105 protein-coding genes, 2 tRNA genes and 1 pseudogene (2 of these 108 cut by a window edge) are annotated in these 112043 nt (G+C 61.7%); 52 read left to right on the forward strand and 56 right to left on the reverse strand.

Annotated elements, in window-relative coordinates; genetic code table 11:
* The 4 genes and pseudogenes from GLS_RS08265 to GLS_RS13155 all read left to right on the forward strand — a co-directional run.
* Positions 1-301: the final stretch of an MFS transporter gene (locus GLS_RS08265; protein ID WP_226986550.1), read on the forward strand. 926 nt of this gene lie to the left of the window's left edge; 301 of the gene's 1227 nt are visible here — the last part of the coding sequence; its start codon lies beyond the left edge, outside the window; the stop codon is at positions 299-301.
* Between the two features lie 125 nt (positions 302-426).
* Positions 427-1563, forward strand: coding sequence for an acyl-CoA dehydrogenase family protein (locus GLS_RS08270; RefSeq protein WP_041111863.1), 1137 nt, complete (start codon positions 427-429; stop codon positions 1561-1563).
* Positions 1560-2291 carry a PIG-L deacetylase family protein gene (locus GLS_RS08275; RefSeq protein WP_080691934.1) on the forward strand — a complete coding sequence of 244 codons (732 nt, stop codon included), beginning with the start codon at positions 1560-1562 and terminating at the stop codon, positions 2289-2291. The genes GLS_RS08270 and GLS_RS08275 overlap by 4 nt, the downstream gene beginning before the upstream one ends.
* A pseudogene (locus tag GLS_RS13155) lies at positions 2288-2755 on the forward strand (class I SAM-dependent DNA methyltransferase); the annotation flags it as partial. The gene GLS_RS08275 and the pseudogene GLS_RS13155, both read left to right, overlap by 4 nt.
* A 34-nt stretch (positions 2756-2789) precedes the next feature.
* Here the strand turns inward: GLS_RS13155 and GLS_RS08280 are convergent.
* The 7 genes from GLS_RS08280 to GLS_RS08310 all read right to left on the reverse strand — a co-directional run bounded on the left by GLS_RS08280 (position 2790) and on the right by GLS_RS08310 (position 10732).
* Positions 2790-3911 (reverse strand): glycosyltransferase, encoded by a 1122-nt coding sequence (locus tag GLS_RS08280; protein ID WP_041111865.1) that lies wholly within the window; start codon positions 3909-3911, stop codon positions 2790-2792.
* A 267-nt stretch (positions 3912-4178) separates the two neighbouring features.
* A tRNA-Glu gene (locus tag GLS_RS08285) sits at positions 4179-4254 on the reverse strand.
* Positions 4255-4295: 41 nt separating this feature from the next.
* Complete coding sequence (gene recJ, locus GLS_RS08290; protein ID WP_041111866.1) at positions 4296-6095, reverse strand: single-stranded-DNA-specific exonuclease RecJ; 1800 nt, start codon at positions 6093-6095, stop codon at positions 4296-4298.
* A 10-nt stretch (positions 6096-6105) separates the two neighbouring features.
* Positions 6106-7107, reverse strand: a complete 1002-nt coding sequence (gene glpX / locus GLS_RS08295; RefSeq protein WP_041111867.1) for a class II fructose-bisphosphatase — start codon at positions 7105-7107, stop codon at positions 6106-6108.
* On the reverse strand, positions 7104-8393 hold the full coding sequence (locus GLS_RS08300) for a homoserine dehydrogenase (RefSeq protein ID WP_041111868.1): 1290 nt from the start codon (positions 8391-8393) through the stop codon (positions 7104-7106). Before GLS_RS08300 ends, glpX begins: the two co-directional genes overlap by 4 nt.
* Entirely contained in the window at positions 8390-9616 is a 1227-nt protein-coding gene (locus GLS_RS08305; RefSeq protein ID WP_011253045.1) for an LL-diaminopimelate aminotransferase, read from the reverse strand. Before GLS_RS08305 ends, GLS_RS08300 begins: the two co-directional genes overlap by 4 nt.
* A 117-nt stretch (positions 9617-9733) precedes the next feature.
* Positions 9734-10732: a hypothetical protein gene (locus GLS_RS08310; protein ID WP_041111869.1), complete on the reverse strand. Its 999-nt coding sequence runs from the start codon at positions 10730-10732 to the stop codon at positions 9734-9736.
* Positions 10733-10909: 177 nt separating this feature from the next.
* On the opposite strand from GLS_RS08310, the gene GLS_RS08315 reads away from it, so the two are divergent.
* The gene (locus tag GLS_RS08315) at positions 10910-11587 is read left to right on the forward strand and encodes an ATP-dependent Clp protease proteolytic subunit (RefSeq protein WP_049750740.1); all 678 of its coding nucleotides are present in this window, start codon (positions 10910-10912) and stop codon (positions 11585-11587) included.
* Between the two features lie 56 nt (positions 11588-11643).
* Entirely contained in the window at positions 11644-12618 is a 975-nt protein-coding gene (locus tag GLS_RS08320) for a ferritin family protein (protein ID WP_041111870.1), read from the forward strand.
* Positions 12619-12681: 63 nt separating this feature from the next.
* Here GLS_RS08320 and recA read toward each other — a convergent pair whose 3' ends face one another.
* The 7 genes from recA to GLS_RS08355 all read right to left on the reverse strand — a co-directional run bounded on the left by recA (position 12682) and on the right by GLS_RS08355 (position 17371).
* On the reverse strand, positions 12682-13719 hold the full coding sequence (gene recA / locus GLS_RS08325) for a recombinase RecA (protein WP_041111871.1): 1038 nt from the start codon (positions 13717-13719) through the stop codon (positions 12682-12684).
* A 203-nt stretch (positions 13720-13922) separates the two neighbouring features.
* Positions 13923-14999: an EscU/YscU/HrcU family type III secretion system export apparatus switch protein gene (locus GLS_RS08330; protein WP_041111872.1), complete on the reverse strand. Its 1077-nt coding sequence runs from the start codon at positions 14997-14999 to the stop codon at positions 13923-13925.
* 3 nt (positions 15000-15002) lie between these two features.
* Positions 15003-15857: a flagellar biosynthetic protein FliR gene (locus GLS_RS08335; RefSeq protein ID WP_041111873.1), complete on the reverse strand. Its 855-nt coding sequence runs from the start codon at positions 15855-15857 to the stop codon at positions 15003-15005.
* 73 nt (positions 15858-15930) lie between these two features.
* Entirely contained in the window at positions 15931-16203 is a 273-nt protein-coding gene (locus tag GLS_RS08340; protein WP_041111874.1) for a flagellar biosynthetic protein FliQ, read from the reverse strand.
* 2 nt (positions 16204-16205) lie between these two features.
* Positions 16206-16553, reverse strand: a complete 348-nt coding sequence (gene fliE / locus GLS_RS08345) for a flagellar hook-basal body complex protein FliE (protein ID WP_041111875.1) — start codon at positions 16551-16553, stop codon at positions 16206-16208.
* A 5-nt stretch (positions 16554-16558) separates the two neighbouring features.
* Entirely contained in the window at positions 16559-16966 is a 408-nt protein-coding gene (gene flgC / locus GLS_RS08350) for a flagellar basal body rod protein FlgC (protein ID WP_041111876.1), read from the reverse strand.
* A gap of 12 nt (positions 16967-16978) precedes the next feature.
* On the reverse strand, positions 16979-17371 hold the full coding sequence (locus tag GLS_RS08355; protein ID WP_011253055.1) for a flagellar basal body rod protein FlgB: 393 nt from the start codon (positions 17369-17371) through the stop codon (positions 16979-16981).
* Between the two features lie 225 nt (positions 17372-17596).
* Between GLS_RS08355 and GLS_RS08360 the strand changes: the two genes are divergently transcribed.
* Both GLS_RS08360 and fliP read left to right on the forward strand, forming a co-directional pair.
* Positions 17597-17902 (forward strand): flagellar biosynthetic protein FliO, encoded by a 306-nt coding sequence (locus GLS_RS08360; RefSeq protein WP_041111877.1) that lies wholly within the window; start codon positions 17597-17599, stop codon positions 17900-17902.
* Entirely contained in the window at positions 17899-18666 is a 768-nt protein-coding gene (gene fliP, locus GLS_RS08365; RefSeq protein ID WP_041111878.1) for a flagellar type III secretion system pore protein FliP, read from the forward strand. Before GLS_RS08360 ends, fliP begins: the two co-directional genes overlap by 4 nt.
* A gap of 54 nt (positions 18667-18720) precedes the next feature.
* Here fliP and GLS_RS08370 read toward each other — a convergent pair whose 3' ends face one another.
* Complete coding sequence (locus GLS_RS08370) at positions 18721-20139, reverse strand: gamma-glutamyltransferase (RefSeq protein ID WP_193363803.1); 1419 nt, start codon at positions 20137-20139, stop codon at positions 18721-18723.
* 232 nt (positions 20140-20371) lie between these two features.
* Between GLS_RS08370 and GLS_RS08375 the strand changes: the two genes are divergently transcribed.
* Complete coding sequence (locus GLS_RS08375) at positions 20372-21130, forward strand: DsbA family protein (protein WP_226986551.1); 759 nt, start codon at positions 20372-20374, stop codon at positions 21128-21130.
* A 35-nt stretch (positions 21131-21165) separates the two neighbouring features.
* Here the strand turns inward: GLS_RS08375 and GLS_RS08380 are convergent, their stop codons facing one another.
* The gene (locus tag GLS_RS08380; protein WP_041111881.1) at positions 21166-21522 is read right to left on the reverse strand and encodes a hypothetical protein; all 357 of its coding nucleotides are present in this window, start codon (positions 21520-21522) and stop codon (positions 21166-21168) included.
* Positions 21523-21650: 128 nt separating this feature from the next.
* On the opposite strand from GLS_RS08380, the gene folP reads away from it, so the two are divergent.
* From folP to folE, 3 genes are read left to right on the forward strand one after another with little or no spacing between them, the layout of a single operon-like run.
* Positions 21651-22448: a dihydropteroate synthase gene (folP, locus tag GLS_RS08385; protein WP_226986552.1), complete on the forward strand. Its 798-nt coding sequence runs from the start codon at positions 21651-21653 to the stop codon at positions 22446-22448.
* Positions 22445-23344: a 2-amino-4-hydroxy-6-hydroxymethyldihydropteridine diphosphokinase gene (gene folK, locus GLS_RS08390; RefSeq protein ID WP_041111883.1), complete on the forward strand. Its 900-nt coding sequence runs from the start codon at positions 22445-22447 to the stop codon at positions 23342-23344. The genes folP and folK overlap by 4 nt, the downstream gene beginning before the upstream one ends.
* Positions 23341-24015 (forward strand): GTP cyclohydrolase I FolE, encoded by a 675-nt coding sequence (folE, locus tag GLS_RS08395; protein WP_080691937.1) that lies wholly within the window; start codon positions 23341-23343, stop codon positions 24013-24015. Before folK ends, folE begins: the two co-directional genes overlap by 4 nt.
* A gap of 16 nt (positions 24016-24031) precedes the next feature.
* Here the strand turns inward: folE and GLS_RS08400 are convergent, their stop codons facing one another.
* Complete coding sequence (locus GLS_RS08400; protein ID WP_041111884.1) at positions 24032-24874, reverse strand: SDR family oxidoreductase; 843 nt, start codon at positions 24872-24874, stop codon at positions 24032-24034.
* 125 nt (positions 24875-24999) lie between these two features.
* Between GLS_RS08400 and GLS_RS08405 the strand changes: the two genes are divergently transcribed.
* The gene (locus GLS_RS08405; protein ID WP_041112798.1) at positions 25000-25611 is read left to right on the forward strand and encodes a CatB-related O-acetyltransferase; all 612 of its coding nucleotides are present in this window, start codon (positions 25000-25002) and stop codon (positions 25609-25611) included.
* Between the two features lie 186 nt (positions 25612-25797).
* Positions 25798-26697 carry a fructose bisphosphate aldolase gene (locus GLS_RS08410; RefSeq protein WP_041111885.1) on the forward strand — a complete coding sequence of 300 codons (900 nt, stop codon included), beginning with the start codon at positions 25798-25800 and terminating at the stop codon, positions 26695-26697.
* Between the two features lie 22 nt (positions 26698-26719).
* Here GLS_RS08410 and GLS_RS08415 read toward each other — a convergent pair whose 3' ends face one another.
* Genes GLS_RS08415 through queE form a run of 3 tightly spaced genes read right to left on the reverse strand, consistent with a single transcriptional unit; the run spans position 26720 to position 28613 of the window.
* Positions 26720-27247: a 6-carboxytetrahydropterin synthase gene (locus GLS_RS08415; protein WP_041111886.1), complete on the reverse strand. Its 528-nt coding sequence runs from the start codon at positions 27245-27247 to the stop codon at positions 26720-26722.
* Positions 27244-27969, reverse strand: a complete 726-nt coding sequence (queC, locus tag GLS_RS08420; RefSeq protein ID WP_041111887.1) for a 7-cyano-7-deazaguanine synthase QueC — start codon at positions 27967-27969, stop codon at positions 27244-27246. The genes GLS_RS08415 and queC overlap by 4 nt, the downstream gene beginning before the upstream one ends.
* Before the next feature lie 2 nt (positions 27970-27971).
* Entirely contained in the window at positions 27972-28613 is a 642-nt protein-coding gene (gene queE / locus GLS_RS08425) for a 7-carboxy-7-deazaguanine synthase (RefSeq protein ID WP_041111888.1), read from the reverse strand.
* Between the two features lie 134 nt (positions 28614-28747).
* On the opposite strand from queE, the gene GLS_RS08430 reads away from it, so the two are divergent.
* Positions 28748-29587 (forward strand): ABC transporter permease, encoded by an 840-nt coding sequence (locus GLS_RS08430; RefSeq protein ID WP_041111889.1) that lies wholly within the window; start codon positions 28748-28750, stop codon positions 29585-29587.
* A 4-nt stretch (positions 29588-29591) separates the two neighbouring features.
* Positions 29592-30362: an ABC transporter ATP-binding protein gene (locus GLS_RS08435; RefSeq protein ID WP_041111890.1), complete on the forward strand. Its 771-nt coding sequence runs from the start codon at positions 29592-29594 to the stop codon at positions 30360-30362.
* A 7-nt stretch (positions 30363-30369) separates the two neighbouring features.
* Here GLS_RS08435 and GLS_RS08440 read toward each other — a convergent pair whose 3' ends face one another.
* Positions 30370-30720: a DUF3147 family protein gene (locus tag GLS_RS08440; RefSeq protein ID WP_041111891.1), complete on the reverse strand. Its 351-nt coding sequence runs from the start codon at positions 30718-30720 to the stop codon at positions 30370-30372.
* A 74-nt stretch (positions 30721-30794) separates the two neighbouring features.
* Positions 30795-30871: transfer RNA gene (locus GLS_RS08445), tRNA-Asp, on the reverse strand.
* A gap of 203 nt (positions 30872-31074) precedes the next feature.
* Between GLS_RS08445 and GLS_RS08450 the strand changes: the two genes are divergently transcribed.
* From GLS_RS08450 to GLS_RS08495, 10 genes are all read left to right on the forward strand, one after another.
* Positions 31075-32004: a retroviral-like aspartic protease family protein gene (locus GLS_RS08450; protein ID WP_041111892.1), complete on the forward strand. Its 930-nt coding sequence runs from the start codon at positions 31075-31077 to the stop codon at positions 32002-32004.
* A gap of 115 nt (positions 32005-32119) precedes the next feature.
* Positions 32120-33595, forward strand: coding sequence for a methyl-accepting chemotaxis protein (locus tag GLS_RS08455; RefSeq protein ID WP_041111893.1), 1476 nt, complete (start codon positions 32120-32122; stop codon positions 33593-33595).
* Positions 33595-33864 (forward strand): STAS domain-containing protein, encoded by a 270-nt coding sequence (locus GLS_RS08460; protein WP_041111894.1) that lies wholly within the window; start codon positions 33595-33597, stop codon positions 33862-33864. The genes GLS_RS08455 and GLS_RS08460 overlap by 1 nt, the downstream gene beginning before the upstream one ends.
* On the forward strand, positions 33861-34220 hold the full coding sequence (locus GLS_RS08465) for a response regulator (RefSeq protein ID WP_041111895.1): 360 nt from the start codon (positions 33861-33863) through the stop codon (positions 34218-34220). Before GLS_RS08460 ends, GLS_RS08465 begins: the two co-directional genes overlap by 4 nt.
* Positions 34217-36265, forward strand: a complete 2049-nt coding sequence (locus GLS_RS08470; protein ID WP_041111896.1) for a chemotaxis protein CheA — start codon at positions 34217-34219, stop codon at positions 36263-36265. The genes GLS_RS08465 and GLS_RS08470 overlap by 4 nt, the downstream gene beginning before the upstream one ends.
* Entirely contained in the window at positions 36262-36690 is a 429-nt protein-coding gene (locus GLS_RS08475) for a chemotaxis protein CheW (protein ID WP_041111897.1), read from the forward strand. Before GLS_RS08470 ends, GLS_RS08475 begins: the two co-directional genes overlap by 4 nt.
* Positions 36687-37544, forward strand: coding sequence for a CheR family methyltransferase (locus tag GLS_RS08480; protein ID WP_041111898.1), 858 nt, complete (start codon positions 36687-36689; stop codon positions 37542-37544). The genes GLS_RS08475 and GLS_RS08480 overlap by 4 nt, the downstream gene beginning before the upstream one ends.
* The gene (locus GLS_RS08485) at positions 37541-38596 is read left to right on the forward strand and encodes a protein-glutamate methylesterase/protein-glutamine glutaminase (protein WP_041111899.1); all 1056 of its coding nucleotides are present in this window, start codon (positions 37541-37543) and stop codon (positions 38594-38596) included. Before GLS_RS08480 ends, GLS_RS08485 begins: the two co-directional genes overlap by 4 nt.
* Positions 38593-38988, forward strand: coding sequence for a response regulator (locus GLS_RS08490; protein WP_041111901.1), 396 nt, complete (start codon positions 38593-38595; stop codon positions 38986-38988). The genes GLS_RS08485 and GLS_RS08490 overlap by 4 nt, the downstream gene beginning before the upstream one ends.
* Complete coding sequence (locus tag GLS_RS08495) at positions 38981-39319, forward strand: hypothetical protein (RefSeq protein ID WP_148295913.1); 339 nt, start codon at positions 38981-38983, stop codon at positions 39317-39319. Before GLS_RS08490 ends, GLS_RS08495 begins: the two co-directional genes overlap by 8 nt.
* Positions 39320-39337: 18 nt before the next feature.
* Here GLS_RS08495 and GLS_RS08500 read toward each other — a convergent pair whose 3' ends face one another.
* From GLS_RS08500 to GLS_RS08510, 3 genes are read right to left on the reverse strand one after another with little or no spacing between them, the layout of a single operon-like run.
* Positions 39338-39733 carry a hypothetical protein gene (locus tag GLS_RS08500; protein WP_226986554.1) on the reverse strand — a complete coding sequence of 132 codons (396 nt, stop codon included), beginning with the start codon at positions 39731-39733 and terminating at the stop codon, positions 39338-39340.
* A 35-nt stretch (positions 39734-39768) separates the two neighbouring features.
* Positions 39769-40698, reverse strand: a complete 930-nt coding sequence (locus GLS_RS08505; protein ID WP_052327538.1) for a 4-(cytidine 5'-diphospho)-2-C-methyl-D-erythritol kinase — start codon at positions 40696-40698, stop codon at positions 39769-39771.
* Positions 40695-42470 (reverse strand): tetratricopeptide repeat protein, encoded by a 1776-nt coding sequence (locus GLS_RS08510; protein ID WP_041111903.1) that lies wholly within the window; start codon positions 42468-42470, stop codon positions 40695-40697. Before GLS_RS08510 ends, GLS_RS08505 begins: the two co-directional genes overlap by 4 nt.
* A gap of 100 nt (positions 42471-42570) precedes the next feature.
* Here GLS_RS08510 and GLS_RS08515 point away from each other — a divergent pair, with 100 nt between their 5' ends.
* Positions 42571-43416, forward strand: coding sequence for a uracil-DNA glycosylase (locus tag GLS_RS08515; RefSeq protein WP_041111904.1), 846 nt, complete (start codon positions 42571-42573; stop codon positions 43414-43416).
* 182 nt (positions 43417-43598) lie between these two features.
* Positions 43599-45563, forward strand: a complete 1965-nt coding sequence (locus GLS_RS08520) for a transglycosylase SLT domain-containing protein (RefSeq protein WP_193363804.1) — start codon at positions 43599-43601, stop codon at positions 45561-45563.
* Positions 45564-45702: 139 nt separating this feature from the next.
* On the opposite strand, the gene GLS_RS08525 is transcribed toward GLS_RS08520, so the two are convergent.
* The gene (locus tag GLS_RS08525) at positions 45703-47541 is read right to left on the reverse strand and encodes a Hint domain-containing protein (protein ID WP_080691939.1); all 1839 of its coding nucleotides are present in this window, start codon (positions 47539-47541) and stop codon (positions 45703-45705) included.
* A gap of 450 nt (positions 47542-47991) precedes the next feature.
* A complete protein-coding gene (locus GLS_RS08530; RefSeq protein ID WP_041111905.1) occupies positions 47992-48570 on the reverse strand; it encodes a YqaA family protein in 579 nt (192 codons plus the stop codon).
* 145 nt (positions 48571-48715) lie between these two features.
* Between GLS_RS08530 and GLS_RS08535 the strand changes: the two genes are divergently transcribed.
* Entirely contained in the window at positions 48716-49264 is a 549-nt protein-coding gene (locus tag GLS_RS08535) for a cytochrome b (RefSeq protein WP_041111906.1), read from the forward strand.
* Positions 49265-49616: 352 nt separating this feature from the next.
* Here the strand turns inward: GLS_RS08535 and GLS_RS08545 are convergent, their stop codons facing one another.
* The 3 genes from GLS_RS08545 to ccmA all read right to left on the reverse strand — a co-directional run bounded on the left by GLS_RS08545 (position 49617) and on the right by ccmA (position 54338).
* Positions 49617-52937 carry a S41 family peptidase gene (locus GLS_RS08545; protein WP_041111908.1) on the reverse strand — a complete coding sequence of 1107 codons (3321 nt, stop codon included), beginning with the start codon at positions 52935-52937 and terminating at the stop codon, positions 49617-49619.
* A gap of 103 nt (positions 52938-53040) precedes the next feature.
* Entirely contained in the window at positions 53041-53706 is a 666-nt protein-coding gene (ccmB, locus tag GLS_RS08550) for a heme exporter protein CcmB (RefSeq protein ID WP_011253095.1), read from the reverse strand.
* A complete protein-coding gene (gene ccmA / locus GLS_RS08555) occupies positions 53703-54338 on the reverse strand; it encodes a heme ABC exporter ATP-binding protein CcmA (RefSeq protein ID WP_052327539.1) in 636 nt (211 codons plus the stop codon). The genes ccmB and ccmA overlap by 4 nt, the downstream gene beginning before the upstream one ends.
* Before the next feature lie 237 nt (positions 54339-54575).
* Between ccmA and GLS_RS08560 the strand changes: the two genes are divergently transcribed.
* Entirely contained in the window at positions 54576-55322 is a 747-nt protein-coding gene (locus tag GLS_RS08560) for an amino acid ABC transporter ATP-binding protein (protein ID WP_049750777.1), read from the forward strand.
* Complete coding sequence (locus tag GLS_RS08565) at positions 55322-56848, forward strand: ABC transporter substrate-binding protein/permease (protein ID WP_041112803.1); 1527 nt, start codon at positions 55322-55324, stop codon at positions 56846-56848. The genes GLS_RS08560 and GLS_RS08565 overlap by 1 nt, the downstream gene beginning before the upstream one ends.
* A 33-nt stretch (positions 56849-56881) precedes the next feature.
* Here the strand turns inward: GLS_RS08565 and GLS_RS08570 are convergent, their stop codons facing one another.
* From GLS_RS08570 to GLS_RS08580, 3 genes are read right to left on the reverse strand one after another with little or no spacing between them, the layout of a single operon-like run.
* A complete protein-coding gene (locus tag GLS_RS08570; protein WP_041111909.1) occupies positions 56882-57826 on the reverse strand; it encodes a hypothetical protein in 945 nt (314 codons plus the stop codon).
* 3 nt (positions 57827-57829) lie between these two features.
* Positions 57830-59083 (reverse strand): AAA family ATPase, encoded by a 1254-nt coding sequence (locus GLS_RS08575; protein ID WP_034954447.1) that lies wholly within the window; start codon positions 59081-59083, stop codon positions 57830-57832.
* A gap of 33 nt (positions 59084-59116) precedes the next feature.
* Positions 59117-59728: a hypothetical protein gene (locus tag GLS_RS08580; RefSeq protein WP_011253103.1), complete on the reverse strand. Its 612-nt coding sequence runs from the start codon at positions 59726-59728 to the stop codon at positions 59117-59119.
* 216 nt (positions 59729-59944) lie between these two features.
* Here GLS_RS08580 and rimP point away from each other — a divergent pair, with 216 nt between their 5' ends.
* From rimP to GLS_RS08630, 10 genes are all read left to right on the forward strand, one after another.
* Entirely contained in the window at positions 59945-60556 is a 612-nt protein-coding gene (gene rimP, locus GLS_RS08585; protein WP_011253104.1) for a ribosome maturation factor RimP, read from the forward strand.
* Positions 60557-60590: 34 nt separating this feature from the next.
* Positions 60591-62144 (forward strand): transcription termination factor NusA, encoded by a 1554-nt coding sequence (nusA, locus tag GLS_RS08590; protein WP_041111910.1) that lies wholly within the window; start codon positions 60591-60593, stop codon positions 62142-62144.
* On the forward strand, positions 62083-62796 hold the full coding sequence (locus tag GLS_RS08595) for an RNA-binding protein (protein WP_225197648.1): 714 nt from the start codon (positions 62083-62085) through the stop codon (positions 62794-62796). Before nusA ends, GLS_RS08595 begins: the two co-directional genes overlap by 62 nt.
* Complete coding sequence (gene infB / locus GLS_RS08600; protein WP_041111911.1) at positions 62793-65546, forward strand: translation initiation factor IF-2; 2754 nt, start codon at positions 62793-62795, stop codon at positions 65544-65546. The genes GLS_RS08595 and infB overlap by 4 nt, the downstream gene beginning before the upstream one ends.
* Positions 65543-65971 carry a 30S ribosome-binding factor RbfA gene (rbfA, locus tag GLS_RS08605; protein WP_011253108.1) on the forward strand — a complete coding sequence of 143 codons (429 nt, stop codon included), beginning with the start codon at positions 65543-65545 and terminating at the stop codon, positions 65969-65971. Before infB ends, rbfA begins: the two co-directional genes overlap by 4 nt.
* A 98-nt stretch (positions 65972-66069) precedes the next feature.
* Positions 66070-67071, forward strand: a complete 1002-nt coding sequence (truB, locus tag GLS_RS08610) for a tRNA pseudouridine(55) synthase TruB (protein ID WP_041111912.1) — start codon at positions 66070-66072, stop codon at positions 67069-67071.
* Positions 67031-67300 carry a 30S ribosomal protein S15 gene (rpsO, locus tag GLS_RS08615; RefSeq protein ID WP_011253110.1) on the forward strand — a complete coding sequence of 90 codons (270 nt, stop codon included), beginning with the start codon at positions 67031-67033 and terminating at the stop codon, positions 67298-67300. Before truB ends, rpsO begins: the two co-directional genes overlap by 41 nt.
* A gap of 196 nt (positions 67301-67496) precedes the next feature.
* Positions 67497-69647 carry a polyribonucleotide nucleotidyltransferase gene (pnp, locus tag GLS_RS08620; RefSeq protein ID WP_041111913.1) on the forward strand — a complete coding sequence of 717 codons (2151 nt, stop codon included), beginning with the start codon at positions 67497-67499 and terminating at the stop codon, positions 69645-69647.
* Between the two features lie 64 nt (positions 69648-69711).
* Positions 69712-71130, forward strand: a complete 1419-nt coding sequence (locus GLS_RS08625) for an NAD(P)H-dependent flavin oxidoreductase (protein ID WP_011253112.1) — start codon at positions 69712-69714, stop codon at positions 71128-71130.
* A gap of 3 nt (positions 71131-71133) precedes the next feature.
* Positions 71134-73125, forward strand: coding sequence for an FUSC family protein (locus tag GLS_RS08630; protein ID WP_041111914.1), 1992 nt, complete (start codon positions 71134-71136; stop codon positions 73123-73125).
* A gap of 71 nt (positions 73126-73196) precedes the next feature.
* Here GLS_RS08630 and GLS_RS13375 read toward each other — a convergent pair whose 3' ends face one another.
* From GLS_RS13375 to GLS_RS08665, 7 genes are all read right to left on the reverse strand, one after another.
* Positions 73197-73622 (reverse strand): hypothetical protein, encoded by a 426-nt coding sequence (locus tag GLS_RS13375; protein WP_155721047.1) that lies wholly within the window; start codon positions 73620-73622, stop codon positions 73197-73199.
* Positions 73619-74557 (reverse strand): VOC family protein, encoded by a 939-nt coding sequence (locus GLS_RS08640; RefSeq protein WP_226986555.1) that lies wholly within the window; start codon positions 74555-74557, stop codon positions 73619-73621. Before GLS_RS08640 ends, GLS_RS13375 begins: the two co-directional genes overlap by 4 nt.
* Positions 74558-74718: 161 nt before the next feature.
* Positions 74719-75138: a DUF1489 family protein gene (locus GLS_RS08645; RefSeq protein WP_041111916.1), complete on the reverse strand. Its 420-nt coding sequence runs from the start codon at positions 75136-75138 to the stop codon at positions 74719-74721.
* A gap of 26 nt (positions 75139-75164) precedes the next feature.
* A complete protein-coding gene (locus GLS_RS08650) occupies positions 75165-76265 on the reverse strand; it encodes a nucleoside hydrolase (protein ID WP_041111917.1) in 1101 nt (366 codons plus the stop codon).
* A gap of 36 nt (positions 76266-76301) precedes the next feature.
* Positions 76302-77480 carry a radical SAM family heme chaperone HemW gene (hemW, locus tag GLS_RS08655; RefSeq protein ID WP_041111918.1) on the reverse strand — a complete coding sequence of 393 codons (1179 nt, stop codon included), beginning with the start codon at positions 77478-77480 and terminating at the stop codon, positions 76302-76304.
* Positions 77477-79504, reverse strand: a complete 2028-nt coding sequence (locus GLS_RS08660) for a potassium transporter Kup (protein ID WP_041111919.1) — start codon at positions 79502-79504, stop codon at positions 77477-77479. Before GLS_RS08660 ends, hemW begins: the two co-directional genes overlap by 4 nt.
* Positions 79505-79619: 115 nt before the next feature.
* Complete coding sequence (locus tag GLS_RS08665; protein ID WP_041112805.1) at positions 79620-80315, reverse strand: YggS family pyridoxal phosphate-dependent enzyme; 696 nt, start codon at positions 80313-80315, stop codon at positions 79620-79622.
* A gap of 75 nt (positions 80316-80390) precedes the next feature.
* On the opposite strand from GLS_RS08665, the gene GLS_RS08670 reads away from it, so the two are divergent.
* Positions 80391-81734, forward strand: a complete 1344-nt coding sequence (locus GLS_RS08670; protein ID WP_041111920.1) for an RsmB/NOP family class I SAM-dependent RNA methyltransferase — start codon at positions 80391-80393, stop codon at positions 81732-81734.
* Between the two features lie 50 nt (positions 81735-81784).
* On the opposite strand, the gene GLS_RS08675 is transcribed toward GLS_RS08670, so the two are convergent.
* The 4 genes from GLS_RS08675 to GLS_RS08690 form a co-directional block, all read right to left on the reverse strand.
* Positions 81785-82831, reverse strand: a complete 1047-nt coding sequence (locus tag GLS_RS08675) for an aldo/keto reductase (RefSeq protein ID WP_041111921.1) — start codon at positions 82829-82831, stop codon at positions 81785-81787.
* Positions 82832-82920: 89 nt separating this feature from the next.
* On the reverse strand, positions 82921-84537 hold the full coding sequence (locus GLS_RS08680) for an ATP-binding protein (protein WP_041111922.1): 1617 nt from the start codon (positions 84535-84537) through the stop codon (positions 82921-82923).
* A 5-nt stretch (positions 84538-84542) separates the two neighbouring features.
* Positions 84543-85268 carry a response regulator gene (locus GLS_RS08685; RefSeq protein WP_041111923.1) on the reverse strand — a complete coding sequence of 242 codons (726 nt, stop codon included), beginning with the start codon at positions 85266-85268 and terminating at the stop codon, positions 84543-84545.
* Between the two features lie 99 nt (positions 85269-85367).
* Complete coding sequence (locus GLS_RS08690) at positions 85368-86423, reverse strand: cysteine synthase A (protein WP_041111924.1); 1056 nt, start codon at positions 86421-86423, stop codon at positions 85368-85370.
* A gap of 57 nt (positions 86424-86480) precedes the next feature.
* Between GLS_RS08690 and GLS_RS08695 the strand changes: the two genes are divergently transcribed.
* Positions 86481-86909 carry a rhodanese-like domain-containing protein gene (locus GLS_RS08695; protein WP_080691940.1) on the forward strand — a complete coding sequence of 143 codons (429 nt, stop codon included), beginning with the start codon at positions 86481-86483 and terminating at the stop codon, positions 86907-86909.
* Here the strand turns inward: GLS_RS08695 and GLS_RS08700 are convergent.
* The 5 genes from GLS_RS08700 to GLS_RS08720 all read right to left on the reverse strand — a co-directional run bounded on the left by GLS_RS08700 (position 86885) and on the right by GLS_RS08720 (position 92426).
* The gene (locus tag GLS_RS08700; RefSeq protein WP_052327647.1) at positions 86885-87805 is read right to left on the reverse strand and encodes a DUF2272 domain-containing protein; all 921 of its coding nucleotides are present in this window, start codon (positions 87803-87805) and stop codon (positions 86885-86887) included. The two genes, GLS_RS08695 and GLS_RS08700, sit on opposite strands and share 25 nt — an antisense overlap.
* 55 nt (positions 87806-87860) lie before the next feature.
* Complete coding sequence (locus GLS_RS08705; protein WP_041111926.1) at positions 87861-88280, reverse strand: hypothetical protein; 420 nt, start codon at positions 88278-88280, stop codon at positions 87861-87863.
* A 33-nt stretch (positions 88281-88313) separates the two neighbouring features.
* Positions 88314-89420, reverse strand: coding sequence for an S-methyl-5-thioribose-1-phosphate isomerase (gene mtnA, locus GLS_RS08710; RefSeq protein ID WP_041111927.1), 1107 nt, complete (start codon positions 89418-89420; stop codon positions 88314-88316).
* Positions 89421-89583: 163 nt separating this feature from the next.
* On the reverse strand, positions 89584-90954 hold the full coding sequence (locus GLS_RS08715) for a glycosyltransferase family 4 protein (protein WP_041111928.1): 1371 nt from the start codon (positions 90952-90954) through the stop codon (positions 89584-89586).
* The gene (locus GLS_RS08720; protein ID WP_041111929.1) at positions 90951-92426 is read right to left on the reverse strand and encodes a glycosyltransferase family 4 protein; all 1476 of its coding nucleotides are present in this window, start codon (positions 92424-92426) and stop codon (positions 90951-90953) included. Before GLS_RS08720 ends, GLS_RS08715 begins: the two co-directional genes overlap by 4 nt.
* Positions 92427-92830: 404 nt before the next feature.
* Here GLS_RS08720 and GLS_RS08725 point away from each other — a divergent pair, with 404 nt between their 5' ends.
* Positions 92831-94825 (forward strand): hypothetical protein, encoded by a 1995-nt coding sequence (locus GLS_RS08725; RefSeq protein WP_041111930.1) that lies wholly within the window; start codon positions 92831-92833, stop codon positions 94823-94825.
* A 140-nt stretch (positions 94826-94965) separates the two neighbouring features.
* Positions 94966-96171 carry an HAD-IIIA family hydrolase gene (locus tag GLS_RS13165; RefSeq protein ID WP_080691942.1) on the forward strand — a complete coding sequence of 402 codons (1206 nt, stop codon included), beginning with the start codon at positions 94966-94968 and terminating at the stop codon, positions 96169-96171.
* Between the two features lie 20 nt (positions 96172-96191).
* On the opposite strand, the gene GLS_RS08735 is transcribed toward GLS_RS13165, so the two are convergent.
* The 3 genes from GLS_RS08735 to GLS_RS08745 all read right to left on the reverse strand — a co-directional run bounded on the left by GLS_RS08735 (position 96192) and on the right by GLS_RS08745 (position 100324).
* Entirely contained in the window at positions 96192-97100 is a 909-nt protein-coding gene (locus GLS_RS08735) for a GDP-mannose 4,6-dehydratase (RefSeq protein ID WP_041111931.1), read from the reverse strand.
* A gap of 12 nt (positions 97101-97112) precedes the next feature.
* Entirely contained in the window at positions 97113-98096 is a 984-nt protein-coding gene (gene gmd / locus GLS_RS08740) for a GDP-mannose 4,6-dehydratase (protein ID WP_041111932.1), read from the reverse strand.
* Between the two features lie 464 nt (positions 98097-98560).
* Positions 98561-100324, reverse strand: coding sequence for a putative bifunctional diguanylate cyclase/phosphodiesterase (locus GLS_RS08745; protein ID WP_052327541.1), 1764 nt, complete (start codon positions 100322-100324; stop codon positions 98561-98563).
* A gap of 118 nt (positions 100325-100442) precedes the next feature.
* Between GLS_RS08745 and GLS_RS08750 the strand changes: the two genes are divergently transcribed.
* Positions 100443-101525, forward strand: a complete 1083-nt coding sequence (locus tag GLS_RS08750; RefSeq protein WP_041112809.1) for a glycosyltransferase family 4 protein — start codon at positions 100443-100445, stop codon at positions 101523-101525.
* A gap of 2 nt (positions 101526-101527) precedes the next feature.
* Here GLS_RS08750 and GLS_RS08755 read toward each other — a convergent pair whose 3' ends face one another.
* Complete coding sequence (locus tag GLS_RS08755; protein ID WP_041111933.1) at positions 101528-102526, reverse strand: aldo/keto reductase; 999 nt, start codon at positions 102524-102526, stop codon at positions 101528-101530.
* 51 nt (positions 102527-102577) lie between these two features.
* On the opposite strand from GLS_RS08755, the gene GLS_RS08760 reads away from it, so the two are divergent.
* From GLS_RS08760 to GLS_RS08780, 5 genes are all read left to right on the forward strand, one after another.
* Positions 102578-103909, forward strand: a complete 1332-nt coding sequence (locus tag GLS_RS08760; RefSeq protein ID WP_226986556.1) for an O-antigen ligase family protein — start codon at positions 102578-102580, stop codon at positions 103907-103909.
* A gap of 19 nt (positions 103910-103928) precedes the next feature.
* Positions 103929-104927 (forward strand): CobW family GTP-binding protein, encoded by a 999-nt coding sequence (locus GLS_RS08765; protein WP_041111934.1) that lies wholly within the window; start codon positions 103929-103931, stop codon positions 104925-104927.
* Complete coding sequence (locus tag GLS_RS08770) at positions 104924-105964, forward strand: WD40 repeat domain-containing protein (protein ID WP_041111935.1); 1041 nt, start codon at positions 104924-104926, stop codon at positions 105962-105964. The genes GLS_RS08765 and GLS_RS08770 overlap by 4 nt, the downstream gene beginning before the upstream one ends.
* 162 nt (positions 105965-106126) lie before the next feature.
* On the forward strand, positions 106127-108115 hold the full coding sequence (locus GLS_RS12995; protein WP_158413642.1) for a GAF domain-containing protein: 1989 nt from the start codon (positions 106127-106129) through the stop codon (positions 108113-108115).
* Between the two features lie 23 nt (positions 108116-108138).
* Positions 108139-108510, forward strand: coding sequence for a response regulator (locus GLS_RS08780; protein WP_041111936.1), 372 nt, complete (start codon positions 108139-108141; stop codon positions 108508-108510).
* Positions 108511-108522: 12 nt separating this feature from the next.
* Here the strand turns inward: GLS_RS08780 and GLS_RS08785 are convergent, their stop codons facing one another.
* Entirely contained in the window at positions 108523-108828 is a 306-nt protein-coding gene (locus tag GLS_RS08785) for a SelT/SelW/SelH family protein (protein ID WP_041111937.1), read from the reverse strand.
* 145 nt (positions 108829-108973) lie between these two features.
* Between GLS_RS08785 and GLS_RS08790 the strand changes: the two genes are divergently transcribed.
* Positions 108974-109783, forward strand: coding sequence for an acid phosphatase (locus tag GLS_RS08790; RefSeq protein WP_041111938.1), 810 nt, complete (start codon positions 108974-108976; stop codon positions 109781-109783).
* A gap of 24 nt (positions 109784-109807) precedes the next feature.
* Here the strand turns inward: GLS_RS08790 and GLS_RS08795 are convergent, their stop codons facing one another.
* Positions 109808-111166: a chloride channel protein gene (locus GLS_RS08795; RefSeq protein ID WP_011253149.1), complete on the reverse strand. Its 1359-nt coding sequence runs from the start codon at positions 111164-111166 to the stop codon at positions 109808-109810.
* Positions 111167-111449: 283 nt separating this feature from the next.
* Positions 111450-112043, reverse strand: partial view of a cation diffusion facilitator family transporter gene (locus tag GLS_RS08800; RefSeq protein ID WP_041111940.1) — the 3' portion only. Its footprint extends 300 nt past the window's final position; the window shows 594 of its 894 coding nt (coding positions 301-894); the start codon falls outside the window, past its right edge; the stop codon is at positions 111450-111452.

Below are 112043 nucleotides of genomic sequence, written 5' to 3' on the forward strand. Positions count from 1 at the left end.
GCCGACGCTGGTCCTGGTCCAGATCCTCGACGGGCTGTCTTCAGGCATCATTCTGGTGCTGTTCTATGCCATCCTTTCGGACATCGCTTCCGGCAGCGGACGGCGCAATCTGCTGATCGGTCTGGGGCTGGCGCTGGGGACCATCGGGGCGCTCCTGTCCAATCTTGCAGGGGGTGCCTTGGCGTCAGGCTATGGGTTCAATACGACATTCGTGGTTCTGGGGCTGACAGGGGCTGCCGTGGCCTGTCTGTTTGCGTGGGGGATGCCGGAGACGCATTCACCGGCCTCTGAGGGCGCATGATAGGACGCAGGATGGGCGCCTGCTCCATTCCCGCAGAATAGTGACCGGCGTTGCGATTTTAATCGGGATCCCTTCCTGACGTGCAGGCGTTGCCCAGAACGGGCTGCGCGGAAGGGTCACAGGGCATGTTGAATTCTGGTCATGGGATGACCGAGGGGGAACGGTCTGCCTTTCGGGCCAGACTGAAGCATCTGTTCGCGGACTGGAAAGCCAGGCCCTTTACGCCAGAAGAAAATCTGTTCCCGTCAGACCTCCTGAAATCCCTGCGACAGATCGGGGCGCTGGATGCCCTTCTTTCTGTTGAGGAAGGTGGGCTGGGGCTGGCCTCCCCGTCTGACGAGGGGAGGCTTCTGTCGCTGCTTCTGCGGCGGGCGGGTTATTTGAGCCTGTCTCTGGGACGGTGTCTTGAAGGGCATGTGAATGTTGTCCGTCTTGTAGCGCTGTATGGCACGCCAGAGCAGCGTTATAGCCTGGCCACCACGCTGAAAAACGGGGTACTGGCCGGGATATGGGTGACGGATGGCGAGCCATCTGTGAGACTGCGAAAGGATAGCGAAACATACAGGCTTTCCGGGATCAAGGGATTTGCCAGCGGTGTCAGTGAGGTTGGCCTCGCGCTGATCACGGCAATGACCGAGCAGGAAGAGTCGGTCATGCTTCTCGTGCCAACCACGGATCCCGCTCGCCGGCGGCCAGGACCGGGCAAGCTGACCGGGATGCAGGCCAGTGGCACGGGAGCCTATGATTTTAGCGGTCTGTCAGTTTCTGCTCAGGATATTCTGGGGGCTGCGGGGGATTATCTGCGACAGCCTGAGTTTTCTGCGGGAGCTTGGCGCGGATCGGCCGTTGCGCTGGGCGCTGTGGATCGGCTGGTCGATCTGCTGAGGGAAGACCTTCTGGCCCGCAAGCGGGCTGACAATCCGCATCAGCTCTGCCGGATCGGAGAGGCCATGATCCTCCAGAAGACAGCCTCCCTGTGGGTCGAGCAGGCTGCTCAGGCGGCATGTGACTGCCCGGACATGTCCCCCGAGGAGGTTACGGCAACTGTCAATCTGGCGCGGCTGGCCGTTGAACGCGCGGCTCTGGAACTGATCACGCTGGTGCAGCGCGGTCTGGGACTTTCGGCCTTTGTAAAAGGGCGGGCGGTCGAGCAGGTCATGCGGGATCTGGCGACCTATCTGCGACAGCCCGCTCCGGACGAGGCTCTGACCGAAGGCGCGGCATGGTTTGTCAGACATGACTGGCCGGAGGACTGCATATGAAAGTCCGGGACGTGCTTCAGCATTTTGCAGATTTTCCGGTCGCGTCTTTTGAGACAATCGCCCCCGGAACGGCGCTCATTCTCTCCCCGCATCCGGATGATGAAAGTCTGGGATGCGGGGGATTTATTGCCTCTGCGGTGAGGGAGGGGCATCCGCCGCTGGTTGTGATCGTTTCTGACGGTTCCGCGTCCCATCGTGGTTCAGTGACATGGCCGCCTGCGCGGATTGCACGGCTTCGTCAGGAAGAAAGCCGGGACGCAGCGACAGTGCTCGGCCTTCCTTCCGAGCGGCTGCTGTTTCTGGAATTGCAGGATGCAGGTGTTCCAACACAAGGCGACAATTTCGATGCCGTCATCCGTCATCTTACCGAAATGATCGGCCGCTATGAGTGCCAGACGCTTCTGGTCCCCTGGCGGTATGATCCGCACTGCGATCACGAGGCTGTCTGGATGATGGGGCAAAAGCTGAAGGCGCTGCTGCCGTATCTGCGGCTTCTGTCGTACCCTGTCTGGGGGCTGACGCTGCCTCCTGAAATGGAAATCGATGAGGCCGCCCCGGCAGGATGGCGGCTTGATATCCGGCCGTTTCTGGGCAGGAAACGGGACGCCATTGAGGCGCATCGAAGCCAGAGAGGTCTGGTCGTGGATGATGATCCGGGCGGCTTTGTTCTTCCCGAACATCTGCTGGAGAAAATGCTTCAGCCCTATGAAATCTTCATCGCGTCATGAGTGCGGAGACATGGAAACCGGAGGTTTTTGAACGCCTCTTTCAGGATAATCCCGACCCATGGCGCTTTGAAAGCAGCGCGTATGAGCGCCAGAAACTCTCGCGGGTTCTGGAATGTCTTCCGGCTTCGCCCATTTCCTTTGCGGTGGAACTCGGATGTGCAATCGGCGTCGGTACTCTGGCGCTGGCACAGCGTTGCGGGCGTGTTCTGGCGGTCGATGCTTCGGAAAACGCGTTGGCGCTTGCAGGACGGCGGTGTGAGGGGCAGGAGCATGTCAGCTTTCTGAAAGCCTTCCTGCCTTCAGATTATCCTGCTGCAGACGCTTCGGGCTGTGATCTCGTTCTGATCTCCGAGCTTCTTTATTTCCTGACGCCGCAAGACATCCGCAGTCTTGCGGGGAGTGTCATGGAGAGTCTCAAATCCAACGGCCATATCCTGATCGTCAACTGGACCGGACAGACGGATACGCCCTGCACCGGGAATGAAGCGGCCGAATATTTTATCCGGGCCTGCCATGAAAGACACTGGGTTCCGGACCTGTCAGAACAGGGGGAGGGATATCGTATTGACCGGCTGTTTCGATCGGGAAATTCTCCAGTGAACGACGGTTCATCTGACGAAGGCGCTTGAGAACCCGTAAGGCCCGTTCATGATGTTGGGCCAGTTCCTTCCTGCGGATGCAGACCACAGGAAGCTCCGGATAGGGGATATTGAGGAAAGAAGACTGGCTCTGCCAGTACGCGAGTTCTCTGCGGATGCGCAGCAGGCGCCGGGAGACGGGTTCGAAGGCATCGTCAATATATTCATCCTGGGCGATCAGGCGCCGCGCCAGAGTTTCCGCCATTCCACCGCGAGCACGCCCCTGAAGGCGCGCCGAGACATAGACCTGCACCTGGGGCGCATGACGAACCGCAATGCCGTTCTGTCGCAGGGCCCTGGCGAATGCCCGGTCTTCTCCGGAAGGCACGTCCGGAATGCCGCCCACCCTGCGCCAGGCCGCATGGGTTACGGCGATACTGGCGCCTGAATGTTCCAGATGCCGTGGCCACGGGTCATGGGGTTCGGGGCTGAGCAGAAGTCCGATCTGCTCCAGAAGCGCGCCATAGGCCCGTTCGGATTGTTCATCTTCATGCAGATGAAGCGGAATCTTCCTGTATTCTTCGGGCAGCAGCAGGACCCGCCCGAAAACCGCTTCCACAGGATACCGGATAAAGGCCGCAAGAATGCTGTCGATCCAGTCACTGGCGACCTCGCTGTCGGCGTCCGTGGTCAGGAGGATCGCATCAGGTGAGGCCGTGCTGGCGGCATGCGCCATGGCGTCACGGCGCGCCTGTCCGGCACTCGCAATGGCCGGAGGATAACAGGCCGTGACCGTTTCCAGCTCAAACGGAAGCCTGTGGGCTACAGAGAGAACCCGATCACAGGTCTCGTCCGTCGTATTGTTGATCCACAGGACAACCCTGTCCGGAAGGGACGTCTGCGCTGCCAGGGCGAGGAGACAGGCGACGATGTGGTCTTCCTCATTGCATACGGGGATCGCCACGATTCTCGGTTTTTTCCAGAACAGGGCTTCTTTGCCCTGCGATGCGGAAGCTGTGTCTTCCGTTCGTGCATGGGCCATCCTCAGATGCTCATCATGAAGAAGGGAGCAAATACAGACTGAGCCCGATCACGCGGGTTTTCATGAGCATTAGGGAAAGTGCGGTCTGGAAAAGGCATGAGCGCCTCCATTGAGGAGACAACTCAATGGCTGAGAACAACCAGAGTTCAGATCACTTAAAAAAGACGCCACTGTATCCGCGCCTGAGCGCAGAAGGTCAGTGTCTGTAGCGGTCTCATGAGACCATAACCTGACATGGCGAAAAATCTGTTTTTTGGCTGAAAGCCGTGGCGTCCCGTACGGGATTCGAACCCGTGTTGCCGCCGTGAAAGGGCGGTGTCCTAGGCCTCTAGACGAACGGGACTAAAGGCGTGAGCGGGTGTATAGGGGCGGCTCCTGCGTCCGTCAAGCGGGGGCAGCGTCAGAAATGAAAAAAGACAGATTTTTTCTCTCCTGCCATGTCTCGGCCCGCAATGTGCCTGCGACATGGACCAGTGGCATGGAGCGGTCTTCCAGCAGGGCGGCGAAGGGTTTGTCGGCTGCACGGAAGACCAGGCCGCGCAGGCGTGTGCCTCCGTCCTCGCCTTGCAGGATGACGCGCAGGGTGTTGCCGTCCTTGCCGATACGCTCGCTTTTGACGCAGCGGATATTGCTGATGGCGAGGACCGGTTCTTCGTTACCGGGGCCGAAGGGTTCCAGCCGGGCAAGCTGGTCGGCGACAGCGATGGAGGCGCCGGCCAGGGTCATGATGCCGTCGAGCTTCAGGGCGTCCTGTTTGGGAAGGGTGAGGGCGCTGGAAAGCTGTGTGTCGAGCCAGCTGTGGAACTCATCCGTGCGATCGGCAGAAAGCGAAAAGCCGGCTGCCATGGCGTGGCCGCCGCCGGTGAGGAGCAGGCCGTTCTGACGGGCGGCGATGATGGCGGTTCCGAGATCCAGTCCGGGGACGGAGCGGCCCGAGCCCTTGATGACGCCATCCGTCAGGGCCGCGACGAGGGCGGGGCGGTTGTAGCGCTCTTTCAGGCGGCCTGCGACGATGCCAACGACGCCGGGGTGCCATGTTTCACCATGCAGGAAGATGACGGCGTGGCCCGCATCGAGCTGCTGCTGTGCCTGTTCCATGGCGGAATCGAGGATTGTGGATTCGACGGTCTGGCGCTGGCGGTTGACGCGGTCGAGCTGTTCGGCGAGGGCGCGGGCTTCCACGACATCGTCCGACAGCAGGAGTTTCAGGCCCAGATCGGCCTGTGCGATGCGGCCACCAGCATTAATGCGGGGACCGAGGGCAAAGCCGCAGGCCATGGCGCTGGCTTCTTCTTTCACGCCTGCGACGGAGGACAGCGTGGCCAGTCCGAGGCGCTCGCCACGGGACATGACGCGCAGGCCCTGCATGACCAGAGCGCGGTTCAGGCCGGTCAGAGGCATGACGTCGCAGATGGTCGCCAGCGCCGTGAGGTCGAGGCGTTTGAGCAGGTCGGGAATGACCTGACCTTCATCGAACCAGTTGGTGCGGCGCAGATGGCGGATCGTGGCGACCATGGTGAGGAAGGCGACCGCCGTGGCGCAGATGCTTCCCAGCCCGGAGGTGCAGTCCAGACGGTTCGGGTTGACCACAATGCCTTTCGGTAAGGCTGCCCCGTCGGGTTTGTGGTGGTCGAGGACGATGATATCGGCACGGTCGGTCAGGCCGTTGAGGATGTCGATCGCTGCTGTGCCGCAGTCGATACAGACCAGAAGCGTGGCGCCTTCGGAGAGCAGGTTTTCAAGGGCTTCGGTGTTGGGGCCGTAGCCTTCGGTCAGGCGGTCGGGAATGTGGGTGCTGACGGTGCAGCCGAGTTCGCGCAGCGTGTCGCAGACGAGGGCAGTTCCGCAGGCGCCGTCCACGTCGTAGTCGCCGAACAGGCCAACATGCTCGCGGTTGCGCACGGCCTGTGCGAGGCGTTCGGCGGCCCGGTCCATGTCCTGCAGGCAGGACGGGTCGGGCATGGCATCGCGCAGACGGGGATTGAGAAACGAAGAGGCGTCGTGGGGAGCGACGCCTCGTGCCGAGAGGATACGGGCCAGAAGTTCGGGAATACCGGCCTGCTGGGCCAGGGCGAGTGCCAGGCGATTGTCTGCTTCCGCCAGGCGGGGATCGCGCCAGATCCAGCGGCGGTGTCCTGCACTTCGGGTTACGCCGAGGACGGCACCCGTATCGTCTGCGAGCATGGTTCTCCGTTCAGGAAGCGGCTTGTGCCTTCGGTTTGAAGGTATGGTGGCTTTCTATATAGCGCACCGTGCCGGATTTTGAACGCATGACGATGGAATGTGTGCGGGCCCGGGTCGGGCTTGGACGCTCCACGCCCTTCAGGAGCGGGCCGGATGTGACGCCTGTTGCGGAGAACAGGACGTGACCAGAGGCCATGTCGTGCAGGAAGAGCTTGCGGGCCGGATCGAGGCCGTTGGCCATTTCACGGGCACGCTCGCGCTGGCTGTCATCTTCAAACAGAAGGCGGCCCTGCATCTGGCCTTCCATGCATCGGATGGCTGCGGCGGCGAGAACGCCTTCTGGAGCACCGCCTGAACCGGCATAGAGATCCACGCCGCTGCCATCGATACAGGTGGCGATGGCAGCCGCCACGTCACCGTCGCTCAGGAGCATGACGCGTGCGCCGGCTTCGCGGGCATGGGCGATGAGTTCTTCATGTCTTTCGCGGTCAAGTGCGCAGAGAACCATGTCCGAAACATCGCGCTTCTTGGCCTTGGCCAGCGAACGGAGGTTGTTGCCGATCGAGGCATCCAGATCCACCACGCCTTCAGGCAGGTCAGGGCCTACGACGATCTTTTCCATGTAGATGTCAGGCGCGTGCAGGAACTTGCCACGCTCGGCGAGGGCCACGACCGTCAGGGCGTTGGGCAGGCTCTTGGCGCACAGATTGGTGCCTTCGAGCGGATCGACCGCGATATCCATGGCCGGGCCACCGGAGCCGACTTTCTCGCCGATATAGAGCATCGGCGCTTCGTCCATCTCGCCTTCACCAATGGTGACGACGCCATCGATGGCGACGGTGTCGAAAGCGGCGCGCATGGCCTGCACAGCGGCGCCATCGGCTTCGTTCTTCTGGCCGCGACCGGTCCAGTGGGCGGAAGCGATTGCGGCCGCTTCCGTTACACGGACGAGCTCGAGAGCCAGATTACGGTCAGTGACGCGGTACGGGAGAACATTCTGAGGGTCGATCACGCAAGGGGATCCTCGATTTTGAGCACCAGTGGCTTTCCTGTCACGACAGGAAGAGCTGCAAGCGCTGTGGCAGCTGCATGGATGGCCTTTTCAGGAACCTGATGGGTTACGATCGCCAGGTCAGCACATCCTGTTGCAGCATCATGCTGGGAAACAAAGTGAACAGAGACATCATGGTCCCGAAGAACCGATGTCAGGTCAGCCATTACGCCCGAACGGTCCTGAACGTTCACACGTAAATAAAATGCACTGTTCAAATCAGCGAGATTCGCGCAGGCGACGGGGGCCGGAACGGACTGCGTGCCCCAGACGGGAATAGCGCTTCCACGGGCCAGATCGATGAGATCGGCGACCACGGCGCTGGCAGTCGGGCCTTCGCCGGCGCCGCGGCCGGAAATGGTCATGGGGCCGCTGAATACGCCCTGCGTGGAGACGGCGTTAAAGACGCCCTCGACGCTGGCGATGGGCGCGCTGGCCGGGACGAGGCATGGACGCACCCAGGCGGCGACGGTGCCGTTTTCAGCCTGCCGGGCCATGCCGAGGAGCTTGATGCGGTATCCGAGCTGATCGGCGAATTTCAGGTCGGTCGCGGTGATGTCGCGGATACCCTGCACGGACAGGGTGTCGAACGCGACGGGCTGGAAGGCCAGACCGGCGAGAATGGCCAGCTTATGGGCCGTGTCCCAGCCGTCCACGTCCGTTGACGGTTCGGCTTCGGCATAGCCCTTGGCCTGTGCTTCGGTCAGGACGTCGGTGAAGTCCCGGCCCGTGGCGCGCATTTCGGTTAGGATGTAGTTGCAGGTGCCGTTCAGGATGCCGCCAACGCTGAGCAGACGATCGGCCGCCAGTCCTTCGCGGACGAGCTTGATGGCGGGGATGCCACCAGCCACGGCTGCCTCGAACAGGAGGGGAGCGTTCTTTTCCGAGGACAGGCGGCTGAGACGGTCGCCATACAGGGCCACGAGTGCCTTGTTGGCGGTCACGACCGGCAGGCCGCGTTCGAGCGCGGTGCGCACCATGTCACGCGCCGGGCCTTCGGAGCCGCCGATGAGTTCGACGGCGACGTCAATCTCCGGGTCCTGTGCCACGGCAGTGGCGCTGTCGTGCCACCGCATGGCGGACAGGTCCACGCCGCGGTCGCGGGTACGGTCCCGGGCCGTGATGGCCACGACTTCGATCGGGCGGCCAGCCCGGGCGGTAATCATGTCAGCGTTCTCACGCAGGAGACGAATGACACCGATCCCGACAGTCCCGAGTCCAGCCAGTCCGATCCGCAGTGGTTTCACGATGATGCAGCTCCAAGAAGATCAGCGGTTCCGGCCCCGGCGCCGTGCCGGGACATGAAGCCCTTGATGGCCCGCGTCGCCTGACGCAGCCGCTGGGTGTTTTCGACAAGTCCGATCCGGACAAAGCCCTCGCCGTATTCCCCGAAACCGAGGCCGGGCGCAACCGCAACCCCTGCTTCCTTGAGAAGCAGCTTGGAGAAGGCGACGCTGCCCATTTCGGCGAAAGCGGGCGGGATGGGGGCCCAGGCGAACATCGAGCCTGCCGGTGCAGGGACGTCCCATCCTGCGCTCTGCAGGCCGCGCAGCAGCACGTCGCGGCGGTCCTTGTACATGGCGCGGATTTCGGAAACGTAGTCCTGCGGGCCGTTCAGGGCGGCGACGGATGCGACCTGGATCGGGGTGAAGGCGCCGTAGTCCAGATAGGACTTGATGCGTGTGAGGGCCTGGATCAGGCGCGGGTTGCCGACCGCAAAGCCCATGCGCCAGCCCGCCATGGAATAGGTCTTGGACATCGACGTGAACTCGACGGCCACGTCCTTTGCGCCTGGAACGGCGAGCAGGGACGGAGGCGGTTCGTTCTCGTTGAAATAGATTTCCGCGTAAGCCAGATCGGACAGGATCCAGATCTCTTCCCGGCGCGCGAAGGCCACGAGTTCCTTGTAGAAATCAAGGTTCGCGACAAAGGCTGTCGGGTTGGACGGGAAGTTGACGATCAGGGCTGTCGGCTTGGGGACCGAGTGCCGGACGGCACGCTCGAGCGCGCGGAGCATGTCCTCGTCCGGCGTGGCCGGGATCGAACGGACGGAGGCGCCGGCGATGATGAAGCCGAACTGGTGGATAGGGTAGGACGGGTTCGGGACCAGGATCGTGTCGCCGGGGCTTGTGATGGCGGCGGCCAGATTGGCCAGACCTTCCTTGGAGCCAAGGGTCGCGATGACCTCGGTTTCCGGGTCCAGCGAGACGTTGAACCGGCGCTCGTAATAGTTCGCCATGGCCTTGCGCAGGCCCGGGATGCCGCGGCTGACGGAATAGCCATGCGCGCGCGGATTGCCGACCGTCTCGATCAACTTCTGCACGACGTGAGCCGGGGGCGCACTGTCGGGGTTGCCCATGCCCAGATCGATGATGTCGTCACCGGCGGCTCGCGCGGCGGCCTTGGCCTTGTTCACTTCAGCGAACACGTAGGGCGGCAGGCGGCGGATGCGGTGGAACTCTTCGGTCATGACCAGCTCTGGGACAGAGGGTGAAAGGGAGCAGCGACGATAGACAGGTTTTTTCAGGAGTGGAACAGCCTGACTGTTCCCGATCTCACAATGTCGCCTTCCGGGCCGCTCGCTGCGTCAGTCGTTGATCGTAACCCGGACGCCATCGCCAATGGCTTCCGCCCTGAGAATGATTGCGGATGCGGGCACGCCGCGTGCGATCAGGGCGCGGGCGACCACCCGGGCGCGCAGCAGGCCCAGCGCGATTTCCCGGTTCTGGTCCCCGGGCGCGAGGGCCGCATCCGCGCTCATGAAGGCCCCGAAGCCAAGGATGGTCAGGCGTCTGTTCCCGCGCAGAGAAACAATGTGCTGGTAATCGCCCTGCGGATCACCCGTGACGTGGTCCGTTGCGGGCTGGAAGCGGATCAGGGTGCCTTCGGGCGTGGACGTGTCGATATCCGGGCGAACGGAATCACTGACCATTGCATCACGCGGCAGGTCGAAGCCCGGGAACTGCGGCGGGGGCGGAGGCAGATCACCGATTTTCGGGAACTGGCCCGGCGGGGTCGGGGGAATGGATTTTGCGACGACGGCAGGGAGTTCGGCTTCCGCTGCCGGAGCGGAGGGGGCTGTCTTTTTTGCCGGTGCGGAAGCATTGGGGGCCGATGTCGTCGCCAGATGGTCGGGCGCCAGATCGGGCGCCGGATTTATGGCGGAAGGGCTTTCCGGTTCCGGCTGTCCGACTGTCGTCATGGTCATGCCGCTCTGTTCCGTATTGGCTATGGTGGCGGCCGAGGCAGGTTTGGGCGGCGGGGGAATGGTCGGCAGGGCGCCCTGGGCCGCGCTTTCGCGCTGGGCCAGGTTCCGCTGGGCTTCAAGCTGTGTCGTCAGTGACAGACGTGCCTCGGGTGTCGGAAGGTCGGGGGCCTGCGTCGGGGTGCGGCCGACATGTGGATAGCGCAGGTTCTCGCCCGGCGGCGGGGCGCGCAGCTTGGCAATCTCGCCACCTTCAAAGTTGTGCCACCAGCCGGTTACGGTGTCCGTTGCGTCCTGATGCTGGCAGGCCGCCAGCAGCGGCGCGGTCATCAGCAGGAGAAACGGGATTTTCCCCGCAGTCCTGCGTGTCGCCGCTGTCATGGGCTGCCTGCTGTTCCCTGGGACCACTGTGCCGTTCCTGCCGTCTGTAGAATGTCCAAATGCGGCGGAGACTAGCGGTTCGTGGCAGGGATGGCGAGAGTTCCTGTCGGTCCGGATCGGAAGCCCGATCCGAAGGAGGACTTGGCACCGACGAAAACGAAGCGCAGGATAGGGGGTATGAAGATGCATGCTGGATCTGGAAACGATATGGATATCACCAGAATGACCCCGACCCGCCTGGACGACGAGCCGGATGCTCCGGAGCCCGAAACCCGGGAAGACGACAACAAGACGCTGAACAGCCCGATCAGCGAGCTTGAGGGCCGTCTGTTCGATCAGCGGAAAGTCCTGATCTTCGGCGGTATCAACGACAAGATCGCCCGCGATGTCACCGGCCGCCTTCTGGCGCTGGCCGGAACGTCCGACAAGCCGATCGACGTGTATGTGAACTCGCCGGGTGGCCATGTCGAGAGTGGCGATACCATCCATGACATGATCCGTTTCGTGGATTCGATTGCGCCGATCAACATGATCGGAACGGGCTGGGTCGCTTCTGCCGGTGCGCTGATCTACGCCGCCGGCCGTCCGGAACGGCGTGTCTGCCTGCCGAACACGCGCTTCCTGCTGCATCAGCCGATGGGTGGCGTGCGTGGTCCGGCAACGGATATCGACATCGAGGCCCGCGAGATCATCAAGATGCGCGAGCGTCTGAACCGGATTTTCGCCAAGGAAACCGGGCAGACCTACGAAAAGGTCGCCAAGGATACGGACCGGAATTACTGGATGTCGGCCAATGAAGCCATTGCCTATGGCCTCGTGAACCGCATCATCCACTCGGCAACCGAACTCAAGTAAAAACTACAAGCTCTAAGGGGCACGGCGTGCCTTTCCGGCACGCCGCGAACACAGTCATGAAAAGTCTGGCCGAAATCTACTCCCATCTTCCCGACGCACCGTCGGAGAAGACGCTCGAGCGCGTTGATTACGAAGCGCGCCACTGGAGCAGCCCGATCCAGGGGCCGCTCAAGCCCGGTACGGAAGAGCACAAACGGGCCGTCGCCGCGATGTTCCGCGATACGTTCAATCCGTACAAGCCGTCCGTGATCGACTGGCCGAAGCTGGATCCGGAGACGCTGCATCGCATCACGTCGCTGCCGATCTGGGATATTGCGGTCCAGACCGAGGGCAAGGCCCGCCTGCGCATGGCCGCCTATGCGGACATGATCACCGATCCGGACATGAAGGACGCGCTGTCGCGCAATGCCTGGGAAGAGAACCGGCACAAGGAAGTCCTGACCAAGCTGGTCGAGGCCTACAACATTCCGATGGCGCCGGAGCCTCCGTATGTCACGCCGAAGGATACGGAATGGGCGTATCTGGTCACGGGGTTCTCGGAATGTGTGGACAGTTTCTTCGCGTTCGGTCTGTTTGCGCTGGCCGAGCGCGCCGGGCTGTTCCCGCAGGAACTGATCGAGACGTTTGAGCCGGTGATGCAGGAAGAATGCCGCCATATCCTGCTGTTCGCGAACTGGCTGGCCTGGCACCGGGCGACCATGCCGTTCTGGAAGCGGCCGTGGTTCGAGTTGCGTGTGATCGGGGTCTGGCTGTTCCTGGCCTATGAGCGCATGGGGCTGGCTCGTTCGATTGACGAGAACGGGGAAGAGCACACCCAGGACAACAATTTCACGGTCACGGGTGCCAAGGACATGACGACGATGGACATCAGTCTTCCGGACCTGATGCAGCTCTGTCTGGACGAGGATGACCGCCGGTTCTCCGGCTATGATCCGCGTCTGCTGCGTCCGACGACGACGCCGATGATCGCGCGCGCGATCATCAAGGGCGCGAAGCTCTGGGATCGTGTCCGGAGCAAGGTCGCCGCCTGAGCGACCTTCTGCGCGACAGTTACACGGCATAAAAAAGGGCTCCGGAAGGAGCCCTTTTTCGTTTCAGTCTTTCGGGGTGCCGTCTGCGTCGGGCTCCGGATCCGTCATGAGGGCGTCGGAGAGGACGCCGGCTTCTGCGCGGATGCGACGCTCGATCTCGGAGGCCATCTCCGGATGCTCGCGCAGGAACTGCTTGGCGTTTTCACGGCCCTGTCCGATGCGCTGGCTGTCGAAGGAGAACCATGCGCCGGATTTCTCGACGATGTTGCCCTTCACGCCCAGATCGAGCAGTTCGCCCATCTTGCTGATGCCTTCGCCGTACATGATGTCGAACTCGACCTGACGGAACGGGGGCGCCATCTTGTTCTTCACGACCTTGACACGGGTCTGGTTGCCGACGACCTCGTCCTTGTCCTTGATGGACCCGATGCGACGGATGTCGAGGCGGATGGACGAGTAGAACTTCAGCGCGTTACCGCCAGTCGTCGTTTCCGGATTACCGAACATCACGCCGATCTTCATGCGGATCTGGTTCAGGAAGATGACGAGCGTGTTGGAGCGCGAGACCGTTCCCGTCAGCTTGCGCAGGGCCTGGCTCATGAGACGCGCGTGCAGGCCAACATGGCTGTCGCCCATGTCGCCTTCAAGCTCGGCGCGGGGAACGAGGGCCGCAACAGAGTCCACGACCAGCACGTCAACGGCGCCGGAGCGGACCAGCGTGTCGGCAATTTCCAGCGCCTGTTCGCCGGCATCCGGCTGGCTCAGGAGAAGATCGTCGATGTTGACGCCAAGCTTGCGGGCATACCCCGGATCTAGCGCATGTTCTGCATCGATGAAGGCCACGGTCCCGCCCTTCTTCTGGGCTTCAGCCAGAACGTGCAGCGCGAGGGTGGTCTTGCCGGAACTTTCCGGTCCATAGATTTCGACGATACGGCCGCGGGGCATGCCGCCGATCCCCAGCGCGATGTCCAGCCCGATGGACCCGGTGGAAATCACATTGGTTTCCACTTTCGGGCGCTGGCCCATGCGCATGATCGAGCCTTTGCCGAAGGCACGCTCAATCTGGCTGAGTGCGCCTTCAAGCGCCTTGGTCTTGTCCATTCAATCCTCGCAGTAGGTTTGGGCTGGCGTTTCCAGGATACGATAGACCGGGCGGCCACTCTCGCAAAGAGCCGTGATTTCCGCGATTGCCGGCTTCCTGTGTTCGCAAAATGTTCTCGTGCAGACATATCATGCCTGACCCCCTTCTCGCCAAGGGGTATGGTCGCTTCCAGAAAAGATTTTTTCAGGAAGGCCGGTTGTGTCTATCGCAGGGGAGCAGAACGGCTGGCAGGGCGTTTGAGTTTCCAGACATAGGCAATGATGGCCGCAACGACCTTGAAATGCTCAGCAGGGATTTCGCTGTCGAGGGGAAGGGTGAAAAGCGCACGCGCCAGGGGCGGATTGGCCACAATCGGGATCCGGTTGTCCTGTGCGATGTCTCTGATGCGGGCCGCAACATCGTCCATACCTTTTGCCACGATCCGGGGCGCGCCACCGCCACCTCTCTCGTAAACGAGTGCGACGGCGTAATGCGTCGGATTGGTGACGACAACGGTCGCTGTCTTGACGGCAGCCATCATGCGCTGCCTGGCCGCTTTTGCGCGCAGGGCTTTCTGGCGGCCTTTGACGTGCGGATCGCCTTCGGTGTTTTTGTATTCGTCCTTGAGGTCTTCGCGGCTCATCTTCAGTTTGGAGATATGCCGGAAACGCATCCAGAAAATATCAAAGCCGGCGATGACCAGTTGCGCCAGAATCATGGCGGATGCGGCCCTGAAGCCGAGATCCGTCATCATTTTCAATAGGGGGCCGGGTTCCATCCCGACCATGCGCGGCGCGCTCGGGATGGCACCTTTGGAGATATTCCAAAGGACCACGGCAAAAATCGCAAATTTCGCGAGCGCCTTGAACGTATCGGGAAGCGTTCCGCCACCGGCGATGCGCTTGAAACCCGCCAGAGGAGAGATCCGTTCGAATTTCGGAAGCAGGGATTCAGGATGGATGAGGAACCCTGTCTGCAGAAACCCGCCCCCAAGGCAGAGCACGGCGACGGTCGCTGCCATTGGCACGGCCAGCTTCAGTCCGGCTTCAATGGCATGGTCCGTACTGTTGAGCAGGCCCCCCTGTGCCATGGGGACCGTGCCGGCATTGGCCATGAGGGCCTGCATGACGTGTACAAAGTCCGTCACCAGATATGGCAGGACCATGAAAATTCCTGCAAATCCGCCAAGAAGAGCCACGAAATTCATGGCCTCTCGTGACATGACGATCTGCCCGTCCTCACGCGCCTTCTGAAGGCGTTGTGAGGACGGGGCTTCTGTCTTGTCGTCGGAATCAGACATGCTTCAAAGTCCTGGAAGGGCCCGGAGGACGTCGAAAGCCTGTCCCTGCCAGATCGTGACCATGGTGCTCAGCGTGAGGCCCAGAAGAGCGATGCCGCCGAGAAGCTGAAGGGGGCTGGCGGCATTATAGATCTGCAGGGTGGGAAGCAGGCGCGTCATGATGCCGAGCATGCCCTGCCAGACAAGCGACAGGATCAGAAATGGCGCACTGAGCTCCAGCCCGAGGGCGAAGCTGCGTTCCGTGAGTTGGATGATGCCTTGGGCGGAATCGCCCAGCAGGTTCCAGTGTGCGTGAGAAGCAGCGGCAAGTAGGGCTCCTCCCGGCGGAATGATGCTGTAACTGCCGAGGATCGCGCGGACGGGCAGGATATATGCGCCGGTCACGAGAAGCACGAGAGGCGCCAGCAGGTTCAGGAAGCGGGCAGGTGCGGAACTGCCAGAACCGAGATCGGGGTCCGGCTGAAGGACGCTGGAAATTCCCATGCAGACTGCGATGATCTGTCCGGCAATCGGCAGGGCCATGCAGATCAGACGCGCCATCCAGCCGATCAGGATCCCGGCAAAGAGCTCGACTGCGATCATGCCGCAGAGCTCCAGCGGGGCCAGTGCATCCAGATGGTCCTGCATCAGCAGAGGGGCGACGAGTGGAAGGAGCAGGACCGTGAGGGTGATGGCGCATCCCGCACGGATCATCATGGGCATGGACTGTTCACCAAGACCCGGCATGACCATGACGACCGCCCCGGTGCGGGAAAGGACCAGAACAAAGGCGAGGGCCCAGACGCTCAGGGCCGGTCCACTGAGATCTAGCCCCTGTAGCGCGCTTGCTCCGCCCGGACCGGCAAAACCAGCATTCACAGCAGAGCGTCTTTCAGACCGGAAAATCCGGATACAGGCATGTCAGTCAACTCCGGATCCGGAAGGCGGGGGCTCAGGTGGTACCGACGAGGATGAGCTGGTCGAAGAGATGTCGCGTAAAGCTGATGAGTGTTGCAGTCATGAAGGAGCCGGCCATGACCATGACGGCACCGATGGCCAGAACCTTCGGCACGAAGGACAGCGTGGCTTCATTGAGCTGGGTGACAGCCTGTACGAGGGAAACCAGAAGACCGACCCCGAGCGCGGTCAGAAGAGCAGGAGTACTCAGCTTGAGAGCGACGAGGAAGGTCTGCTCCAGAATGGCGCCGAGATCGATGGCCTGCATGGTCAGATCGTCATTTTCATCACGTCCTGATACGCCTGAACCATGCGGTCGCGGATCACGGTCGTGGTCTGAAGGGCAAGCTGCGCGTTGGACACCGCAGTGACGATCTGCGTCATATCCCCGCCGCCTGTCAGGCCCTGTGCAGCTTTGGCTTCTGCATCATGACCGCTGTCGATGACACTGCTGACAGACTGGGACAGGATGGATCCGAAATCCGTACCGGAACTGCTGCTGGCGGTCGCTGCGGATGACTGGATGCCGTCATCGACATTGTCCGTAACCCCCTGCAGGCGGCTCTGGAGACTTTGAACGGCGTAGGCATTATGGGCCTGGGTGAGGGATGTGAGCATCTGGATTACTTCAGCAGGTCGAGTGTACGGGACAGCATGGTCCGGGTGCTCGACAGGGCGTTGAGGTTGGCTTCGTAGGAACGTTCGGCTTCACGCATGTCCATCATCTCCGTCATGGAATCCACGTTGGCAACCTTGACGTAGCCGCGCTCATCAGCGGCGGGATGGGATGGGTCGTAGCGGGTGTCGAAGTCCGACATGTCCTGCCCGACATTCTGGACATCCACAGTCGATGCGCCCGTTTCGTCGTCCACGTGTTCGGCGAAGGTGATGGTCTTGCGGCGATAGGGATCCGCGCCGGGCTGGGAGCCAGTCGTGTCCTGATTGGCGAGGTTTTCCGCGACGATGCGCAGGCGCTGGGCCTGTGCGTCCATGCCGCTTGCGGAAATGCCGATGGTGGTGGACAGGTTCATCCGTCAGGCTCCTTACTTGCCGAGCGCCGTCTGGAACATGCTCAGGTATTTCGAATAGACGTTTACGGCGAGATGCTGCTGGTCGTTCACGTCCGCGACCTGTTCCATCTGCTGGTCCAGGGAAACCTGATTACCGTCCAGGGACTGTTCGGATGTGGTCTCGATGGTGTGGGTGCCTGAGGCGTTGTAACCGATATGACCAGGCTGGGTGACGGTGGGCGTGATGTCGAATTCGCTCATTGCAGCCTCGAACGGGGAGACGTCCTTGGCCTGGTAGTCTGGTGTGTCGGAATTGGCGATATTGCCGGCCAGCACCTGCTGGCGTGCCTGAAGCCAGTTCATGCGGTCACGCCCCAGAGAGAAAAGGTCGGTGCCGCCTGCGCTGGTTGGGTCGATGTTACGCATCGAGACAGTCTCCATCATGCAGGTACCGGAAAAATCCCGGCGAAGCGCATGATGGCGTGAAATCTTTAATAAATGGTTGCCTAAGCCGTCGATTCTGCTGCGGACGAACGATGGGAACGCATGTCAGTAGCACTCACAGTCAGAATCCTTGGCAAAACTGACGGGCAATTAAGCGGTCATTAACCGGTCTTGGGCATCATGTCGGGGAATGAGGATGACTGACCTATGACCCTGCATGAGTGCGTGAATGCGATTGCCGCTCTGATTTTCATTATCGTGCTGATTTTCTGTGCCCGACCCCTGCTGCGTTTTCTGGAACAGAAAAAGGGCAGCGCTCGGGATGGGCAGGCGGGACTGTCGCTTGTGGGGCAGATGGCTCTGGACCGGACGCGGCGTCTTTCGGTTGTGCGGTATGGCGCGCGGGAAGTGCTGGTTCTGACGGGTGGCAATCAGGACATTCTGATGGACTGGACGGAGCGCGAGACGTTTGCTTCGGCGCTGGATGCCTCAGCAGCGGAGGACGTGGCATGAGTAAGATGGCCTGCGTTCTTCGGGTTCTGCTGCCGGTCCTGGTGCTACTGGCGTGTCTGGGGATGCCGCATCTGGCGCATGCCCAGGCCGTGAGTATAGATCTGGGGCAGAATGGCGGTTCTGGTGGCGCGGGGACGACCAGTCGGCTGGTGCAGCTGACGGCGCTGATCACTGTTCTGTCGCTGGCGCCGAGCCTGCTGGTGATGATTACGGCGTTTACGCGGATCGTGATCGTGCTGTCGCTACTGCGCAGTGCGCTGGGCGCACAGGGGACGCCCCCCAATACGGTTCTGATCGGGCTGGCGCTCTTTCTGACGCTGTTCGTGATGCAGCCGACGCTTCAGAAGTCCTGGGATGCGGGGATCGAACCGCTGATGGCCGGACGTGTCGGCGAAATGGAAGGTCTGACGGCCGCGGCCCAGCCGTTCCATGATTTCATGGCGGTGACGGCACGTCCTGCGGATGTGGCGACGTTCCTGAACATCGCGCATGAGAAGCCGCCCGCGAAGATCGGGGATACGCCGTGGCGTGTGCTGGTTCCGGCCTTCATGATCGGGGAACTGCGTCGTGGTTTTGAGATGGGATTTCTGCTCTATCTGCCGTTTCTGGTCATCGATCTGGTGGTGTCCAGCGTGTTGATGAGCCTTGGCATGATGATGCTGCCCCCCAGTACCGTGTCCCTGCCGTTCAAGCTGATCTTTTTCGTTGTGGTGGACGGCTGGTCGCTGGTGGCGGGAAGTCTGGTGCGAAGTTTTACCGGGTAGGAGCCCGGGTTAGGAAAAAGCCCCGCCGGTCAGTGGATCGGCGGGGCTTTTTCGTCAGTTCCTGCTGTCGTTCGTCGTACCGGCGGCGAGGCCAGCGGCACGGGGGTCCGTGGAGCCGCGGCACGAATCGTTGCCGTGGCAAAGGATGGCGTTGATGCGACCGGCCCCTTCATGGGGGATCGGGGTTTCATGTGCGGCAGCGCGGGCAGCGTCTCCAACGGCATCGGCAGCTTCGTTCTGGCCGGAGGCCGCAATGACGGCGCGCAGGTTGCGCTGGTCACGCAGGACGGCTGCAGAGAGCAGCGGCTGGGGCGTACGGGCGGGAGATGCGCCGAGCACGACGCCGGTGCTGCCCGCGATACGGCCGGTTCCGAACAGGTTGTTGTCACTCAGGACGCAGGCCACGGCCATGCCGGAATGGTCGGTCACGACAAAGGACGTCGAAGCCGGAAGGGCCGGAAGGGAGCCGCCACCGGAACGGCCGCTGTTGAGAGCCGCCTGGGCGGCGGCGAGCGATGTGTTTCCGGAGGCGCGCCATGCGGCGACAGTGCCCTGAGCGGAGGCGCCGGTCGTGTAGCGGACAGCAGCTCCAAGGCCCCCATCGGCTGGCGGGGCCAGGAACGAGGCGTCCACACCGCCCTGTCGGGTCGTCAGGGCTTCTGTCTGGAGGGGAAGGGTCTGGCGCATGTCGTCATCGTTCAGGCCACCCCCGGCTTTCTGGGCTGCGGTCACGTAGACGTCAGCCAGAGCCCCGTTATAGAGGTCGCCGACGCCAGCAACCCGGATGCGCTCCAGGAAGCCTGCGAGGCGCGGCTGGGCCAGGCTGTCACCAGCCACGAGAGTGGAGGCGTCGCCGCGGCCGAAGATGGCGCGGGCACCGTCATCGGCCAGAAGGGCCGGACGCACGGCGGCCAGATCGGCTGCCAGCGTGCGGCTGACAGTGATGCCAGTGCTGGCAAGGTTCAGGGCTGGGGCGATCAGATCATTGAAATCGACCGTGCCGTAATGGAGCTGCATCAGATACAGGCCACGGAAGTCGGCCGGTGTGGCAGCCGGACGATCGGCGCCCTTGCTGGTGCCGGCGCGGGTCTGGAACGTGATGGACTGTGCCACCTCGCCGGGACGGCTGACGAGGCAGGCGCCGCCACCGCCGAAAGATGCACGGGACGGCAGGGTGACGCCGAGCGCCAGGGCCGTCGCGGTGGCGGCATCGGCTGCGTTGCCGCCACGGGCCAGCACGTCATGGCCGACCAGGGCAGCCTGCGGTTCGTCAGCGACGACCGTGCCGATGCTGCCGCCTGCGGGAGCGGATGTTTCGCTGATGCCGACGAGATGGGAGCCCGGGATCCACGAGCAGGCGCCCAGCAGAAGGCCTGAGGCGACCGACGCCATCAGTGAGGCGGGCAGGCGGGAAGAGACGCGACGGGCCTGTGTGGCGTCCGGGGTGGAAATCTGGTGCTGTCGATGCGCCACCTGGCGTTTCTCCAATGTCTGGTCACGACTGTCCGGCCTCGTGGCCTTCGCGGATGGCGGGCGCGGGCAGACGGGTCTGCGCCGTGGGTCCTGGTCCGGTTGTTGTTCCCTCATAACGGGAATCTGTTGTTTGTGGGAGAGGCGAGTTGGTGTCTTCTCTTTGCCACAGACCTTCTTTATGCCGTATGGACCTGATGTCCTGTCTTTCCTTCAGTTGATCCGGAGCTTTCCGTTGAGATACCCTCTGCTTGCCACAGCGTCTGCCGTTGTTGCCGGAATGGCCTTTCTTGTGGGCGGTCAGGCTCTGGCAGCTCCGGCGACATCCTTCACACCTGCCCAGCGGGCCGAGATTGTCGGCATCATGCGTGATGCGCTGCAGAACGATCCGAGCATCCTGACGGACGCCATCCGTGCGATCCGTGAAAAGGCCGAGGAGCAGAAGCAGGATTCGACGCTTGCTGCCGTGAAGGCGCATCAGTCCGAGCTTCAGACTGCGCCCGATTTCGCCATCCGGGGCAATCCGCATGGCAGGATCACGGTGGTGGAGTTCTACGACCCGCGCTGTTCGTACTGCCGGTCCATGATGGGTGAGGTGGACAGTTTCCTCAGCCGTCATCCGGATGTCCGGCTGGTCGAAAAGGTCGTGCCGGTTCTGGGCAACAACAGCGTTCTCGACACGCGGGCGATTTTCGCCGCCAGCGCACAGGGTAAATATGAGGCCATGCGCCGCGCTCTGATGGCAGACACCACCAAGCCCAGCATGGAACGGATCGTCGAACTGGCCCAGGCCAATGGCATCGACGTGAAGAAGCTGACGGCCGACATGAGTTCTCCCCAGACCGTGGCGCTGATCAACACCAATCTGGATCAGGGGCGCGCCGTTGGTCTGGACGGAACGCCGACGTTCATTTTCGGTACGGCGGCCGTGGCTCCGGGTGCGCTCGAAGCGGACCAGATGGATGCGTTTCTGGAGCGTGCCCGCAAGGCGTGAGCCTCCGGACACTTTGATCGGGGCACTTTAAGGTGTCAGCGTTTCTCGCTGTCTGCGCCTGAGCCATCCGCGTCCCCGTTGCCGTCAAGGATACCGGCGCGGGACGGAGCATCCGAACCCGGCTGAACCGTGCGGGTGAACGCGGCGACCTCGTCATCGGATGCTGCAGGAGGCGTTCTGTGGTTCGGGGACCGGCTGTCGGGGCTGTCAATGTCGCGTTGCAGCACATTGGCAAGCGCTTCGGGATCCGTGCGTTCGGCGGCGTCCAGAAGGCGTTCGGCCAGGGCGTCGTCCCCGATCTGCCGGGCACGGAGAGCGGCTTCTGCCTGTTCGGTTGCGACCTGGTATTTGCGGTCTTCGCCTTCGAAGGGAGTGTCATCGATGATGGACATGAAGCGTACCTTCTTTCTGGGGCGCGATTGGGTTGGGGCAGAGCTGAAAACACGATCATGCTGCCGCAGTTCCCGAAAGCCATGCTGAGGATCTTCGTATGATAAGGGCGCGGATGAAGGAAAGTCGGATGAAGCTGACTGGAAATGGGCCGGTGGCAGTGATGGGGATCGTGAACGTCACGCCGGATTCCTTTTCCGATGGTGGCTGTTTTCTGCGCCCTGAAGCGGCTCTGGCCCATGGACGGACCTTGCTGGCATATGGGGCCGACCTGCTGGACGTCGGAGCTGAATCTACGCGACCGGGATTTGAGCCTGTTCCAGCTGAAGAGGAATGGGCGCGGCTTTCACCTGTTGTGGGAACACTGGTGGCGGAAGGGGCCGTCGTTTCGGTCGATACCACCAAGGCGTTCGTGGCCCAGAGGGCGCTTGAGGCCGGGGTGAATGTTATCAACGATGTCTGGGGACTGCAGGCTGATCCGGAAATGGCATTCGTGGTGGCGGATTCGGATGCCGTGTCCGTGCTGATGCATAACCGGTATGAGGTGGATGCGGCGCTCGACCTGCGCGCGGACTGGCGGCGTTTCTTTGACCGCTCGCTGGAGTTGGCAGAACAGGCTGGACTGGCTCGGGAACGGATCGTGCTCGATCCCGGTGTCGGGTTTGGCAAGACGCAGGCACAGAATGTCGAGGCCGTGGCACGGCTTGGGGAGCTGAAATCCGAATATGGGTTGCCGGTTCTGCTGGGGGTGTCACGCAAGTCGATGTTCGGGCATTTTCTGGGGCGCACGGCTTCCGAACGGCTGGCGGGGACGCTGGCGACCAATCTGTATGGAGTGGAGCAGGGGGCCGGTATCCTGCGGGTACATGATGTGCGCGAGCATGTGGATGCATTGAAAATGCGCCAGATTCTGAAGGATGTCCGATGATCGTTCCTGTCCTGACTTCCGTTTTCGTGCGGGATCTGTGCCTGTTTGGCTATCACGGCGTGCTGCCGGAAGAGACGCGGATCGGGCAGCGTTTTGTGGTCGATATCGAGATCCGGGCCGATCTGTCGGGCGCGATTGCGGGCGATGATTACCAGCAGGCCGTCTGTTACGGGACGCTGTGCGATATCGCTTCGGCCATTGTGACGGGGCCGCCTCTGCAGCTGATCGAGACAGTGGCGGGGCGCATTGCTGAGACCGTGTTGGCGAAGCTGGAGCGTGTGGAGTGGGTGCGGGTCGAGGTGCGCAAGCCCTCTGCGCCGGTGCCTTATGCGGTTTCAGGGACGGCGGTGTCCGTGGAGCAGGCCCGGGTTCATGAGGTTGCGTTCTCGCTGGGGAGCAATCTTGGGGAGCGCGAGGCTGTTCTGGCGGCGGCGGTGGATCGGCTGTCGCTGCTGGATGGACTTGAGATCGCGGATGTGTCGTCACTGTATGACAGCGCGCCCTGGGGCGGGGTGGAGCAGCCGGCGTTTGTGAATATCTGCGCCACCGGGCGGACAACGCTGGAACCTCATGCACTTCTGCGGGTCTGCAAGGCGATCGAGGCCGATCTGGGTCGTGTGCCCGGTGTGCGCTGGGGGGCGCGGGCTGTCGATATCGACATTCTTTATTATGGGGAGCGGGACGTTCGGGACCGGGTGCTGACGCTGCCGCATGCGTGTCTGTTCGAGCGGGCTTTTGTGCTCGAGCCTCTTGCAGAAATTGATCCAGATCACGTCATTGGTGGACGTCGCGTGCGGGACGCGCTAGCAGTCCTGCCGCGGAGCCCGGGGGATGTGACCCGGCGCGCACCTGACGGCACCGGCCGTTGGGGCATCAAGGAGCCTGAACCCGCATGACCAACCTGAACGCCACGATCATGACCGCCGCATCGGCACGTCTGTCGGACAGTCAGGACAGCCTTTCTTCCGAAGAACTGCGCCCTATGGGAGCATTGCCGCTGCCTGCGGATGCGGAAGTGCGGATTGCGGGTGCCGTACGGGAGATCCTTGAAGCGCTGGGCGAAAACCCGGAGCGCGAAGGTCTGCTCGACACGCCGCAGCGCGTGGCGAAGATGTATCTTGAAGTGTTCAGCGGTCTGCATCAGGACCCACGGGATCATCTGAAGACACAGTTCTCGGCGGACCGGCATCATGGTGCGGTGATCGTCAAGGACATCCGCTTTCATTCCATGTGCGAGCATCATCTGCTGCCGGTCTATGGCAAGGCGCATGTCGCCTATCTGCCAGCAGGTGGCCGCCTGACGGGGCTGAGCAAGATTGCGCGGCTGGTCGAAGGCTTTGCCCGCCGTCCGCAGCTTCAGGAGCGTCTGACGGATCAGATCGCGCAGGGCATGGAAGATGTTCTGGCACCCGAAGCCGTGCTGGTCGTGATCGAAGCCGAGCATATGTGCATGAGCATGCGCGGCGTGCGCTCGCCCGGCTCCACGACCGTGACGTCCATTGCGCGCGGCACCTGGCTGCGGGATAGCGCAGCCAGAATGGAAATCATGTCGCTTCTGCGGGGCTGAGACAGCTCTTCCGGCTTCAGACCGGCGTGGCAGGCTTGATGTCGTAAGCCTTTTGGACGAGTTCGGGACGCTTGCCGAGACCGTCCGTCGCTTTCTGGTTCCAGATTGCGTCCAGCTGTTCGCGCTGCTGGGGAATGATCTCTTTCGGTTCCACGTTCCGGTAGGTGTCGATGGCACCCGTCAGAACGCCGATTGTCGTCTCAAAGACGGGTTCCGGATCGTACTGTTCGTGTGGGAAAGCGATCTTGCTGTAATCGAACAGGCGCCGGGAGGGATCGTCCTGCCAACTCTTCCAGGTTTCGAACATGCGGTCGTTGAAGCCGGTGAGGAACGGTCCCGGATTGACGGTGGCGACCTCGATTCCGAATTCCTTCATTTCCTGGCTCAGCGCGGAGGCGATGGCTTCCAGAGCGTGTTTGGACGATGAATAGGCTCCGGCGAACGGGTCCGTGGTCAGACCGGCGACGGAAGACATGAAGACAACCCGGCCTTTCTTCTTCGCGACCATTTTGCGCAGTACGAGCTGCGTGAGCATGACGGGGCCAATGATATTGACCTCATACTGACGACGGAGGTTTTCGGCTGGAATATCGGCGACGGAGCCACCTTCGGAAATACCGGCATTGTTAAGCAGGATGTCCACATCCCAGTCTGCGGCTTTCTGGCGATCACCTTCGCAGGTCACATCGAGCTTCTCGACCCGCAGGGAGACGCCGCGCTTTTTCGCGTCTTCGGTGACGGCATGGACCTGTGCGGCGATTTCTACGCCTGCGATGACGTCAAATCCTTTTGCAGCCAGTCGCAGCGCGACTTCATGCCCGAATCCGGTACCTGCGCCTGTGATGAGGATGGTTTTCATGCTGTTCTTTTCCGGCCTGAGGAGGTTACCCTTATCCCAACGCGCCGGTCAGTTCCGTTGTTCCGTTTCTTTCTCCCCGGCACGAAGAGCCGCATGTCCGGCATCAGACTGAAGGAGTGATGCCCGTGGCATTTGGAAAGAACGTGTTTCAGGCCCTGACGCGCTATGCGCTGGCGGCGCAGATCGACGAATGGGGCTGGGACATCGGCCCGCATACTTATGGCGCGCCCGCTGTTCTGGAAGTGGAGGAAGCGGGGCTCAGCATCGGCGATTACTGCTCGATCGGGCCCGGTGTCACGATCATCCTGGGCAATCATCGCGCTGATCTGGTCAGCACCTATCCTTTCAGAACCCTGTCGCATTTCTGGCCTTCTGCTGCAGAGGGAGAGAACGATCACTCCTCAAAAGGGGACGTCATCATTGGCAATGACGTCTGGATCGGGGCGCATGTCACGATCATGTCCGGGGTGACGATCGGGGATGGCGCCGTCATTGCCGCACAGGCTCTCGTCACGAAATCGGTGCCGCCTTATGCGATTGTCGGTGGCAATCCGGCAAAAGTGATCCGCTATCGTTTTTCCGAAACGGTCATTGCGCGCCTGCTGGCGCTGGCATGGTGGAAATGGCCGGAAACGCTGGTGGAAGAACGCTCAGGCCGTCTGATGAGTGACGATATCGAAGCGTTCTTGGACCTTTATGAAAATGCTCCGTACGGGTCCGGGGACGGTTCATCCTGATTTGGTGAGTGGCGTTGCGCCTTCATGAGAGGGCAGGCTTGCAGTACGGTTTCTTGAAACCGTCGTGCCGGAACTCCCCGGGTGTCCGTGCGATTGGGCTGTGTCGGGAAACGTGCCGCGACAGGGGGTGATCCGTGGGGTCCTTCGGGAGTGGTGACGGTTTTCCCTGTATCGAAGGGGATCTTGATGAGTACCGCGGAAACGATGATGTCTCAGATGGCGGAAAAAGGCGGATTTATCGCTGCTCTGGATCAGAGCGGCGGATCCACGCCTGGTGCGCTGAAACAGTATGGCATCCCTGAAAGCGATTACTCGGGTGAGAGCGAGATGTTTGCGCGCATGCACGAGATGCGGGTGCGGATCATCACGGCGCCGTCTTTCACGGGGGACAAGGTGATCGGAGCCATCCTGTTCGAGCGAACGATGGATGGAGACGTGAAAGGCGAGCCGGTCCCGGCCTATCTCTGGCGCGAGCGGGGTGTCGTTCCGTTCGTGAAGATCGACAAGGGCCTGGAAACGGAAGCGGACGGCGTCCAGCTTATGAAGCCGATGCCGGGGCTGGATGACCTGCTGGAACGGGCAGTGAAGCTGGGTATTTACGGCACGAAGGAGCGCTCCACGATCCGCCTGCCGTCCGAGAGCGGGATTCGCGCTATCGTGCAGCAGCAGTTCGCGGTGGCAGAACAGGTTCGCAGGCATGGGCTGGTCCCCATCCTGGAGCCGGAAGTGCTGATCAAGAGCCCGGACAAGAAGGCATGCGAGCAGCTTTTGCATGATTATGTTCTGGAGGAGCTTCAGAAGCTTCCCGAAGACGCGCGGATCATGCTGAAGGTGACGATCCCGGAAGTGCCTGATCTGTATGACGATATCGCTCGTGATCCGCGCATGGTCCGTGTCGTTGCGCTGTCAGGGGGCTATCCGCTGGATCAGGCCTGCGAAAAGCTGCGCCATAATCATCGGATGATCGCGAGTTTCTCCCGGGCCCTGATCGGGGATCTGCGCCATCAGATGGATGATGCGCAGTTCGATGCGACGCTGGGCAGGACGATCGACGAGATCTACGACGCTTCGGTCAACAAGGTCTGAGACCCGGGTTCCGGGCCGGATGTCAGGCGATGCTGGCGTCCGGCCTGTTCCACCAGCACTGTTCCGGTGGCCGCGAAACGGTGGGCAGGTAATGCTGCGGGTTGCCGCCAAGACGGACGGTGTTGGTCGGGGTTTCTTCCAGTTCGATTTCGTGCACGCGCAGAATGTCGCCTTGATCCGCGAGGATGGCGGTCAGTTTGGCGAGCATGAGGGCAGCCATAAGCTCGGTCGTCGGATCGCCAGGGGTGACGACGATGCGCTGGGCGCGCTCGGGTTCGTTCTGGCGGAACCAGGTCAGTAGCGGATCGGTTTCCGAAAGCTGGAGCGCGTGGTCGAGGCTGTTGTCCACGAAATGGTGCCAGCGTGTCTTGGCCTCGGCGAAGGGCAGGATCATGTTCGCATGGCCGTCCAGCCGGGCCTGTTTCGCCGGGCGCAGCGTCACGCGGACATATTCGTTATGGCCGTGCGGAATGGCGCAGCGTTCGCTGGCCCCGGTAATGAGCCGGTGACCCATGCAGAAGCGTCGGGTGAAGACCAGTTCTGCGGTCATGCGGCGCCTCCTTCAGAGCGGTTCTGCTGGTAACGGCGCCAGCCCTCGGCACGCAGATTGCAGGCCGGGCACGTGCCGCATCCATAGCCCCAGTCATGCCGGTGCGTGCGGTCGCCCATGTAGCAGGAATGGCTGTCCCGGTTGATGACATCCACGAGCTTCTGGCCGCCGAGCTCTTCGGTCAGATCCCAGGTCTGGGCCTTGTCGATCCACATCAGGGGCGTGTGCAGGACGAAGCGCTGGTCCATGCCGAGGTTCAGGGCGACCTGAAGCGCCTTGATCGTGTCGTCCCGACAGTCGGGATAGCCGGAATAATCGGTTTCGCAGACGCCGGTGACGATATGCCGTGCATTGCGGCGGACGGCGAGAGCTGCGGCAAAGGTCAGGAAGATGATGTTGCGGCCCGGCACGAAGGTGTTGGGCAGGCCGTTTTCGCTCAGGCCGATCTCGGCTTCACGGGTCAGGGCCGTTTCGGACAGGGCGCCGAGGGAGGCGAGGTCGATCGTGTGATCTTCCCCAAGGCGTGCTTTCCAGTCCGGCGAAAAAGCGGCCATCTCGTTGCGCAGGGTCTCGCGGCATTCGAGTTCGATGGCGTGGCGCTGTCCGTAGGCGTAGCCGACCGTTTCGACATGGTCGAAGCGGGAGAGGGCCCAGGCGAGGCAGGTTGCGGAATCCTGACCGCCAGAGAACAGGACAAGAGCAGTGTTGCTGCTGATGGTCATGGTCAGGGGATTCCGATCAGCTTGTGGGTCTGGAGCGACAGGCGCCAGCGCGGATGGCGCAGGCAGTAGGCCACGGCAGCCTGTGTGTTGGCGATGCGGTCGGGGCCGTCCATCGGCTGGAGCCAGAAATGGCGGAAGGAAAACTTCTCGAACAGTTCGGGCGGGAGTTCTGGTTGGGGATAGACCAGCTTGAGTTCCGCACCTTCGGTCTGCACAAGTGCACCGCCCGGTTTGGGGCTGACGCAGACCCAGTCGATTCCTGCGGGGGCCGCGATGGTGCCGTTGGTTTCCACGGCGATCTCAAAGCCGCGGGCCTTTATGGCGCCGATCAGGGCATCATCGAGCTGGAGCAGGGGTTCGCCGCCCGTGAAGACGACATAGCGTCGGCCGCTGTCATCGGCTGTGCCGGTCCAGCAGGCTGCAATAGTATTGGCTAAGGCTTCGGCGGTTTCGAAACGGCCACCGCCTTCACCGTCCGTGCCGATGAAATCGGTATCACAGAACGTGCAGGCCGCAGTGGCGCGATCCTGCTCGCGGCCCGACCACAGGTTGCAGCCGGCGAAGCGGCAGAACACCGACGCGCGGCCTGTCTGTGCACCCTCGCCCTGGAGGGTCACGAACATTTCCTTCACAGCATATGACATGACCGCAGCATGTCGGCGAGGTTGGCGCAGGATGCAAGGGAAATCATCATGCCAGCCTGATGCAAGGGCGGCAGAGGGTGGTTTCAGCCGTCAGGGGGGATGGGCAGGACACGCTTTCATGGTAGGGAGAGCGCATGGAAGACATGAATGCCCGTTCTCCTGTTCTGGTTCTTGAACCCCAGCGTGGATGGGGGCTTGTCCGCTCTGCCGCAGCCGATCTGAGGGCAGGTCTGCGGCTGTTTCCGCTCGCCGCGGCACTCGGCTGGCTGGACATCAAGATGCGGTATCGCGGCTCCATTCTGGGGCCGCTGTGGCTGACGCTCTCCACTGCCGTGATGATCGGCGCAACAGGTGTGGTGTACGGCTACCTCTTCCACATGGATCTGAGAACCTATCTGCCCTTCCTGTCGCTCTCGATCGTGCTGTGGGGATATATCGGGACGGTCGTCAATGATGCAGGAACGGTCTTCACGCAGAACACCCCCCTGTTCCATTCAATGCGGATTCCGGCCAGCCTGCCCGTCATGCAGGTGATCGTCCGGAACCTGCTGATCCTGCTTCATAATATAGTGGTGGTCGCGGTTGTGTTTGCCGTCTTCCGGATCTGGCCACACCAGATCTGGAGCCTGCTGTTCAGCCTTCCGGTCTGGATCGTGGACAGCTTCTGCGTCATTCTGCTGATCGGGATGCTGGGCGCGCGGTTTCGCGATATCGCACCGATCGTGGCGTCCCTGATGCAGATTGTCTTCTTTGTGACGCCGGTCATCTGGAAGCCCGAGCTGATCACGACCGGGCGTCAGTATCTGCTGCTCGACCCGTTCTATTCGCTTCTTGAAATCGTGCGCGCGCCTCTTCTGGGGCGGACGGTGGATGCGGTTGTCTGGGGCGCAGCACTCGGACACAGCGTGCTCCTGTGGCTTCTGGCGGCCATCCTGTTCTGCCGGATGCGGTCGCGCATTCCCTACTGGATCTGATGTGATGCCAGGTATCGTTGTTGACCGTCTCTGTATCGATTTTCCGCTGTATCATGGCCAGAGCCGTTCGCTGAAACGGCAGGTCGGCAAGACCCTGACCCGCTTTGCACCGTCTTCGCCATCGGCGCATCTGATGCATGACCAGCGGGAACGCACGATTGTCAGCGTGCTGCGGGAAATCAGTTTCACGCTGCGCTCCGGCGAGCGGCTGGGGCTGATCGGCAGTAACGGCGCTGGCAAGACCACGCTCCTGCGGGCACTTGCGGGCATCTATGAGCCTGTCGCCGGGCGCGTCCGGCTTGAGGGAACGATGCGGACCCTGCTGGATAGCAGTCTGGGCATGAATCCCGATCTGACCGGTCGTGAGAACATCCGTCTCAAAGGCCGGTATGAAGGACTGTCACGCCAACAGATCGACCGGATCGAACAGGACGTACAGGACTTCGCGGAGCTCGGGCCTTACATGGACATGCCGGTGAAGGCCTACAGTGCGGGCATGAGTGTCCGCCTGGCGTTCGGTCTGGCCACGGCGTCTGCCCCGGAGATCCTGCTGATGGATGAATGGTTCCTGGCAGGCGACGGCATTTTCATGAACAAGGCCCGCACCCGGCTTGAGGAACTCGTCCAGAAGGCGGAGATCCTGGTGCTCTCGACCCATCAGCCCGAAATCATGCGGCAGTGGTGCACGCGTGTCCTGTGGCTGGAGAATGGACATGTCCGGATGGATGCCTCACCCGACGAGGTTCTGGATGTCTATCTGGAACACACGGGCTGAGGCACCCTCAGCTCCCTGACCCAAACCGTGCGAGCGCCCAGGTCGTCCCGAGATACAGGATGATCGTAAGGGCACATCCTGCCATCAGAGCCACCCAGAACGGCACTTCCACTCTCAGCAGCCGCGGGATGAGCAGAAACATCGGCAGGGACGGAAGCACATACCAGAACGTCGCTTCCGCATGGCGGCTCATGATGAGGCGGTCAGGTTTTTCCATCCAGAGCCAGATCATGCCCAGAACCGATACCAGCGGCAGGGATGCAATCAGGGCACCTGCCCCCGGATAACGTCGCGCGACGCCTGAGGCCGCAGCGATCAGAACACCCGAGATCAGACATTTCAGAATGAAGAAAACCATATCCTTACCTAGAGGTAAGCAATCGTTTTCGGAATTTGTTTTTTCTGGGAATGTGGCCAACTCCAGGAGAGGAGTGGCGCGAGTGACGGGGCTCGAACCCGCGACCTCCGGCGTGACAGGCCGGCGCTCTAACCAACTGAGCTACACCCGCAAAGCTGCTTTTCAGCATCTTGGGACCTTCCGTTCGGGAAGCTGTTTGGCTTCCTCTCGGTCGGTGGCGGTGATTTATCAGCCTGCCCGGGGGGTGGCAATAGGGTTTTCTGAAAAAAAAGCTCACCTGGCCAAAAAAACTGCCTTGCCCGGTCCGGATGGGATGTGTCCTTTGTAACGGATCGATACAGATGCGGGGATGTCATGACGCTGGGCCGACTGGGTGCGCTTCTGCTGATGGGGACTGTTCTTGCCGGGTGTGAGAGTGGTCCGCGTCAGTGCAAACTGATCATAAGCGGTGACATGCCGGTTCTGAATGACTGGGGAAGCCCCATCGTTCGTGCCGCGATCAATGGGCATCCCGTCGCGCTGATTGTTGATACGGGGGCTTTCTCCACCACGATCGGGAAGAGTTTCGTGGAGCCGCTCGGTCTGGACGATACAGGTGGAACCGTGTTCGTCCGTGGCGTCGGGGGTGACGAGTACGCGCGTGTCATGACAATCCGCACGCTGGACATGGGAAGCTCCAAGGCCCTGAACATCGCTGTGGCCGGGGCCGGGAAATTTACCGGAAAGATCGCCGGCCTTCCGATCGTGGGATTGTTCGGGCGTGATTTTCTGGGACGCTACGATACGGTCGTGGACATGCCGTCTCATCGGGTGCGCCTGGTTGAAACTGAAGACTGTGAAACGCCGACGCCGGGATGGACGGGGCGTATTCACACGGTTCCCATCACCCATCCCTATAACGGCGGCCAGAAGACTACGCTGGATATCCGTCTGAATGGCCACGCGACCGATGCTGTTCTTGATACGGGAGCAGCCAGCAGCCTGATCAGTATGGATGGCGCAAGAGCTGCGGGTGTAACGCGGGCGATGCTGGAGGAGGATCCGGTCACGACCGGTTATGGCCTCACGCGGGATCCGGTGAAGAATTATCGCCATCATTTCGACACTCTGCAGATGGGCGATATCGTCTTTCGCGATGTCGTCCTGAGGGTCGGGGGTGATCTTCCCGATACGGATGCCCTGCTGGGAGCGGATGTTCTCCGGCATTACCGGATCTGGATTCCCCGCTGGGGCCACCGGATGTTCGTCCAGCACGATGTCGATATTCCAGCATCAGCCAACTGAAGAAGTCTGAGAGGCATTAACGGAGTTTCAATCAACTGTTCTCTAGGAAGGGAAGCATCTGGTCGGCTGCATGCGGCTGCCGTGGTGTGATCTGTGTTTCTGGAGGCGGTCTGGCATGTCCGACATGCGCTTTGTTCCCATGCAGCGGAGTTCCCTGTTGCGCAGGCGCCTGCTTCTGGCGTTTGCCATCCCTGTCGCTGTTTCTGTCTGTCTGGTGGGATGGCGCCTGAAGACTGCGGGGAGCCATACTGCAGGTAGCTGGCAGTCCGTTTCTCCTGAACTGGCTCTTCTTGCTCTCTTTTGTGTTGCTGGAATCGTCGCCTTCTTTCAGGTCGCGGCCTACGGGGACGATCTGGCCGGAGGCGTGAGGCAACTTGCGTCGGAAGGAACGCTGCCACGGAACGTCCGTGAAGCCAGCCTGATCCGCTTGCAGGTCCTGCTCGGCGAAGCTCGAACGCATGCCGAGCGCAGCGACGCCATGACCGGCCAGGCGCAGTCGGCCCTTGCCGCTGTGCGGATCGAGGCCGAAGACGCCCGCCAGTCGGCAAGAGAAGAAGCGACCGAGCATGAGCGCGTCATTGCGGTTCTCGGGAATGCAATGGCCAGTCTGCGCGATGGCGAACTGGATTTTCGTCTCGAAGAGGCTCTGCCGGACCGGTACGACCGGCTGAGGCAGGATTTCAATGATACCGCATCGTCGCTTCAGAAGATGATGGTGTCGCTGAATGACAGCATTTCAACGATCTCCTCCGGATCGGCGGAAATTGCCTCGGCTGCCGACGATCTGGCCCGTCGCACGGAACTTCAGGTCGCCCGGCTTGAAGAAACCACCGTCTCGGTGGGGAACGTCACGGAGACTGTCCGCAAGACGGCGGCCGCGTCTGTCCATGCCAGTGAAGTTGCAAGCCAGACCCGCGACCGGGCCGAGCGGTCGGGTGAAGTGATGGCGGCGGCCACGGCGGCCATGCAGGACATCCAGCAGTCTTCCATCCATATTGCGCAGATCCTGGGCCTGATTGATGACATCGCCTTTCAGACCAATCTTCTGGCATTGAATGCCGGCGTTGAAGCGGCCAGGGCGGGAGATGCAGGCAAGGGGTTTGCCGTCGTCGCTGCCGAAGTCAGGGCCCTGGCCCAGCGCTCGGCTGATGCGGCCAAGGAAATCAAGGGGCTCATTACCTCAAGCACGCAGCAGGTCAGCCGGGGCAGCTCCCTGGTCGAAGAGACAGGGGTCGCGATGAAATCCATCGTGGAAAATGTCAGCGAAATCAGCGTCCTGATCGGTGAAATCGCGACGGCTGCGCGCAGTCAGGCCAATGACCTTTCGGAAATCAGCGTTGCGGTCAGCCAGATGGATCAGAACACCCAGCAGAATGCTGCGATGGTCGAAGAGGCGACGGCCGCCAGTCATAATCTGAGCGCGGAAGCCAGGGAACTCGTCGGAAGCCTTCAGCGGTTTCGTCTGAAAAGCCTGCATGACGCCGAAAAGCCTTTTTTTGAGAGCGAAACGCCAGCCTCTGATCTTCCATCGTCGCAGTGGGGAAATGAGTCCTTTCAGACATCGGATGAAGGATGGGAGGAGTTCCGCTGATGAGCGTTCTGATGCTGCCTGAGCTACTGGACACCAAATACGCCGTTCCTTTTTCGGAACTCCTTAAAAAGGAAGAGAGGGGGTTTGTTCTGGATGGAAGTCAGGTTGGCCGGGTCGGTGGCCTCTGTTTCCAGCTGCTTGTCTCCGCGTACCGAACGGCGCAGGTGCAGGGTGCCGGTTTCGAAATCAGGAATATTTCTGATGCGATGAAAGAAAATCTTCAGCTGATGGGCGGAGATTTTCTTCTGGAGGCGCAGGGCAACGCATGAATATTCTGGTCGTCGATGATTCCCGAACCATGCGGGACCTTGTCAGTCGAGAGCTGCGAAAAGACGGTTATGAGGTGGAAACATCGGAAGACGGCGTTGAAGCGCTGGAAAAAATTTCCGATTTTCTGCCGGCAGTCATCATAACGGATCTGAACATGCCGCGTATGGATGGGCTGCAACTGACCAGAGCCCTGCGAGCGCGCTCAGATACAAAATACGTCCCCATCATTTTTCTGACGACGGAATCCGGTGACGATCTTCGTCGTGCCGCACGTGAAGCGGGTGCGACCGGGTGGATCGTCAAACCGTTCGATGGTCCCAAGCTGCTTGCAGCAGTGAGGCGGGTCAGCGCATGAGCACTGAAGATTTCACCGATGATATGGACGCGATCCGGCTGATTTTCTTTGATGAATGCGACGAGCAACTCACGCTTCTGGAAGAAGAGTTGACGGCGCTTGAGGAAGAGCCGGAAAATGGAGAGAAGATCAATACGATCTTCCGGTGCGTTCACTCCATCAAAGGCGGAGCGGCCGCCTTTGGAATGGAAGATCTGGTAAGATTCTCCCATCTCTTCGAGAGCGTGCTTGACCGTTTCCGGTCCGGAGAACTGTCCGTAAATGCTGAGAGCATCAGGGTTTTTCTCAAGTGCAAGGATACGCTGTCGGATATCGTTTCAGATTTTAAAAATGGAGCCAGCACTTATGAGGTTGCTCCGGAGATAACTGCCGAACTGGAGCACTATCTCGGGTCTGATGCTGCGGAACCGGAGTCGGCCTCTGAAGAGGTCGGCACGGAAGATATCTTCGGCATGTCTTTTGCGCCGGTGAAAATTGAAATCGATGCGCCCAGTGAGCAGCAGTTTTCAATTGTTCTGACCGTATCCCCGGAGTTTTATGAGCGCGGAGATGACATCCGGAATATCCTGATGGCATTGGAAGGTCTGGGGCAGATTAAGGTACAGGTTGATAGTGATGCTGTGCCACTTCTTGCCGAAATCTCACCGGGCCAGAGTTATCTGACGTGGCAAATTCTGCTGACAACAGAAAAGTCACGAGAGAGCATTGATGAGATTTTTGACTGGTGTGGCGATGATCTGCACGCGGTCATTACATCCGTGCCGGAAGAACCTGAACAAACCACAATACCATCTGCTCCGGTTGCAGAAGAGAAAACGGATCCACCGGTCCGAAAAGGAACCGAGCGAAAGGATTCTGCGACCGTTCGGGTTGATATCCAGCGGATCGACAAACTGGTCGATCTGATTGGAGAACTGGTGATCAACCAGGGGGCTATTCAATCCCAGATGCGTCGTAACAAGGTGCCGGGAGATTCATTTCTGGGGAGTGTGGTCACAGCGCAGGAGCAGCTTATCCACGAACTGCAGGAAAACGTCATTACGATGCGCGCCTATCCGATCAAGACGGTCTTCCAGAAGCTGGGGCGTGTTGTGCGGGAGACGGCCAGACTGACAGAAAAGCAGGTTCGGCTTGTTCTGGAAGGAGAGGACACGGAGGTTGATCGGTCCATTCTTGAAAAGCTCTCCGATCCTCTGACCCACATGGTTCGCAATGCCATTGATCACGGCATTGAAAGTCCAGAGGTCAGGGCGCAGGCGGGCAAGGACCCCGAGGGTCTGCTCCGACTGCGCGCCTTTCAACGCTCGGGTCGGATCATCGTGGAAATTCAGGATGACGGGGCCGGTCTGGACCCGGACAGGATCTACGAAAAGGCTGTTGAAAAGAAGATTATTGAAAAGGGTCAAAGGCTGGATCGGGAAGAAATCTATTCCCTAATTTTCGAGCCAGGGTTTTCGACTGTTGCGGAAGTGACCGATGTCTCAGGCCGGGGCGTGGGAATGGACGTTGTCAAACAGAGTCTCCAGCAGATCAACGGACGGATTTTCATCAGTTCATCCAAGGGAAAAGGAACAATATTTTCCATTTCTCTGCCTTTTACCCTCTCTGTTATCGAAGGCATTATCTTCAAATCGGAAGGGCAGGATTTTGTCGTTCCGATCAATAATGTTTCGGAGACAATAATATTCGATAACAGTAAGGCCTTTCATATTGGAGAAGGAAAATATGGATACCCTTATCGGGATGGTTATCTGTCCGTAATTTATGCCTCAGACCTGCTGGGCGTTCCTTCTGATAAGAAAAATCAGAAAATATGCTTCGTTATCGAAAATGAAAACGAAGAAAAAATGGCATTTATTGTGGATAAGATTATCGATCAATCGAGGTTTGTGGTGAAAAATCTCGAAGATAATTATCGAAAAATCGCCTGCTTCTCGACTGCGACCATTCTGGGCGATGGCAACGTAGCATTTATTCTGGATGTGGAATTTCTCTTTGGTGAGCTTTTGAAGAAAAGAGAAAGTTCATTGGAGGAAAGAGTATGATTGGGGAAAAAGCACTGGTTTTTTCTTTGGGAAATCAGGAATTTTCCATACCGATTTCGGCTGTCAAGGAAATCAAGACCTGGTCAAAAGCAACGCCTTTTCCGGCAGCACCGGCGTTTGTTGAAGGCGTGGTGAATGTTCGGGGATCCGTAATTCCACTCGTGGATATGGCCCGGATGATGGGCGTTTCTGAGAACAGTAATGAGAAGAAAGCTATTATTTTTCTGAAAAACAAAGACAAGGTTATCGGGTTCTCCGTTTCAAATGTGACAGATATTTCGGATTTGGATGATGAGGAATTCAAGCCTCTTCCTGAATTGTCCAGCGATGATCTCAAATATTTTCTGAATGGAATCCAGCCTGTAGCAGATCGTCTGATATTCTCTGTGAATGTAGGCGCGCTGTTTGAGGGGAGTCTGCAATGACAGCGATCTCTGTGCTGGAGACAGACGGAATTTCTGATGGAAATTTCCGGATTATCGCTGGAATTGCCAAGAGTTACGCCGGGATTTCTCTGTCGGAAAAGAAAAAGAGCCTCGTCTATTCCAGAATTTCCCGCCGTGTCCGGCAGGAGGGATTTGGCTGTTTCGATGAGTATTGTGCCTTCCTGATGAGCGAAGCAGGTTCTGATGAACGCCAGCACCTCGTTTCGGCGCTGACAACAAATGTCACCAGCTTTTATCGGGAAAAACACCACTTCTCATACCTGGAATCCCTGCTTCGTCAGCAGTTATATGGCCGCCTTGAACGCGGAGAAGAACTCAGGATCTGGTCTGCGGCCTGTTCGAGTGGCGAGGAAGCATATTCGATCGCCATGACAGTCATAAAATGTCTGTCCACCATTCCGCATCTGAAAGCGAAAATTCTGGCGACAGATATAGATTCCGATGTTCTGCAGCAGGCCCGCCTGGGAAGCTATGCTTCCCTAGAAACCGAGGCTCTTTTTGAAGACGGAGTGCTGACATCCTGTCGGCTTGAAGACGATCGGGTCGTCATGTCCGAAAAAATTCGGGAGATGATTCGCTTCCGACGCCTCAATCTGGTTGAACCCTGGCCATTTTCATCCTGTTTCCATGCCATTTTCTGCCGGAATGTCGCCATCTATTTTGATCGCGAAACGCAGGATCAACTATGGGGCAGTCTTTCGGGACGGATTTTTCCGGGGGGAGAGCTTTATCTGGGGCACTCGGAGCGTATCGCTCATCCTGAGCGGTTTGGAATGGAAAGCTTCGGGCATAATGCCTATCGCAAGGTTTCGTCTGGCAGGAGGGGCTCTTGAGTGGCGCAAAACCCCTGACTGTCGTGGTCGTCGATGATTCCCTGACGACCCGCGCCCTGATTGCGGCCGCACTTCGCCGGGATCCCAGAGTAAAGATTGTGGGGACTGCCGGAACGCCGTTTGAAGCGCGTGATCTTATCGTGCGGCTGAATCCGGATGTGCTGACGCTCGATTTCGAGATGCCGTCCATGAATGGTCTGCAGTTTCTTGAAAAGATCATGAGGTTGCGGCCGATGCCCGTCGTGATGGTGTCGGGTCATCTTTCCAGTCACCGGGGACTGGTTGAGCAGTCGCTCCGGATGGGAGCTGCGGAATGGTATTCGAAAACGACCACGGCTAACGGCGAGGATCCGTTTGCGGGGCTGGGAGATGCGATTGTCCGGGCCGCGGCCATGAAGCAGCAGGCTCCTGTGCCGGTTGCTACAGATTCTGCAAACAGGACTGTTCCGAAGATAGGCACTGTCGTCGGGATTGGCGCATCGACAGGGGGCGTGGAAGCGCTGACGGATGTTCTGGGGCATTTCCCCGTGGCCTGTCCGCCAACGGTTATCGTGCAGCACATGCCGCGGCAGTTTTCAGAAAGCTTCGCACGTCGTCTGGACCGGATCGTGAAGCCGGAGGTCAGGCTTGCGGAAGAGGGCGATGTGCTGAAACCCGGCACGGTGTATGTCGCGTCTGGTGGAGAGCGCCATCTGCGCGTCCGCTGTGGTGCGCGATCTGGAGAATATGTCTGCCAGCTGGTTGCGGCTCCACCCGTCAACGGACACCGTCCCTCGGTGGACGAACTGTTTTATTCCCTCGCCACCACAGTCGGGAAAAATGCTGTGGGGGTCATTCTGACCGGGATGGAATGCGATGGGGCGCAGGGTCTATTGGCCATGCGTCATGCCGGCGCCTCCACAATCGGTCAGGACCGGGCGAGTTCCGTCATCTATGGCATGCCCCGGGCCGCATACGAACTGGGCGCTGTCGAGACGCAGCTTCCACTTTCCGCCATTGGCCCAGCCATTCTCAATCTTTGTGAACGTCGCTCTCTGGAGACATATCCATGATTTCAGCCTCCTCCATGTCCGTCCTTCTTGTCGACGATCAGACATCCATCCGCTCTATCCTGCGTAATACGCTGAGCCAGATCGGGTTCGTACAGATTGCGGGTGTCCGGAATGGACTGGAAGCGCTCGAACATCTCAAAAGCAATCAGGTTCATCTGATTATTTCGGATTTCAACATGCCGGATATGGATGGGCTTGAGCTTCTGAAAGCGGTCAGAAGTAATGCACGGACTGCGAAAACGGGCTTCATCATGCTGACCGGACAGGCCAGCAAGGACCTGGTTCAGCAGGCCATTGCGGAAGGGGTGAACAATTTCCTGGCCAAGCCCTTTACGGCCAGTTCGCTCAAATCCCGTATCGAAGCCGTTTTTGGACCGATCTGCAGTGTCTGAGGCGTCAGGGACGCTGGCATTGCCGCAAATTCTGGAAGGCGTGGGCGCGCAGCTGTCTTCAAGCCTTCAGGATCTGCGCCGGCTGGAGGACGCCTGTCTGAAGGCGTGTTCGGGCGAGAGTGCCACGCACCTGCAGGATTTTGACAGGATTACGCAGGTTCTGGGCCAACTGGCGCAGTGTTGTGAGCAGTTAAGTCATGAAAGCGGTGTGAGGGAGGTGCAGGTTCAGCGCTCCATAGTGGATTGTCTGACCCTTTCAGAGGTTCGGCAGCGTCTGCTGGCAGGTGCCATTCAGGTTTCCCCCGAGGCGGGGGAGATGGAACTTTTCTGAACTCCCGGAAGGATTTTGTCAGCTCGGTTTGCTCGCGTCATCGGGGTTGGAGCGGATCATGGTTCGCTGTTTCTGCAGGCCGCGAATGATCTGCTCGACGTCCTGCGGGCCGAAGACGATCCCTACCGGACCATAAGCCGGGTGCTGGAAAGCCAGCATGGAGCCTTCGGTCAGGGCATCGATCTGCAAGGCCCAGTTCGTTGTGTAAACCGGCGTAAAGCGCGCACCGGCAATAGGTGCCGGCGGCTGTTTTTCAATGAGGCTCGCATGTGCCAGCCCGAGACTGGTGATTAACTGGGAGAGCTGCTTCTCGTCCAGGGCAATGCTGCCTGAAACGCCACTGCCTTCCAGGAAAGACAGGATGATGGTCTTGCCGTCCTCTGAACGTGTGACCTGCATGCGTGGTGCTGTCATGACGTCCGTCGCCTTTCTGCCCGGTTGCGTTGTGATCAGGTGGAAGCCCCAGTGTGGTGGAAGCCCCCCGCCCATGTCCACCAACCCAGACGTGCGCTCTGTGCATTCAGGACGTGGGCAGCGGCAACAGCGCTTTCGGGGCTGGCGAAAATGCCGAAACAGGTGGCACCCGAACCGCTCATGCGGCTGAGCAGGCAGCCTGGCAGGCTCTCGATCGAGGCCAGGACCGTGCCGATGACAGGGCATTGTGAGAGGGCCGGGGCCTGAAGATCGTTCGTGGTGGCGTTTAGGTCGGCCACCATGTCCTGTGCCGTGTTCCAGCGGTCAGGCAGAAACGGCTCGGGACGCTCAACAATACCGCCTCCTGCCGCGAAGGCCCGGAAAACGTCCGGTGTCGAGACACCGACGCCCGGATTGACCAGCAGGAGACCTGCATCTGGCAGGACCGGAGCGGGGGCGAGGATTTCCCCGATGCCCTGCATCCGGGTCGGGCGCTGGGCAACGCAGACGGGAACATCCGCTCCCAGTGTCTCGGCGATCGGAAAGAGGGCTGCCTGATCGACATTCCATTCCCGCGCCAGCAGACGGAGCGTGGCGGCCGCATCAGCCGACCCGCCACCGATACCGGATGAGACGGGCAGGTTCTTTTGCAGTTCCAGATGAAAGGATTCAGTCAGCCCGCCAATCGTGGTGCCAGCCTGGGCCTGAAGAGCGCGGGCGGCACGGAGCACGAGATTCTGATCGTCCGCTTCAAGGCCCTTACCGAACGGTCCGTCGATCGTCAGCGACATGGTGTCGCTTGGAGCAGTAAGGGTAACGCGGTCTGCAGCGCCTGCGAACACGGCAAGACTGTCGAGCAGGTGATAGCCGTCATCGCGGCGGCCGGTGATGTGCAGGAACAGGTTGATCTTGGCGTGCGCGGTGGCCTGAGGAGCGGCGGAAGAAGTCGTGTCTGGAAAGGTCATTGTTTCTGTTCGAAAGCTGCGAGATGGGGGCCGCCGTTCTGGAGCGCCTGCATCAGGAGGGCGCGATCCTGCGGCTGGGGGTTGTCGTCCAGGGACTGGTTCCACTGGTCCTGTGCTTCGGTATGCCGTCCGAGATACCAGTAGGCAACGCCGAGATGGTAGCCGATTTCAGCATCGCTGGGCGCATGTTCCGCAGCCTGTACGAGGATGGGGAGCGCAGTTTTGATATCCGCTCGATATTTGAGCAGGGCCCAGGCATAGCTGTCCTGAATGGAGGCATCAGTCGGCTGGAGATCGACGGCCTTTTTCAGCATGGCAAGGGCCTGAGCCTGATCGGCATCATGCTCGATATTGGCATAACCCACGAAATTGAGCACTTCGGGCTGGTCTGGCGCGAGTTCCAGCGCATGCTTCATGTCATCCTGGACCATCGGCCAGTTGCCGCTCTCTTCCGCAGCCATCGCGCGGCCGAGCAGGATGGGCCACAGGATCTCCTTGCGGGGCGGGGAAGCCTTGAGGGCGCGGGTATAGAGATCAATGACCTGCGTATGGTTGCCGCGCTGGTCTTCGACTTCCGCAAGCTGGATCAGGAATTCGGGATTGTCGGGACGCAGGGTCAGGGCGCGATGCAGGGCATCGGCTTCCTGCTCCAGGTCGCCCGAGCGCAGGGCCAGGTTGATGCGTTCCTGGGCGGCCAGGGCGGCGAGGGGATCGGAGGGCGGGATGCCATCCAGTTCAGCCAGTCCGCTGGAGATCTGGTTGGCTTCCCGAAAGGTGTCCGCCAGAAAGATGCGCGCGATTGTCAGGCCGGGATCAAGGAAAATGGCCTGTTGCAGGGCAATGATGGCCGGGTCCCGCGGAATGCCGTCCTGCTGGATGACATCCGTGATCATGAGGGCGATCTGCAGGTTGAGAACCGCGCCGCCAAGGGCCGGGCTCGGGCTCTTCAGATGCGGAAGGCTCTGCTGAATCGGGCCGATGACGAGAGAGGCCAGAGGAGACGTCACGCCAAGGGCTGCGATGGCGTCACTGGCCTCCTTGTGACGGCCATGACGTTCGAGCCAGCTCCCATAGAGCTGTGCATAGAGGATCTGGAGTGTGAGTGGGTCGCCGGAGGCATTTCCCGTCCGGTGATAAAGCTGTCCCGCCAGCTGCGGGTTGGGAAGGGATTCCGCGATCATGGCCGCATGCAGAAGATACAGTCTGCGGGTCGCGGGTTGGGCTGCCGCTTCTCCCAGCAGGTTCAGGGCCTTGTCGGCATGTCCCTCGGCCGCAAGGCTCCAGGCCATGAGAGTGGGGGCAGCAATGGCGACGAGCGGACCGTGATGGGGGCTTCGGGTCAGGATACGGCGCATTTCGGCCCAGTCCTGACGGGCAAAGGCATCCTGCGCGAGAATGAGGGTCCCGATATCGCTCCCGATGTCATGATCGGGCAGTGCGTTGGCGAGTCTGACAGCCTCGGCCTGTTTCCCGGCCATCGCGGCGTAACGCAGGGCATCATGCTGCAACCGGAGATTGTGCGGGGCGAGGGGTAGGGCATGTGAAAGCGCCAGATTGGCGGCGGAAACGTCTCCGCGTTCCATCATGACGGTCGCGGCCATCATCCAGCCGGTCAGGGATTTTTCGGGATTGACGGCCGGCAGCATGGCGGGAGGAACGGCGGCCGCGGCGCTCCCCGTGAGGCAGCCACCCAGCACAAGAGCGGGAAGCGCCAGACGGAGCGGACGGGAAAAATCCTCGAATGATCTGGGCCAGCCGCGTGTGATCTGCATAATGGACGAAACTCTAGCCCTCTTGAGGCCTGACGCCAACCGCTCCTCCTTTTCCGGAGGGCAGGGCTTTTGGCCTGGAGGCAACCAGAACGGATAGATCATGACGCCCCAGCCGGTTGTGAGCCGGGCCGAACTTCTGGCCGCGCTCCAGCTTCAGTATGAATGGGGAGCCGACGAGGCTCTGTGCGAACTGCCCGTGGACCGTCTTTCCGAGGCGGCCCCCCGGCTGCCTGCTTCCATGCCGCAGCGTGAGGGGGAGGGGCAGCGGACGGCTGCGCGGCCTTCGCCGGAAATGTGGGATGGCACGCGTCCGGCCGGCGTAAAGGTTACCGGAGCGGCAACGGGGAGCCTCTCCCTGCAGGCGCTGGAGAAGGCGCCTGATCTTCCGACTCTGATGCGGCTGACAGAGGCACCGGACGACCTGTTTCTGGCCCGGACTGCCACGCACCGGCTGGAACCGGTCTTCGTGGAGGACGCACCTTTCATGCTGATCGGTGAGGCACCCGATGCAGACGAGGACCGGTCCGGCACACTCTTTGCGGGAGAGGCGGGGTCGCTGCTGGAGAAGATGCTGCGGTCAGCCGGGCTGGAGCGGGGGCAGATATCCATGGCGCCGGCCCTGCCGTGGCGACCGCCAGGCGGGCGGACTCCGAGCGATACGGAGATGCAGGCCTGCCATCCGCTCCTGCTGCGGACGATTGCCCTGTGTCGGCCCCGCTTTTTGGTGACGATGGGCGTGACGCCCCTGAAGATGCTGCTGGGGCCGGATGCAGCTGTCGGACGGTTGCGCGGGAAGTGGACGGAGGTTCTGGTTCCCGGACTTGCGACTCCGGTTCCGCTCCTGCCGATGCGTCACCCCCTTCAGCTGCGGGCCAGTGCGGCTGCGCGGCGGAATGCGTGGCAGGATCTGCTGATTCTGATGGAGAAACTGGCTCCGGAGGGATGAGGACCAAACCGGTACAAATGGCATCGTCAAAAAACTTCGGGAAAACGTAAAAAAACGCGCCAAGACAGGTGTTTGCCACTGGATTGTTTTGAGGTTGGGTTATATCATTGCCCAGTCCAAGGCTGCATCAAACTTAACAAGTTCTTGCCAACGGCATGCAAAGCGGGTAGCAACCCGCTGCTATGCGAAGGACAACCCCTTTCATTTCTGGCAGTAACGCACGGGCTCTGCTCGTCAGCGTGCTGATTCTGGCCGGTGGCTCACTGTCCCCGGCGCGTGCGGCAAGCACACGAGAACTCCCCCCTCAGCCGGAGCGGGTGGGAGATGAAACCGCTTTTGCCGAAGCCCGTCCGTCTCTGGGCGGGGATGGCATTGTTTCGCTTCCCCATCCGCTTACCGCTGCAATGGCCAGCCGCTACCGGCTGATCTTCCAGGCCCAGCGGGAAGGCAACGCCCGGATCGTTCAGGATCAGATGCGTCTGGTGACGGATCATGTCCTGCTGCCGGATGTGCTGGCGGAGCGCTATCTGGCGCCGGGCGCTCATCCGGCCGTCGAGCAGCTCCGGGAATGGCTGCATGACTATGCCTCCCAGCCCGATGCCACCAGTATTCAGGCCCTGCTGCTGAAAATTGCGCTTCCGGGAACGGTGCAGCCTCAGTCCTTCGTCCGTCCGCTCGCCGCTGATGCGCGGGCTGAAGACGTGAAGGGCACATCTGCTCCGGTTGATCCCCTGCTTCATGCCTTTGTGCGCAATCCGCTTCTGGACCGGACGGTTCAGGAGCGGGTGCTCTCCGGCGTACGGGGAGCGGAAAGCGCGCTTCATCTTGTGGATATCACGCCGGGCATGACGGCACCCTATGCCGCCCAGCTTTATGGGGAGGTGGCTCTTGGGCTGCTGTCCCAGGGCGAAACCCTGCTGGCTCTGCGGCATGGCAGCGCGGGGTTTGGCCGCGGCAACAGTCAGGTCGGACTGCCCGCTTATGTCGCGGGTCTGGCAGCCTGGCGTGAAGGCCATATCGAGGCGGCCTACGACCTGTTCCAGTCCGCCGCCAACGCGCCGGTCACGACGGTAGAGCTCCGCGCGGCCGCTGCCTTCTGGGCAGCGCGTGCCGAAGGGCGGCGTCATGACATGGTCGGCTATGTGAAATGGCTCCATCGCGCCGCCATCCATCACGAGACGTTCTACGGTATTCTGGCGTCCCAGACGCTTGAGCTCGGACGCCACGGTCATGCGCGTCTGCCGGATGGCGGCGTGGAAATCACGCTGCACGATCCGGTGCCCGTTCTCGCGGAAATCGATGTCGAGGCAGTCGGGGCCCTTCCGCAGGGGCGTCAACTCTTCGCTCTGCTGCAGGTCGGCGAGCGGATGCGGGCCGAGAACCTGATCCGGCGGATGTGGGTCGATGTTGCGGATGACAGCGCGCGGTCCCGCTCGCTTCAGCTCGTGGCGCAGGCGGCGGGTTACGAAGATCTGTCCGAACAGCTCGCCTCTCTCATCATGCATCAGGAAGCGCAGGTGACGAAGCCGACGCCGCTTCCCCTGCCGTCCCTGAAGCCCAGCCATGGCTTCCGGATGAACCCGGCGCTGGTCTATGCCCTGACGCGGGTTGAATCCAATTTCGACCCCTCGGCGACGTCAGGGGCCGGAGCGCACGGCCTCATGCAGATCCGTCCCGTAACGGCCAGCTTCGTCACCGCGTCGCACATGACGTATGACTCGCATGGCGTGGCGGTGATCCCGGTTGCGCCGGATATGGTCAGCCGTCTGCACAACCCGTCCTCCAATCTGGAGATCGGGCAGCTCTACGTGCTGTATCTGGCGAACCAGTCCAGCCGGATCGCAACCGTTACGCCTCCCGAAGGCGGCGATCTGGTCCGGGTTCTGGCCTCCTATAATGCCGGCCCGGGGGCCATTGCCCGCTGGGAAGGGGCGCAGAAGGCGGATATGCACGATCCGCTGTTCTTTATGGAAACGCTCCCCAATGGGGAAACGCGGGACTATGTCCATCGCGCCCTGACCTATACCTGGCTTTATGCTCACCGCATGGGGCTGCCCTCTCCGTCGCTGAAGGCGCTGACGCGGTCCGAATGGCCGTCCTTCGGGGAAGAGCAGGCCATGGCGCATGAGCGAATGGCGCTGAACTAAAAGAGACGGAACAAAAAGCCCCGGCCTGGACCGGGGCTTTTTTTTGTTCCGCTGCTGTGGGTCCGTATGAAAGACCGTAAATCTGCTCACGGTCATAAATGGAACCGTAAGCAGATCGCGCAGTGGTTTTCCTACACCTTCAGGCCCGACGGGCCGTCTGTTCCTCGGGGAGGACGGTGTCTGTAAAATAGGTGTTGGTCGCCAGGATGGTGATGGAAAGAACGCCGAAATGCAGAGGCGCGCGCTCGCCGAGCGGGATGAGACCGTTTCCGGTCGTCCAGCGGCAGCGTGCGTTTTCCGGCCCTGCCCATCCGTCGAGGGGCTGATGCTCCAGATGAGCTTCGAGGTCGGTGGTGTTTCCTGAGTCGAAAAACACGATATCACCCACAAGAACGCCAAGGGCACGACGGTCATCGACGAAGGGACCGATCGTGTCACAGGGACGCGACGCGCGGGACATGAGCCTGACCGAGCTGATCCCTGGCGGAATCATGAACAGGACCCGGTCTTTCGTCTGTCGCATCGGATAGATGACCTGGCCGTCTGATGCGAGGAGATGCAGATCGGGATCTTCTGTGATTTGCGGGGTCTGGCCCGTGCTCGCCATTGATTTGTCCAGCTGGCAGTGAGTAAGCGCGCGGGCTTCGATCTGGCGATAGAGGGGCTCGACGAAGGCCCGGCTGACTTCCAGTGGCGCTGCGGCATCTTCCCAGCTTTTGTGCTGGCCACCGATGGCGAGGATTTTTCCATCCTGCCGGAAGGTGTGCCGGTTGCCTGTGTCGAGATAGCTTTCGGTCAGCATGCCGTCGGCCATGATGACGGAATGTTCCCGGGTCTCGACGTGGAAGTATTCGTAAGAGGTCAGGGAGCGGTCGTAGAAGATGGAACTGCCGTTGACCAGCATTCGCGCGGGGACAAACCGGCCGTCCATGAACAGGCAGTGTTCTGCCGTGATCAGCATGTCCTTGTGGGGGACATTCTCTGCGATGGCGTTGGCGAGAATGCGGATGGGATAGCCCGCCTGGTCATCCGGAAGGGACGGGTTGGTGGTGGCCTGTCGCCGACCGGTCCAGATGACCTTGCGGACAGCAGGTGTGCCTTCGTTCCACGCCAGGATCTCGTCACCCGTACGGAGGTCCTGGATCGGGGTTTCGCCGGATGGTGTGCGGATCATAGAGTCCGCGAGGAAGCAGACACCAATATAGGTGTTGCCGTTGGAATAGGTGATCTTGAGCGGATTGTTGGTGGCGCTCAGGGCGTTATAGGTGCCGTCCGCAAGGGTGGCGCCGCTGGCCAGGGTTACGGTGTAGGTCGCGATCTGCGTGTTGTTGTTGCCGCCAAAGAGCGTGACCGTGCGCGATGATCCCGTGCCGGAGATCGTATAACCGCTGATCGCGGTAACGGTATTCTGCAGTTCGATCGTGTCTTTGGCGGGGTTGTAGTTGGTAATGCTTGTACCGCTCAGGTCGATGAGCGTTCCGCCGCCATTGAGGATCAGTGTTCCGCCGCCGGCACCGAAGTTGATTGTAGATCCCGTCAGGACGCTGGCGAGATTGGAGCCGGAAACGTATGTCCCGCCCTGGCTGATATTGATGGTGGAGCCCTGCAGGGCGCTCGCAACGAGGCCACTGGAGAAGCTGAGCTGGCCGCCCACGACGTTCAGTGTCAGCCCCGAAATGGCGCTGACGCCCAGGGAGACTGTCGTATCGCCGCCAATATAGAAATTAACGGCACTCAGGGCATTCAGAAGAATATTGATGTCGCCGGTCGAGCCGGGAACACTGACATAAGTCCCGCCCAGTAGACTTGCGAGGACGTTCACTGAATCTGAGCCCGTGATGATGTTTCCCGTAGGAACACCGGAAAGAGTGTAGAGGGTACTTCCTGTGCTGTCTTTAATGGTCACATCGCTTGTGAGACCAAAAAGACCGGTTTGCGTGACGGTATAAGTAGCATCAGCATCGCTATACGAAGTCATGCCAATTCTCCCCTGCAATTAGGATTGTACTAGCATCGTACCCGGCTTCTAAAGATGTGGTGTTCACCATTTAGAAACAGGATGCATTCACTTCGATCATTTTCGCGATTCTAATCAATAAAAAATTAACTCAACTATAAGTTATTGGATAAACAATCTATACAGAAAGATTTTGATTAACTTTTACAAACACATTGTTTCAACGCCGTTTTGCGGGTTGTTTGCGGAATTGAACAGATGAATTTTCAGATTAATATTTCTGTATTGTTGGTTTTAAGTCTCTGATTTATGGCAATTTTTTGACACATATATGTTACTTAAATTTTAACGATTTTAACGATCGAATTAACGATGTTTGATTTTTTTTGGACGTGAATTTCTATCGGATGACCTGAAATATCCGGCATCGACCCGGTTTAATGGGTCAAAAATACAAACATTAAAACTTTTTTATAAAAGCTCGATCAGGGCGATACCGCCTGCGATGAGAATCAGGGCACCCAGAAGAACAAGGGCCAGACGCTTTTCGATGAAGTCACGGATGGGTTCGCCGAACGTGCGGAGCAGAGCGGCTTCGAGGAAGAAGCGGGCACCCCGGGTGACGATGCTGGCGGCGATGAAGGGCAGCAGGGAGAAATGGGCGGCACCGGCCGCCAGCGTGACGAATTTGTAGGGGAGTGGGGTCAGGCCCTTGGCGAGGATGATCCAGACACCGTAATGGCGGAACATGGCCTCAAGGTTCAGGATGCGCTGATCGGCATGATAGAAATGCGCGATTGGCATGCCGACATGCTCCATGAGGAACGCGCCGAGGATCCAGCCGATCAGTCCGCCCGCAACGCTGGCGAGTGTGCAGACCAGAGCCAGAAACCAGGCCCGTTCGCGGTTGGCAAGCAGCATGGGCACGAGCATCAGGTCCACCGGCAGCGGAAAGACCGAGGCCTCCGCCATCGCGACAATGACCAGCCACCACACAGCGCGCGGAGACGCGGCGAGTTCGGTAATGCGGGTATACAGCAGTGTCAGCATGGCGGTCGGATGTTCCTGTGAGAGCGTGCAGGTTGTCCTAGCCGTCCTGCTCCCGCTTGAAAATCCGTAACCCTGCGCAACGTGTGTTCGGGCCAGGGAACGGGTTATAGAAAGCGGAACCGTTCTTCCGGAGTGCTGCCGTTTCATGGACAAGACCCTTCCGCCGATCCAGCGTTATTCCCTTGTGGCCAGGATGTTTCACTGGAGCATGGCGGCGATCATCATTCCGCTCTGGCTGCTCGGATTCTATGCAGGGCGGATCATGCCGCATGAGGCGACGTCGCAGAAGGCGCTCCTGCTGCTGATCCACAAGGAGATCGGACCGTTCATCATCGTCCTCACGGTCCTGCGGCTTGTCTGGCGGGCAACGCATCGTCCCCCCGCCATGTCATCGGAAATCCCTGAAGAGGAGCGTCTGGCGGTTCAGGTCGGGCATTTCGGATTGTATGCGATGATGCTGGTCGTGCCACTGACGGGATGGGTACGGAGTTCGGTTCATGGACTGCCGATCCCGATGATGTGGATCGTCAATCTGCCGCCCCTGGCGCATAAGGCACCGGTTTTCGTGCCGCTGGTGAATGTGCTGCACCAGTTCTCGTCATGGGTTCTGGGAATGCTGATCGCCGGGCATGTGATCGCCGCGCTGCTTCATCGCTATGGTCGCAAGGACAGCATCATGGACCGGATGCTCTGAATCCTGATCCATAGAGTGTGCCATTATTTGATGATGTTCTATTGTATTATGAAAATAAGCAGGTAAATTATATAAAAAGCATAAAATATTATTAGAAACAGAAAAATTACAAGAAACAATAGAATTATATTGGCAAATATACTTTTATATATGAAAATATTTCTATGATTTAATATAACATACACAAATAGAAGAACTGAAACCGCAGCCAGAACCGCCAACGAAAATTTCATCATCGGGTCTGACCTGATTTTGTTGAGTCATCGACAGATCTGATGGCTGCTCTGGCAGTCGGCATGTCGTTGTATGCTGATGGATCAGCAGTCTGCCGATCCATCAGAACCTTTCAGGATTAACGAGGGGCAGCGGGTTGCTGCACCGGGAAAGCCTCGGGCTTGAGATTTATGCGCGGGTGGTCAGCCATGTCCTTGCGAAGCCAGGCGATGGCGGCGTCGAGCTGCTGGTCCTGTCCGTTGAAGGTGGCGACCGGCATGTTCTCGACTTCGATGTCCGGAGAAACGCCCCTGTTCTCGACCAGCCAGTGTCCGTTCAGGTCGAAATACGGGTTTTCGGCCGTACGGGCATTGCCGTTGTCGATCAGACGATCCCCGTCAGACAGCCAGACACCGGCACCCGCCGTGCGTTCGCCGAGCAGCGGAGCGATGTGCAGAGACTTGATGCCCTGCGAGAAAGTCTCACCATCCGAATAGGTCATCTCATCGGACAGGACGATCAGGCGCCCCTGAAAGGATTGCTGCATGTCCACCGAAGGTGCATTGCCGTAGCGGCCCCAGAACATCCACGGGCGACGCATGAGCTGCGTCAGAACCCAGCTGTCGATATTGCCGCCCGTATTGCCACGGACGTCCACGATCAGGCCGTCCTTGTCGATATTGGCGTAGAACTCGCGGGCGAAGGCTTCCATGTCGTCCCCGACCATGGATTGCAGGTGCAGATAGCCGATGCGGCCGTGGCTGGCGCGATCGACGACATCCGCACGACCAACTTCCCAGTCCCGCGCACGCAGGTCACGTTCCTTCATATAAGGAACGGGGGTTACGATAACCTTGTGTTCCTTTCCGGCGCGCGAGAGCGTCAGGAGAACCTGCTTTCCGGCCTGATCGGCAAGCAGCGAGCCCAGATCGGGTTGTCCAGCCGTGGGCTGCCCGTTGACGGCGACGATCAGGTCTCCGTTACGGGCATCCACGCCCGGAGCCGCCAGCGGGGACTGCTGGTCCGGGAGGTCGCGGTCGCCCTGATAGATGTGATCGATGCGGAAGCCGCTGTCCTCATGCGTCAGATGCGCGCCAAGGCCCGCAATGAGGCTGGACGCGGGCTGATCGACGGTTGTGGGCGCGTGGAGCTGCGAGTGCATGGCCCCGATTTCCGCCACCATCTGGCCCAGCAGATCGTCGAGATCCGCGCGGTCCCCGAGACGATCCACGAAGGGCGCGAAATGGGCACGCACGGCTTTCCAGTCCACGCCGTGCAGGTCGCGGTCATAGTAATGGTCGCGGTGCAGACGCCAGGCATCCACGAATTCGTCCGACCACTCCTGTCCGGGGTCGATCCGCAGGCGCAGATGGTCGAGTTCGATCTTCTTGCCGGCCAGTTCCTTGGGCTGCTTTTCTCCCGCAGGCGTCAGGAGCAGATCGGGAGCGTTCTTGCCCTTACGGCTGAGGGTCAGCAGGGTCTTGCCGTCGGGCGTGATGTCGAAATCCGAGATCTTGGCGGCGTAGGTTTCGATCTTGTGTTCGTTATTGTCGATATGGATCGACTTCAGATCGCCCGGACCATCGCCGGAGCCGGAGCTGTCGATGGTGAACAGATACTCGTCAGACACGCCGAGACCACTATAGTCCCCGGCCGGGACGGGAGCCTGATACAGACGTGTCGCAAGACCGGCCCATTCGATGGCGGGGAGAGCCTTTTTCTTGTCTCCGTCCTTCTTCTTGTCATCTTTCTTGTCGGCATCGGGCTTTTTGTCCGCCGGGTCCAGCTCGGTGGCGGGCTGGAACGGGAAGCGTTCTCCGGCCTGAAGGGCGAGGGCGTAAATGCCGGTCCGCTTCGGGAAGGCCGGACCGATATTGCGGTCACCCCAGGGCGAACCATTGGACAGCGAGAAGGTGCGGTCCGAAAGGAACCACAGCCATTTCCCGTCCGGAGAGAAGCTGGGCGTATAGGATTCGTAGCGTCCGTCCGTGACCCAGTTCGTCTGGCCGGTAGCGGGAACATAGAGCGCGATCTGACGACGCAGATTCGCACCACGGGTACGCACGAAAGCCAGAACATGCCCGTCTGAGGACCATGACAGGGAGTCGAAGACGTTCGTGCCGTCCTGCGTGGCGTTATCGACGAGCTTGTCAGCCTTTGTGGAGAGGTCAGTCAGCCACAGCCGGCCCAGAAGATCGGTATGGGCTGCGTATTTTCCATCCGGTGAGAGCGAGAGGATCACGGGTTCGGTCGGGGAGGGCTGGGTGATGGCCTCGCCCTTGCCGCTGCCGTCTGCTGCAAAGCGCCACAGGGCGGAATCGCCGTTGATGTCACTGAAGGCGATGACGGATTTGCCGTCCGGCGTGATCTGGGCGAGGCGCAGGCGCACATTGTCAGGGGTGGCGAGGACGACGACGCGGCGGGGCGAAGCGCCTGCGACGACGACATGGCCGCGCATGGTGAAGGCCGCGGTCTCACCCTTAGGGGAGATGGCCGATGCGGTCAGGAAGCGCGTGGGCTTCTCCAGCCAGTACGGGCTGCGGGGCAGGTTGTCGGAGGTCAGCTCCACTTTGATGGGGGTGGTCTCGCCGCTCGCCAGATTGAAATCGAACAGGTCCGCGCCTTTGCGCATCACGATATGGTCGCCGGAAATGGAGGCTTCGAGGACGCTGTAATCCGTGAAATGGGTGAGCTGCTTGGCGTCCGAGCCGTCCGTGGCGAGGCTCCACAGATTGTAGCGGCCGTTCTCGTCCGAAATGACGATCAGCCGGTCACGCCAGGGCATCGGGCGGATGAGATTGGCGTCATGCGTGCCGATGCGCTCGGCTTCCTTGCCGTTCTGAAGATCGAAACGCCAGAGCTGGGACAGGGCGCCACCGCGATAGGCGCGCATGTGATCGCCGGTCGTAGCCAAGCCGAAGCGGACCGCATAGAGCCAGCGTCCGTCCGGGCTGAGGGCAGCATCATTGACGCCGGAGAGCGGGAAGACGTGCTTTGCGCTGGTCTTCGGATCAATGGCGGTGACGGTCTGGGTGTAATACGGCCCCGTGGCGGCGGGGGCGGCGTAGAGGATGCCGGCATGGGCGTCCCAGCCGATGATCTTCAGGCGGGCGACGTTCTCGAATGTCAGGCGCCGGGGCGTACCGCCGCTGCGGGGCATGACATAGATTTCGGTCGGGCCGTCGAAATTGGCGGCAAACGCGATCTGAGTGCCGTCCGGGGAAATGACAGGGTGCGGATCAATGGCGTTGGCCCCCTGCGGCACGGTCGTCAGGCGCTGGGCCTGCCCGCCAGCGAGCGGTACGCTCCAGACGGACTGCTCGGCATTGAACAGGACGGTCTGGCCGGAGATCGAGGGTTCACGCAGATAGCCCGGCTCGGCCTGAGCGACGCCGAGACCCAGCCCCATCAGGGCTGCGCAGGACAAAAGGGAGCTTCTGAGCGAAGGGCGTTTGGGCATGACGATGATCTCGATATGAAACGAATATGGTCCAGTCGTTTCACAAAGGCGTCATGTCGTCAAAGGCCTGCGGATGACAACCTGTTAAGGTATGACGCGTCTTTCAGCCCACGGCGGCTTTCAGGCCCTGTCCGGCGGCGAGGGGGCACAGCGGCAGGCACGCGAACAGGCAGGCTCCCAGCAGATCCAGACTGGCGGCAGGAGACGTCGCAAGCTGTCCGGCATAGGATGACGCCGCGCCGAAGATCAGCACAGGCGTTGCAAGCGGCAGGACCAGAAGTGGCAGCAGCACGCCACCCCGCCGCGCACCCAGGACGATCGAAGCCGCCATGCCGCCGAGGAGCGAGAGGGACATCGTGCCCATCGCAAGGCCGAGCAGCAGGAGCGGAAGTTCCGATCCTTTGACGCCGAGCATGATGCCGAGCGGGATACTGGCGATCAGCAGCGGCAGGCCGGTCGTTAGCCAGTGGGCCGCCATTTTGGCGAACGCCACGGCAGCCGGGGCCGGGCCGGTCAGCATCAGCAGGTCAAGGGAGCCATCTTCGAGTTCGGCTCCGAACAGCCGGTCCAGCGGGAGCAGGCAGGCGAGCAGGGCGCAGACCCAGATGATGCCTGGCCCCATGTGTCGCAGCAGGTCCGGCGAGGGGCCGAGCGCAAGCGGGAACAGGCTGCCGCATAAGATAAAGAACAGCAGAGAGGCCAGTGTGTCGGCACCGAAGCGGAACGCCAGACGGAGGTCACGGTCGATCAGGGCAAGAAAAGCGGTCATGACAGCCAGAAGGACTCTACATGTGCGAGCGAGGGCAACTCGTGCGAGCGGGTGTTGTCGAGGGGAAGCGGGACATGCGTCGTGACGATCATGGCACCACCCTTGGCGCGATGGGCTGCCATGACGGCACCGAGACGTTCGATACTGGCGACATCCAGCCCGACAGTCGGCTCGTCCAGCAGCCACAGTGGAGCCCCGGAAAGCATGACGCGGGCAAAAGCGGCGCGGCGCTTCTGTCCGGAGGACAGGAGGCGTGCTGGAAGGTCGGTCAGATGGGTGAGATCCAGCGCTTCAAGGGCATCGGGCAGACTGTTGGTGCCGAGCTTTTCAGCCAGGGCCAGGTTCTGCGCCAGCGTCAGTCCGGGCTTGAGCGCGTCCTGATGGCCGAGCCAGGCTAGGTTGCCATAACGGATGACTTCCCCTGAATCGGGGCGGCGCAGACCGGAAATCGTGCGCAGGAGGGTGGATTTTCCGGCGCCGTTCGGCCCCGTCAGGATCATGGCATCCCCGGCATCCAGCGTCAGGGAGACACCGTCGAGAACCAGCCGGTCCCCACGGAAGACCGTGACGTCCTCGACGTCGAGCAGGCGTCCGGGGACGGGGGGCGTAGGGAAGTCAGACGGGCTGGTCATCAAAGGGTCTCATGCGCGGGTTCGGCTCTGTCCCGGTGTGTGTCTTTCTGTTTTAGAGACCCTGCGGACGTGCTTCGCAAGGGCCGCGGGTGCGGTGCGGCGAATATGATGATCGTATGAATTGTGTCGCGCACTGTATTAAGGTCTCGATACACTGGCGCAGGTCCGTTATGAGGGCTGCGCGGTCATGTGATCGTGCATCTCTTTTTTCGAGGGTTTCCGGAACTGGCTGATCTGGTGCTGCAGGCGAGTGGTATCGCCAAGTCCTTTGGTGGGAACGAGGTTCTGAAGGGCCTGTCGCTCGACGTGGAGCGCGGCGAACTGATCTCGATGATCGGGCCTTCGGGATGTGGCAAGTCCACGTTCCTGCGCTGCCTGAATTTTCTGGAACATCCGGATGCGGGCTCTGTCCGGATCGAGGATGTGACAGTCGCGTGCACGGGCAAGCACTGGAGCCGCGCCAATGAGGCCGAGGCCCATAAGCTGCGCTCGCATGTCGGCATGGTGTTTCAGGCCTTCAACCTGTTTCCCCATCGCACGGTGCTGGACAACGTCATGATGGCGCCGATCCAGGTCAAGAAAATGTCGCGTGACGAGGCGCAGTCCATCGCCTGCGAACTTCTGGCGAAGGTCGGGCTTGCGGCCGTCAAGGACCGGTATCCGGACAGTCTTTCAGGCGGTCAGAAGCAGCGCGCGGCCATTGCGCGCGCTCTGGCGATGAAGCCGTCCGTGATGCTGTATGACGAACCGACATCCGCGCTCGACCCTGAGCTTTCCGAGGAAGTGCTGTCCGTCATGCGGGCGCTGGATGACGAGGGCATGACGCAGTTAGTCGTGACGCATGACATGCGTTTTGCGCGCGCGGCGTCGGACCGTGTTCTGTTTGTCGAAGGTGGGGAAATCGTCGAGAGCGGTGATCCGGACCTGATGTTCGCCAACCCCCAGGAGGGACGGACACGCCGGTTCCTGCGGACGCTGCTGTGATGAAAAAACTTTTCGCACTCCTGCTGGCGCTTGCCATCAGCCCCGTTTCCATCGCGCTGGCAGACGCGCCCGCTGCGTCGCAGGAGCTGCTCTGGGCATCGGATGGTGAGGCGAATGTGCCTTACGTCTTCCACGACCCCGCCCATGAATCCCAAATGACCGGCTTCGAGTACGAACTGGTCAACGAGATCGCCGCGCGGATGCACCGGAAGGCGAAGTTCATCCAGAATGACTGGGACGGGCTGATCCCCGGCCTGTCTCGCGGTCTGTACGGGATGGTGCTCGACGGCATCGAGATGACGCCGGAGCACAAGGCGGCTGTCCTGTTCTCGCGGCCCTATTATGTGACGAGCGAGCGCATCATCGTCCGGCACGACCAGAACGGTCTGGATACGATGGACGCCCTCAAGGGCCATACTATCGGGACGATCAAGGACACCACGGCGGAGCGGATGCTGCGCCGGCAGGGTGGCTCGAACGTGCGCTCCTATGAAGAAGAGACGAATGCGTTCTCGGATCTGCGGAATGGGCGTCTGGATGCGATCCTGCTCGATGCGCCGATTGCCCTTTATTATGGCAGTATCTCGCCGGATATGAAGCTCGTGGGCGAGCCGATCGGCAGCATGGAATACGGGATCGCCTTCTCGCCGGAGAACCGCGCGCTGCGCGATCAGGTGGATGCGGCACTGGGCGAGATCATCCAGGACGGAACGCTGCACCGCATTCTGGCGCGCTGGAACCTGTGGACGCCGCTGATGGCGAACTACACTGGGGATAACAGCCAGCCCGACATCGCGCCGACGGAATGGGACCATTACCGGCAGGCCATGGCGAACACGACCGGCAGCGGCTGGCATGTTCTGATCCGGCGCTATGTGAGTTTCCTGCCGCTGATCGGGCAGGCGGCGCTCATGACGTTGGCGGTTTCGGCGCTGGCCATGGTTCTGGCCGTGGCACTCGGGCTTCTGCTGGCGTTGTCCCGGCATTACGGTGCGGCTCCGCTGCGTTTTGTTGCGGGCGTGTATGTTGAGGTGGTGCGCGGAACGCCGCTGCTGATTCAGGTGCTGTTTATCTTCTATGGACTGCCGGCCTTTGGTATTCGCCTGTCGCCATTCATGGCCGGTGTGCTGTCGCTGGGCCTGAACTACGCGGCCTATGAGGCGGAAAACTACCGCGCCGGTCTGCTCTCCGTGCCGCGCGGGCAGATGGAAGCGGCGATTGCGCTGAACATGACGCACTGGCAGGCGCTGCGTCTCGTGATCGTGCCGCAGGCGTTCCGGACTGTCGTGCCGGTCATGACCAACGACTTCATTTCGCTGCTCAAGGACAGTTCGCTCGTCTCTGTCATTACGCTTACGGAACTGAGCCAGACCTATGTGCGGCTGTCGTCCACCTATTACGATTATTTCGGAACGGGGATCATGGTTGGTCTGGCCTATCTGCTGCTCGGGCTGCCGTTTGTGCGGCTAGCGCGGATGGCGGAGCGGCGGCTGGGCCGTGGGTTTTCAGGAACCGGGCACCACTGAATAGGGTGCCCGGTTCGTCCTGTGCGGCCCTGTTCAGGCCGGTCGTGGCGCGGACGGATCGTTGATGAGCGGCGGCACGAGCGTTCCTGTATCCAGCGTTCCGTCAAATCCCTGCCGCAGCACGCGGGACCAACCGATCATCCAGCGATCCAGAGCATCAATGAACTGGGCGGCGTCCGGGTTTTTGTGAACCGACGCCTTGTTCCAGTACTGCGGCGGCGCCAGAAGCTGGCGTGATCCATGTTCGATCGGGGCGACGAGCGTCTCTACCGTTTCGATATGAGCGGTGCCCTTGCCTGCGGCCGCGGCATAATACCAGCCGACATTGATCATCAGGCTCGGGATCGGGAAGCCCAGGGTGCGCATCCGCGAAAACGCTGCCGTGATGAACGGGTCCGTGCTGACGCTCTGGTTTTCGAGCACGGCATTGCTGGTATAGCTGCATTCCTGCGACACGCCGGCCTTGTCGGAAATATGGGCCGCATAGTCACGGTCGTCATGACATGGCGTTTCGAGCTGCTCTGCCAGATCGGCTGGAACGGGCTGCTGCGTGGCGCGGACCACGATGACGCCGGAGACAACGCCGCGATCAGTCCGGGCCAGAACCTGCTGGGACAGCTCACCATGCGCGCCGCTCCGGGCCGTCAGGATTGGATGCCAGTCACCCGCCGGAAGTGGGAGTGTGCGTCCGGCGATGGTGATGCTGCCATGCTGGGCAATGCCGGGATCGGGCACGCCGATCTGGTCTCCCAGACCCGGAGCGCCGCCGGACTGGCCGCCTTGTTGTCCATCCGGCTGTGATGCGCCGGACCCTGCATTATACGGTGTTGCCCCCGGCAGGTGCCCCGGAAGCCACGGCATGGCCTTTTTAAGCGCCGGGGTGGGATAGAAGGCGGCCATGCCGAGCGCGCCTACCGTTACGATCACGCTCGTGCGCCAGAGCGGCGCGCGTCGCCAGAGCCGTCCGAATGCCGTCATGGATCAGTGGCTCACCCGGCCAAGCTGGGTTTCGGTATCGCTGGCGATTTCGGTGACGACCGTGCCGTCCTCCTGCGTGACGAGACGGACGCGCTTGGCGCCCTGCTGACGGGCGACGATGAGGCTTTCGCTGACCATGTCCTCGATGGAGCGGACAAGGTCACGCGCGCTCGCGCCGGTGCCGAGGTTCTTCTGCTTGACCATGACCTGGAACAGCACTCCGGCATCGATGCCGCCGGTTTCGACATGCAGGCCGTAGCCTTCGATCATGGCCTCGATCTCGAGTGCCGCGACGCGGGCCAGATCCAGTCCGCGCAGGGCCCGGAAAATGAAAATACGGTCCAGACGGTTCAGCACCTCGGGGGCGAAGCCGGACTTGCGCAGGGCCTCCACCGACTCGGCGCGCATCTTCTCAGGTTCGTTGGCGAGGCGGTCGGCGATTTCGGTCAGGGCCTCGGTTGCAACGTTGGACGTCAGCATGAAGATCGCACGGGTCGTGGAGACCTGCTCACCCGTGGAGGCTTCCGTGACATGGCCGTCGTTCCAGGCCGTGAGGAACTTTTTGAAGACGTCCGGATGGGCCTTCTCGATCTCGTCGAGCAGCACCACGGCATCCGGATGATCCTTGAGGCCGCCGGTCAGCTTGCCGAAGGTGTCCGACCCCACATAGCCCTTGGGCGAGCCGAAAAGCTGGGTCGCGGCATGGGCGCTGGACATCTGCGTCATGTCGAAATGCAGCAGGGGGCGTTCCATCTGCTTGGCCATCTGCTTGGCCAGATAGGTCTTGCCGGTGCCCGGAGGGCCGGCGAGCAGAAAGATGCCGACGGGTTTGCCGCGGACCTGAAGGGCTAGGCGACGGCGCATCTGCTGGGCGATGTCTTCGCAGACCTGGTCCTGTCCGATGACACGGGCACGCAGCGAGGCGGCCAGTTCGTCGGCGTCGATGACGGTTTCGCGCTGTTCGCGGGCCATGAGCTCTTCAAGGGCTCCGCGGTTTGTCAGACGGCTGAGAACATCCATGATGAGACCTTTCCTGCGGCGCAGTCCGCGACGCGCCAGTTTTTCGGCTGACGTTTCATACGCCAGTCCCGTGACTGCCAGAAGGGCACTGATGCCTGCCAGCGGAAGATAGAAACGCCGTCCCCATTCGATGGCGGCCCACAGCCCGTTTAGCGACAGGTGTAGCATGACCGCGACCTGAATCACTGCCAGAATGAGGAAGGCCGCCATCATCAGCGGCATGGCCCGGTTGAGCATGGGAACGAGGGACTTGAACACCGGGGCGGTTCCTTACTGGACGATCACGTTGAGCAGGACGCGCTGGTCGAGCGTCATCAGGGCGGGCAGGGCTTCGGGACCGAGGGCTGTCAGCGCTCCGATGGTCAGGGCCGGAGCATGGGGCATGCTGACAGGTGCGATGAGGATCTGCCCGGCTTCGACAATGGGAATGACCAGATGCTGGAACTTGCCCGTCAGGACGACGCGCTGCGTCAGACCCGAGACCGTAACGTCAATGGTCTGGCCCACTGCGCCCGATGCATCTAGCACCGGCATTTCCACGAGCCGCATCTTGCCATCCTTCACCGCCGCGAGAATGCGCGCGCGGTCGGCAGGGCTGAAGCCGCTCTTTGCGAGGGCGGCCGGGGCCTTCGCGGGGGGAAGCATGGAAAGCTGGACCGCGGCGGTCTGGGCGGCCGGCACGGCTGGTGTGCTCTGGGACGGCGGTGCGACCGCAGGGACGGGGGGCGCGGCTGTATTATGCGTGTAGAAAAAGGCCCCGGCCCCGACCGTCAGGGCAGCGATCAGGCCGCCTCCGCCCCACAGCGCCCGGCTGCGGGATGCCGGTTCGGAGGGCAGCGGCTGGGCGCGCGGTTCTGGACGGGGCTCGTACTGGGAAGTCATTTCAGAACCATCTCACTCCCGACGGCGTTCGAAGACAAGGGCTTTCGAGATATGGGAATGTAAACAAATCTTTCGACTCGCCCAATGGATAAGAGGCTCAGGAACAACGGGATTTGCGTTCCTCTTGCGTCCTGCGGGGAGGTGACTTACATAAGGCACATTCCATTCATCTTCCGCTCATTTGGGGGGTGGCCCTGACGGGCCGCCTTTTTTGTCTTGTCTCAGCAGAACGCCTCTTCCGACATCGAACTGCCCCATCTCACGGGGCTGGAAGCCCGCATTGCGGAGCGGATCGCACCGACGCTGGCCGATCTGGGCTACGAGCTCGTGCGTCTGTCCGTGCTGGGACGCGACACCCCGACGATCCAGATCATGGCGGACCGTGCGAACGGCTCTCTGATCTCGGTGGAAGACTGCGAGCAGATCAGCCACGCTGCCGGCGCCATCCTGGACGTTGACGATCCGATTCCTGGTGCGTGGATGCTGGAAGTTTCGTCCGCAGGGATCGACCGTCCGCTGACACGCGCCAAGGACTGGGAGCGATTCGCCGGCCATCTGGCGAAGGCCGAGCTGGACGTACCGCTCAACGGCCGTCGCCGCTTCTCGGGCACCGTCATGGGCGCACGGGACGGCAATGCCATCATCCGTCTGGATGACGGGACCGAGGCTGTCCTGCCGCTGGTGGACATCCGCAAGGCCCGTCTGGTCCTGACCGATGCGCTGATCGAAGCGAGCGCTGCCCTTGCAGGGGTCAGCTCCGAAGGGGAAGATGGCGGGGAAGCGCGCCAGGCGCCCAAACTGAATCCGAAGAAGCCGGGGAAAAAGTGATGACCCGTCTCATGCTGGCTGGAGGTCCGATCTGATGGACACGTCTGTTACACGTCCCGAACTGCTGCTGGTTGCCGATGCAGTATCCCGCGAGAAGAACATCGACCGCGAGGAAGTGCTCGAAGCCATGGAGCAGGCCATCCAGAAGGCTGGCCGCGCGAAGTACGGGCATGAAAAGGACATCCGCGCGACGATCGACCGCAAGACGGGCGAAGTCCGCCTGAGCCGCTGGACCGAAGCGGTCGAGCATGTGGAGAACGAGGACACCCAGATCCCGCTGCACATCGCCCGCAAGTTCCAGCCGGAAATCCAGGCCGGCGAGCATCTGGTCGATCCGCTGCCCCCGATCGATTTCGGTCGTATCGCAGCGCAGACGGCCAAGCAGGTCATCGTGCAGCGCGTGCGCGAATACGAGCGCAAGCGCCAGTATAACGAGTTCAAGGACCGCGTGGGCGAGATCGTCAACGGCACCGTCAAGCGGACCGAGTATGGCAATCTCATGGTCGAGATCGGCCATACGGAAGCCCTGCTGCGTCGCGACGAGCTGATTCCCCGCGAATCCTTCCGCAATTCCGACCGCGTCCGCGCTTACATCTATGATGTGCGTGACGAGCCGCGCGGCCCGCAGATCTTCCTGTCCCGCACGCATCCGGCCTTCCTGGCCAAGCTGTTTGCACAGGAAGTTCCGGAAATCTACGACGGCATCATCGAGATCAAGGCCGTGTCCCGTGATCCGGGATCGCGCGCCAAGATGGCCGTGATTTCCCGCGATGCGGCAATCGACCCGGTCGGTGCCTGCGTCGGTATGCGCGGTTCCCGCGTTCAGGCCGTCGTGGCCGAACTGCAGGGCGAGAAGATCGACATCATCCCCTGGAGCCCGCAGGCTGCGACGTTCGTCGTCAATGCGCTGGCCCCGGCTGAAGTCAGCAAGGTGGTGATGGATGAGGAAGCAGGCCGCGTCGAAGTTGTGGTGCCGGACGAGCAGCTTTCGCTCGCCATCGGCCGCCGTGGCCAGAACGTGCGTCTGGCCAGCCAGCTGACGCGCTGGGACATCGACATTCTGACGGAGGCCGAGGAATCGGAGCGTCGTCAGGAAGAGTTCCGCAAGCGCTCCTCGCAGTTCGTCGAGGCGCTGGACGTCGATGACGTGATCGCGGGCCTGCTGGTGACGGAAGGCTTCCACACGATCGAGGAACTGGCCTACACCGATCCGGGCGAGCTGAACGATATCGAAGGTTTTGACGAGAGCGTGGCTGAAGAGCTGATGCATCGCGCCAACGACTATCTGGCCAGCAAGGAACAGGCCCTGGACGACCAGCGCAAGGCGCTGGGTGTCACGGATGACGTGGCCGAGCTGGGAACATTTACGAACCAGATGCTGGTGACGCTGGGCGAGAAGGGCGTGAAAACGCTCGACGATCTTGCTGATCTGGCAGGCGACGAGCTGGTGGAGATCCTCGGTGAGGAGGCCATCGACGAAGATGCCGCCAACGAGATCATCATGGCAGCGCGTGCGCACTGGTTCGATGGTGAAGAAGCCGACTCGGCAAAGCCCGAAAACGGTGACGGGGAGTCGACCAACGTCTGATATTTCTGATACTGATAATGGTCCCGTTCGTGGCGCTCTAGGGCGTCGCGGCTCGGAGCGGCGATGCATCGTGACACGAGAGCAGAAGCCGCCTGAAGGCATGATCCGTTTCGTGGTCAGCCCGGATAACCGGGTTGTTCCCGACCTCGCCGGAAAACTTCCGGGTCGGGGAATGTGGTTGAGTGCCAGCCGGGATGTGTTAGATAGCGCCCGCACACGACAGGCTTTTGCCAGAGCGGCCAAAGCCCAGGTGATCGTACCGGACGGCCTGGCCGATCTGGTCGAGGCCGCGCTGGTGCAGCGGATGCTGGACGCAGTCAGCTTGGCTCGCAGGGCGGGTCAGACGGTCTGCGGGTTTCAGAAATGCCGGGAGTGGCTCACTTCAGGCAGGGTAGGGGTGGTGATCCGTTCGGAAAGTGCAAGCCCGGACGAGTTCTCCAGACTGGTGTCGGGCCGGCGTTCTCTGCCGGTGGTGACAGTTCCCGATCGGGTCCTGGAATCGGCGTTCAGCCGGGACCGGGCGGTCTATGCGGTGATGGCGCCAGGAGCGCTGGCACAGCGCCTGATCGCCGAACATGAGAGATTTTCGGGAGTGGCAGGACGTCCGCTCCCAGACCCCGCAGGGGTCAGTAAGGAACAGGCGGAACTATGAGCGACGGCAACGAGCGCAACCAGGACGGAAACAACACCCCATCACAGGGCGGCGAACAGACCAGAAGCAGCCGCCTGTCGCTTCGCCCTGCTGGACGCCAGGAGGTCGGGCGTACTGTGGATGCCGGCTCCGTGCGTCAGAGCTTCAGCCATGGCCGTTCCAAGGTCGTGCAGGTTGAGGTCCGCAAGCCCAAGCGCAATGCGGCTGGCCCGGGTGCCGGTGCGGCGGCCCGTGGTGGCCGTGCGGGTGGTCGTGCCCTGACGGCAGCCGAGCTGGCAGCCCGCCAGCGCGCCCTCGAGCTGCAGCGCAAGGCTGCGGCCGAAGAGGCTGCACGGCGTGAGGAAGAAAAGATCCAGATCATGTCTGCCGCCGAGGCCGCGCGTCGCGCCGCCGAGGAAGAGCGTCTGATCAGCGAACAGAAGGCTGCGGAAATCGCGGCTCTGAAGGAAAGCGAACAGCAGGCTGCCCGCGAACAGGCTGCGGCTGAAGCTGCGGCACGTGCTGCCGAGCAGGCCGCTGCCGAAGCAGCCGCCCGTGAAGCCGAGGAAGCCGCACGTTCGGCTCCGCTCGATCCGCGCAGCCATTCGACCGGCGGCGTGCAGCTTGCCGCTCCGGTCCAGCGTCTGCGTCCGCTCGCCGAGCGTGCCATCATGCCGCCGCGTCCGGTCCAGCCGTCCCGTCCGGCAGCCGCTGCGCCGGCCCGTAACAACGAGACGCTGCATCTGCGTTCCGGCGCTGCCGCCGGTGGTGACGACGAGCGTCGTCCCGCACCGCGTCGCAGCGGTCCTGGTGCTCCGCCAGCTCCGCCGCGTCGTCCGTCCGCTCCGTCCCGCAAGGGTGGCGGCAGCGATCGCCGTTCGGGTCGCATCGACGTCCGCGCCGCGATCGAAGGTGATGACGACAAGACGCGTTCGCTGGCTTCGGTCCGTCGCCAGCGTGACCGCGAGCGTCGTCAGGCCGAGCTGGAGCGTCTGCGCTCCGATCAGGTCCGCGTCGTCCGTGACGTCATTGTTCCGGAGACCATCACGGTCGCCGAGCTGGCCAACCGTATGGCGGCCCGTCAGGGTGAAGTCATCAAGGCGCTCATGAAGATGGGCGTCATGGCGACGGCCGCGCAGAGCATCGACGGCGATACCGCCGAACTCGTGGTCGAGGAATTCGGCCACCGCATCAAGCGCGTTTCCGAAAGCGATGTTGAAATCGGTATCGAGGGTGTTGAAGACAACGCTGACGATCTGAAGCCCCGTGCTCCGGTCGTCACGGTCATGGGTCATGTCGATCACGGCAAGACCTCCCTGCTCGATGCGCTGCGCACCACGGATGTGGCTGCAAGTGAAGCCGGTGGCATCACGCAGCATATCGGCGCGTATCAGATCACGGCGCCGTCCGGGAAGAAGATCACCTTCATCGATACGCCGGGTCATGAGGCCTTCACCTCCATGCGTGCCCGCGGTGCATCCGTGACGGATATCGTGGTGCTGGTAGTGGCTGCGGATGACGGTGTGATGCCGCAGACGATCGAAGCCATCAAGCACGCCAAGGCGGCCAATGCTCCGATCATCGTGGCGATCAACAAGATCGACAAGCCGGGTGCCAATCCGAACCGCGTGCGTCAGGAACTGCTGAACCACGAGATCGTGGTCGAGGAAATGGGTGGCGACACCCAGGACGTCGAGGTTTCGGCTCTGAAGCGGATCGGTCTGGATAAGCTCGAAGAGTGCATCCTGCTCCAGTCCGAAATGCTGGATCTGAAGGCCAATCCGGATCGCGTGGCCGAAGGTGTGGTGATCGAAAGCCGTCTGGATCGTGGACGTGGCCCTGTTGCCGCCGTTCTCGTCCAGAAGGGCACGCTGCGCCGGGGTGACATCGTGGTGGCCGGTGCCGAATGGGGCCGTGTCCGTGCGGTGCTCGATGACCGTGGCCGTCAGGTCAAGGAAGCCGGTCCGTCCATGCCGGTCGAAGTGCTCGGCCTGACGGGGGTGCCGGGTGCGGGTGAGCCGTTCGTCGTTGTCGAAAACGATGCGCGGGCCCGTGAGATCAGCGAGTTCCGTCAGCGGAAGATCAAGGAGAAGGAAGCGGCGTCGCAGGTTGCGGCCCGTGGAACGCTCGATCAGATGCTGGCCCGGATCCAGGCCGGTGTGCAGAAGGAAGTTGCCCTTCTCATCAAGGCTGACGTGCAGGGTTCGGCGGAAGCCATTTCCACGACCGTGCAGAAGCTGGCCCATGAAGAAGTGGCTGTCCGCGTCCTGAACGCCAGTGTCGGTCAGATCACGGAAAGCGACATCCAGCTTGCCAAGGCTTCCGACGCCATCATCGTAGCCTTCAATGTCCGTGCAACCACGCAGGCCCGTGAACTGGCCCAGCGCGAGGGTGTGGACATCCGCTACTACTCGATCATCTACCAGGTGGCGGATGACGTGGAGCAGCTGGTCAAGGGCAAGGTTGCGCCGAAGCATCGCGAGAAGTTCCTCGGCTACGCAGAGGTCCGTCAGGTGTTCAACATCACCAAGACCGGCAAGGTCGCGGGTTGCTATGTCACCGAAGGTCTCGTCAAGCGCGGCTGTGGCGTGCGTCTGCTGCGTGACAACGTGGTCATTCATGAAGGCGAGCTGAGCCAGCTCAAGCGCTTCAAGGATGACGTCAAGGAAGTGGCACGCGGTTATGAGTGTGGTCTGTCTTTCGCAGGTTATAACGACCTGCGCGAAGGCGACATGGTCGAGTGCTATGAAATGGAAGTGATCCCGGCTTGAGCTCCCGTTCCAGACATGACGTGAAAGGTCCCGCGGGCGTCTCCGCTCACGGGCCCAGCACCCGCCAGCTCCGGGTGGCCGAAGAGGTCCGTCGGGTTCTGGCGGAGCTGTTCGCCCGGACCGAATTCCGCGATCCGGAACTCCTGGATGTGCGGATTACGGTGACGGAAGTCCGCATCTCCCCCGATTTCAGACATGCCACGGCTTTCGTGACGCGTCTGGGACGGAGCGATGTGGAAGTTCTCCTGCCCGCCCTAAAGCGGGTGGCGCCTTTCCTGAGAACGGGGCTTTCCAAGGCTCTCAATCTCCGGACGGTGCCGGAGATCCACTTCCAGCCCGATACGGCGCTGGATAACGCCATGGAACTCGACGAGATCATGCGGTCTCCGGAAGTCCAGCGGGATCTGAACTCCAAGCCCGAGTGACTTTTTCAGAAAACGCCTCTCACCTTCGGTGAGGGGCGTTTTTGCATTCCGGCCCCCTGCTGGTCTATCAGCGGCCTTCAAAAGCAAGGACGGGATGTATGGGCAGGAAACGTGGACGCGATATCGACGGGTGGCTGATTCTCGACAAGCCGCTGGGGCCGACCTCCACGGATATGGTCAACAAGCTGCGATGGGCTTTTGATGCGAAAAAGGCCGGTCATGGCGGGACGCTCGATCCGCTGGCCTCCGGCGTGCTTCCGATCGCGTTCGGCAAGGCCACTCGGACCATTCCCTACATCATGGACGCGACAAAGCGTTACCGCTTTACCCTGACTTTCGGTGAAAGCCGGACGACGGATGATCTTGAAGGCGAGGTTCTGGCGACATCCCCGAACCGCCCGACCGATGACCAGATCCGTGCCGTTCTGCCCGCGCTCACCGGAAATGTCATGCAGGTGCCTCCAGTTTTTTCGGCACTCCGGGTCGGGGGGGAGAGGGCCTATGACATGGCGCGGGCCGGCCGTCCGCCTGAACTTCCGCCGCGTCCGGCGCGGATCGATTCGATAACGCTGGTGGAACGTCCGGATGCGGATACGGCCGTCTTTGACGTGCAGTCGGGCAAGGGCGTCTATATGCGCTCGCTCGCGCGTGACATCGCGCTGGCCTGTGGAACGGTCGGGCATATTTCGGTGCTGCGGCGGACGAAGTGCGGGCCGTTCGATCTGAGCCACGCACTGACGATCGATCAGATATCACTGGACAAATCGACTCAAACTGTGGACAAGGCCGATGCTCTTCCGGCTCCTCTGCTGGATGCGGCGACCGCGCTGGTCGACATCCCGGCGCTGGCCGTCACCGATGCGGAGGGAAGGATGCTTGTCTGGGGGCAGTCGATAGACCCCGCGGACCTCGTGCATCCTCTGCCGGCATCGTCGCAGGGGGAAGACCATCTGTGGCGCGCGATGATCGGAGAGCACGTGCTGGGTCTGTGTCATGTCCGTCATGGGCGGCTCAGGGCAGCGCGTATGCTGGAAAACCACGAGTTTTTTGGAGAACACGATGTCGATTACCGCAGAACGCCGCACGGCACTGATTTCTGAGTACAAGCAGAGCGAGACGGATACGGGTTCGCCGGAAGTGCAGGTTGCAATCCTGTCCGAGCGTATCGTCAACCTGACCGAGCACCTGAAGACCCACAAGAAGGACTTCCACTCCCGTCGTGGTCTTCTGATGATGGTCGGTCAGCGTCGTAGCCTGCTGGACTATCTGAAGCGCAAGGACCAGGCCCGTTACCAGAGCCTGATCGAGCGTCTCGGCCTGCGTCGCTGAGCTAGATCTGTCCGGGAGCCTGCTCCCGGACATCCCGCCATCGCCTGTCCGGCGGTGCGGGTGCGCGACCGGCGTTTCAGGCCACATGGTGTCATGTCGGGGGCTTCCCGTCATCACCGCCATGCCGTCCGAAACGCTGCTCCGCCACCTGCCGGACGCCCGGGGATGGTTTCATCCTTAATTTGGGAAAACATGCATGTTTGATTATTTCCGCAAGGAAATCGAATGGGCCGGACGCCCCCTGATCCTGGAGACCGGCAAGGTCGCACGCCAGGCAGATGGCGCGGTCATGATTACTTATGGCGACACGGTCGTGCTCTGCACCGCCGTTGGTGCCAAAAGCGTCAAGCCGGGACAGGACTTCTTCCCGCTGACGGTCAACTACCAGGAAAAGGCTTACGCCGCCGGCAAGATCCCAGGTGGGTTCTTCAAGCGTGAAGGCCGTCCGTCTGAAGCCGAAGTCCTGAACGCACGTCTGATCGACCGTCCGATCCGTCCGCTGTTCCCGGAGAACTTCCGCAACGAAGTCCAGATCACCGCAACGGTCCTGAGCTACGACAACGAGAACGATCCGGCCCTCGTGTCGCTGATCGGCTGCTCGGCTGCGCTGACGCTCTCCGGCATTCCGTTCTTCGGCCCGGTCGCCTGCGCGCGCATCGGCCGCATCGACGGCAAGCTGGTCGTGAACCCGACGCATGACGAGATCAAGGACAGCACGCTCGACCTGATGGTCGCCGGTACGGCCGAAGGCGTTCTGATGGTTGAATCTGAAGCCAGCGAGCTTTCGGAAGAGACGATGCTCGAAGCCGTCACGCTGGGTCACACGTCCTTCCAGCCGGTCATCGATGCCATCATCGCGCTCGCCGAGCACGCTGCGAAGGCACCGTGGGATCTGCCGTCGCTGACGAAGGAAGAAATCGCCCTTCGCAAGCGCGTCGAGAAGGTCGGCAATAAGCTGATGGCGGACGCCTACAAGGAGCGTCAGAAGCAGGCCCGTTACAAGAAGGTCGCCGAAGCCAAGGACCGGATCAACGAGATCCTGGCCGAGGAAGGTCTGGACGTCGAACTGGCCAAGCCGATGCTCAAGGAGCTTGAGGCACAGGTCGTTCGCGGCTCCATCCTCAAGACGGGCATCCGTATCGATGGCCGTGACCTGAAGACGGTCCGTCCGATCCTGGCCGAAGTCGGCATCCTGCCGCGCGCCCATGGGTCTTCCCTGTTCACGCGTGGTGAGACGCAGGCCCTCGTGGTTGCAACGCTCGGCACGGGTCAGGACGAGCAGATCATCGACGCGCTGGAAGGTGAATACCGTTCCAACTTCATGCTGCACTACAACTTCCCGCCGTACTCGGTCGGTGAGTGTGGCCGCATGGGCTCCCCGGGCCGTCGTGAGATCGGTCACGGCAAGCTGGCATGGCGCGCAATCCACCCGCTGCTGCCGAGCAAGGAAGCCTTCCCGTACACGATGCGTGTGGTTTCCGAGATCACGGAAAGCAACGGCTCGTCTTCCATGGCAACCGTCTGCGGCTCCTCGCTCGCCCTGATGGATGCCGGCGTTCCCCTGCCGCGTCCGGTTGCCGGCATTGCCATGGGTCTGATCAAGGAAGACCGTGGTTACGCCGTGCTGTCCGACATCCTGGGTGATGAAGATCACCTCGGCGACATGGACTTCAAGGTGGCCGGTACGGCAGACGGTGTGACCGCGCTGCAGATGGACATCAAGATCACGTCCATCACGCCGGAAATCATGAAGATCGCTCTGGAGCAGGCCCGTGAAGGCCGTATCCACATCCTCGGCGAAATGGCCAAGGCTCTGACGGAAGGCCGTGGCGAAGTTTCGGGCAATGCTCCGAAGATCACGACGATCTCTGTGCCGAAGGAAAAGATCCGTGATGTGATCGGTTCCGGTGGCAAGGTGATCCGCGAGATCGTCGAATATTCGGGCGCGAAGGTCGATATCGGTGATGATGGCACCGTGACGATCGCTGCTTCGAATGACGAGCAGGCCCAGAAGGCCATCGCCCGCATCGAAGGCATCGTCGCCGAGCCGGAAATCGGCCGCATCTATGACGGCAAGGTCGTCAAGACCGCCGATTTCGGTGCGTTCGTGAACTTCCTCGGCCCGCGGGACGGTCTGGTTCACATCTCCGAGCTGGCTGAAGGCCGCGTTGCGAAGACGTCCGATGTCGTCAAGCAGGGCGATGCCGTGAAGGTCAAGGTCATCGGATTTGATGACCGCGGCAAGGTCAAGCTCTCCATGAGGGTTGTCGATCAGGCCACGGGCGCCGATATTACGGAGAGTGTGGGGGCCAAGCCTGGCCGTCCGCCCCGTCGCGACGCCGAATGAGTGTTGGGGCGGGGCTCGCAAGGCCCCGCCTTTTTTTTCTGAGTTTCGGAGACAGCCAGTCCCCATGAAATCTATTGATACCCTCCGTTTTGGTGGTCAGGATGTGCTGCCTCTGATCGAAGGGGGCAAAGGTGTTTCCGTCTCCACGGGCGTCTCGGCCGGACACTGGGCTGCCGCCGGTGGGATCGGAACCATCTCGGCCGTCAATGCGGACAGCTACGATCAGGACGGCAATCCCGTTCCGCAGATCTATCACGGTCGCACGCGCCGCGAGCGCCAGCAGGAGCTGATCCGCTACGCGATCGACGGCGGCATCGCCCAGGCGAAAATTGCTCACGACATCTCGGGCGGCAAGGGCCGGATCAACGTCAATATCCTGTGGGAAATGGGCGGGGCCGAGGAAGTCATCATCGGGATCCTCGAAGGGGCTCCCGGACTGGTACATGGCGTGACCTGTGGTGCGGGCATGCCGTATCGCCTGTCCGACATCGCGGTCCGCTTCGGCATTCCGTATTATCCGATCGTGTCCTCTGGACGCGCCTTCAACGCCCTGTGGCGCCGTGCTTACAGCAAGGCGCCCGAACTGCTGGGTGGCGTTGTCTACGAGGATCCGTGGCGTGCGGGTGGCCATAACGGCCTGTCCAACACGGAAAATCCGCTGTCTCCGGAAGATCCCTATCCGCGCGTTCTCGAACTGCGCCGCGTCATGCGCAATTATGGTCTGGGCGAGACGCCGATCATCATGGCGGGTGGCGTCTGGCATCTTGAGGAATGGCAGGACTGGATCGGCAATCCGGAACTGGGGCCAATCGCGTTCCAGTTCGGAACCCGTCCGCTCCTGACGCAGGAAAGCCCGATCCCCAATGCCTGGAAGCGCCGTCTCCTGACGCTGAAGAAGGGGGATGTGTATCTCAACCGCTTCTCCCCGACCGGGTTCTACTCCTCGGCCGTCAAGAACAGCTTCCTGAACGATCTGCGCGACCGCTCCGAGCGTCAGGTGCCGTACAGTCAGGAATCCGGTGACGGATATGAGGCGTCTTACGGCGTCGGTGCCCGCAAGCGCGAAGTCTTTGTGCCGGCGGCCGATCGTCCGCGCATTGCCGAATGGGAAGCCGCTGGCTTCACCGAGGCCCTGCGCACACCGGATGACACGCTGGTTTTCGTGACGCCGGAAAGCGCCCGCGAGATCCTGGCGGACCAGACGGCCTGCATGGGCTGCCTGTCGCAGTGCCGCTTCTCCAACTGGATGCAGAAAGAGCCGTACACGACGGGCCAGAAGGCTGACCCGCGTTCCTTCTGCATCCAGAAGACGCTCCAGACCATTTCCCACATCCCGCCCGGAGCGGATGACGATGTGATCATGGACCACAACCTTATGTTCGGCGGCACGAATGCGTGGCGCTTCGGGACGGATCCGTTCTACGCGAACGGCTTTGTCCCGACGGTCGGCCAGCTCGTGGAGCGTATCCTGACCGGTCGCTGAGACATGGTCCGTGACCCTCTCTCCTCTGGTCCGTCGTCCCGGCCTGCCCTGAATCGGGGCAGGCCGTTCGACTTTCTGACGCAGTTTCTGGCGCGGCACTCGGTCCCTGTCAGTCCGGAGCAGATCGCTCCGGCCGAAGGGAGCCGGGCCGCGGTTGCCACGGTCGTGGCGCTTCTTCCCGCAATTTATGAACATCAGGCCGTGCTGGCCTGGGCTGCGTTTGCGGCGTTCTGGAGCTGCCTGATCGAGCCGGGCGGGACGGCCCGCGAGCAGCTCCGCATTCTCGGACTGTTTACGGTCGCCGGCGCGATCCTGGGGGGCGTGACGTCCCTCATCGCCGTGTATCCGCTCTGGGGCGTGCTGCCCTGGCTGGTCCTGACAGGCCTGCTGGTGGGTATGGCCCGCGCGCTGATACCGTCCATGGCGCTGCTCTGCGCGCTTCTGGGTTGCGTGATGCTCGCGGGGACGGGGTTCCCGGCCCATGGGCTTCAGGATGCTCTTGTCATTGGTGGGGCATTCGGGGGCGGCGGCCTGTGGGCCACGCTCCTGTGTCTCGTCATCTGGCCACTGCATCCCTATGCACCCGCGCGGCGGGCCGTGGGGGGCTGTTACCGGCTGCTGTCGGTCATGGCGGGCGAGATCGCAGCAGGGCGGCTTCAGGAAACCGTGCACCGGCAGAACGTCCGCACGGCAATCGAGCGTGCGCGCGGGATGGCGCTTCAGATCGATGCCGGGCATGCGAGTTATGGCATGCGCGGGCGTCTGATTGCGTCCCTGGCCGGGGCGGAGCGTTTGTTCACCGCCATGCTGGCTGTTGAGCATCTCGTTGAGACGCGCGGTCTGGATTTTGAGGCGCGGGGGACGCTGGCGGCTTTTTCCGCGCTTTGCCAGCATGCCAGTGACGCCGCACTCGACCCCGCACCGGACCTTGGCCATCTGGCCTCTGAGGGGCTGGCGCTTGCGGGGAGCATTCCCGCGACGGCGGGACCGATCGGGGAACTGGTCGCGACCAGTGCGCGGACACTGGGGACGCTGGCCGAAGGGCTCGCGCAAAAGGAGCGCCTGCCATTCGATGCCGAACTGCCCCGCCATGTCGCTCGGCTGACGCCGGCGATCTGGCAGCATACGCTGCGCCTCGTGGTCGGTCTGCTGGCGACCTACATGACCACCTGGTGGCTGGGACTAGATTACGGGTTCTGGGCGCTGGTGGCGGTGCTGCTGGTGATCCAGCCCTCCGGACAGACGACGCTGGTGCGGGCGCTGGAGCGTGTGCTCGGGACCGTGGGCGGTGGCGTCTTGGCGCTGCTGCTGACGCCGTTCCTGCCGGGCTCGGCCCAGATGCTGGCGGCGGTGGCGGTGTTCGTGATCGGTGCCATCGCCATGCGGGCGGTCAATTACACCATGCTCGTCGTGTTCATCAGCGCGCAGTTCATCGTCGTGACGGAAATGATCATGCCGTCGCAGGGCGTGGCCTGGATGCGGATGCTCGACAACACGCTTGGCAGCGTGATCGGTCTGCTCTGCGCCTTCATGGTCTGTCCGCAGCGGCGGGGGCAGGACATGGACGGTCTGTTGCAGACGGCTGTGGTTGGAAATCTGCGTTATCTGGCGGCCGTTCTGAAACGGGAAGATCCCGTCATGACGGACCGCATCCAGCGTCAGGCCGGCATTGATACGACGCGGGCGGAGTTCGCCCGGGGCTCGCTGCCCGTTCTGGGAGGTGTATCCGCCGTCGGAGAACGCGCGACGCAGGCCCACGCGCTGCTGCGGGCGCTGCGCCGGCTGAGCGGCGAGGCGACCCTGCTGCGTTTCGATATCTCTGCCGGTCTGTGTGAGGGCGATGCGCAGGCTGGTGAGCGCTGGAGCGCTACGGCGGCAGCTCTAGAAGCGGGTGGCCCGCTGGCAGATGTCGCCCTGAAGATCCAGAACGGGGAAATCATGGCCGAGATCGCGGCTCTGGAACGGGCCGGGCGCGGGGATCGCGCCGCTTCCTGAAAACACGACGGGGGGAGACGGAACTCCGTCTCCCCCCGTTGGTGCCTCAGGCTCCGAAAGAAGCGCGGGCGTCAGTGATGGCCCCCGCCACCATGACCCCCGCCACCACCGTGGCCGCCTCCGCCGCCGGGACCGCCGCCATGGCCACCCCCGCCACCCGGACCGCCGCCACCTGGGCCGCCGGGTCCACCACCATGACCGCCGCCGCCCATATGGCCTCCGCCACCCGGGCCGCCCCCGCCGGGACCACGCCCGCCGGGTCCGCGTCCACCGCCAGGGCCACGTCCGCGATAGGGACCGACGCCATAGCCCGGGCCCCAGCCGCCACCCCAGCCACCGCCCCAGCCGGTATCGTAGCCGCCATAATAGCCACCGCCGCCATAGCCGCCGTAACCGTCATAACCATACCCGTCATAGCCGACGCAGCCGGACAGCATGCCGAGCAGGCAGAGCGCACCGCCAATGCGGGCAAAGGTCTTTGTTGTCCGACGGATCATTTCGCGTCTCCTGTCAGGCCGGTGTCATGCAGCTCCATGACGCCGAAGGCGGCGCCCGCCGGATCGGCAAGGACGGCGATCATGCTGTTCTGGTGATCGAGATGCGGCTCGACCAGAACGCGGCCGCCAAGCTGCACGGCTTTTTCGGCCGCACTGCCCACACTGTCCACCTGCACGAAGCTGAGCCAGCGGGCCCGCGCGTTCGGCGGCAGACGCGGTGGGAGCGGATTGACCGTCGCACGGGCCACGGACTGTGATTCAAGGATGTAACGCTGGTTGGTGTCAGGCGCCGGCGCGGCCTCGACCTGATAGCCGAAGAGCTTCTGGTAGAACCCGGCGCTGGCAGACGGCGTGGAGGTCAGGAGCGCATTCCAGATCCAGTCGCCCTGTACCGTAGGATCCGTATCGTTCGGATCGCCATGCGGGGCATGCAGGCTCGCAAAGAGGGCACCCTGCGGATCGGCGATGATGGCCTGTTCGCCCCGACCCTGGATCATGGTCGGGCGGAACAGCACCTTGGCGCCCCACTGACGCGACGACTTCGCCAGTGCGGCGACGTCCGGCGCTGAAATGAAAGGCAGCCAGAGCGGATGGGGCGGGTTGTCGGTGTCGGGCAGGGGGCGCTCGACCAGACCGGCCACAACATGCCCGTTCACGAGGGCTTCGGCGTAATGCCCGCGTGAGACGGGACGATCCTGAAAGGTCCAGCCCAGAAGGCCGCCGTAGAATGCCTTGGCCCTGGCGAGATCGGGAGTCGTGAGCTGGGCATAGACGATTTTGCCAGGCAGGACCTTGGTCTCGCTGGCGGGAGCCGGGGCTGTCGTCTGCGCATGGGCGCCGGACAGCGGGGCTGTCAGGCCGAGACCGATGGAAAGAGCCGCTGACAGCGTGACGGCAGCCGTACCTGCTCGGGAAGGACGGGGAAAGGGCGGCAAGGCGGCACTCCTTCTGTTCTGGCCCGCACGCAGCGCCTGCTGGCACCTGATGGGGCGGAGAGGGGACATCCTGTGGTTCCCCGGAATAGGGGCATGACGTTTCATGTCCCATTCCGTTCCCGGAATGCAGCAAAAATGAGGCAGGTCCCTGTCGGGGACACTCAGATCAGGGCCAGCTCGGCCAGTTCGCGGCGCAGCTGGGGCGGAAGATCGGCAATTCCGTCCTGCGTCAGGCTGTTGCCGAGATCCGGCGGGGCGTCTTTGGGTTCCAGATAGCGCCAGCCCTGAAAGGGGCGCATCGGGCGCGGCTGGACCGGGATGATGTCATCGGACACGACAATCAGCGTGCCCGTGCTGCCATCCGAGCGCTGACAGGATTCCAGCCCGATGATCGGCTGGCGGCACAGGATCATGCCGTCCATCACGCGGTACAGTGAGCCACCATCCAGCACCTCTTCGGCCCGTTTGGGCATGGTGCGGGTCTGGACGGTGGCGTGGCCGTTGACGCGGTAGTGGTTCAGCCGCTCGCGCAGGACTTCAAGGCTCGGGCAGCCGACGGCCAGCTTGATGATGTTCAGCATGTGTGTCGGTTGCCCTCCTTAAGCTCTTAGTGCGTGCCCAGAGCGTTCTGGGACTGTGAGACGAAATCATTGATGAAGCGCGTCTTGTCGATGGACTGCACGATCTTCACCTTGCGCAGGCCCATGCCCTTCGGCGCCGTGGAGTCCGGCCAGATATGGGCGTGGCCGTAATCCATGCCATGTTCGATGTTGATGTCCATAACGGCCGTAACGGATTTCGTGACCAGTGTGGGATCAACGGCGATGGCGGAGGTCAGTTCATCCCACAGCGGCAGGGGAGCCTGATACTTTTTCAGGTAATCCGTGACGGCGTTGTGCTTCTCATCGATGCGGCTGGCAAGTTCGGGCGTCATCATGATGTCGTTCGAGACGTTGCCGACGCAGGTGATGGAAGCCCAGGGTGCAGTCAGGGTGATGCGGGCGGCTTCGGGGTCCATGATCATGTTGAAGTCGGACGCGAAATCGGCATTTCCGGTAACGGACATCATGCTGGCATCGAGCAGACCACCCATGAAGACAAGCTGTTTCGCGGTTGCGGCGAAAGTCGGGTCAATGCGGATGGCGAGCGCAAGATTCGTCAGCGGGCCTGCGGCGATGACCGTGACCTGATGCGGATGGGCGTGGACCTCGCGGATCAGGAACATGGCGGCCGGCAGGGGATCGGCCGCGATATGCGGTGCGCCTTCCGGCAGCTTGCCGACGGGGGGCTGCGTGGCCGGTACGTGCTCGATGGAGCCGAGACCGCCCCAGGCGCCCTTCCACGGAATGACACCGAACTGCTGTTCGCGCAGCTTCGTCTCAGCCACCGTGTTGACCAGCGGTGTGGTTGCGCCGTCGGCGACGGGGATCTGTGTCTGGCGGGCGATTTCCAGAAAGCGGAGGGCATGCGCCGTGCCCGCGTTTTCCCAGTCATCGCCGATAACGGAAGTCAGGCCCAGCAGCGTCACACCGGGGCGGTTGAGCAGCGGAATGATGGACTGGATGTTGGAGCCGCCCGGGCCGAGGAAGTCGTTGTCGAGTACGACGTAATTCGGAGCGGGGTTCGGAGCGGGGGCAGCGTTCGCAGCAGCAAGCGGGGCCAGCACGGTGCAGGCGGCCAGAAGGGCAGAGAGAATGGGTCGGCGCATGGTCTCTTCCAGATGGATTAAGACCGGATCATGCCTTCAAGTGACGAGACGCGCCAGTATTGCTTCAAGCCGGAGCCGTCCTTCGCCCGTCGCGCGCAGAATGCCGTTGTCCCGCTCAAGGTAGTTTTCCTCAATGCAGGCTTCGAGCAGGGCCGGGTCCACGCAGTCCATGAGCATACGCCCTGTGCGGGCGGCGAAGGCGGCCTCGTTGATGCCTTCGGACAGGCGCAGGCCCATCAGCAGCGCTTCGCGGCCTTTTTCTTCCGGTGTGAGGAGCGTTTCCTCGGTGCTGCCGGAGCCTGTCTTTTCGACACGTTCGGCCCAGGGCTCGGGTGCACGATGGCGGCGGGTGGCGTAGAGTTCGCCATCCAGCGTGAGGCGCCCATGGGCCCCGGGGCCGATGCCGATATAATCCGCATAGCGCCAGTAGGTCAGATTGTGCCGGCTTTCGGCGCCGGGGCGGGCGTAGTTCGAGACTTCATAGGGCAGCAGGCCGTGACGGGCGGCGATCTCGCCGGTCAGATCATAGAGGCGGGCGGCGGTGTCTTCGTCGGGCAGGGTGAGTTCGCCGCGCCGGTGCATGGCCTCGAACTTCGTGCCGGGCTCGATGGTGAGCTGATACAGCGACAGATGATCGGCCACGAGGTCGAGCGCCGTGGTGAGTTCGTCCGTCCAGTCGGCGTCGCTCTGACCGGGGCGGGCGTAGATCAGGTCAAAGGAAATACGCGGGAACAGGGTGCGGGCGGTTTCGAGCGCACGGATGGCTTGCATGGCGGAGTGTTCGCGGCCCAGCTTGTGCAGCGCATCGTCCCGCAGGCTCTGCACGCCGAGCGAGACGCGGTTGACGCCCGCCTGACGGAAAGCGGCGAATTTTCCAGCCTCTACACTGGTCGGATTGGCTTCGAGCGTGATTTCGAGATCGTCTTCCGCATCGAACAGGCGATGCGCATCCTCGATCAGGGCGGCGACGGTTTCGGGCGCCATGAGCGACGGCGTACCCCCACCGAAGAAGATCGAACGCAGCGGGCGTTTGACGCCGTCGCGGGTCAGGCGGGCGGCGTCATGGGCCAGTTCGCGCCGCAGGGCCTCGGCGAAGCGCTGCTGCGGGATCACCTCCCGGACATGGGAGTTGAAATCGCAGTAGGGGCACTTCGCCAGACAGAATGGCCAGTGGATGTAGAGGGAGAGCGGGCCGGGTTGTGATGTGGTTGTCAAATGGCAATCCGGACGCCGAACTCCACCACGCGGTCAGGCGGAATACGCAGGAACTCTGTCGTGGAGGCGGCATTGCGCAGGAGGAGAAGGAAGATCCACATCCGCCAGAGCTGCATCTTCGGCACACGCGACCGCACGACCAGCTCATGCGAGGTGAAGTATGACGCCTGGATGGCATCGAACGCCACGCCGAGCGCATTCAGCTCCAGCAGCGCACGCGGAAGGTTGGGCATTTCCATGAAGCCGTAGCGGACGATGACGCGGTGGATGTTCGGCGCCAGTTCCTGAACGATGGCGCGATGCCCGCGCTCGGCTTCCGGCTGGTCAAGGTTTTCGACCGTCACGAACAGGATGTGATCGTGCAGGACCTTGTTGTGCTTGAGGTTATGCAGCAGCGAATTCGGCACGATGTCCGGATTGGCGGTCAGGAAGACCGCCAGGCCGGGGACGCGGATCGTGCGGGACTGCGGCAGACGGGCGAGGAAGGAGCCCATTGGCATGGAATCTGCCTGCTGACGGGCCGCAATGAGGCTGCGTCCGCGCTTCCAGGTGGTCATGATGATGGTGCTGATGATGCCGATCGCCAGCGGGACCCAGCCGCCATCGGGGATCTTGAGCACGTTCGCCGAGAAGAAAATGCTGTCCACGATGAAGAAGAAGCCGAAGACGATCGCAACCGTCGCGGACTTCCATTTGAAGACGCGGCGGAACACCACCATCGCCAGCACGCAGGTGCACAGGAACGTGCCCGTCACGGCGATGCCGTAAGCCGCGGCGAGGGCCGAGGACGTGCGGAACGCCAGCACCAGCACCAGCGCGCCGAAGGCCAGGATCCAGTTCAGCGACGGCAGGTAGATCTGCGCTTCCTCGGACGCGTTGGTGTGCATGATGCGGGTGCGCGGCAGATAGCCGAGCTGGATGAGCTGGCGGCACAGGGAGAAGCTGCCCGAGATACCGGCCTGCGAGGCGATCACGGTCGCAAACGTCGCAAGGACCAGCATCGGGATCTGCGCCCAGTGCGGCACCAGAAGATAGAACGGGTTGGACAGGGCATGCGGATCGCGGATCAGCAGGGCGGCCTGCCCGAAATAGTTCAGCGTCAGAGACGGCAGGACGAAGAACAGCCAGGCCTTGCGGATGGGCGCACGGCCGAAATGGCCCATATCGGCGTAAAGCGCTTCCGCACCTGTCACGGAGAGCACGACCGAACCCAGTGCGATGAACGACAGATAGCCGTGAAGAACGATGAATTCGAGCGCGAAAGTCGGGGACAGGGCAAGCAGGATATGCGGGTAGAGGAAGATGCCCTTGATGCCGAGAATGGCGAGCACGCTGAACCAGCAGACCATGATCGGCCCGAAAGCCTTGCCGATCTTGCCCGTACCCAGCACCTGCACCGAGAACAGGGCAACGAGCACGACCATCGCCAGCGGGATGATGATGTGGCTGGCCGAGGGAACGGAAGTCTCGATGCCCTCCACGGCCGAAAGCACGGAAATGGCCGGGGTAATGATGCTGTCACCAAAGAACAGACAGGTGCCCGCAATACCCACGAGGCCGAAAAGCCATCGGAAATGCTGTGACTTGCACACGCGCTGGGCCAGGGACATGAGCGCGATGATGCCGCCCTCGCCATCATGGTCGGCCCTCATGATGAGGATGACGTATTTGATGGTGACGATGAGCATCAGCGCCCAGAAGGTCAGGCTGGCAAGCCCCATGATTTCCCAGGGCTGGGCCGGCGCCTTCGGCGAGCTGACGATGCTGACCGAGGATTGCAGGGCGTAGAGCGGGCTTGTGCCGATATCGCCATAGACCACACCCAGAACCGCGAGCAGGGCACCCATGCCGGCGGGACGCTCATGGCCGGAGCCCTCTTCTCCACCGCCGATTTCGTGGGTGTGTCCCTCCGAGCGGGCCTGCTCGATCGTCTGCACGATTCCGGCGGAGTCGTTGGGAATTCCTACGCCATGAGGAGGGTTTGAGGCGTGGTCACCGTCATGTTCAGGCATTGCTGGTTCCATTTACGGGCGTCAATAGAGTGCCGTTGTCTACTGTCGCAGCACCCTTCAAGCGCGGCTCCGCATCACGGCAACTGTCCCTCATGACAAGATTTCTGCGACGGACGCAAGCCGCGTGTCAGGATTGTGGCGCGGGACGGCTTCCGAAAATGGCGGTTCCGACCCGGACCAGCGTTGCATTTTCGGCAATGGCCTTCTCAAAATCCGCCGACATGCCCATCGACAGCACTGGCAGCCCGTGACGCTGGCCCATCTGGCGCAGGAGACGGAAATGCGGGGTAGGGTCCTCGCCTTCGGGAGGGATGCACATCAGGCCACGGATTTTCGGACCGAACCTTTCGAGCGAGGCTTCGATGAAAGCATCCGCCTCTTCGCGCGGAACGCCGGATTTCTGCGGTTCGTCGCCGGTATTGACCTGTACGAGAAGCTCGGGAAGACGCCCGGCTTTCTGCGCGCCCTTCTCAATGGAGTCGGACAGGGACGGGCGGTCGAGGCTCTCGATCATGTCGGCGATCTGGCAGGCTTCGGCCGCCTTGTTGGTCTGAAGTCCGCCGATGATATGCAGCCGCAGATCGGGCCAGCGTTTCCGAAGTTCAGGGAATTTCGAGGCGGCTTCCTGCACGCGGTTCTCACCGAACAGGCGCTGGCCGGCTTTCAGCGCGGCTTCCACGCTCTCGATCGGATGGAACTTGCTGACGGCGACGAGGGAGACATCCGCCTCTGCGCGTCCGGCCTTTTCGCAGGCCTGGCCGATGCGGTGACGGATAGCAGCGAGGTTCCCGCTGATAAGGTTCTGGGCAATAAGATCGGACATGTCTGGAGAAGACGCCATTGCGTCCGTGGCCGCAAGATGCGATTTCGGCAGGATGCGAGAGATCGATAGCCTGTCATGACTCAGACCCCTTCCAACACGTCGCCCCGCAATCCGGCCTCCAAAACCCGGAACGGCGGACCACGCCGCCCCCAGGGAGGCCGTACGCCGCAGCGCCGTCCCGCGCCGGATCCGACGCGCGACCTGGCCTTTGATATCGTCTGTGGCGTGGTCGAGCATCGCCGGATGCTGGAGACGACGCTGGACCGCGCGGGCGCGATGGACGCGCGCGACCGTGCATCCGCGCACCGTCTGGCGGCAACGACCCTGCGTCATCTCGGCAGCATGACCGAGCTGCTCCAGCCCCTGCTGCGGCGCGAACCGCCCGAGCCGGTGCGCTGTGCGTTACTCATGGGCGTGGCGCAGCTTCTGCATCTTGAAACACCGCCTCATGCGGCCGTGGGCACGATTGTGGACCTGCTTCGCCGTCGCGGTCTGGCACCTTTCGCGGGGCTGGCCAACGCCGTCCTGCGGCGTGTCGCGCGTGAGGGGCAGGAGCTTCTGGACGGTCTGGATGAGGACCGGCTGGATGTGCCGCCCTGGCTGTGGAGCGCCTGGGGCAAGCGCGCCCGGGCAATTTCGCGCGGCCTGCACCGTGAGGCCCCGCTGGATCTGACGCTGCGTCCGGGCGCGGTCGCGCCGGAGGGTGGCGAGGTTCTGCCGACAGGCTCCGTCCGCTACCCTGCCGGCACGCGGATTACGACGCTGGAAGGCTTCGAGGACGGCGCATTCTGGGCGCAGGACGTGGCGGCGACGATGCCGGTGAAGCTTATGGGGGACGTGGCGGGCAAGACCGTCGTGGATCTCTGTGCAGCACCCGGCGGCAAGACGGCGCAGCTTGCAACGGCGGGCGCGCATGTCGTGGCGGTCGAGCGTGAGGAAGCGCGGGCGAAGCGGCTTGAAGAAAACATCGCGCGTCTGAAGCTGTCGGCAAAGACGGTCGTGGCCGATGCCGCAACCTGGCGTCCGGACGCGCCGGTAGACATGGTTCTGCTGGATGCGCCCTGTTCCGCGACGGGAACGCTGCGCCGTCACCCGGACGTGCTGTGGATCAAGCGGCCGCGGGATGTGACGGCGCTGGCGGAAGGTCAGGATGCGCTGATTGATGCAGCACACGAGATGCTCAAGCCGGGCGGCGTGCTGCTTTATGCCGTATGCTCGCTTCAGGACGAGGAAGGTCCGGAGCGGATCAAAGCTGCGATTGCGCGTGGTGGCTGGAAGTTCGATCCGTTCTCGGAAGAGGAACTGGCCAACATGGCCGTCGCGCGGACCTGGGACGGGATGTTCCGCACCCATCCGGGCCTGTGGAGCGAACTCGGCGGCATGGACGGGTTTTTCGCCGCGCGACTGATCAAGGTCTGATGCTGCCCGGCATCAGGGGCGCATAAGCCCCGATGCCGGATGCCTTGTCCTCAGGGAGCCGGGTTGGAATGGACCTGATGGATGGCGTTGATCTTCTCTTCCAGCTCGGGCGTGATGATCACGTTTTCCGCGCCGAGAATGGTGCGGAGCTGGTCGAGGCTCGTGGCGCCAATGATGTTGGACGTCACGAAGGGCCGTGAGGTCACGAAGGCGATGGCGAGCTGGACGGGGTCGATCCCTTCCTCGCGGGCCAGAGTATGATAGGCCGTGATGGCCTCATCAACGCCAGGCTTCTGGTAACGCTGTCCGCGATCGAACAATGTGGTGCGTGCGCCTGCAGGACGGGCGCCGTTGAGATACTTTCCGGTCAGATAGCCCTGTGCCAGCGGCGAGTAAGCCAGCAGCCCGATCTTCTCCTGAAGCGCCATTTCCGCCAGCCCGATCTCGAACGTCCGGTTGATCAGGTTGTAGGCGTTCTGGATGGACGCCACGCGGGGCAGGCCGGTGCGGGAGGCTTCCAGAAATTTCGAGACACCCCAGGCGGTCTCGTTGGAGAGGCCGACATGGCGGATCTTGCCTTCGGTCACGAGGTCGCCGAGGACACCGAGCGTTTCTTCGATGGGAACGGAGGTTTCTTCCGGCAGATCGCGGAACGTCGTGCCGCCTGCGCCGAACAGCCCGATTTTCCGGTCCGGCCAGTGAAGCTGGTAGAGGTCGATATAGTCCGTGCCAAGACGCCGCAGGGAGCCTTCGAGGGCATAGCGGATCTGGCGCGGGGTCAGGCGTGCTTCCTCGCCGTCGGGCCGAAACCACGGCATGGCGGTGCGTCCGACGACCTTGCTGGCGATGACGAGGCGGTCCCGGCCACCGCGGGCTTTCAGCCAGCTTCCGATGATGGTTTCCGTTGAGCCCTGCGTCTCGGCGCGGGGCGGGATAGAGTACAGCTCGGCGGTGTCGATGAAGTTGATGCCGTGGTCCAGCGCCATGTCGAGCTGGGCGTGGCCTTCGGCTTCGGTGTTCTGCTGACCGAAGGTCATGGTGCCGAGGCAGATTTCGCTGACGGCAATGCCGGTGCGGCCAAGTTCACGCTGTTTCATGGAAAAGACCTGATCAGAAAATGGGGGGAAGCCCCCAGCATGGAAGGCCCGGCACCATTGATCAAGGTGCGGGCCTGTCCGGACCGGGATTACGGGGCCAGCGTGACGATGACGCGCAACCCGCCGCTCGGCCGGTTCTCAAGCCGGACATTGCCGCCCTGGCCATGCAGGATGGTGCGGGCGATCGAGAGCCCCAGACCGCTTCCGCCGGTTTCACGGTTGCGGCTGCTCTCGATGCGGACGAAAGGCTCGAACACGCGGTCCAGTTCGCTTTCCGGCAGACCCGGACCATTATCCTCGATCAGGATCTTGACCACATTGTCCTTCTCGCCCGGATTGGTGGCGGGAATGAGCGTGACATGCGCGCTGCCCCCGTATTTCAAGGCGTTGAGGATCAGGTTGTTCAACGCACGCTTCAGTGCCACGGAGCGGGCCTTGATCCGGACGGGAACATTGGGCGGCTCATAGAACAGGTCGTCCGCCTTGTCCGGCACGCTTTCGGCCGCTTCGTCCATGATGGTCTGAAGCAGGGCGCGCAGGTCGAGCGAGACGATGGGTTCGGCCGACGCGCTGTCCCGCCCGAAAGCCAGCGTGGCCGAGACCATGGCTTCCATCTCGTCCAGATCGGCCAGGACCTTGTTACGCAGTTCCTCGTCGTCAATGAATTCGGCACGCAGTTTCAGGCGCGTGATGGGTGTGCGCAGATCATGGCCGATGGCCGTCAGCATGAGCGTCCGATCCGTCACGAAACGGCGGATGCGCATGGCCATCGTGTTGAAGGCGATGGCCGCGCGGCGGATTTCGGACGGACCGTTTTCGGGCAGCGCTGCCGTGTGGACGTCCCGGCCGAGCGCTTCAGCCGCATTGGCCAGCGTTCTGACAGGCGCAATCAGTCGCTGCGTGGCCCAGACGATCATCGCACTTCCTGCAATCGACATGACGAGGAAGGCGATCATGAAGGTCGGGGAACCGAACGGATTGGGCAGGGGGGTGACGAAACGCACCACAAGCCAGCAGTCCCGGTCCGGCAGGAGGATCGAGGTCGAATGCGTGCGCATTTTCTGCCCGATCAGGACCTTGCGCGGATAGAGCGAGGACGGCAGGAGCGCCCAGCGCATGAAGGGCGGCATGTCACGGCGCCGTATGGTGCCGGCAAAGCGGGGATCGCTGTTCAGATGCTCCGCATCCGCGTGGTCGCCATCGGCGCGGTCGGCGGGGAAATGAAACTCCGGTCCGCCCGGTGGTCCGCCACCCATTGGGCCCATCGGACCAGGACCGGGAAAGCCCGGTCCTCCCATGTCGGGGCCGGGATGGGGCATGCCCGGATCCATCGGACCGGGGGGCAGAAAGCCGTCATGGCCCTGCGGATCGTCATGCAGGCGGTGCAGGAAGGACGGCGACGTCATCGCCGGGAAGGGGACTTCATGCCCCTCGATCAGCGGGTCCGGCTCCTTGAGAAGCAGGACCGTGACGTTGGACGGGATATGCAGGTCGTCGATCGCGTCGTGACGGTCGGCGGGTTTGGCTTCCGCCACCGTGCGATAGATCGAAAAGACCTGGACCTGCTCCTCATGGACCTGGCTGCGTTCCTCCAGGTCAAAGCGGTCCAGCGCGTGGATTCCGAGCCCCGCCGCTTCCACAACCGCAAGGCCCACGATCAGCAGAAGGCTGGTCCGGGCAACAAGAGACCGTGGCAGGATGTGCATCGGGTTCAGAGACGCTCCACTTCCGCTGCGAGCACGTAGCCACCGCCACGGACCGTCTTGATGACCTGTGCATTGCGCCCGTCATCCTCGAGCTTGCGGCGCAGGCGGCTGATGGCCACGTCGATCGCGCGGTCGAACGGCCCGGCCTGACGGCCCCGCAGCAGTTCAAGCAGCATGTCGCGTGTCAGGACGCGGTTGGCGCGTTCGAGCAGCGCCATCAGCAGATCGTACTCGCCACCCGTGAGGGAGACTTCCGCCCCGTCCGGGTTCAGCAGACGGCGGCGCACGGGGTCGAGGCACCAGCCGGCGAAATGGATCTTGCGGGTATCGGCAGCCTGACGCTTGTCTTCCACATCCACCGTCCGGCGCAGGACGGCGCGGATGCGGGCGAGGAGTTCGCGCGGATTGAACGGCTTGGCGACGTAATCGTCCGCGCCGAATTCAAGGCCGATGATGCGGTCGGTCTCGTCGCTCATGGCGGTGAGCATGATGATGGGGACGTTATCCTGCGAGCGCAGCCAGCGTGCGACTTCAAGTCCGCTCTCGCCGGGCAGCATCAGGTCCAGCACAACGAGCTGGTAATGCCCGTTGGCCCAGGCCTTGCGGGCTTCCCGTGCATCGCGGGCCGCCGTGACGCGGAAATGGTTGCGCTCAAGGAACTGGCTCAGCAGTTCGCGGATTTCGCGGTCATCATCCACGACCAGAAGATGGGGCAGGGTTTCCGTGCTCATGACCAGAGGCCTTTCGGGAATGCTGTGACCGCGTTCAGACTGCGCATGCCGCCCGACCGGAAAACGGCATTTCCGGCCGGGACAGACAGGGAAGCGATGTTAGGCCAGCCAGGGCGGAACAGGCAGGTTTTTCGCACGCAGGAACTCCGGATTGAACAGCTTGGACTGATATCGGGCACCACCGTCGCACAGAATTGTAACAATCGTATGTCCGGGACCAAGTCTGCGTGCTGTCCGTATTGCCGCAGCAACATTGATTCCGGACGAGCCCCCAACCGACAGACCTTCTTCAGAAGTCAGGGAAAAGATCTGCTCCAGCGCTTCGGCATCGGGGATGCGTTCGGCGTCATCGGGATGAGAGCCTTCGAGATTGGCCGTCACACGGCCCTGTCCGATGCCTTCGGTGATGGAGCCGCCCGTGATGGTGAGGTCGTTGGATTTGACCCAGCCATAAAGCGCGGAGCCTTCCGGATCGGCCAGGACGATACGCGGCGCCGTCTTCCCGGCAGCCTGTGCCTGATCGCGCAGCCCGAGTGCGATGCCCGCCAGCGTCCCGCCGGTGCCGCAGGCGCAGGTGAAGGCATCGACCTTCCCGCCCGTCTGCTCCCAGATCTCGCGCGCCGTGGTGGCGCGATGGCCTTCGCGGTTGGCGGTGTTGTCGAACTGGTTGGCCCAGAACCCGCCGATCTCTTCGGCCAGGCGGCGCGAGACGTGAACATAGTTGCCCGGATCGCGATACGGCTTGGCAGGAACAAGGCGGAGATCGGCGCCGATCATGCGCAGGAAGTCCAGCTTCTCACGGCTCTGTGTTTCCGGCACGACGATCACGGCCTTGCAGCCAACGGCATGGGCGACCAGTGTGAGGCCGATTCCCGTATTGCCGGCCGTTCCCTCCACGACCGTCCCGCCGGGCTTCAGCGCTCCGCTTTTCAGCGCGTCCTCAATGATCGCCAGGGCTGCACGATCCTTGACGGAGCCGCCGGGGTTCATGAACTCGGCCTTGCCGTAGATGTCGCAGCCCGTTTCCTCCGAGGCGCGCCGGAGGCGGATCAGGGGGGTGCCCCCGATCGCGGCGGTCATGCCCGGAGAGACGGTCTGCCATCCCTTCGTGGGGGACTGGGGGATGGTTTGGCGGTTCGGGGAGATGTCAGTCATAGTTCACTCCTGTGCTGGGTGAATTATAGAACGCGTTTTGGAAGGATGAGGAAGAGCATGAAGGTCCTGACGGCAAGACAGGCATGGGAAATGCTTGAAAAAGACCCTGAAAACGCCACCGGCAATGCCGATGACGGCGCGCCGCGCCCCATTCTGGTGGATGTCCGGACACCGCCGGAATGGATGCATGTGGGCCTGCCGGACGCCGACGCGATGACCGCGCCGCTCCTGTGCATCACCTGGCAGCCGGACCGCCAGCAGGAGTTCGTGGAAGCGCTGCTTGAAGCCGTCCCCGACCAGCAGACGCCGCTGCTGTTCCTGTGCCGGTCGGGGGTGCGCTCGCATCATGCCGCACTTCTGGCGGAAAACGCCGGTTATGCGGATGTCAGCAATATCGTGGACGGATTCGAGGACCAGCACGGCCCCGGCAAGGGCTGGCGCTCCAGCGGCCTGCCGTCCTCTTACATGCCGCTGTCGGGTTCCTGATCCGCGTCGTAATGGACTTCCAGCACGGCGCACCACGGATAACGGCTGTCATAGCTGTGCCCTGAGCCATCGGCGATCATGCCGTTGGCGTCCGTGGGAACATGGGTGAGGGCCACGGCATCATCCACGTTACCGCCGACGATGCTCAGCTCATGCCCGAAGGGCTGGGCATTCTGGTTCGTCGCGGACACAATGCCGCAATGCGCCGGAAAGCCGTAGCTGGTGGGCAGCATGGAGAAGGTGACGGTCTTGCTGCGCCCGCGCCCGACGCAGATCAGGTCGCCGATCTTCGGGGCATAAGTGCCCGGATCATGCGCCGTAACACCGCTGGACTGTCCGCTGGCCGCGGCGTTGATGTAGGTCGAGTGATTGGGCGAATACGGGAAGCGGTCGTTGGCTCCGGCGACCCGCATCACATAGGAAATGAAAGCTGCGGACCAGGCGTAATGGCCGTCGTGCTCGATCTCGAAACGGGTGCCCTGGGAGTCCGTTTTGCCGGTCCAGCCGACTTCCGTCTCGTACGGGTCCTGCCCGATCCACCAGTACTCGCCAACGCGCTGCCACAGGCCGGGGAGGCGTTCGGGCTTCAGTGCGGCGTCGGTAGGTTCGGGGCGGTCTTCGGGATCATCATCCGAGACGGGTGAGCCGAACATCCGCCATTCGCGCAGGGCAATAGCCGCGACGTCCTGACGGTTGAACGGTTCGAAATTGCGGGTGGCGAAATCCGGGACGTGGCTGTCATAGCCAGCCGGACCAGTGGTTCCGTTCGCATACTGGGCGTTCGGCGTGCGGGCCGGGTACGGGCGGACACTCTGCTGGCTGGAACATGCAGCCAGTGCGAGCAGGGCGGCCGTAGCAGCTGCTCGCCTGAAAATATGCGAATCTGGCACTGTTATCCTCGTTGGGGGATCTGTTTCCCAGGCTGAATGAAGGGCCAAGACGACCGGGGCGTCAAGGACGGGCGCTCAGAGGGGCATGGCTGGGCGCATGGGCCGCCATGATTTTCGTACAGGCTTTCTCAAGCAGTGGCACACCCGTGGGAAAGAACCAGATGCCGAGCAGAACTGTCGAAACCAGCGTGTTCACGATCATCCGTATCCGAGACGGGGACGTCGACCTGAAGAGAAGGGTGGCTGTCACGATGCAGATGACCGGCAGGAGCAGGAGATAGAAAAGCAGGCACCATCCGAAAAGCGGCTCGTTGTCGGGGCTGGACAGGGCCATGCCAGCGCCGAGCCCGATACCGGGAAGAAAAACGCTCGCGACCATTCCGGCAATGGCGTTGGCCGTCAGGAAGCCCCGTATGATGCGGAACCACAGCGGAAGGAGGGCCGCAGGTGGTTCCACGGAGACCGGAACGGGAGGGAGCATTGCGCAGTCCAGCTCCTGGCAGGAGGACACTCCTCAGTGGGCTTTCGTCTGCTCCGGAAAGAGGGACTGCAGCCCGGCTTCGGATGCATCACAGCGGCCGCGTTCGGTGATGAGACCCGTCACGAGGCGTGCGGGCGTTACGTCGAAGGCAGGGTTGGCCGCCGGGCTGTTGAGCGGTGCGATCCGGACGCGGCCGGCTTCCCCGTTGCTGTCCAGTCCCGTCATGAACAGGACTTCATCCGCGCTGCGCTCCTCGATCGGGATGTCCTTCACGCCGTCGCGCACGCGCCAGTCGATCGTCGAGGACGGCAGCGCCACCCAGAACGGGACATTGTTGTCATGGGCGGCCAGCGCCTTGAGGTACGTGCCGATCTTGTTGGCGACATCGCCCTGAGCGGTCACACGGTCCGTGCCAACGATGACCATGTCCACACGACCGGCCTGCATGTAATGCCCGCCAGCATTGTCAGCGATCACGGTATGCGGGACGCCGTGGCTGCCGAGTTCCCATGCGGTCAGGAGGCTGCCCTGATTGCGCGGGCGGGTCTCGTCCACCCAGACATGCACGGGGATACCCTCGTCATGCGCCATGTAAATCGGGGCGAGGGCCGTGCCCCAGTCCACGGTCGCGATCCAGCCGGCATTGCAGTGCGTCAGCAGGTTCACCTGTCCCTGTTTGCCCTTGCGCTCCCAGATTTCGCGGATCAGCTCCAACCCATGGCGGCCGATGGCCTCATTGACCTGCACGTCCTCATCGCAGATCGCATCGGCTTCGGCATAACCCGCCGCAACGCGCTCCGTCGGCGGGACGGCTTTGAGGCGCGCAACCATCCGCTCGATGGCCCAGCGCAGGTTGATGGCCGTCGGGCGCGTGGCCACCAGAAAGGCTGCGGCCTTCTCCAGAGCCTCGTCCGAGGCATCGTCCTGAAGCGCAAAGACCAGCCCATAGGCCGCAACCGCCCCGATCAGGGGCGCACCACGCACCTGCATGCTGGTGATGGCGTCAGCGACGGCGCCCACATCCCGAAGCTCCAGGATCTCCACGTTCCAGGGAAAGCGGGTCTGGTCGAAAATCCGGATGCTGTTCGCATCGTCGGAAGGGCGCCAGAGACTGCGATAGGAAATGCCGTTGATTTTCAAGGGAACGCTCCTTGCGGACGGAAAAGGAGGGTGGGTCGCTGACCGGCCCGCAGGAACAGGGGCACGTGCGGCCCGCGACATGCTGGACCAGAGGTTCCTGCATGTGCGTGATCCGCCGCCCTAACTCAAGTCCCTTCGCGTGAAACTTTCACGCGCGGGAGGGTCAGAGAACCCTGTCGAGAATAGCCCTGGCGCTGTCTTCCCAGGGAACGGGCCGGAATTCGGCCCGGACCTTGGCCGTCCACGCCGCCAGCCCCTCGCGATCCTCGATCGTCTCGCGGATCACCGTATAGGCCTCATCAAGGCTGTAGGGGCTGAAATATCGCCCGAGCGGCCCGCCGGCCTCGGGAATGGAGGTCGTGTTGGACACCACGCACGGGCGCCCCATGGAGAGGCTCTCCGTCACGGGCAGGCCCCAGCCTTCAAAGAAGGATGGGAAAACGGTGAAGCTGCAATCTGCATAAAGGCGGCGAAGCTCCTCGTCCGTGGGGTTCTGGATGAAACGGATTTTGCCGTTCAGCCAGTCCGTGTTTTCAAGCTGCTGCATGAAATCGGAAACGAGCCAGCCCTCCCTTCCGGCAAAGACAAGGGTTGGCACCCTGTCCGCAGGCATGTCTTCCAGCATCTGACGCCAGACACGGAAGAGGAGGGGGTGGTTTTTGCGGGCTTCGATGGTGGAGACGAACAGGACGTAAGGCTCACGCACCAGCGGCTCGGCAGTCATGGACGCATCGGAGAGGCCAAACCCGGTTCCCAGGGGAATGGGATGGACAGGAATATCCGTGCCGATATTCAGTTCCGCGAGATAGGCCTGTACATCCTTTGCCGTGGCATAGCTGTTGGCGAAGATCATGTCGGCCAGCGGCAGGATGTCCTGATGCCACGACCGGAAGGTCAGGATGACCCCGCGATCACACCATTCCGGGCATCGGATGGGAACCAGGTCGTGCATCAGAAGTGCGAAGGACATGCGTAGCTCATCACGCACCCACCGGACGGTATGGATGTAACTCTGGTGATGCCAGGGAGCACCAAGGGTCAGGAAAACATCTCCGGGACGGGCGACATCTGCGAGGTGTGTGCCTTCTGAAAAGACTATCTGTTCCGATTTGGGGCGGCGCTCGTCCATGCGCGTCCTGATGGCCTTCAGACCCAGTTGCGCGAAGGTGCGTGGCAGCCCGGCAAGACTTTTCAGAATCCGGCTTTCCGTTCGGAAGAAAGCGGGAAGCAGGTCTTCCGGCGCGACCTCTTCAAGCGCCTGAACTGTCAGGGGCGGCGCATTGACCGAGGACGAACCGGGTTTGATGCTGCTGTTGGTAGCCTCGCGGAACACGGTTTCGACCATGGTCCAGTCAACGGTTCTGAAATCACGGGCATCGGTGGCACCAGGGCCACGGCGCACGAACTGGACGTTATGGCCGGCGAGGTTGCGCAGGGCCGATCCGATTTCGAATACGACGCGCTGGATGCCGCTTGGCCGGCTGTGATGCAGCAGGTGATGCAGCAGATCGTCGATGTCGATCCACAGGGTCATGATGTCTGTCCGTTCATACGGCCCATCAGATGGGCGGAATGGCAGGCGTCGAGGACCGCATCCGCGCTGCGTTCCCAGGGGACGGGCTGGAACTGCTCGCGGACCTCGTCCTGCCATTTTTTCAGGCCGGGCCTGTCCTCGATTGTCTCCCGGACAACACGATAGGCTTCGTCGAGGTCTTCGGGATTGAAGTATCGTGTCAGCGGACCACCGGCTTCGGGGAGGGAGGTCGTGTTCGACGCGATGCAGGGGCGTCCGTTGACGAGGCTCTCGGTCACGGGCAACCCCCAGCCTTCATAAAGGGATGGGAAGATCGTGAACATGCAGCCATCGTACAGATGGGCCAGCTCCTCATCCGACGGGTCACGGAGAAGACGGATTTTCCCCCGCAGCCACTCGGTATTTTCAAGCTGCTGCATGAGGTCGGAGATGAGCCATCCGACCCGGCCCGCAAAGACGAGGGTCGGGACCTGATCCCGCGGCAGGTCCGTCACGAGACGGCGCCAGATGCGGAATGCCAGCAGGTGGTTTTTGCGCGCCTCAAGGGTGGACACGAACAGCACATAGCTGCCCTTCGCGGGAAGGCCCCTGGGACGTTCGTTTTCGATCCTGCGGGGCGGCCCGAAGCCGCTGCCGATCGGGATGGTCTGTACGGGCGCCAGCAGTTTCAGGCGCTGTTTGCGGGCATAATCCTCTACGGTCTCGGCCGTGGCGTGGCTGATGGCCAGAAGGCGCCCGCACTGGGGAAGAGTGGTGTCGAGCCAGTGGCGGAAATCCCGGATCAGGGAAATCGCGCACCATTCCGGCCGGACAGCGGGAATGAGATCGTAAAGCAGCAGGACAGGCTGGATGCCGTAGGTCCTGCGCATCCGGGCCAGGCGTTCGCCGAAATCGGGCTCCGACCATGCGGCACCGAGGATCAGGAAAATGTCACCGGGTTTTGGAACGTCGCCCGAGGTGGCTGAGGACGTGGTTGGGGACAGGGGGGCCTGCGCTGTGTGGCGCGACGGGCTGGCCCGCTGGAACTTCGTGCGGGCGTAACGGCGTAAAAGCTGCAGGGCCCTGAGCTGATTGACGGCGAGGTTCAGGAGCGGACGTGCCAGTTCGGGCGGCAGGCTCTCAATGCGGCGGATAATGGCATGACGCAGACGGCGCATCAGGGAGTGGGACGGCGCGTGGGCAGCGCTGCGCCCCTCTGTGTGAGTGGGCGTTGCTTCGTCGGTATGGGTGGAAAAAAGCGAGTTCAGCGCGTCAAAGGAAACGGGAGAAAGGAGAGGGCCTGTCTCGGGGATGGCGCCTGTGTTCCGACGGGTGAGTACGATACGGCCGATATCCGGTTTCGCGGCAGCCTGCTGGCGGATGACACTGAGTATTTCGAACACAAGACGCTGGATGCCGCTGGGGCGGGTGTTGTTTTCGAAATACCGGAAGATATCTTCGACATCGATCCAGATGGTGTACTCTTTGGTCATGTGTCCGAACTGGCTTCGCTATTGCCGACGAAATCGTCGGTCTTTCAAATATCGCTAACGCGGTGTTGTAGAATAATCATTGCCTTGGGGGCAAGGGGTGGCCATAACGTCGCAGGGCAGTGAGTATTTTCCTTGAATATTCTGGATGATACATTTCAACAAACTTGCGACATGTTTCCGACATAGTTTAATTTTTCTGAAAATACATTTAGGCTCCCTGAGCGTTTTTTGAAGTATTCGGCTGCAAAAGCTCTTTAGGGCAAAGGGGCAGGAGCTGATTTTCCGCGGTTCCGTAACCATGGTCCCGTGAGTCCCCGCATTTTGTCCCTCGGGAACGTGATCGTCCCCTAAGCAGGCTCGTTTTTTGTTTAACCGTTCCTTAAGACGGTTAGAAAAAGAAACGGATGTTTGCTGATGATTGCTGCCTCGTGAAAGCTGCCACAAAGAGACGCATCAGTGCGTTCGCAGTCTATTTCGCACTTTCTGCCTTACTGCTCGTCAAAGGGTTTTCCCTGCGTCACCATCTGATTGGTGTGGGGGGCGACGTGGAGTCCTTTGCCTGGATGCTTTACTGGTGGCCCTGGGCCATCGGGCACGGCATCAATCCCTTTGTGACGGATCTGGCGTGGAATGGCCTGGGCTATAACCTGACCTGGGCAACCGCACTGCCGACGTTCGGGCTTCTCCTTGCGCCCCTGACGTGGCTGGGGGGGGCGGTTCTGACAACCAATCTTGTGATCGTACTGGCCCCCGCCTGTGCGGCTTTTGCGGCATTCTTGTTGCTGCAGTCCGTGACCGGACGCTGGGTTCCGGCGTTTCTGGGCGGGTTGGTTTTCGGGTTTTCGCCGTATGAGATGGGGCAGTCGCTTGGTCATCTCAATCTGACGAGCATCGCTCTGGTGCCGGTCTGCCTGCTTTTGTGCAAAGCGTATCTCGACCGGACGATCACAAATCCCCGCTTTATTGCGGCGCTGTCGATGATTGCACTGCTCCAGCTCGGCATCTCCACGGAGGTCCTGTTTACTTCCGCCGTGATGGGGATTGTGACCTGGTGCGTGTTTGTGGCGACTGCACCGTGCAAGGCACGACACCTTTATTTTCTGCTGGCACGTGATGTTGTGCTGGCCGGGATTGTAACGATTATTCTTGCATCGCCGTTTTTATTCTATCTGGTCAAGGGCATGAAGGTTGTGCCGGGGCAGCTGAATGATCCGGATGTCTATTCTGCTGACATTCTCAATTTTCTGGTTCCCACGCCGGTGACGCTTCCCTGTGGGGCGCTGTTCAGTTCGATATCCGATCAGTTCACGGGGAATATCAGTGAGCAGGATGCTTACATCGGGCTGCCGTTTTTTCTTCTGGCCGTCTATTTTTCAACCATCGCATTCCGGAGTTCGCTGCTGGTGAAGCGGTGTGTGCTGGTATTCTGGATTTCCGTTCTTTTCTCGCTGGGCGGTGTTCTCCATGCCGGGAAGAACGTCGCCCATGTCCCCCTGCCATGGCATCTCGTGGACCGTCTGCCGGTTGTGAGTTCGGTTCTTCCCGTCAGATTTGCGATGTTTACCAGTCTGGCTCTGGCTGTCCTGTGTGCGGTGTGTCTCGCGCAACGTCCGACAGTAGGTCGCTATGGCGTTGTTCTATGCGGGCTCCTGTTCCTGTTTCCCGCTCCGGCGGCGCAGGGGTGGGAAGCGACGACGTTCAGTCCGTTTTTCACCGAGGGCAGTATAAAGCGTCATTTCGGCAACGATCCTGTCCTGGTGGTACTGCCGTTCGGTTATCTGGGCCATTCCATGGCGTGGCAGCTCCAGTCCGGCTACGCCTTCCGGCAGACGGGCGGATATCTCGGCTATACTCCGACCAGTGAGCATAACGATGCTGTTCTTTCAGCTTTTCTGAATAATGCCATACCGCCGCATTTCGATGAGCAGCTGGGTTTTTACTGCGTCGATCATCACGCGACGGCTATTGTCATCGGCCCCAGGACGAAGGACATATTGAGGCAGGCGATCCTCGAGACACACTGGCCGGCTGAACGGGATGGAGACATGATCATCGTGCGGGTCCCGCCGCGTGAGACGCTGCCGCTCTTTCACATTTCGGGAGACTACTGGCCCAGTCCCGCTGAAGTGAACTGGATGGGACAGCAGATCGTGGTCGAGACGGGTGTTGTGCCTGCGCGGCTCGAAATTGGCCGGCCTTATGCCGTTTCTTCGCCCGGAGTGTCGGTCTCTACAGGCAATATTGTACGACATATTGGCTTTCAGCCTGGAGAGAAGACGGTGATCGATCTTCCAGCCAATAGCAGGACGATCATCCGGGCGGATAAGGTGTTCGTTCCCGCAAAAGAGGGGATCAATACGGATCAGCGGGCCCTTTCTCTCCTGATTGGTCGGCGCTGATGCTGCATGGGGGAAGGGATTTTTCGGTGCTTCTACGGATGATGGATATAAGAATTGAATTCTGTATTTCCATGATGATTTCTGAACCATGGAAGTCTGTCGGTGGATTTTGAATAAGGTGGGATGATTTCGTGGGGGGGATGACCGTTCGGCAGTGTGTGATTGTTCTTGAAGATGACGTATCGGGTTCTTTGCCAGTAGAAAGCGCGCGTCCCAAGGCACTTGCTCCATGTGGTGACAGGCCGTTTCTGGCCTGGGTGATGCGGGAAATGCAGCGCTTCGGGGTTGAGGAATTTGTTGTTCTGGTGCCTTCCTGCTCTGCGCACCTTGAAGATGCGATCGAACAGATCCGTTCCTTTTTACCAAAGCCGTCTGAAATTATTCTGAGTACCTGTCCTGTTTCTTCGGGGACGGGGGGTGCCCTTCTGTATTCGAGGTCCTTGCTTCAGGAGTGTTTTTTTCTCTGTCACGGAGAAGCAATGTTTTCGGGCAATCTTTCGCGTTTTCTGCAACAGGCGCGAGAAGGGAACTCTGTTCTGGTCAGGTCTGTCGACGGCTTGAGCCGGTACGGCAATGTTCGCCTGCAGCCTGATGGCGAATATGTGGAAGATTTATATTTTGAGCCTGATCGCTCCAGGACGGCGGGATTTGCCAGCAGCGGCGTTTATATTTTTGATCATTCTGTTTTCGATCATCTGACTGAAAACTCTTCTCTGGAAAAGGATGTTCTTCCGGCCCTCGCGCGAAACCGTAGCCTGAAAGCTGTGCCGCTTTCGGGAGCGTTCTGGGATATCGGGAAGATGGCCGACCATGAAATCCAGGCTCTGGATTTGTCTGGGAGCCTGCTTCGGCCGGCAGTGTTTCTCGACCGGGATGGTGTCATCAATCGCGATCATGGCTGGGTCGGAACGCGTGAGCGGTTTGAATGGGAAAGCAATGTCCGCGAAACTATCGCCCGTATTGCGGATCGTGGATATCATATCTTTATCGTCACGAATCAGTCCGGGATTGCGCGCGGTTTTTATTCCGAGCGCGATCTTGAGCATCTCATGGACTGGGTGATCGACAGTATCCGGGAATACGGTGGAAATGTTGATGACTGGCGATACTGTCCCATGCATCCCGAGGCGGTTATCGATAAATACCGGGGGACGAGTATGGATCGCAAACCCGGACCAGGGATGCTTCTCGACTTGATGAAGCGGTGGGAACTACGTCCTTCCTGCTGCCTCATGTTCGGCGACCAGCCTTCCGATATGGCTGCCGCTCGCGCGGCGGGTGTGGAAGGCGTTACCGTGGGGCCTGCGTCGCTCGCAGAACTGATCGCTTCAAGGGAGGGGTTTTGATCCCTCCATCCCCTTGAGGATCAGGTCGCCGTCTTTCGCATGCAGTCTTCATAGACATCACGCAGGGTGTCTTCCCATGCGATCTGTCGTCTCCATCCCAGGGTCGAGGTGATGAGTGTCGCATCGCCTCGGGCAACCGGGATATCCGAGGGGCGCAACCTGTCAGGATCTGTGACGACTTCGGCGTTGATGCCGCTGATGGTCAGAAGATCGTCCAGAATGGAGCGAATGGAACGCGTCTCACCAGAGCACACATTCAAGATCGTGCCCGGCGTCAGCGGCTTCTTCGTTGTGAGGACATCAAGATAGGCGTCGCACACATCGCGGACATCGAGAAAGTCGCGCTGGGCGTCCAGATTGCCGACGCTGATTTCCGGCTTCTGCAGCCCTTTCGCGATGCGCGCGATCTGGGATGCAAAGGCTGGAACCACGAAATCGGGAGACTGGCCGGGGCCAGTATGGTTGAACGGACGCATCCGGATGACCAGCAGGCCCTCTCTGGCCATTGCGCCCAGGGCCAGATCGGCAGCAGCCTTGGTCGCGGCATACGTATTGCCCGGGGCAAGGGGAGCATCCTCGGTCAGGGCCGTCCCGCGCTGGAACGTAGTGCCATAAGCTTCTGCCGTGGAGGCGAAGAGGAAGGTGCTGTGTGGAACATGGCGCAGCATGGCGCGTGCAACATTGAGCGTTCCGTGCAGATTGACGTCCCAGGCCTGGTCCGGAGATTTCCGGGCAGCACCAATGGTCGAAACGGCGGCGAGATGGACGCAGTGATCCGGTTTTTCGGCAGCGATAACCTTCTCAACAGCCTGCGCATCCCGGATATCCGGGATGGCAGGTAAAATCTCGCTGCCGGGGAAGCGTTTGCGCACCTGGTGTTGCAGGTGCTGCCCGACAAAACCTCTCAGCCCCGTTATGAGAAGGCGCATACGACCGTCCGCTTAAAGGCCGTTGCGTTTGCGGTGGCGGGCCAGATCAGCTTCCACCATCTCGGTGATCATCTCTTCCAGCGTGGTTTCCGGCTCCCAGCCGAGAGCTTTTTTCGCTTTGCTGGCATCGCCCAGAAGGACTTCGACTTCTGCCGGCCGCAGGAAGGCCGGGTTGGTGACAACGTGATCTTCGTAATTCAGGCCAACCGAAGAGAAGGCGATGCGGCACAGGTCGCGGATGCTTGTCGTGCGCCCTGTTGCGATGACGTAGTCGTCCGGAACTTCCTGCTGGAGCATCAGGTACATGGCACGGACATAATCCCGCGCATGTCCCCAGTCACGGGTGGCATCCAGATTACCCAGGGCCAGTTCTTTTGCCAGGCCGAGCTTGATGCGAGCGACGCCATCCGTAACCTTGCGGGTTACGAATTCGATGCCCCGCAGCGGGCTTTCATGATTGAACAGGATGCCGGAGGAGGCATGCATCCCGAAGCTCTCGCGGTAATTTACGGTCATCCAGTGCGCGTAAAGCTTGGCGGCGGCATAGGGAGAGCGCGGATAGAACGGCGTTTTTTCGTTCTGCACCGGCTCCTGGATCAGGCCATACATTTCGGAGGAAGAGGCCTGATAGAAACGGGCATCACTTTTGACGATGCGGGCCGCTTCCAGCATGTTGACGGCCCCCATCCCGGTTACATTTCCGGTCAGCAGGGGCTGCTGCCAGGATGCAGCGACGAAGCTCTGGGCGGCAAGGTTGTAGATCTCGTCGGGTTTGACGGCTTCCACAATACGAATGAGCGAGGACAGGTCGGTCATATTGCCGTCGAGCAGTTCGACATCATCAAGAATGCCGAGCCAGCGGAGACGCTCGCCGATGACATCCGCGGAAGCTGAACGGCGCAGGAGGCCTACGACCCGGTAGCCTTTTCCAAGCAGAAGCTGACTGAGATAGGCGCCGTCCTGGCCAGTGATTCCTGTAATGAGAGCTGTAGGCATGCTTTTCCCAGTCCGGCTTGATGACAGTCTGTGCCCACCATACGGGCTCATAGGGTTTCAGGGGTTAATCTTCCGTATCACAGTGGTCAATGTCTGAGTGGGGTCCTGCCGGGACACTCGGGACCGTAAATAGGGAATGTCTTGCGCAAATCACGAAGAGGTGTCTGTGGGACGGAAATATGCTCACACTGTCGCAGGTATGGGAGGCGCCAGGACCCTCTCGACAGCTCAGAAGTGTTCCGGTTACAATCTGTAGCAAAATATCTGAATGGAAAGATGATGGCATCTTACAGGAAACCTGAGAGGTCTTCGTTTCATATTCCTGCGGCGCCACAGGATGGCCGGTCTTCTGCAGGAGAGGGCAAGCCAGCGCTGTCGGCTGTTGAAAAGTATCGTCTGCTGCGTGAGACACGGCGTGTGCTCAGGCGCGAGCGTCTCGCCGGAGAGCGGAAAGCCGGCCTGCGTTAAGAGGCGGGCGCCGAAGGGCTGCTGTTCTGGCCGGATATGACGGGAGTATCGGTCATTCCGGGATAGGCTGACAGGTTGGCGAGGGGGGCAGGACGCCCCATCAGGAAGCCCTGTGCCGTGCTGCAGGAGGTGTGCCGCAGCATGTCGAGCTGGGCTGCGGTTTCAACGCCTTCGGCAATGACTTCCATCGACATGGCGTGACCCAGTGTCATGATGGCGCTGACGATGCTCTGGGCCTGCGGGTCGTTCAGCATGTCCCGGATGAATGAGCGGTCGATCTTGATCCTGTCGAAAGGGAAACTGCGCAGATAATTGAGGCTTGAAAACCCGATACCGAAATCGTCCATGACGATTTTGACGCCGAGAGCGCGGATTTTGCTCATGGTTTCCAGATTGCGCTGCACGGCCTCGAGAAAGATGCTTTCCGTCAGTTCGAGTTCGAGGCGCTCTGCCGCCAGTCCTGTCTGGAACAGGGTCTGGATTACGGCAGCGTACATGTCATCGTGAAGGAACTGGACGGCGGAAATATTGACGGCAACTCTGACATGCGAAGGCAGTCTGCTGACTTGGGCGCAGGCTTCGAGCAGGACCCAGCGGCCGATCGAGACGATGAGGCCGCTCTCTTCCGCTATGGGGATGAACTCGTTGGGAGAAATGACCCCTCTTGTGGGGTGCTGCCAGCGCAGGAGCGCTTCAACGCATTCGATCCGGTTCGTCCTGAGGCAGATCAGGGGCTGGAATTCCAGAAAAAACTGGTTTGTCTCAAGTGCCCGCTGCAGATCGTGTTCCAGCTCCGAGCGATGATGGACATCGGCCTGCATGAGGGGGGTGAAACTGATCCAGTCCGGCGACTGAAGGCGGCGTGCCTCGTTCAGGGCCAACTCAGCGTAGTGGCAGGCAGTTTCGAAACGGTAAGTGTCGAACGGGATGAGGCAGCAGCCGATGCTGGCCGTCAGATGGATCCTGTGCCCGTCTATCGAGAGGGTGGTGTGGAAAATATCCCGGACGATCTGGGCCCAGCGCGTCGCCTGGCCCGGATGTTCGTAGGGGAATGGGCAGAAAATGCCGAAATCGTCGCCGCCCAAGCGTGCGACGATGCACTCTTCGGTCAGAAAGGCCCGAAGACGTTGCCCGATTTCGCTGAGAACGTTATCGGCGATACGGGTGCCATAACGCTCGTTAATGGTGCGGAAACGATTGATGTTGGCGTGCAGCAGGATCCCGGCGGGCTGCCGCGTTGTTCCGTTGCCGAGAAACGCGCTTACGGCCTTCCCGAACTCTTCCTGACCGCATAATCCCGTGCCACTCTCCGGAGACAGGCTGCGGGATGCGGACAGGCAGGGGGGAAACGTGATGGCCAGGGCCAGGCAGTCCAGGTCATTGCGCCGAAGGGGCGTCAGCCGGAATTCGACCTGAAAGCTCCGTCCTTCCAGTGTTCGGAGGACACCGGGATGGTAACTGTTGTCCGGTGGGGTTTTCAGGGCTCCGGGAAGGATATCGCGGATGGAGGGAAAGTTCTGGAGATCGGTTCCGACGCAGGAGAGAAGGGGTCTGTTGGCCTCGATGATCCGGCCCTGATAGAGGATGGCCAGTCCTTCGCTGGAGGCGTCGGCGAGATGATGGATGGGAAACAGCGCCGTGATGTTTTCCCGTGATGTGCTGCCCAGTGCCTTTCCCCGGGGCGCAGTCTTCGGGAAGGTGACGTCCACACGATGTGGAGCTCCTTCCTGGCTGATCCTCTGGGAAATATGCACAATCATTTCTGTTCCTCTGTCTCTCCAGAAGATGGCCCGGCTTCTGTTAAGAAACTGGAAATGTCAGACAGTCATGAACTGCTCAAACTGAAACAAAATGTTTCTGAACGAGGAACCGGCCATCATGCAGCACCCCGTCCTGACCATTCTGCCGCCGCGGGAGCGTTATGAGGCGGGGCATGCGGGGGCGATTTCCCTTCTTGTCAGCCGGGAAGCGCGGTTTTCGGATGTTGTGGCAGGGATGGGGCAGATCGGTACGCCTCTGCCTGGCGGGCAGTACAGGCCGTTAATCCTGCCCCGGGTTCCGCTCTCACGGAAGTGGCGTCTGCGTCTCGCCTGTGTGGCGATGATGCGGTTTTGTCGCCCTGCTTTGACGGAAATTCACAATCGGCCCGATCTGGCGCGCTTTCTGGCCCGGTTCGGGCCCGTCAGGCTGATTCTGCATAACGATCCCTGCACCATGCGCGGTGCGCGTTCCGTCCGGCAGAGGGAAGATCTTGCCCGGCATGTTCTGGTCTGTGGCGTTTCGAAGTGGGTGACCGGGCGTTTTTGTGAAGGATGCGGGCCGATCCGGACGGAGGTGCAGCCCAACTGTATCGACCTGTCCGTATTGCCGACGGCCGCTCTGCGGCAGAAAGTGGTGCTGTTCGCGGGACGGGTTGTGGCGGACAAGGGGGTGGATGCGTTTGTCCGCGCCTGGGGGGCGATCCGGGCGCAGTATCCGGGATGGCGGGCTGTCATCATGGGGGCGGACCGCTTTGGACCCGACTCACCGGAAACGCCTTTTCTGGAAAAGCTGCGGCCTCAGGCTGCCGCCGCAGGGGTCATGATGACGGGGTACCGGCCTCATGATGATGTACTGGAGGCGATGTCCGGGGCGGCTGTCGTGGTAGTACCCAGTCGCTGGGAAGAGCCTTTTGGCATGACTGCGCTGGAGGCCATGGGATGTGGCGCGGCGGTTGTCGCGTCACCCGTGGGGGCGCTGCCTGATCTGGTGGGAGATGCGGCTTTGCTCGCAGCGCCGGACGAAGCCGGGGCGCTGGAACAGGCTCTGAGCTGTCTGATGGACGACGAGGATCTCAGAGCCCGGTTGGGAGAACAAGGGCGCGAACGGGCAGCGCTGTTCGATGTTGCGGCTGCCCGTGTCCGGCAGGAAGAACTGCGGCAGGCGGCGATTGCATTCGCGCGCCGCCCACAGCAGCTTTGAGATCAGTCCCGTGCCGGGGGCGCCATGAAGGTCGGGTCGATGGGATTGGGGACATGCCGGGCCAGAATGTCGTCCACGGCTTTCTTTTCCTCGTCGGTCAGGGACCAGCCGAAGACGTCCTTTACGCCTGAGACCTGTCCCGGCTTGCGGGCGCCCCACAGGGCGATGACCGGGCCCTGGTCGAGAACCCAGCGAACGGCGAAGGCCATCACCGACTTGCCGCGCTTTTCGGCAAGCTTTTCGAACTCGTCCACGGCGGCGAGGTACTTCTCGAAATTCGGCTTCTGGAACTTCGGATCGTTCGAGCGCAGGTCGTCCTTCGGGAAGGTCGTGTCGCGGTTCATCTTGCCTGTCAGCAGGCCGCGACAGAGGGCCCCGTAAGCGAGAACGACGGCATTGTGCTTTTCGGCGTAGGGCAGGATGTCCTTCTCGATGGTGCGTTCGAAAAGGTTCAGCGGGGGCTGGATCGTGGCGAGCGGGGCAACTTCGCGGAAGATGTCCATCTGTTCCGGCGAGAAGTTGCTCACGCCGAGCGCGCGAATCTTGCCTTCCTGATGGAGCTTCTGAAGCTCGCGGGCGCTCTCGTCGATCGGGGTTTTGTCGTCGGGCCAGTGGATCTGTTCGAGATCGATCGTCTCAACGCGCAGACGGCGCAGCGAGTCTTCGACTTCCTTGCGGATGCGGGCCGGGCGGGAATCCCGGAAGACCTTCATGTTCTTTTCGTCTTCGCCAACCCAGTGCAGGCCGAGCTTGGTCGCGACATGCGCCTTGTTGGGCTTTTCGGCCAGGGCCCGACCGACGATTTCCTCGGAATGGCCGAAGCCGTAGACCGGGGCGGTGTCGATCAGGTTGATGCCTTCGTCGAGGGCCGCGTGGATGGTGCGGACGCCATTGTCATCGTCGGGGCCGCCCCACATCCAGCCGCCGATGGCCCAGGTGCCGAGAGCGACGCGGGAGAGAGGCGTGTCGATGCCGGGGATGCGGATGGTGTCGGATGCCATGAGTGTCTCCACTTGAAATGGACGGTAACGAAAAAGCGCTTCGGACTGTAAGTGGTTGCATGGCAGCGGGAAACCTTCCATCCACGCCAGATGCGTTTCTCTCCTTCTGTCCTGACCCGGATCGGCCGCTGGGCTGCTGTGGTCCTGCCTCTGGCCCTGACGCATGTGCGCGTGGCAGGTGAGGCCGATCTTGATCTTCTGGCCGTGCTGCTTCTGCTGCATTCGGCTTTGACCGGGCGGCGGCAGGGCGGATGGGACTGGTTCCGGGAGCCTTGGGTTATCGCCACGTTCTGCTGGTGGGGCTGGCAGGTTCTGTGCACGCTGTGGGTGGCGCCGGGGCATGGGGCGCTGGTTCAGTCCCTGCTGGCGATCCGTTTTCCACTCGCGGCCGCCGCTTTGGGCTGCTGGCTTCTGAAGGATGCGGTCTGGCGCCGTCGCGTGCTGTGGCTGACCTGTGCGTGCGGGGTCTATATTGCATTGCAGATGCTGATCCAGGCCGTGTTCGGGCGCAATCTGTTCGGGATTCCACGCTTTCATGACGGAACGCTGACGGGGCCGTATGCGCATCCGCGGGCCGCAGCACCTCTGTCCCGGCTGATTTTGCCGCTGCTGATGGTCGGGTGTGCGGCGGCGGAAGGCGCACGCAGCCGTCTGGTGCGGACGCTGGGGCTGTGCGCAGCTACGGTTCTGGCGGTCGGGATCATGGTTCTGGCCGGGCAGCGGATGCCGCTTGCATTGTCCCTGCTGGGGATTGGCGTGTGCGCGCTGCTCTATCGGCCGATGCGTCCGGCGGCGCTGGCGGCGGGGGCGATGCTGCCGGTTCTGGTGCTGGTGGCGCGGGTGTTCTCGCCGGGCAGCTTCTTTCATCTCGTAACCCTGGCGCGGCAGCAGCTGACACATTTCGGCCAGTCGCCCTATGGGGAAATCTATACCCATGCGATCGTGATGGCGCAGGCGCATCCGTGGATCGGGCAGGGCTATGACGCCTACCGGCATTACTGTGCCGCGCCATCCACGTTTCATGGGATCGCCGGCCTGTCTGATGCCATTCCGGAACAGGGATGGCTGTCCCTCTGTGTGCAGCATCCGCACAACCATTACCTTCAGGCGCTGGTCAATGCCGGAATGCCGGGCCTTATCCTGTTCGTACTGATGATTGCGACCTGGCTGAAGGCGATCTGGCCGGGGCGGAATGGCGCGGCCATTTCAATCGGCCTGTTTGCGGCAGTGTTCATTCAGGAATGGCCGATCGCATCCTCGTCGGACTTCCTGAACCTGCCCCTGAGCGGTTGGGGCTTCCTGCTTCTGGGGCTGGCGCTGGCCTATCGGACATTCCGGGGTGGGGACGGGTTTCAAGCGGGCAGGGACCGGCCTATATCGTAAGGCAGATTACGGAGGCCTTATGTCCAGCACCCCTGACACTACTGCGACCCCGGCACGGACCGGAACCGTTCCCGTGACGGTCCTTACGGGCTTTCTCGGCGCCGGCAAGACGACGCTTCTCAATCATATCCTGACAGCCGAGCATGGCCGCAAATATGCGGTCGTCGTGAACGAGTTCGGCGAACTCGGGATCGACAACGACCTCGTGGTGGATGCCGACGAGGAAGTGTTCGAGATGAACAACGGCTGCATCTGCTGCACGGTGCGCGGGGATCTGATCCGCATTCTGGGCAGTTTGCTGCGTCGGCGGAACCGCTTTGACGGTATCATTGTCGAGACGACCGGACTGGCCGATCCGGCTCCGGTCGCGCAGACGTTCTTCGTGGACGAGAACCTGCGGGAGAAGGCCCGTTTGGATGCGGTCGTAACCGTCGTGGATGCGTTCAACGTCATGGAAACGCTGGACGAAAGCCCCGAGGCCGTGAACCAGATCGCATTTGCGGATGTGATCGTGCTCAACAAGGTGGATCTTGCGGATGAAGAACGCCGCAAGGAGATCGTGGCCCGTCTGCGCAAGATCAATGCGGTGGCGCAGATCCATGAAGCGCAGCACGGTGGCGTGAAGCTGACGGATATTCTGGACCGTGGCGGCTTTGATCTGACGCGTGCGCTCAAGACGATGCCGGACTTTCTGGAGAACGAGCATCATTCCCATGAGGAAGGCATCACCAGCATTTCCCTGAGCATCAAGGACCTGATCGACCAGCGTCGTTTTCAGGCCTGGATCGGGGCGATCCTTCAGGAGCAGGGCGCGGACATCCTGCGGGCCAAGGGCATTCTCCATTTCAAGGGCGAGAAGGACCGCTTTGCATTCCAGGCCGTGCACATGATGGCGGATGGCGACTTCATCGGTCCGTTCCGTGAGGGCGAGAGCCGGGAGTCCCGTCTGGTGTTCATCGGCCGCAATCTCAACCGTCCCCAGCTTCGTCGCGGCTTTGAAAGCTGCATTGCGGAATGATGGGCGATCTTCTGACGGACCGGGGCGGAGAGCGCCGGTTCGAGAGCCCGGTTGTCCAGGTTGTCTCCTCGCGGGACGGGCACGGTTTTGCCGCACTGACGGCAGACGGGGAGCTTGTGCTGATCCCCCGGGACCGTCTGCGGGATCCGGAAAGCTGGGCGGTTGTCGCGGCGCATGATGGCGGCCTGTGTCTGGCGCAGGATTGCGCTCCGGATGCGTTCCTGTCGGGTGGCGAGGACGGAAAGCTCGTCCGGACGTTCGCTGACGGGCGGAGCGAGACCCTGCATGAAGGCCGGCGCTGGATCGATTGCGTGGCGAGCACGCCGGATCATCTGGCGTTCTCGACGGGCAAGCAGATCGAGGTCCGCAAGGCGGAAGGGCGGGAGACGCTCAAGGTTCTGGAGCATCCTTCGACCGTGACCGGCATCGTGTTCGATGCGAAGGGCAAGCGGATCGCAGCGTCACATTATAATGGCGCGTCGATGTGGTTCGTGCAGGCCAAGGTCGATACCGTGCGGCCGTTCGAATGGAAGGGCAGCCATATCGCGATTGCCATCCATCCGGGCGGGGAGGCTCTGGTGACGTCCATGCAGGAAAACGACCTGCATGGCTGGCGTCTGTCGGACGGGCACAACATGCGCATGAGCGGCTATCCGAAGCAGGTGAAGTCGCTGGCGTTTACGCGTAATGGCCGCTGGCTTGCGACGGCCGGGGCAGATGCGATCATCCTGTGGCCGTTCTTTGGCGGTGGGCCGATGGGCAAGGCCCCGGCCGAACTGGCGCGTCTGCCGGGACTGTTCGTCAGTGCGGTCTGTCCGAATCCGAAAGAGGACATCATCGCGGCGGGCTATGAGGACGGGACGGTCGTTCTCGCGGAAATCGGCGGGGGCGACCAGCGTGTCCTGCCGCTGTGCTCCGGACAGGATACGAAGCGTGGCAAGGTGACGTCGCTGGGGTTCACGCCACAGGGCGGGTCTCTGGTGTTCGGAACCGAAGAGGGGGTTCTGGCGGCAATCGACCTCTCCAGTGCGGACTGAAGCCTGAAAGGGGCGGCAACTTTTCTGATGAATTGTTGCTGCCCCTGAAACACGGTATGTTCGCTCATGCCCAGCATGGACCCCGCCCCAAAAGCGTCTGTGAAGACCGTGGTTTCGCCGGACGCCCCGCCGTTTCCGGCGGAGAGGCCTGCTGATCTGAATATGTACGGGGATCTGAAAGCATTTTCGGATCTCGATCTTGATGACATTGCCGTCGCGGCGGCGGCCGTCTGTCGCACGCCGATCGCGCTGGTCAGTATTCTCGACGGGGACCAGCTCTGGTTTTCCGCGCGGGTCGGTACGGATCAGCCGTCCGGGGCCCTGGCCAATTCGGGATGTGCGCCTGTCATCGCGCGCAGGGTTCCGGTGGTAATTCCCGATATGATGGCCGATCCCGAGACACGGAAAAACGGTCTCGTCTGCGGGGCGCCGGGTCTGCGCTTTTATGCCGGTTATCCGCTGTTCACCGCAGAAGACGAGGTTTTCGGCACGCTGTGCGTCGTGGATCTTCAGACACGTCCGCAGGGTCTGTCGCAGGCGGAAAGTAACGGACTGGCGGCTCTGGCGCGTCAGGCCATGCGGCTGATGGAGATGCGTCGGGAAACCGTGGCGCAGGAGCGGCGTCTGACGGCGCAGCAGATCCGCAGGGAGCGGGCCACCCGACAGGCCAGACAGGCGGAGGCGGAACGCCGGCATACGCTGGAAAAATACGCCATCCAGCAGGCGGCCGGAGCGGCTGGCGGGGTCGGGATCTATGAATATGATCTGACCAGCGGGGACATCGCCGTTTCCCCGGAAGTCTGCCGCATCATCGGTCTGCCCGTTACGGATGTCGTAACGGTGCGACAGTGGGTGGCGCAGGTGCATGAGGACGACAAGCCCCAGATCCCGGTCCTGTCGCAGCTGCTGGACGGATCGGCGCCTCTGAAACTCGAATATCGCGTGGTGCGGGCGGATGACCAGCGGGAACGCTGGGTCCTGCGTCAGGGCGTGCTGGACCGCGATGAGGCGGGGCGTCCCGTCCGCCTGATCGGAACAATCCAGGACATCACGCCTGAGCGGAACGCGACCAGCCGTCTGACAACCCTTCTGGCGGTGGGCGATGCCCTGCGGATGGCCACGACGCGCAGCCAGGCATTGACGGAGTCCTGCCGCCTTCTGGGGCAGCGGCTGGAGGTGCAGCGTGTCGGGTTCGCGGCAATTACGGTGCGCGACGAACTCTTTACCGTCGATCAGGGATGGTGCGCGCCGGAAATGCCGGTGGTTTCGGGAGAGTTCTCCTTCAGGGCCTTTCGCCGGACGTCGGATTTCCTGCGCAGCGGAGCCGTCCTCATTCTGGACGATCTCTCCAGTCCGTCCTGGATGCGCGAAGAGCGTGAGGCCTGTCGTGCGGTGCAGATCGAGGCGCAGATTGTCGTCCCGAAAATGGATCATGGCGAGCTGACGGGCTGTCTGTTCGTTCACAGCGCTCTTCCGCGGGAATGGACGCTGGATGAGACGTCTTTCATCCGCACTGCCGCGGACCGGATTTTTGCGGCGCTGGACGAATGGGATGCCGAGACGCGTCAGGAGATCGTCAATCATGAAATCCTGCACCGCCTGAAGAATACGCTAAGCATCGTGCAGAGCCTGGCGCATCAGGGGTTCCGCAGCGTGGATGACCAGGGGCCGCTCACGACCTTCACGTCTCGTCTGGTGGCGCTGAGTGCGGCGCATGACCTGCTGATGCGCCGGAACTGGCAGTCCACGGATCTGGCGAGTCTGGTTCAGGGTGTGCTCACGCCGCTGGGCGTGGAGAACAGGGTTCAGGTCTCGGGGCCGTTTCTCAAGCTGGGTCCGGATACGGCAACGTCTTTTTCGATGCTGCTGCATGAACTGGCGACGAACGCCATGAAGTACGGTGCGCTGAGTGTTGCCGAGGGAACGGTCTCCCTGCACTGGACGATGACGGGCACGGGTGAGGGGGCTGTCATGGCATTGCAGTGGCGTGAGGCCGGTGGACCGCAGGTTACGCCACCTGCACGGACCGGCTTTGGCGTGCGTCTTCTGAAGGCCGGACTGGGGCGGCACGGGAAAACGGAACTTCACTACGCCCCGACGGGTTTATGTGCAGACCTGACCGCCCCCATCTTGTCGCTCGCGACGGTCTGAGACTCACCGGAGACCCGTTTTACATGCCGGAGGACCCTGACACACGGCCCACGATCCTCATCGTCGAAGACATTGTCTTCATCCGTATGATGACGGAGGACTACTTCGCGAATGCCGGTTTCAGGACCCTGAGCGCGCGTACGACGGCAGAAGCCATAGTGCTTCTCGAAACGGATCCGACGATCCGTTACCTGTTTGCGGATATTCACCTGCCAGGCGGTGAGGACGGCCAGAAACTGGCGGCCACGGCCCGGAAGCGCTGGCCCCCCGTGAAGATCATCCTGACCTCCGCCGATATGCCTGCGGATCAGGTCCGGCTGCCGGTGCGCGGCCTGTTCGTTCCCAAGCCCTACAGTCTGGACCGGATCAGGCAGGCTTTCGAGACGATGCCCTGATCGGACTGCGGGTCAGCGTTCCGGCTGCGGATCCGAGGTCCGGTCCGTGTGGCCGAGGTCGCGTTCGGGAGCAATAATGTCCCTGACGCGCTGTTTCAGTTCTTTCGGACCGGGAAAGCCGCCGTCGCGCTTGCGCTCCCAGATCAGCGTTTCGTTCACATGGATTTCGAATCGGCCGCCCGTATCGGGGATGAGCGCGACTTCACCCAGGGCCTGGCCAAAGGTGGAGAGCAGTTCCTGCGCCATCCAGCCCGAGCGGAGCAGCCAGTTGCACTGCGTGCAGTAGCGGATGGAAACACGGGGTGAAGCAGGTGTCATGAAGATCCTGTGGGGGCTTTGGAATGTTTGTCCCAAGACAGTCTCATAAGAGTTTCACACGTAAAAGCCTTCGCGCCCGCGGCCGTGAACGTTAAGGATACGGACTGGTTCCTCATTCCGTTTTCCTGACTGGATTTTCCGGCTTATGCGTCCTGCCTTTCGTCTGTCCGCTGCACTGCTCCTGTGTGCGACTGTTCTTTCCGCCTGCGCACCTGCGGCGCATACGTCCGCTACCGCCCAGAGCGGCATCCTGCCAGACAGTGCGGCTCCGGACGAGCGCCTTGTTCTGGCTCCGCCGCCGGCGCCCGGCAGTGCTGCGCAGAGTGATGACGACCGGGTGTTTCATGTCACGCGTGCGCTGAAGGATACGCCGCGTTGGAAACTGGCGCAGAGCGATGCGGATCTGGATCCGGCGCATCTGGCCCGGGATTTCTCCTGTGCTGCAGGTTTCGAGATCGATCTGGCCAGGGCGCCGCATCTGGCCCGTGTTCTGGAGCGCATCCGCCATGCCGTCGGGCACCGGACTTCGGACGTGAAGAAATACTGGCACCGTACGCGGCCGTTCGTGGGCACGAACCTGCCCATCTGCACGTCTCCCGAAGGGCTGGGGCTGAACGCGTCCTATCCGTCAGGTCATACGACGGCGGGATACGGGATGGCGCTGCTCCTGGCGCATCTGATGCCGGAACATGCTTCGGCCATTCTCCAGCGCGGGCGTGTGTTCGGGGAAAGCCGGATCGTCTGCGGGGCGCACTGGAAGTCGGATGTTCAGGCGGGATATCTGAATGCGTCCTCGCTGATGGACGTGCTGCTGGCGCGGCCGGAGCTTCAGGACGATCTGGCGGCGGCGCGGCAGGAACTGCTGGCCATGCAGGGAACGGCCCCGGCTCCTGAGGCGGGGACGTGCGCCGTCGAGCACGACGCCGCGATCCATTCCCTGCTCAGCGAACCGTAAGTTCGTAACCAGTGTCCTGAGAGATCAGGGCACTGGTTTCCTGTCTGCTGGCGGTGGATGATTGTGGTGGGCGCCACGGTCATTGGCTTCCATGAAGCGGTCGGCCAGGCTGCTATACAGTGAATGCGGGCAGATCATCTTCGAGACGCCGAAGGCCAGGAAGGACGTGGCCAGAAGCGCCAGCGTGACCTGCTGGTTATCGCACATTTCCATGACGATGATCGTCGCGGTCAGGGGCGACTGCGACATGCCGCAGAAATACGCCACCGTGCCGAGAAGTACGACCGCGCCGGGCGTGGTGTGGGGCAGGAACTGCTCCACCCAGCCGCCGATCCCCGCCCCGATGGCGAGCGAGGGCGCGAACATGCCACCCGGAATCCCGGAGCAGTACGAGACGATCATCGCCAGATATTTGAGGATGAAGAACGAAGCCGGGTAGTGCTCGGTCCCGTTGAAAATGGCGCGGGCCTGATCATAGCCCGTGCCATAAGTCGCGCCCTTGGAGACAAGGCCGATCAGGGCCAGCACGAAGCCGCAGGCTGCGGCAAAGGCGATCGGGCGCTTGGCGGCGAACTGTCCCACCCGTCCGGGAATGCCGCGTGAGGCCTTGATGAGAATGGCCGAGAAGCTGCCTCCTGCGAGGCCACCGAGAATGCCGCAGGTCAGCACCGCGATCCATGCCGTGCCGACCGGCACGTCCACATCCGCATGGCCGAAATAGGTGTAATTGCCGATCAGCGCGATGGCGGTGACACCGGACAGGACCACGACCGTCAGGGTACGGCCCGAGGCCTTCTGCTCGAAGGAATGGGACAGTTCTTCGATGGCGAACATGATGCCTGCGAGCGGCGTGTTGAAGGCGGCGGCCATGCCGGCCGCACCACCGGCCAGGATCATGCTGCGCCGTGCGGTGATGTTTGATTGTCCGAGCAGCCGTGAGAAGGCGTGCATGATGGACGCGCCAACCTGAACACTTGGGCCTTCACGGCCGATGGAGGCGCCGCAGATCAGCCCGAAAGATGTCAGCAGGATCTTGCCGAGGGACGTCTTGAGGGACAGGACTCGGTCCACGACGGCAACGTTTTCGATGTGCAGTGTCGCGATCGTCTGCGGGATGCCGGAGCCCTGGGCGCCCTTGAAAATGGTGCGTGTGGCCCATGTGATAAGGGCCAGACCTGCGGGGGCGACAACCAGCATGGCGGTGGGGTGCCAGCCCACGATCTGATGGCGCACGCCCGCCGCCCAGTCACCCAGCCGGGCGAACAGGACCGCCACGATGCCGACCAGAACCGCACCCACCCAGTAGACCGCCGTGCGGCGCCACTGGTGCGTCGTGACCTTCGCCGAACGTCGCAGATGCAGGATGCGGTCCTTGCGGCGCATGGCATGCTGCGAGGAGCGACCCTCCGGGATGGGAGGCTCGGGCAGGACGGCGGCGACGGGTGAAGGAGGCGGTGTATCAGCCAATATTCGGACGTCCGGGAGGGAGGGGCGGGGTGTGGAAGAGACGCCCGGTTTCAGGCCCGTGCGCTGATGTTCTGCACGTGCCATTAACGCGGGAAAGGGGTCAAGAGTTCTTGCCCGATGGGGTGCAGGGGACTTAATCCGTCGAGAGCTGTGTCATAAACCGCACAGTCTGATGCGGATTCTCCGCAGTCGCGGTAGGTCAGGTCAGGACAAGCGCGCCGGAATGCTTGGCCTTGTCTTCGGGCTCGACATGGATATGGATGGAGGCTCGGCCGAGTTCCGAACGGATGGCGGCCTCGATCTGATCGCAGATCTCGTGGGCGTCGTGGACCGTAAGCGTGCTCGGGACCACGAGGTGAAACTCCACGAAAGACAGCGCGCCGACCTTGCGGATGCGCAGATCATGGGCCTCGAGCGCACCCGTAGCGCTTTCGGAAATCACGGCCTTGACCGCATCCATCTGCTCGGGCGACGGCGCTTCGTCCATCAGCCCGGACAGGGAGTGCTTCATCATGGAGAAGCCCGCGCGCATGACGTTCAGTGCGACCAGTGCAGACAGCACGGCATCGAGACGGTCCCATTTGAGCAGCGGGATCAGTGAGACACCGATCACGAGCGCGATCGTGGCCCAGACATCCGAGACCACATGCTCGCCCGCGGCCTGAAGCGCCTGTGAGGACTGTTTGCGGCCGACCGTGATCAGGGTGCGGCCCCAGACGAGATTGACCAGCCCGGCCAGCGCATTGAGCGCCACACCGGAGAATGGCGCGTTGACCGGCTCAGGATGGCGCCA

Source organism: Gluconobacter oxydans DSM 3504 (genome assembly GCF_000583855.1).
Taxonomy (GTDB): Bacteria; Pseudomonadota; Alphaproteobacteria; order Acetobacterales; family Acetobacteraceae; genus Gluconobacter; species Gluconobacter oxydans.

What these genes read in the sequence shown, in the direction of transcription:
- GLS_RS08490 (WP_041111901.1), top strand. Translation starts at nt 38,593, where the DNA reads ATGATTTCAGCCTCCTCCATGTCCGTCCTTCTTGTCGACGATCAGACA.
- GLS_RS08645 (WP_041111916.1), bottom strand. Translation starts at nt 75,138, where the DNA reads ATGCTGAACATCATCAAGCTGGCCGTCGGCTGCCCGAGCCTTGAAGTC.
- GLS_RS08665 (WP_041112805.1), bottom strand. Translation starts at nt 80,315, where the DNA reads ATGTCCGATCTTATTGCCCAGAACCTTATCAGCGGGAACCTCGCTGCT.
- nusA (WP_041111910.1), top strand. Translation starts at nt 60,591, where the DNA reads ATGGACACGTCTGTTACACGTCCCGAACTGCTGCTGGTTGCCGATGCA.
- GLS_RS08715 (WP_041111928.1), bottom strand. Translation starts at nt 90,954, where the DNA reads ATGACCCTGTGGATCGACATCGACGATCTGCTGCATCACCTGCTGCAT.
- GLS_RS08695 (WP_080691940.1), top strand. Translation starts at nt 86,481, where the DNA reads ATGAAGGTCCTGACGGCAAGACAGGCATGGGAAATGCTTGAAAAAGAC.
- GLS_RS08320 (WP_041111870.1), top strand. Translation starts at nt 11,644, where the DNA reads ATGAAAAGTCTGGCCGAAATCTACTCCCATCTTCCCGACGCACCGTCG.
- GLS_RS08795 (WP_011253149.1), bottom strand. Translation starts at nt 111,166, where the DNA reads ATGCGCCGCAAGGACCGCATCCTGCATCTGCGACGTTCGGCGAAGGTC.
- GLS_RS08360 (WP_041111877.1), top strand. Translation starts at nt 17,597, where the DNA reads ATGACCCTGCATGAGTGCGTGAATGCGATTGCCGCTCTGATTTTCATT.
- GLS_RS08660 (WP_041111919.1), bottom strand. Translation starts at nt 79,504, where the DNA reads ATGGAACCAGCAATGCCTGAACATGACGGTGACCACGCCTCAAACCCT.
- GLS_RS08520 (WP_193363804.1), top strand. Translation starts at nt 43,599, where the DNA reads ATGCGAAGGACAACCCCTTTCATTTCTGGCAGTAACGCACGGGCTCTG.
- queC (WP_041111887.1), bottom strand. Translation starts at nt 27,969, where the DNA reads ATGACCATCAGCAGCAACACTGCTCTTGTCCTGTTCTCTGGCGGTCAG.
- GLS_RS08575 (WP_034954447.1), bottom strand. Translation starts at nt 59,083, where the DNA reads ATGCTCAACCGGGCCATGCCGCTGATGATGGCGGCCTTCCTCATTCTG.
- GLS_RS08630 (WP_041111914.1), top strand. Translation starts at nt 71,134, where the DNA reads ATGGTCCGTGACCCTCTCTCCTCTGGTCCGTCGTCCCGGCCTGCCCTG.
- GLS_RS08625 (WP_011253112.1), top strand. Translation starts at nt 69,712, where the DNA reads ATGAAATCTATTGATACCCTCCGTTTTGGTGGTCAGGATGTGCTGCCT.
- GLS_RS08790 (WP_041111938.1), top strand. Translation starts at nt 108,974, where the DNA reads ATGCGTCCTGCCTTTCGTCTGTCCGCTGCACTGCTCCTGTGTGCGACT.
- GLS_RS08570 (WP_041111909.1), bottom strand. Translation starts at nt 57,826, where the DNA reads ATGACGGCATTCGGACGGCTCTGGCGACGCGCGCCGCTCTGGCGCACG.
- truB (WP_041111912.1), top strand. Translation starts at nt 66,070, where the DNA reads ATGGGCAGGAAACGTGGACGCGATATCGACGGGTGGCTGATTCTCGAC.
- GLS_RS08330 (WP_041111872.1), bottom strand. Translation starts at nt 14,999, where the DNA reads ATGTCTGATTCCGACGACAAGACAGAAGCCCCGTCCTCACAACGCCTT.
- GLS_RS08685 (WP_041111923.1), bottom strand. Translation starts at nt 85,268, where the DNA reads ATGAGCACGGAAACCCTGCCCCATCTTCTGGTCGTGGATGATGACCGC.
- GLS_RS08670 (WP_041111920.1), top strand. Translation starts at nt 80,391, where the DNA reads ATGACTCAGACCCCTTCCAACACGTCGCCCCGCAATCCGGCCTCCAAA.
- GLS_RS08525 (WP_080691939.1), bottom strand. Translation starts at nt 47,541, where the DNA reads ATGACTTCGTATAGCGATGCTGATGCTACTTATACCGTCACGCAAACC.
- GLS_RS08355 (WP_011253055.1), bottom strand. Translation starts at nt 17,371, where the DNA reads ATGCGTAACATCGACCCAACCAGCGCAGGCGGCACCGACCTTTTCTCT.
- GLS_RS08410 (WP_041111885.1), top strand. Translation starts at nt 25,798, where the DNA reads ATGAGTACCGCGGAAACGATGATGTCTCAGATGGCGGAAAAAGGCGGA.
- GLS_RS08305 (WP_011253045.1), bottom strand. Translation starts at nt 9,616, where the DNA reads ATGACCGAAGAGTTCCACCGCATCCGCCGCCTGCCGCCCTACGTGTTC.
- folP (WP_226986552.1), top strand. Translation starts at nt 21,651, where the DNA reads ATGAAGCTGACTGGAAATGGGCCGGTGGCAGTGATGGGGATCGTGAAC.
- ccmB (WP_011253095.1), bottom strand. Translation starts at nt 53,706, where the DNA reads ATGACCGCTTTTCTTGCCCTGATCGACCGTGACCTCCGTCTGGCGTTC.
- GLS_RS08595 (WP_225197648.1), top strand. Translation starts at nt 62,083, where the DNA reads ATGGTGAAGAAGCCGACTCGGCAAAGCCCGAAAACGGTGACGGGGAGT.
- queE (WP_041111888.1), bottom strand. Translation starts at nt 28,613, where the DNA reads ATGTCATATGCTGTGAAGGAAATGTTCGTGACCCTCCAGGGCGAGGGT.
- GLS_RS08770 (WP_041111935.1), top strand. Translation starts at nt 104,924, where the DNA reads ATGATGGGCGATCTTCTGACGGACCGGGGCGGAGAGCGCCGGTTCGAG.
- GLS_RS08705 (WP_041111926.1), bottom strand. Translation starts at nt 88,280, where the DNA reads ATGCTCCCTCCCGTTCCGGTCTCCGTGGAACCACCTGCGGCCCTCCTT.
- GLS_RS08675 (WP_041111921.1), bottom strand. Translation starts at nt 82,831, where the DNA reads ATGAAACAGCGTGAACTTGGCCGCACCGGCATTGCCGTCAGCGAAATC.
- GLS_RS08755 (WP_041111933.1), bottom strand. Translation starts at nt 102,526, where the DNA reads ATGGCATCCGACACCATCCGCATCCCCGGCATCGACACGCCTCTCTCC.
- GLS_RS08400 (WP_041111884.1), bottom strand. Translation starts at nt 24,874, where the DNA reads ATGAAAACCATCCTCATCACAGGCGCAGGTACCGGATTCGGGCATGAA.
- fliE (WP_041111875.1), bottom strand. Translation starts at nt 16,553, where the DNA reads ATGCTCACATCCCTCACCCAGGCCCATAATGCCTACGCCGTTCAAAGT.
- GLS_RS08735 (WP_041111931.1), bottom strand. Translation starts at nt 97,100, where the DNA reads ATGCGCCTTCTCATAACGGGGCTGAGAGGTTTTGTCGGGCAGCACCTG.
- recJ (WP_041111866.1), bottom strand. Translation starts at nt 6,095, where the DNA reads ATGCTCGCAGACGATACGGGTGCCGTCCTCGGCGTAACCCGAAGTGCA.
- GLS_RS08530 (WP_041111905.1), bottom strand. Translation starts at nt 48,570, where the DNA reads ATGCTGACACTGCTGTATACCCGCATTACCGAACTCGCCGCGTCTCCG.
- gmd (WP_041111932.1), bottom strand. Translation starts at nt 98,096, where the DNA reads ATGCCTACAGCTCTCATTACAGGAATCACTGGCCAGGACGGCGCCTAT.
- GLS_RS08435 (WP_041111890.1), top strand. Translation starts at nt 29,592, where the DNA reads ATGCCAGGTATCGTTGTTGACCGTCTCTGTATCGATTTTCCGCTGTAT.
- rpsO (WP_011253110.1), top strand. Translation starts at nt 67,031, where the DNA reads ATGTCGATTACCGCAGAACGCCGCACGGCACTGATTTCTGAGTACAAG.
- GLS_RS08505 (WP_052327538.1), bottom strand. Translation starts at nt 40,698, where the DNA reads ATGACCTTTCCAGACACGACTTCTTCCGCCGCTCCTCAGGCCACCGCG.
- GLS_RS08460 (WP_041111894.1), top strand. Translation starts at nt 33,595, where the DNA reads ATGAGCGTTCTGATGCTGCCTGAGCTACTGGACACCAAATACGCCGTT.
- GLS_RS08450 (WP_041111892.1), top strand. Translation starts at nt 31,075, where the DNA reads ATGACGCTGGGCCGACTGGGTGCGCTTCTGCTGATGGGGACTGTTCTT.
- GLS_RS08280 (WP_041111865.1), bottom strand. Translation starts at nt 3,911, where the DNA reads ATGGCCCATGCACGAACGGAAGACACAGCTTCCGCATCGCAGGGCAAA.
- GLS_RS08650 (WP_041111917.1), bottom strand. Translation starts at nt 76,265, where the DNA reads ATGCGCCGACCCATTCTCTCTGCCCTTCTGGCCGCCTGCACCGTGCTG.
- GLS_RS08720 (WP_041111929.1), bottom strand. Translation starts at nt 92,426, where the DNA reads ATGACCAAAGAGTACACCATCTGGATCGATGTCGAAGATATCTTCCGG.
- GLS_RS08340 (WP_041111874.1), bottom strand. Translation starts at nt 16,203, where the DNA reads ATGCAGGCCATCGATCTCGGCGCCATTCTGGAGCAGACCTTCCTCGTC.
- GLS_RS08565 (WP_041112803.1), top strand. Translation starts at nt 55,322, where the DNA reads ATGAAAAAACTTTTCGCACTCCTGCTGGCGCTTGCCATCAGCCCCGTT.
- GLS_RS08415 (WP_041111886.1), bottom strand. Translation starts at nt 27,247, where the DNA reads ATGACCGCAGAACTGGTCTTCACCCGACGCTTCTGCATGGGTCACCGG.
- GLS_RS08380 (WP_041111881.1), bottom strand. Translation starts at nt 21,522, where the DNA reads ATGTCCATCATCGATGACACTCCCTTCGAAGGCGAAGACCGCAAATAC.
- GLS_RS08535 (WP_041111906.1), top strand. Translation starts at nt 48,716, where the DNA reads ATGGACAAGACCCTTCCGCCGATCCAGCGTTATTCCCTTGTGGCCAGG.
- GLS_RS08725 (WP_041111930.1), top strand. Translation starts at nt 92,831, where the DNA reads ATGTTTGCTGATGATTGCTGCCTCGTGAAAGCTGCCACAAAGAGACGC.
- folK (WP_041111883.1), top strand. Translation starts at nt 22,445, where the DNA reads ATGATCGTTCCTGTCCTGACTTCCGTTTTCGTGCGGGATCTGTGCCTG.
- GLS_RS08480 (WP_041111898.1), top strand. Translation starts at nt 36,687, where the DNA reads ATGACAGCGATCTCTGTGCTGGAGACAGACGGAATTTCTGATGGAAAT.
- GLS_RS08465 (WP_041111895.1), top strand. Translation starts at nt 33,861, where the DNA reads ATGAATATTCTGGTCGTCGATGATTCCCGAACCATGCGGGACCTTGTC.
- infB (WP_041111911.1), top strand. Translation starts at nt 62,793, where the DNA reads ATGAGCGACGGCAACGAGCGCAACCAGGACGGAAACAACACCCCATCA.
- ccmA (WP_052327539.1), bottom strand. Translation starts at nt 54,338, where the DNA reads ATGACCAGCCCGTCTGACTTCCCTACGCCCCCCGTCCCCGGACGCCTG.
- GLS_RS08430 (WP_041111889.1), top strand. Translation starts at nt 28,748, where the DNA reads ATGGAAGACATGAATGCCCGTTCTCCTGTTCTGGTTCTTGAACCCCAG.
- recA (WP_041111871.1), bottom strand. Translation starts at nt 13,719, where the DNA reads ATGGACAAGACCAAGGCGCTTGAAGGCGCACTCAGCCAGATTGAGCGT.
- GLS_RS08440 (WP_041111891.1), bottom strand. Translation starts at nt 30,720, where the DNA reads ATGGTTTTCTTCATTCTGAAATGTCTGATCTCGGGTGTTCTGATCGCT.
- GLS_RS08275 (WP_080691934.1), top strand. Translation starts at nt 1,560, where the DNA reads ATGAAAGTCCGGGACGTGCTTCAGCATTTTGCAGATTTTCCGGTCGCG.
- GLS_RS08315 (WP_049750740.1), top strand. Translation starts at nt 10,910, where the DNA reads ATGAAGATGCATGCTGGATCTGGAAACGATATGGATATCACCAGAATG.
- GLS_RS08500 (WP_226986554.1), bottom strand. Translation starts at nt 39,733, where the DNA reads ATGACAGCACCACGCATGCAGGTCACACGTTCAGAGGACGGCAAGACC.
- folE (WP_080691937.1), top strand. Translation starts at nt 23,341, where the DNA reads ATGACCAACCTGAACGCCACGATCATGACCGCCGCATCGGCACGTCTG.
- GLS_RS08580 (WP_011253103.1), bottom strand. Translation starts at nt 59,728, where the DNA reads ATGACTTCCCAGTACGAGCCCCGTCCAGAACCGCGCGCCCAGCCGCTG.
- GLS_RS08750 (WP_041112809.1), top strand. Translation starts at nt 100,443, where the DNA reads ATGCAGCACCCCGTCCTGACCATTCTGCCGCCGCGGGAGCGTTATGAG.
- GLS_RS12995 (WP_158413642.1), top strand. Translation starts at nt 106,127, where the DNA reads ATGTACGGGGATCTGAAAGCATTTTCGGATCTCGATCTTGATGACATT.
- GLS_RS08745 (WP_052327541.1), bottom strand. Translation starts at nt 100,324, where the DNA reads ATGATTGTGCATATTTCCCAGAGGATCAGCCAGGAAGGAGCTCCACAT.
- GLS_RS08270 (WP_041111863.1), top strand. Translation starts at nt 427, where the DNA reads ATGTTGAATTCTGGTCATGGGATGACCGAGGGGGAACGGTCTGCCTTT.
- GLS_RS08690 (WP_041111924.1), bottom strand. Translation starts at nt 86,423, where the DNA reads ATGACTGACATCTCCCCGAACCGCCAAACCATCCCCCAGTCCCCCACG.
- flgC (WP_041111876.1), bottom strand. Translation starts at nt 16,966, where the DNA reads ATGAACCTGTCCACCACCATCGGCATTTCCGCAAGCGGCATGGACGCA.
- GLS_RS08310 (WP_041111869.1), bottom strand. Translation starts at nt 10,732, where the DNA reads ATGACAGCGGCGACACGCAGGACTGCGGGGAAAATCCCGTTTCTCCTG.
- GLS_RS13375 (WP_155721047.1), bottom strand. Translation starts at nt 73,622, where the DNA reads ATGATCCGTCGGACAACAAAGACCTTTGCCCGCATTGGCGGTGCGCTC.
- GLS_RS08510 (WP_041111903.1), bottom strand. Translation starts at nt 42,470, where the DNA reads ATGCAGATCACACGCGGCTGGCCCAGATCATTCGAGGATTTTTCCCGT.
- fliP (WP_041111878.1), top strand. Translation starts at nt 17,899, where the DNA reads ATGAGTAAGATGGCCTGCGTTCTTCGGGTTCTGCTGCCGGTCCTGGTG.
- GLS_RS08455 (WP_041111893.1), top strand. Translation starts at nt 32,120, where the DNA reads ATGTCCGACATGCGCTTTGTTCCCATGCAGCGGAGTTCCCTGTTGCGC.
- GLS_RS08470 (WP_041111896.1), top strand. Translation starts at nt 34,217, where the DNA reads ATGAGCACTGAAGATTTCACCGATGATATGGACGCGATCCGGCTGATT.
- GLS_RS08680 (WP_041111922.1), bottom strand. Translation starts at nt 84,537, where the DNA reads ATGCACATCCTGCCACGGTCTCTTGTTGCCCGGACCAGCCTTCTGCTG.
- pnp (WP_041111913.1), top strand. Translation starts at nt 67,497, where the DNA reads ATGTTTGATTATTTCCGCAAGGAAATCGAATGGGCCGGACGCCCCCTG.
- GLS_RS08545 (WP_041111908.1), bottom strand. Translation starts at nt 52,937, where the DNA reads ATGCCCAAACGCCCTTCGCTCAGAAGCTCCCTTTTGTCCTGCGCAGCC.
- GLS_RS08765 (WP_041111934.1), top strand. Translation starts at nt 103,929, where the DNA reads ATGTCCAGCACCCCTGACACTACTGCGACCCCGGCACGGACCGGAACC.
- GLS_RS08475 (WP_041111897.1), top strand. Translation starts at nt 36,262, where the DNA reads ATGATTGGGGAAAAAGCACTGGTTTTTTCTTTGGGAAATCAGGAATTT.
- GLS_RS08515 (WP_041111904.1), top strand. Translation starts at nt 42,571, where the DNA reads ATGACGCCCCAGCCGGTTGTGAGCCGGGCCGAACTTCTGGCCGCGCTC.
- GLS_RS08785 (WP_041111937.1), bottom strand. Translation starts at nt 108,828, where the DNA reads ATGACACCTGCTTCACCCCGTGTTTCCATCCGCTACTGCACGCAGTGC.
- GLS_RS13165 (WP_080691942.1), top strand. Translation starts at nt 94,966, where the DNA reads ATGACCGTTCGGCAGTGTGTGATTGTTCTTGAAGATGACGTATCGGGT.
- GLS_RS08780 (WP_041111936.1), top strand. Translation starts at nt 108,139, where the DNA reads ATGCCGGAGGACCCTGACACACGGCCCACGATCCTCATCGTCGAAGAC.